A 113902-nucleotide genomic window follows, 5' to 3' on the forward strand; every position below is an offset into this window, starting at 1 on the left:
GCGGCGTTTTGCTCGCTCAGCTCGGCGTGGCTTTCCCGAATGGCCTGGCGCAGCTGCTCGATTTCCCGGCTGCGAGCGGCGTTTTGCTCGCTCAGCTCGGCGTGGCTTTCCCGAATGGCCTGGCGCAGCTCTTGGATCTCGCGGCTGTTAGCAGCAGTTTGCTCGGCTGCCTGAGCTAGGAGTTGTTCTACTCGATCTAAGCGGTCTTGGCCGTTCATTCTGAAACCCTTGGATACCCACCGCGGGAACTACAAACCCATTCCTGCCAATGTGTCAATCACCTGCTCCAGGATCAGCGTGAGGTTGGGGTGGGAGGTTTCAAACAGTGCCAGCGCTTCCCCAATGCGAGCTTTGCGCCCTGGGTTTTGTTGGCCCTTGGTTGGGGATCCCAGCTCTGCCAGCACGGCTTCCACCTCCTGGCGGATGGCGGCAATGTGCTGCCGCTGCCTTTCATCCAAGCCGGAGGTTTTTTGCAGCTCAACATCCAGATCGTGCAGCAGTTGTCGCAGCTTTGATTCGGCCATTCTCAAAAAGACCTTAACAAATCAATAAATCAAGTTTTGACCACGCTGACTCGATCATACGTCCTATGGGCAGGAGCGGAGATCGCTCTTTTGGGGGTGGCTGAGGCGGCAAAGGTTAACTTTTGCAGCCAGGGATCCCAACCTTGGAGCAACTCTCATTAGGATGGCCAGTAGCCTTGCTGTCTATCCCTATGTCTGAGCTGGCATTGGCCCTGCTGGGGGCAGCAGTTGCCGTTGCCCTGTTCCTAGGAATTAGAATTAGACAGGGCCAGGGGCTGTTGCAGCGGTGGGCAGCAACGCAACGTCTGGGTGAGGCTAGGGCACTGGTGGCTGGGGCTTTTGTCCAGCCAGATGGAAGAGCGGTGGGAGTAAGTTGGGGATGAAGCATGGAAGGGAGCAAGGGCTGGAAAAAAGAGCAGTTGGGATTCTTGAAGGGAATGCCCTGGCTGGCTTTGGGACTGGCGCTGGTCTTATTGGTGTGGAATGGGCTTGGCAGCAATGGAGGAGCGATGGCCAGTCCCGGTGAAGGATCCCGAACTTTGACGGTAACCGGCCAGGGATCTGTTGCGGTGGAAACCTCCATTGCGGTAATCCGGCTGGGGGTGGTGCTCCAAGGGGAGACGGCGCAATCGGTACAGCAACAGGTGGCCGAGCGCTCGGAGCGGCTGGTGAACCGCCTCAAGGAGCTGCAGGTGAGCGCCCTGCAGACCACCGGCATTTCCCTCTATCCCCAATACGACTACCGAGAGAGCCCGCCTCGCCTGACAGGGATCCAGGGGCAAAACAGCTTCCAATTTGAGGTGCCCATAGCCCGAGCAGGACAAGTGCTGGACGAAGCCGTGGCTGCCGGAGCCACCCAAGTGGAGTCGGTCAGCTTCCGAGCCAATGAGGCCGCCCGGTTGCAGGCACGCAGCCGCGCCCTAACCCAAGCTGTGGAAGATGCTCGACGCCAAGCCAGTGACGTGCTGGGGGCCTTGAACCTGAGCATCCGTTCCGTGGAACGCATCCAGATTCACAGCGACAGCTATGTCCAACCCCCGTCCCCAGGCATGGGTGGAGCGGAGGAGGATGCCCCTCTCCAGGCAGCCACCACGCCAGTGGAAGGGGGACAGCAAACGGTGCGCGCCCAAGTCACGCTCGAGATTCGTTTCTAGGTTCCTGTGGCGGCCATGAAGTCGCGTCGAACCCTGCCTTCCCTCTCGCTGGGGCAGAGAAGGATTCCCCCTGGGAGAGGGAGGAACGCCTAGAAGCCTCTTCCTCGGGTTGGGAATGACTACGAAACTTCAAAAATCTCAAAAAAATAACCCGGCAAAGTTAGGTAGTGGCTGCCAATCCCTACGTCTAGAATGGCGATGGAAAACCATTGGAAAGTTTGCTTTCCCGGATTTCCTTCTCATCTGGCTTTGGCTTGCCCGTGGATCCCAATTTGGAGAGCGCTGCTGCCACTGGTACGTCTGAAGGCCCTCAGGCAAGCTTGGGCGCTAGCAAAGGCGAAGCCAGCAGCTTGCGGGCCCATGTGCTGATCGTGGATGACAGCTACATGGTGGCGGAAATGCTCTCTAATTTTCTCGGCAAGCAGGGCTGTAGTATTTCCTATGCCCTGGATGGCCTTTCTGCCCTAGAACAAATCCGCCGCCGAACTCCAGATCTCATCATTGCCGACTGGGTCATGCCCGCTCTCGACGGCCTAGAGCTGTGCCGGCAGTTGCGGCAAGCGCCCGAATATGCCTGGGTGTACTACATCCTCATGACCGCCCGCGAGGGCAACGACAACATGGAGCGGGCTTTAGAAGCCGGAGCCGACGAGTTTCTTTCTAAGCCTTTTCAGGCGGCGGAGCTGCTGACGCGGGTGCGGGCAGGGCTGCGCATTGTGGAGAGCCGCCGCCAGCAATATCTGCTCCAGACTGGACAAAAACAAGTCTCATCTCCTTCTGGCTCGGTTGCTTTGGGCAATCGGCAGGATCTGGTTACTCGCCTGCCGTTGCGGGTGGCCCAAGCCCGTGCCCAATCGGATCCCCTCAGTTTGTTTGTGCTGCGCTTGGCCAACCTCGCTGCTCTGGGGCAAGGACTGGAGGCCGGCGGTCGGGCTGCTCTTCTCAAGCTGTTTACGGATCGCTTGGCCCACAATTTGCGAGAGGGGGATGATCTCTTTTGCTACGACGAGGGCCAGTTTATCGTGGTGCTGCCGGGGAGCACTCTGGCCGCTGCCCAGATCGCTGCCGAGCGCTGCTGCCAGCGGTTGATCCAGGATCCCTTTGTGGTGAATGGGCAAGCGCTGCCGGTGCAGCTTCAATTTGGGGCGGCCACGCTCACAGATAAGGACGATCCCAAGGGGGTGGCCCTGTTGCGACGGGCTGCCCAAGCCCTGCGAGACAGCAAAAATGTCCACACCTCGGTGGTGACTGCTCCCCATCCCATCCTCGTTTCCGACCGTGTCAGGGGGACGGAGTCTTCAGAGCTGCTGAAATCTCTGCAACGTCTGGAACAAGAAAATGCCAACCTGCGCCAGGAGTTGGAAACTCACCTCCGGCAGCTCGAAGAGTTGCGGCAACAAAACCAAGAGCTAAGCCAAAGGGTTGGCAGGCTTGGATCTGAAACCTCTGCAGCGGGATCCCGCTCTCAGAGGCCCTTGTGGATCCGCCGGCGGAAACCGCGGCGTCGTCTAAAGCGTCAACTGGGCCGCGGAAAATGGCGACTGCGCCGGTAAGTCCGATCCCCAAAGTTTGCCATCAGGTTGGCTTGAGCAGAATGGGTGGGGGAGAGGTGTAACAGCGATGTTCAATTCTATTCAGGGCCGAGGAGCAGGATCCGCTACCTGGAAGTCAGCAAGAAGGTGGTTTCTCGACAACATCGAGCTGATCCTGACAGCGGTGGGGATAGGCGTAATCCTGCTCAGCGGTTGGGTGGCCAGCCGCAGCGCTCTTTCCGTAGCAATGGCAACGGCAGTCAGCGCCACCGTGGTGGGGGTTATCCACGGCATTCTGTTCTGGCTGTTGCGGCGGCGGCAGCGCCGAGTGCGGCAGGAGGCCATCGGTCAGATTCGCGAAATGCTGGAGGATCTGGGCAAAAACCGGCTGCAAACCATCAAGATGAGCCTGTACATGGTGCAGGCGCGCCAACCAGATCAAGAAGAGCGCACCCGCCAAAGCTTTGACCGCGCCTACCAAATTCTGGGAGAGATCAGCAACTTAATCGATCACATTTCCGAGGAATCCCTGGCCAGTTGGCGGCAGCGCTACCGGCAAACTCTAGATCGCGTGGAGTCGGAATCTCGATAGCCGAGACTCGCAGACAATTTGGAGTTGGGATTGGAGTGGACAGGCGGATTTCGGGAAGCACACAGTTGCTGGGCCTGATCGGGGATCCGGTGGCCCACAGCCTATCCCCGGCGATGCACAACGCCGCTCTGGCGGCCATGGGAGAAGACTACTGCTATGTGCCCTTTCCGGTGGCGGCAGAGCGCTTAGCGGTGGCGGTGGCCGGCCTGGCGGCCATCGGCGTGCGGGGGTTTAATGTCACCATTCCCCACAAGCAGGCGATTCTGCCTTTGCTCAGCCAGGTGGAAGCGCGGGCGGCAGCGGTGGGAGCGGTGAACACGGTCTACGCCCTGCCGGAGGGAGGCTGGGGCGGCACCAACACCGATATCGACGGCTTTGTCCAGCCTTTGCTGGGCCTGGAGAAAGGGATCCCCACCCTGATCCTGGGATCCGGCGGGGCGGCGCGGGCGGCCATCCAGGGCTGTTTGGAGCTGGGGCTGGGGCCAGTGCGGGTGGCCGGGCGATCCCCTGAGAAGTTACGTGCCTTGCAACAGACCTGGCCGCAGGTGGAGACGCTGAGCTGGGCAGAACTGGATCGCCACCTGGCTGAGACGCGGCTTTTGGTCAACACCACCCCCGTGGGCATGCATAAGCCGGGATCCCTTGCTGAGCTGTCTCCCCTCAGCTGGGAGCAACTGCGCCTTCTGCCCGCCGGCGCCACTGTCTATGACTTGGTCTATGTGCCGGATCCCACACCGCTGCTGCGCATGGCTGCTGAGCTGGGCCACACCCCTATTGGCGGCCTGGAAATGTTGATCCACCAGGGGGCCAAAGCCCTCTCCCTCTGGCTGGGGGGCAAGCCCGTGCCGGTAGAGGTGATGCGGCAGGCGGCCCGGCAGCAGTTGGCCCAGATCGGGGATCCCAACTCCTAGTTGTCCTCTTGGCTGAGTCTTGAATTCAAACAGAGCCGTATTTTTTGCTACAAAGATAGGCTCCTCACTCTGTTGAAATCGGTAAACGATCGAGCTTCCTGCAATGTTATTCTCCGCGCTGAGAAGCCCACAGTCGTGCGAGAAGTTTCAGGACAACGGGCTCGAAGTTAAATGAGCTTGATTGAGCTTGTTCGAGCGGGAACAATTGCTTTTGATTTGCCGATCTTTAGAGGAGAAAGAGGATAGGATTGAAGCCATTCTCAGTAGAGGTTGAGAGTGTCGGGAGTGCTGAGGCAACGGTGGAAAAAATACGGGATCCGTTGGCTGGGGGGCGTGCTCGGCGCGCTGATACTCCTGGGATCCGGGATCGCCGCCCAGGCCCAATTCCTCTGGCCCGGCCATTCCGGGTTGCAGGGTAGGGGGGAACAGAGGGGATCCCTCGACGCCTTCTGCCGGCAGCCGCCTGAGGAAGTGGCGCGCAAGGCCCAACTGCGCCAGCGGGCCGCCCAGTCAGATGCCGCCCGAGCTGAATACAACCAAGTTTTGGCAGAACATCGCGCTGCCTTGATCGCCTGCCGTAGCCGCCGTTGGCCGCAAATCCAAGCCATTTGGGTGCGCTTGCATCCCTGCGATGCCAATCCGGGCGTGTTGGATCAGGTGTTTGACCAGGTGGTGAACCTGGGCTACAACCGCGTCTTTATCGAGACGTTTTACGATGGCCGCTCCATTTTGCCAGATGGTGGGGGCGGGATCTGGCCCAGCCTACAGCCCAACGCCGATTTGTTGGATTTGGCCCTCAAGGCGGCGCGACGGCGAGGGCTTTCGGCTTATGCCTGGGTGTTTTCCCTCAATTTTGGCTACAGCTACGGACAGCGACCGGATCGTCAGGCAGTCTTGGCCCGCAACGGCCGTGGCCTCACCACCGTCTTGGATCCGGCAACGGCCCTTCTGGAAGATTTGGGCAGCCCGGATGAGGTGTTTGTGGATCCCTTCCATCCCGTGGCGCGCCGGGATTTTGCCGAGCTGATCCGCCGCATCCTGCAGCGGCAGCCGGATGGGATCCTCTTCGACTACATTCGCTATCCCCGCGGCTCTGGGGGATCCAGCCTGGCAGCCACCGTCCGGGATCTCTGGATCCATGGGGAGGCGGCCCGGCAAGCCTACCTGGATTTGGCAGAAAACGCGGCAGGCCGAGCCTTGCTGGAGCGTTACCTCAGCCAGGGCTACGTGACAGTGGCGGATGTGCTCCACCTGGACGCCACCTATGGCGAAGAGCCCAAGTGGCGTCAGCCAGGGGATCCCAGGCCCAGCGCAAGCGGGGAGCGGCCGCTTTCTCCAGAGCTATGGGACGGGATGGCCCAAGGCAGAGCAGGCGGGAACGAAGATCTACATTCAAGCCTTGCAAACGAGGATTCCCAGCCGTCGGCGAATCCCACCCCCTCTCCGACACCCAGCGCCGCTTTCCGACAGGAGCGCTGGCAGCAGCAGCTCTGGCAGCTCAGCGTCGAGTTTGCCCGCTACGGGATCCTCGATTACCTACGGCAAGCTGCCCAACCGGCCCAAAGCCTTGGGATCCCGAGCGGAGCCGTCTTTTTCCCCTATGGCAATCAGGCGGTGGGAGAAGGGTTTGACGCTCGTCTCCAGCCCTGGGATCGCTTCGATCCCGGCATGGAGTGGCACCCAATGGCCTATGCCAAGTGCGAGGATGGCTCCTGTGTGGCGCAGCAGGTGGAGCAGGTCTTGGCCGTGGCCTCTCCCCAAACCTTTGTCTGCCCGGCCATTGCCGGCCTGTGGGGACAAGCGCAGCGAAAACGCCCCAGCCTGGAAGCCCAAATGGCAGAGCTGGCCCGCCGCTTCCCGCAGTTGCCCTGTGTGAGTCACTTTGCCCTCTCTTGGATCGAGCCGGAGCTGGAACGCAGCCGTCGCACTTGTCAACTCTGATGCCCATCTCAATCTATGAGCGCCGAACAATTCGAGCTGATTAACCGCTTGTTTCAACTCACGTTTCAAATCGGGGATCGCTTGGGATGTGAGTCTTCGGATCCTGCTCAGTTATTGCTGACCAGCCAACCTAGCCTGGAAGCAAGCCATCTATATTTCCCTTCCGATTACGTTTATGAGGCTCTGGATCCCGAAGTGTGGGCCAATCATGTGCTGAGGTGCCAGCTTTAGCCCAGATGGCCGATATTTTGCAACCTTACCTTTTCACCGGTGGCATCTATCGCCAAGACGAGGTTTCGTGGTGGATTTGCGCTTTTTGGATGGCTCAAGAGAGGCTAGGAACCAACGTGCTCTTGCGCGCCCACAGAGTCGAAACTTAGGCAGTTGATCCCCAAGTTCCCTCTCGTATTGAGATGGGGATCGGTGTTACTTAAAATCTACATCGACTCCGGCGCGCTCAGGCCGAGAATGCCGGTAAGCACGTTAAACAAAACCTGTCGCGTGGCCTGCACCAATTGAATGCGGGCTTGAGCCAAGAGGGGATCCTCTTTCAAAAGGGGCAAAATGCGGCAGTTGTCATAAAACTTGTTGAAATCGGCGGCAATCGCCTCGGCATAGCGGATGATCTTGTGGGGGGCGCGCTCTTCGGCAGCGGCGATCAGCTCATCGGGCAGGGCCAACAGGCGCAGCAACAGGGCCCGCTCTTCGGGTTCTTGGTAGGGCAGTTTTTGTTGCTCTGTCAAGGTAACTTTGTTAGTTAGCTCCACTTTTTCTTCTTCCTGAAGCCGCCGCAGCAGGGTACAGCAGCGGGCATGGCTGTAGTGGACATAGACCACCGGGTTGTCGAAAGTTTGCTTGACGGCCAAATCCAAATCGAAGTTGATGGGGCTGTCCATGCTGCTGCTGAGCAAAAACCAGCGGGCCGCATCCACCCCAACGCCAATTTCGGGATCGTCGATGAGATCGTTTAAGGAGACAAAATTGCCGGTGCGCTTGGACATGCGCACTTCGGTTTTCTCGCCGGTTTCCGGGTCGGTTTTGAACAATTTGACAAATTGTCCAATCAGGATCTCCAGCTTGACATCCGGGCTGAAGGCGCCCACCGCCGCATGCAAGCGACCGATATAGCCGTGGTGATCCGAGCCGAGGATGTTGATGAGCCGTTGATAGCCCCGCCGCACTTTGTCGCGGTGGTAGGCAATGTCGGCGGCCAGGTAGGTAAAGGAGCCATCCGCCTTCTGCACCACCCGATCCTTGTCGTCGCCAAACTCTTGGGTTTTGAAATAGACGGCCTCTTCCGCTCCCGGCTTGGGATCCTCACCCCGCGGCGCCTTGGCCCTGTAGAGGAAGCCGCGCTCCTGCAGCTCCTGCAAAGCCTGTTGGATGGCGCTCAGGCCCGTCTGGGGATCCGGGGCGTGCAGGCGGCGCTCGCTAAACCAGTGGTCAAACTCGGTGCGCAACTGTTGCAAAGTCTGCTTTTGCCAAGCCAGCATCTCGGCGTAGGCAAAATCGGTGTACTCTTCCGGGGTGGTGGGCAGAGGGCGGATCCCGGCCTTAACTTGATCCAGCAGCCGCCGGGCGATATCGACCAAGTAGCTGCCGTGATAGGCGTCTTCCGGCAGAGCCACCTCTTCGCCCTGCAGTTGCCGCACCCGCACTTCTAGCGACTGGCCCAAGAGCCGCATCTGGTTGCCGGCATCGTTGATGTAGAACTCCCGCTCCACCTGGTGCCCCGTCCAGCGCAGCAGGTTGGCCAGCGTGGAGCCGACAGCAGCCCAGCGCCCGTGCCCCACGTGCAGGGGCCCCGTCGGGTTGGCGGAAACATACTCCAGCAGGATGCGCTCGGGATGGGGGGCAGCAGTTTTGCCGAAATCTTCCCCCAACCGCAACAGCTCTTGTAACCGCTCGGCCAAAAAGGAATCCCCCAGCCGGAAATTGAGGTACCCCCCCCCTGCTACCTCAGTTGCAATGCCCGGCAGATCCAGGTGTTTTTGCAGAGTCTGGGCGATCTGGGCCGGCGCCATGCGGCAGAGCTTGGCCATGCCCAGAGGAGTGGGACAGGCGTAGTCGCCGTAGCGGGGATCGCTGGGAATTTGGATCGTGGGAGCAACTCCTGCCGCCTGCTCCAGCGTCAGCGATCCCAGTTGCCCTGCCTCGGAGGCCCGTCGAATGCTCTCGGATACAGCGGCGGTGAGAAAGCGAACTAGCGAGGTGGAGAGGGGTTGGGTGGCCATGGCAGAGACCTTGCCGGAAAATTCAACCCAGAGAAGAGGCGTTTTTCGATTTTGACATACTTCCGCCTGGGCTAGGCCCCTCTACCAGAGCCACTCCTGCTGTAGCGCCAAGTTAGTATCAAGTTAGATGTCTAACAAAGTTACTGAAAAGCAGAGATCATTGCGCCTCATTAACCATAGTAAATTGTTCTTCAGTTCTTAGAGAGAAACCTTGTTAGAGAGAAACCTTGAAACCGGCAGGTTCTGCGGCCATGGCTACGCTCAAGCCCAAAGCTGCTATCGATCCCAAAGAAAAGCTAAATAAGCCTGCGCAGGTTGGGGATCCCTTCTAACGTGGAGAAAATTGCTGGGGAGTTGCCGCTTGGAAACCTTTGTTTTGATCAAGCAAGTTCCCGATCCAAATGCCAAAGCCGGCATCAACAGCGATGGCACGATCGACCGGGCCAAGGCCAAGCGGATGCTCAACCCTTTCGATCGCTATGCGCTGGAAGCGGCCCTGCAAACCAAACGGCAACACGGGGCGAGGGTGACGGCAATTACCATGGGGCCGCCCCCGGCCATCGAGGTGCTCTACGAGGCCATTGCCCACGGCGTGGATCGGGGCATTTTGATGACCGACCGCCGCCTGGCCGCTTCGGATACCTTGGCCACCGCCTATACCCTGGCCCACACGGTTCGCTACGCCGGCCAGCCCGATGTCATCTTCTGCGGGCTCCAGACCACTGACGGCGACACGGCCCAGGTGGGGCCCCAGTTGGCCGAGCGGCTGGGGATCCCTCAGGTTACCTATTGCGAGGCCTTCGAGATCCGCGATGGGATGCTGGTGGCGCGGCGGGCCATCGAAGGGGGATCCCAAATCGTGATGGTGCCTCTGCCGGCCTTGGTCACGGTAGCCAATTCGGCGCGGCGTCTGGCCTATCCTACCCTGCGCGGTGTGCAGCGGGTGCAGCGGCTGATGCGGGATGAGGCGGCGCGGGCCGAGGCCATCCAGATCCTCAACCTGGACGATGTGGGGGCCGATCCAAAGCGCTGCGGCCTCCAGGGATCCCCGACCATCGTGGCCGCCACCGAAAAAGTAGGGGAAATCGGCGGCAACTGTCAGATCTTTCAAGGGCAGCCCGTGCCGCAACTGGTGAAGGAATTGGCTCAGGCACTTGACTTGAGCCTCTACCTGGCTACCCCAGAGGCTTTACCCTCTTTCCCCTTCCGCTAACTCCACCCTCTAAACCCATTCCTTAACTTCTCAGTTGCAGCCTGCCCAAAGGTGAGTTATCGCTAAGTTGCGGAAATCTGTATAGGAATTGACCAAACTTCCCAGCCTTTCTACTTTGATGAGGAGTCGTAAGCTCTATGGAGCACAAGCGGGTGTTGATCTTCGCCGAGCAGATCAAGGGTGAGTTGCAGCCCATCGGCCTGGAGCTGTTGGGAGCGGGGCGACGGCTGGCCGATAAGCTGGAAGCCACCCTGAGCGCCCTTGTCCTCGGGCACAACATCGCTCACCTGCCCCCAATCCTGATCGGCCATGGGGCGGATCAGGTCTTCGTTGCCGACCACCCCGAGCTGGCCGAATACCGCACCCTGCCCTACCGCCGCGTTATCCTGGACTTGATCAAAAGCTGGCCCCAGCCGCCCCACACCATCCTGCTGGGATCCACCACCACCGGTCGGGACTTGGCCCCCCGTCTGGCCGCCCACCTGGAAACCGGCCTGACCGCCGACTGCACCGAGCTCGACATCGGCCCCTTCGAGTACAGCAACAGCAAAGATCCCGGCAAGTCTGGCTTCTTCCCCGACTGCCTGTACGCCATTCGGCCCAGCTTTGGCGAGTCCCTCAAGGCCCGCATCCTCGGCCCCTGGAAAAACCCGCAGATGGCCACCGTGCGCCCCGGGGTGATGCAGCCGCTTCCCTGGGACGGATCCCGCCAAGGAGAAGTGATCCCGGTGCCGGTTAACTTGGAGCCGGAGGATCTCAAGCTGCAAATTGTGGAAACGGTGCGCAACCTCTCCCAGGCCGTCGATCTGACGCGGGCCAAAGTGATCGTTGCTGGCGGCTACGGGCTGGGATCGGCAGACGGCTTTGAGCTGATGCGCGAGCTGGCCGCCTGTTTCCCCAACAGCGCCGTCGGCTCCTCCCGCAAGGCTGTGGATGCCGGCTGGATCCCCTATGCCCACCAGGTGGGGCAAACTGGCAAGACCGTCCGCCCCCAGCTCTACATCGCCTGTGGTATCTCCGGGGCCATCCAACACCGCGTCGGCATGGACAAGTCCCAGACCATCATCGCCATCAACAAAGACAGCTCTGCCCCCATCTTCAAATTTGCCCACTACGGCATCGTGGGGGATCTCTACCAGGTGGTGCCCGAACTGATCCGGCAACTGCAGCAGATGCAGGAGAAAACCCAGGCGGACTCTCCTGCCCGGCCTTCGCCAACCCCCCCCCTGCAGATCCCTATCTTGCAGGGCCGCTAATCCTCCTGGGAAAGCACTTTAGTGCAGGGCCATGGTCAACAATCCCTGCTGTCCCAGCAACACCTCCCGCAACAGGGTAACCAGGCCCACCCACACTACAGGCGCCATGTCCACCCCCCCCAGGGGCGGGATCAGGCGGCGTGTCGGGCGCAGCAAAAACTCCGTCAGGCCGACCACTGGCGAATAGGGCAGCCGAGAGGTATCCAGTTGCGGATACCAGGATAAGAAGATGCGCAGCACAAACAGAACGGTGTAGAGCGCCAGCAGCGGGCCCAGCACCCAAGTGGTGAAAATCGGCAGCATTGCTTTTGCAACAATTGAGTTTCAGGGGAGGTTCTTCACCTATTCTGCTCCAAGGAAAGCCGCCTGTGCAGATCCATCGGCTTGCCTTCAAACCAGAAGTTAGTCCTTTGGTCGCTGAAAAGGGATCCCTGGATCCGCTTCTGGCCAGTTCCAACCTAAAAGCCCGAGGAACCCAGAAATCTTCAGGATTCAAAGTGGGTTATTTCCCCAAAAAGCTCCCCTTGTGGGATGGCAGCAAGAAGGCTAGCGTCATAATGGTCATATCTTGCTGACTGCAGGCAGGGATCCCATGCAGGGAAGATTACAAGAGATCGATATCCGAAGCATCCTTCAATTGATCGAGTTGGGCCAGCGCACCGGTGAGCTTTTCGTAGAGGCCAGACCCTCCATCTACTGGTTTGTCTTTTTCTTGAACGGGCGAATCATCTACGCCTCTGAAACCGAAGGCCACATCGCCCGCCTCAAAGACTACCTGCGCCGCTTCAAGCTGGAAGCCGCCCTAGACGAAGTTCAGATCCCTCCCAAAGCTGCGGTCAATGCCCCCGAATACAACCGCCTCTGGTCTTTGCTGGAAAACCACAAGCTCAACCCCAGCCAAGGCAAGCAAATCCTGCTGGGCATGGTGCGGGAAGTCCTCTTCGACCTGCTCAGCCTCCACCAGGGCTCCTTCATTTTCGAGGCTGGATCCCCCTTGGCCCCCCAACTGACCACCTTTCCTGTCACCCCTCTGCTCGCCGAGATGGTCACCCAGGTGCAGGAGTGGAAAAAGCTGCACCCCTACATCCAAGACCCCAACCAAGCCCCCACCATCGTCAACCCCCTGCCCCTCCAGCAAACCCTGCCCGCCCCCGTCTTCAAGGCGCTGAGCGAGTGGTCGGACGGCAAAACCAGCATTCGCCAAATGGGTCGCTACCTGGGCCGAGACACCCTGGTGGTAGCCAAAGCCATCTATCCCTATGTTCGTCAAGGGGCGATCCACCTCTCCGATCCCGTCCTGATCATCGAGCCCCAGCGCACTCGTCCCCTCAAACCCAGCGACAAGCCCGCCCACATCCTCTGCATCGACGACTCCATGGCCATCCAAAAAACCGTGGAGTTCATCTTGCAAAACGAGGGCTACCAGGTCACCACCATCGGCAACCCCCTCAAAGCCCTGGGACAGGTGTTTCTCCTCAACCCCGACATGATCCTCTGCGATGTGGCCATGCCCAAGTTGGATGGGTACGAGCTGTGCGCCATGTTGCGCAAATCCAGCCAGTTCCGCGAAACCCCCATGATCATGCTCACCGGCAAGGACGGCTTCACCGACCGGCTCAAGGCCCGCATGGCCGGGGCCAACGAGTTTCTGAGCAAGCCCTTTTCTGAGAGGGAATTGTTGACCGTCGTCGAATCTTATGTGGGCCCACCTCCCAAGCGGGGCGGTGGCGAATAAGCGGGGGGCCAGCCGAAATCCCTAAAAAATGTCGAGATTCGAGCCAAGCAAGCAGAGTACTGCAGAATACTGGACAGAAGAGGAACTTCACCAAACAATAGGAGGTAGCCCAACCAGCCTGGGGCTGCAAGGCCAGATGCAGCCAAAAGCGCTGAAAGACAGGATCCCACTTCAGGTAGCCGCCAGCGTTGACCGGACACGCGAAACACAGCAGGGGCGAGATGACCATGAGCAAAGTACTGGTGGTGGATGATAACCGTACCTATCTGGAGGCCATTTCCAGCCTGCTCTCCGAGAGCGGGTTGGAAGTCTCCACAGCCATGGACGGTGTGGAGGCGATGGACATCATTCGTCAGCAGAAGCCTGACGTGGTGGTGCTGGACATCGTCATGCCTGGCATGAACGGCTACGAAGTGTGCCGGGAAGTGAAGAAAGATGAAAGCACCAAGCACATCCGCATCGTCGTGTGTTCCACCAAAGATCAAGTCTTTGATATCGAGTGGGCCAAGCGCAATCAAGCCGATGCCTATGTAACCAAACCTTTCAAGCCTCAAGAGCTATTGGCTACTATCAAACAGCAGTTGCGGGAGATCAAGGAGACCAGCCAAAAATGAGTCGCATTCTGGTGGTGGAAGACAGCCAATCCCAGCGGGAGATGATCGGCAAGTTGCTGCAGGAAAACGGCTTCGAGGTGATGACGGTGGAAGATGGCGTGGAAGCCGTAGAGGCGGTGAAGCAAAACAAGCCCGACCTGATCGTGCTGGACATCGTCATGCCGCGGATGAATGGCTACGAAGTGTGCCGTCTCCTCAAGGCCGATCCGCTCACCCAAAAAACCCCGATTGTCATGTGTTCTTCCAAAGGCGAAGAGTTCGACCGCTACTGGGGGCTCCGCCAGGGAGCAGATGCCTATATTGCCAAGCCTTTCCAGCCGCAGGAACTGGTGGGTACGATTAAGCAATTGCTGAGAGGCTAGGAACCGCCCATCCCGCCTCTATGCCTGCTGGCAGAGCCCAAAGGGGTTCCATGCCCTGGACAAGGGAGCGGCGGCCACCCCTCCACAAGACCATCGATACGGGGGAGCGTCATGCTAGGGGATCTGGATCTGTTGATGGGGGATGAGACCCAAGAATTGCAGGAAATGGAGGCTCCCGAAGGTGAGCTATTCCTGAAATTCAAGGTCGCCACCGGAGAAGAATTTGCCCTGCCGGCAGTATCGGTTGTAGAGGTGATGAGCATCGGCCCTGAGAAAATTACCCCCATGCCGAATGTCGCGCCAGTTCTGCTGGGCACTCTGAACTTGCGGGGCGAAATTATCTGGGTTGCGGATCTGGGGCAGTTTTTGGGGATCAGCCCGCCCCTCAACCTCGACCGCGCCGAGCTCCCTGTGGTGGCCGTGATGGATCAACCGGATTTGCTGATGGGCCTGGCTGTGGATTTAATTGTGGGCATGGAGTGGCTGAAGACGGAAGCGGTGCGGCCTGTTCTCGTGGCTCCTGAGTCGATAGCTCCCTTCTTGCGAGGGGAATGGGTGGTGCCCGCGACGGGAGCCCGCTTGCCGCTGCTGGATCAGTCAGCCATCCTGAGATCCGACCGTTGGGGTTGAGGAATGGCTAGCCGCAAGTTCGGCAGAAATGCGGAAATTCCAAAGCCATTCACAATGGAAAGAATGGAGCCGATCTTGTTCCCTAGAGATTGGCGCCCGGCCACCCGGCGAGTGTGGCCGTGCTGCCCCAATGGTCTGTGGAAAGAGGGCAAGAGCCCATTCTTTTTGGGAGCAAAGCAGCCAGTTGGGAGAGGTAACCTATCTGTAGCTTAACAATCTAAAGGGTTTAGGCGGGTTGGTGTTGGGGGAGTTCTGGGCATTTGGGTTGAAGTAGCAACAGAGGTAGCCAAGCAGGGAAGGGAGGATCCATGGTTTCGAGCGCAAACAATCAGAGAGACTTTACCGAGGCAATGGTCGCCTTTTGGCAGGGAGACTACGTCGAGGCAGTGCGGTTGTTCAACCAGGTAGCCGCTGCTCAGCCGCAGGATACTGCTGTCAAGTTGCTGCTGGCCTCGGCCCAGAAGCAAGCGGGGCAGTTGCTGGAAGCCCGCCATACCTACGATACCATCCTCAAGACGGCCAGCGATCCTGAGGAGCTGGAGTCGGCCCGCAGGGGCCTGGAGGAGCTGCTCCAGATGGCGCCGGAGCTGGCGGATGTTCCCTCTCCGGCGCAGGAAGACAAGCTCCAACCTCAAGGGGAGTTCCCACCTCAACCGGAGGAGGCGGATCCCTTTCCCCAGTTTGAGTTTGAGGCGATGAGGGAACAGGAGGCCGACCCCTTTGCTCAGGATCTCTTCTCGATGCGAAGCGACAGCTTTGCCGCCGATGAGATGACTTTTGGCGAGGAAGAAAGCTTTGCGGATCCTTTTGAGACAAGGCTAGAAATGGAGCCTGCGGATCCGTTTGCCTCCTCTCACCCGCTGCCCGCCAACCCTCAGGTAACGCCGCCAGCGGTTCCGGGAGAGACCGCTTTGCGAGCGGGCAGGGAGCAGCCTCAAACAGACCCAGTGGTCGATGACGATTTTGCCTTCCTTAGCGAGTTCGACCGGCAGCACCTGCAGGATCTAGACAGTGATTCTATTACGCAGTTGGCTGGCGACGCGGCTTTTCCCGAGGAGATGGGCTTCTCCCTACCCACTTTTGGGGAAGAGGAGGTGGGATCCCTGGATGAGGGCCTGCCGACGGAATTGGCCACCCCCATGAGCGAGCCGATCCCTGCCCCCGAAGAAGACACGGCCGGTCCTGGCCCTGCTCTTTTCGAGCTCAACGAGCTGGACAGTCTGGATCGCGAACTGGCCGGCATGGAGGGCAGCGAGGTGCCGGTCTTCTCTCCCGATGAGGGGGAGACGCAGGAGGCGGGCGGAACGGCTCGCAGCTCGCCTACAATCTCGATGCCCCTCCCAGGGGGCCAGGGAGCGGGGATGTTCGCTGGGATCGCCAACCGCCCGCTTGCCGATCGGCAGTTGGCCACAGCGCTGATCCAAGGAGCCGTGAGTTTGGCTGCCGGGTTGGCCATTGGCCTGGGGATCCCCGCCAATGGGGGAGCTCGCTTGCTTGCCGGGGTCATCGGGGGTGGAGTGATCGGCACGGGAGCCGGAGTTGTGCTGGGGGCCAGCAGTGCCAAACACATTCGCTCCACCGCTCAAGAGCTGGCCAGCCACTTTGCCGCCTTGGCCCAGGGGAATTACTCCGTCAGAGCAGAGGCGAGAGGGGATGACGAGTTGGGCCGCTTGGCCAACAGCTTTAACCAAATGGCTGCCGCCCTGGAGGCCCATTTTGCCGATCTGAGCCAGCGAGCTGCCGAGCAGGGACAGGCCAAGGAGGACTTACAACGCCAGGTCATTCGCCTGCTGGACGACGTCGAGGGGGCAGCCCGCGGGGACTTAACGGTGCGGGCGGAGGTCACTGCCGATGTGCTCGGCGCCGTCGCCGACTCTTTCAACCTGACCATTCGCAGCTTGCGGGACATCGTTGTCCAAGTGAAGCGGGCCGCCGCTGCCGTCAACGATGCGGCTTTGCAGAGCGAGAACTTTGCCCGCAGCCTCTCTGCCGATGCCTTGCGCCAGGCGGAGGAGATTTCCAACTCCCTCAACTCCATTCAGGAGATGACGGAATCAATTCAAGAGGTAGCCAGCAACGCCCGCGAGGCGGCCAACGTAACTGCTCAAGCCACGGAAGCAGCCGCCCGCGGCGGAGAAGCAGTGGATCGCACGGTGGCCAGCATCCTGGAAATTCGGGAAATGGCAGCAGAGACGACCCGCAAGGTGAAACGCTTGGCAGAATCCTCCCAAGAAATCTCCAAGATCGTGGCCTTGATTTCTCAAATTGCTTCGCGCACCAACCTGCTCGCCCTCAACGCCAGTATTGAGGCCGCCCGGGCGGGCGAGGCGGGACGGGGCTTTGCCATCGTGGCCGACGAGGTGCGACAACTGGCCGACCGGGCCGCCAAAGCCTCGAAGGAGATCGAGCAGATTGTGCTGCAGATCCAGTCGGAGACCAGCAACGTGATGACGGCCATGGAGGAGGGCACGCAGGTGGTGATCCAGGGGACGCGGCGGGCTGAGCAGGCCAAAAGCAGCCTAGACGAGATCATCGAGGTCAGCCGGCGGATCGATGGGCTGGTGCGGGCTATTTCTCAGGCTACCGTGCAGCAAACAGAAACCTCTCGCGCCGTGGCCCAGGTAATGCAATCAGTGGAGCTGACTGCCAACGAGACGTCCGAAGAGGCGCAGAAGGTAGCCAGCTCGCTGCAACAGTTGGTGAGCATCGCTCGCGAGCTGCAAGCTTCTGTCGGTCGCTTCCGGGTGGGGGATGAATGAGCAAATCTGCTCGGTTGGCGGGCATCCTAGGGACAAGCAAGGATCCCGATGGGAAGTTGCCGCACTTCAGGGACATCGGGATCCCTCTGTCCCAAGACAGAATCCGGGCATGGGAGAGCTTCCCCTGTCCGATCTGCTACTACTGATATGAGTACCTGTGGGCTGTAGGAGGAACCTCCTGCCATGAATGAAGAAGCACAAAAGCGGATCCTCGGTTATTTTATCGAAGAAGCCCGCGACCACTTGGCAACGATCGAGCAAGGGCTCCTCAGCCTGCGGGACAGCGTGAGCGATCCTGAGCTGATCAACGAGTTGTTCCGAGCTGCCCACTCCATCAAAGGCGGAGCGGCCATGCTGGCCCTCGCCAGCATTCAGCGGACTGCCCACCGCCTAGAGGATTTCTTCAACGTGTTTCGCTCTCGCCCGGGCGAAGTGCCGGTGGATCAGCACTTGGAGACGCTGCTGCTGCGAGTTTTTGATGGGTTGGCGGCGTTGTTGGACGAGCTGCAGAGCCCTCGCGGTCTCACCCAGGAGTTCAGCAACGCGACGCTGGCGGAACTGGAGCCGGTTTTTCAGGAGACTGAAAACTACATTCAGAGCCTTCTCGGCGCTGGCCCTGTCGCTAGCTCTGCTCCGGCTGCCCCCCCGCCGCCGGCGGCCCGCACCCTACAACAAGAGATGGCGGAAGTGGTGCCGCAGCAATTGCGGCAGATGTTGGAGCTGTTCAAGCGAGGGGATCAGCCGGGCATTCGCGAGCAGTTGCGGGAGGCAAATGCCGTTCTCAAGCAGATCGGGCAAGCCCATCATCTGGCGGGCTGGCAGCAGCTCACAGAAACCTTCGAGCAAGCCCTGGGCAACCCCGACGCCGATCTGCGAACGTTGGCGTTGGTCGCCCTGCGAGACTTGAAGCAGGGGCAGCAGCTTATCTTGGCGGGCAGGGCCGAAGAGGTGACGGCCTCGGCGGAATTGCAGCAATTGGCTCGCCCGGCGGCTCCCGCTCCGCCGCCGGATCCTTTGGAGGTGGTGGTTCACCAGCAGATCCCGGCCCTGTTGCGCCAGATGCTGGAGCTGTTCAAGCGTCCTGACGACCCGGCAACGCGGCCTGCCCTGCAAAGCTTGGCCCAATCGCTCCAGCAGGTGGGACAGGCCGAAGGTGTGGATCTGGGCGGCTGGACGGCCCTAGCCCGCCTGATTGGCGAGATCCTGGCAGATCCTGCCCAGGATTTGCGGCAACTGGCTCTGCCGGTTCTGAGAGATTTGAAACAGGCTCACCAAGCTCTGGCCAGCGGAGCAGCGCAGACCATCCAGCCCTCCGCTGAGTTGTTGGCCTTCCGCCCTGTGCTGCCGGCCCTTGAGGAGCCAGAGCCGCTCTTCCTCGAACCCGAGAGCACGCCTGCCCCAGCGGACTGGGCCGCTGCTGGGATCCCGGCAGAAGAATCCTCTGCCCCTGATGGGAGCCAAGAAGAACCTGAACCAGGAGAGGCGATCCCCGTCGAAGCAACCCTGCAAGCGGAGGAGGCGGCCTGGGATCTGCTGGCCGAACAGCCGCCGTCCACTTTGGAGATGGACAGCGTTCTGGCGGGCGAGGAGGGCTCAGGGCTGAGCTGGCCGGAGATGTCCACCGAGGCTTTGCCAGAGGAAGACTGGCAAGCAGCCGCCGACCTTGCCCAAGAGGGCGTCGCCGCGCCGGAAGAAGCCGCAGCAGCCCGCGGCTGGCTCCAGGATAGGCTGAGCTTTGGCTCAGGCGATTTCGACGCCCCTCCTTTGAGCCTGGAAGCAGAAGCCTCCGCCGCCTTTGACGAGCTGTTTGCCAACGCAGAGCAGCTATCCGATATTGAAGAGCCGCCGCCGGAGCTGATCCCTCCTTCCCCCGAGCCTTTTTCGCAGGCGCTTGAGGAGCTGAGCCCAGAAGAGGGGGGAGCGGAAACGGATTTGGCGGAGCTGTTTGCCGAAGTAATGGGCGAAGCGGCGGCAGAGCTGTCACCTGTCGAGCCTGCCGAGCTGACAGGAGCCGAGGAAACCAGCCAGGCCATCTGGGATGTCCCCGCCCAGGAGCGGGCGGCCCAAGTCGCTGCGGAAAGCCCCGAGGAAGCCTCGGCTGCAGACGAAGCTGCAAGTGTCGGAGTGGAAGCCTTGTTCGAGCTCGAGGAGCTGGCAGTAGAGAGCTCTCCTCTGCAGGAGCTGTCTCAGTTGCCTGACTTTGGGGCTGCTCCCGACAGCGGGCCGGAAGCGGATCTTTGGGCAGAGGAGCCGTCTCCGTCCCTCCAGCCTGGGGATGGGGAGGCGGCCGCAGACTTGTGGGCTGAGTTCCCCGCCGACATCTGGCCGGGGGACTTTTCTGTCCCCGATGAGACGGGATCCCTGACATCTTTGGACTCTGCGGCTGAAGGCGGCCTGGAGAGCCTTGTCTCGGCGGCGGATCAGGCCTGGTGGAGCCCAGAAGAAGCAGGCGAACCTTCCCCCTCTTTCGAGGTGGCTTCTCAACCCTCTTCTGACCTTGCCGACTCTGCCGCAGTCGAGCAACTGGAAGACCTTTTCGCCGAAGAATCTTCGCCCGGCGAACCTGCCGCTGCGGCGGAGAGCTTCTTGGCCCCTTCCGACGAGTCGACGGCGGCGGAAACCCCGGACTTGGGGGCCGAGCTGAGCCTAGCCGATCTCTTCGCCGGGGAGACGCTGGAGGATGCCCCGGGCACGGGGGATGCGGCACAGGCCCAGGACTGGGCTCTTTTGGAGAACCTCTTCCCGGTTCAGGAAGAAGCTCTCTATCCTGAGGGCCAGCCCGCGGAGGCCTTCGACCGCCTCGAGGCTCTATTTGCCGAGGAGCCCGCTACCGAAGCACTGAGCTTAGAAACCAGCGGATCCCTCTCGGCCATGGATGGCGAGGTGGATTTGGATGAGTTGAGCCGGTTCTTTGCAGAAGGGGAGGCCGCCCAGGAAGCGATCCCCTCAGATCTGGCCACTTTCCTGGGCGAGGCAGAGGCTTTGCAAGGGAGCAGTCTGGAGGGAGTGACTCTGCCTGAGCCAGAACCACTTGTAGCTGCAGCAGAGCAAGGCGGAGCTTCCCAGCCAGCAGAGGACGATCTGGCCAGCCAACTGGAAAGCCTGTTCGCGGAGGATGAGCTCTTGGCTGCCCAGAGCGCGACTGTTTCCCCAGATGAGACACAGCCTTTGGAGGAAGAAGCGCCGGAAGCCTCTCCTGCCCCAAGTTTGGACGATTTGGCCGCCCTTTTCGATGCCGCCGAACCAGCGGTGCCCCCTGAGCTAGAGGAGGTCATCGCTCCCATTGTGGGATCCCCTACAGCCGTGAGCGGCGAGGTCGCCGACGATTTCGCAGCCCAACTGGAATCCCTCCTAGGCGATCTCGAGGTCGCCCCCCAAGTCTCTGCAGCAGCGCCGGCGCCTTCTCCGCCCGCTGTCGCCGCCCCAGCAACAGCCGCCCCCACGGCACCGGCTACCCCAACAGCACCGACCACACGGCGATCTGCCCTCAGCAATCCTGTAATGCGGGTGGAGGTGCGCCACCTCGACTCCATCAACAACTTGGTGGGAGAGCTGGTGGTCATCCGCAACAGCATGGAGCAAAACCAAACTCGCCTGCGCCAGTTTCTGGATGGCCTATTGGGCCGGGTGCAACAGCTAGGGGAGCTGGGCCAGCGCATGCGGGATCAGTACGACCGCTCGTTGCTGGAAGCGGCGCTGTTCTCCAGCCGCAGCAGCGCGGCAACGGTGGGGTTTGGTCGGAACGGCGAGGAATCCCCTCGGGGACGGGTGGGTCATTCCATAGGCCAAGAGTTCGACAAGTTGGAGATGGATCAGTTTACGGCCTTCCACACGCTGGCCCAGGAGATCATTGAGCTCATCGTGCGGGTGCGCGAGTCTTCTTCCGACATCGAGTTTGCGGTGGACGAGGCAGAGCAGATCACCCGCCAATTCCGCCAGGTCACCACCCAACTGCAAGAAGGCCTGAACCGGGCGCGCATGGTGCCCTTCTCGCAAATTGCCGACCGGCTGCCCCGCGCCGTCCGTGACCTCTCCATCAAAACGGGCAAACAGGCCAGCCTGGTGGTGGAAGGCCGCGACACCCTCATCGACAAGGCCATCCTGGAAGAGCTTTCCGACCCGATGACCCACCTGGTGAACAATGCCCTGGTGCACGGGATCGAGCCCCCTGAGGAGCGGCGCCGCTTGGGCAAGCCCCCTGAAGGCAAGATCACCGTCAAAGCTTTCTACCAGGGCAACCAGACAATCATCGTCGTCGCCGACGACGGTGCCGGCATCCCGGTGGAGAAAATCAAGGCCAAGGCGCAAAGGCTGGGGCTGCTGTCAGAGCAGGCAACCGAAGAAGAAGTGTTCAACGTCCTCTTCCACCCCGGCTTTAGCGTTCGCGAGGCCAGCGAGGTGGACGATCTGGCCGGGCGGGGGGTTGGCTTGGACGTGGTGCGCCGCAACATCACCGATCTGCGCGGCAGCATCCAAGTGGATTCCGTGCGCGGCAAGGGCACCACCTTCACCATCCGCCTGCCGCTTACCCTGAGCATTTCCAAGGCAATGGTGTGTGTCAGCGACAAAGCCCTGATCGCCTTCCCCCTCGACGGTGTGGAGGAGATGCTGGATGTTCCCGTCGACGAGGTGCAGCCGGATGAACAGGGGCGGCCCTCCATTCCCTGGCGGGATCAACGCCTTCCCTTCCAGCCCCTCTCGAATCTGTTGTCCTACAGCCGCAGCCACAGCCGCAGCCGCTCAGAGGTCTACAGCATCGCCCAAGAGGAGGGCATCCTGCCCATCGTCGTCCTGCAAAGTGCCGGCCAGTACGTTGCCCTGCAGGTGGACAGCTTTGTGGAAGAGCAGGAAATCGTGATCAAGCAATTGCGCGGGCCTGTGCCCAAACCACCTGGCATTTCTGGGGCAACGGTGCTGGGCAATGGTCGCGTGCTGCCAATTGCTGACGTCCTTGAACTGGTAGATATGGCCCAAGGCCGCCGTCGCGATCTCAGCCGCCTCTGGGCGGAGCGTCGCGCTGCGGAGCCACGTGCCGAGGAAACCCATCAAACCACGGTGCTCATTGTGGACGACTCGATTGCAGTGCGGGAACTGCTCTCCATGTCCTTTCAAAAGGTGGGCTACCGGGTGGAGCAAGCCCGCGATGGCCAGGACGCCTGGGAAAAGCTTCGCGGTGGCTTGCGCTGCGATCTCATCTTTTGCGACATCGAGATGCCGCGCATGGACGGCTTGGAGTTGCTCTCCCGCATACGGGCAGACAGCAACCTCAGGCATATTCCAGTAGCTATGCTCACCTCACGGGGGGCAGAACGGCACCGGCAGACAGCCCGCGAGCTGGGAGCCACTGCCTACTTCACCAAGCCCTACTTGGAGGAAGAGCTGTTCAGCGCTGCCGCTCGCATGTTGCAAGGGGAGCAGTTGTTGGCACCCAACCCCACTTCCTGAACTGGCGACGCCAGGGGCGCCCAGATGGAGGCACCAAGCTAAGGGATCCCACTCTGGCGCCAGGATCGCCAAAGGGTTTGACTCCAGAGGGGGCTGGAAGGCGTAGGATATTGACCTGTTGTCCTCGGAGAGAAGTGGCGATGCGCCTGACTGTCTGTGCTCTCATCCTGGCTGGTGGGTTTGTCCTGGGCAATCCCTGGCTTGCCAGGGAGCTGGGGCTAGAGGCAACTGCTCATGAGAACAAGGGGGGGCTCTCAATCCAGAGAGCTCATCGGCTAGGCCTAGGCCCTGCCGACGAATCCTTCGAACTGCGGTTTCTGGATGCGATGATCCTCCACCACGAGGGAGCGGTGAGCATGGCCACAGAAGCCCTGCAAAAATCCCGGCGGCGGGAAATTCGTCAGTTGGCCAGGGCCATTGGGGTCGCCCAAAGCCAAGAAATCAAGCAGATGCAAGACTGGCGGCTGAGCTGGTACCCGCTAGCTCCCCAGGAGCCCGTCATGTGGCATGAAGAGATGGGCCACCAGATGGCCATGACTCCAGAAATGATCTCGGCTATGCGCATGGATACCGACCTGGGAGCCGCTGACCCTGAGTTCGATCTGCGCTTCCTGCAAGCAATGATCCAGCACCACGAAGGAGCCCTGGTCATGGCTAGAGAGGCTCTGGAAAAATCCAAGTGCCCCGAGATTCGGCAACTGGCAACAGCCATTGTCACTACCCAGCAAGCGGAGATTGAGCAAATGCGGGCCTGGCAAAAGCGGTGGTATCCGCGCTAGGGCCGCTGGGATCGTTTGCAGGCCTCAGCAGGCTCTGTAAAGATGATGGGATGCGAGCAAGGCCGGCTCTTGCGGCTGCCCGCAGCACTCAGAGGATTCCCCTGCATTGCCAATGGCCCTAGAGCTGCCCTCCTTCCCTCAACACCCGGCTTTGCTCCCACCGCTTCGCCCAGAGTGGAGATCCCGCTGGCTGGCGGGGCTGGCCGTTTTGCTGCTGTGTTTGGGATCCCCCAACCGCTGGCTGCACTGGTTTCCGGGAGCGCTGCTGGGCCTAGCGCCTCTGTTTTACCTTTGCGAACAGCAACAGGGTTGGAGGCAGTGGCGTTTGGCCTATGGCCTCTGGTTTTGCGTGTGCCTGTACGCCTTCTGGGTGGATCCCTTCTCGCTTCAAGTGCTCAGCGCCTGGGAGATCCTGGGAGGAGCAGTGGTGGCTCCCCTGATCCCTCTGTTTTTCACAACAGCCACGGTCTTGAGCTTGGCGCTGAGCCGGCCCCTCCCCCCCTGGGCACGTCCCCTGGGCCTGGCCACGGTCTGGACAGGCCTGGATGGGCTGCTGGGCCTGCTCTGGTGGCCGATCCCCTTTCATTGGGGATCCCTGCTCTTTGACTGGCCCCTGGGGATCCAAATTGCCGATCTCACCGGGATCTGGGGAGTGACCTTTTTTGCCGTGTTCGTCAATGGCGTGGTTTGGCAGTTGGCCGAGCAGCTCCGCTGCCAATGGAGGGCAGAGGGATCCTGCTCGGGGGCCGAGAACCCGGATATCCGGCGCACGCTGGCCTGCGGCTTAGGTCTGGGGGGGCTGGTCTTGGCCTATGGCAGCCTGCGGCTGGCCTACTTTGATGTTTTAGCGGCGGCGGAAGGGGATCCCAGCTTTCGCGTGGGGACGGTGCAGCAGGTGGCCTGGTTGGAAGCCGATCGCAGTTGGGAGTACCGCAGCCAGCGCTACCGGGAGTTGCACCAGCTTTCGGCCCAGGCGGTGGCCGAGGGGGCGCAGTTGGTGATCTGGCCGGAAGGAGCCTTGCGGGCCCGGTTGCTGAACACCCCCCTGCAACCCCATGTGATCGAGCCAATGCGAGCCATCCTCCCCCCAGAAGGGGCTTTGATTACGGGGGCCACGGAGCCGGATCCCCGCACAGCCCACCTGCCGGAGGAGGAGCAGCGATTTTTCAACACCGCCCTCTTCTTCAACGCCCAAGGCCAAGTGCTGGATTGGTTTGGCAAGCAGTGGATCTTCCCCTATTTTGAGTCGGGGCGCTACGCGCCCTCCCCAGATGGCTATCGGCCGCTGGCGGGAGGGGAGCTGTTTGGGCCTTTGGGGGTGATGATCTGCTTGGAGAGTGTATTGCCCGCCCCCAGCCGAACTCTGACCCGCAATGGAGCAGAGTCGTTGATCGTGATCTCCGACGATAGCTGGTTTGGCAACAGCCACTGGCCCATGCTCCACGGCCGGCTTTCGGTTTTCCGGGCGGTCGAAAACCGGCGCAGCGTGGTCTTTGTCAACAACACCGGCGGCAACCTGGTGGTGGATCCCTCAGGTCGACTCCAGCAGGTGGGCCCGATTTTTCAGCGCGGAGTGGTGACTGGAGAGGTCAGGCGGCAATCCCAGGTAACCTTCTACACGCGCACAGGCGACTGGCTGGCCTGGTTAACCTTAGGTCTTTCTCTAGGATTGACGGCCTGGGGATCCCGAGCAGGGCAAGGATGCGCTAAGATTGGTGAGCATCAATAGTCTAAGTCAGCTTTCCCGTCCCGCGTTCCCAGTTTGCGCTGCTGAACTGGCTGAACAAAGGGATGCGGAATTGCTTACCCTTGCTGATGTAGCTCAGTCGGTAGAGCAGCTCACTCGTAATGAGCAGGTCATCGGTTCGAGTCCGATCATCAGCTTTGGAGCCTTGTCCGGCCCTCACGGGGCTACTGACCTAGGCTGGCCTAGCGCGGGGATCCCCTCTCCCAGGAGGGGGACATGAAGAGCGTAGCCAGTTGGTCGGGGCTTCGCCTTATGCTGAGAAGTATGGCCATTTCCCCGGCAGCGGTCTTTGGCAATGGCAACCCCCTTCTCTTGGCCCTATCGCACCCCAGGGATCCCGGACTCCGCCTTTGAGCGGATCCCGGGGATCCCGATGAGCCCCCGCGAGGTACGCGTGCTGGTGCTGAGCCAGTTGCGCCTGGGAGAAGACCACTGCCTATGGGATATCGGCGCCGGGACAGGCACCATCGCCATCGAAGCGGCCATTCTCTGCCCCCGCGCTCGCGTGATTGCCATCGAGCGCGATGCCGAGGTGGTCAGCTTGATCGAGAGCAACTGCGAGAAATTCGGCCTCAACAACGTGCAAGTAATCCAGGGCACCGCCCCCGATTGCTTGCATCAGCTCTCTCCGCCCCCCGATCGCATCTGTATCGAAGGTGGCCATCCCCTACGGGAGATCCTGGAGGCCTCCTGGAACCATCTCAAACCCAACGGCAGGATTGTGGCGACCACCAACTCTCTGGAGGGGCTCTACGGCCTCTCTGCCGGGCTGGCTGCCGTGCGAGCTCATCATGTGGAGGTGATCCAATCAGCCGTGAACCGCCTGGAACACCGCGGTCGCAGCCAACTGTTGCTGCCTCTGGATCCCACCTTTGTGTTAAGCGGGGAAAAATCCAGCTAAATCTTGTAAGAAATCCGTTTATATTTTTTGCAAATCCCTTCGCAAAGTAATGGGCTCAAGAAAATTGGGCTAGCCCAAGCCCTCTTTGGAGATCGGCAAAGCACAAACCTTAAGCTATGCCGATATTTCTAGATTGCAGACTTTCATTTGCCCTTATACCAGAGACAGAGAGCTGCGGATCCCAGGGCCATGGATGAATTGCAACACCCCTTTCCCGAATCACGAGAAGTGAGGCTGCGACAACTGCTAATTCGAGAGCGCTGGCCGGAAATGCTGAAGGGCTGCCGGGCCTGCATCCATTGGGACGACTTCAAGCGACCCGAATGCTGCGGCGACTGCGGCATTGGCGATCGCCGCAGACAAGAAGCAGAAAACCAGCCCAGCAAATCTTCAGGCATTTAGCCTGGGCAGATTCTCCCCATCGGGAGCCGATTCTAGTAGTTATTTTTGCCCAGCAATTTCTACCTTAGGCTCATCAAAACGCCGGAGAGAGGAACTTCTTGGGGAGGCAGCAGAGGCACCTCTACTTTCGCCACTTCCTGCTCGTAAATGCCCAGCTGGCGAGCGGCAGCCGTCGAAATATCCAGATCTCGACCGCGAACAAAAGGGCCCCGAGCCAGAACATCCACCACCACTCTAGGCCTGGGATCCTCAGAATTGGTCAAAGTCTCCCAAAAACGTGTCCGGGAATACACTGATGAGCCCCACGGATCCCAGGTTCCGCAGAGGGATCTTTCGGCTGAAGTCAGTGGGCTTGGGTTGGGGCAATGCTCCCAGAAGCCGGCGCGGCTCCTCAAGGGCGAGGGGATCCCGGAGAAATGCAAACCACTGTATCAATTTCTACATAGTTCTCTACATTCCGCAGTCTTCGTTAGGGGCTGAGCTAGAGTGTTTCCAGCAGGCTCCTGGGGTGGGCTGCCTTTTCAGGAGGCCAAGTGCCGCGACTGATCGCATCAGCGGGCTGGAGGCACTTGGTTAGCAATTGGCAGGAGTAGCGATGCCAGCATCGCAACGGCAAGCTAGGCGCGAGAACAGCCTGGCCAAGCTTCGCAAGGAACGCCGGAGGGCAAGCAGAGGATCTAGGCCCAGCGGCCCAAAACATGTTACAGGTTCTCCCCCAGCCTGAAACCTCCGTAGGGGCGAGGGGGCGTACACAGAAGAGCTTACAGCCGTGTTGGTACCTATGTTTGCCGTGGATGGGAAAACCCCCCTGATGTTAATCAAACCCAGCCCCGCCAGACGGTGGGTAGCAAGCGGCGAAGCCACACTCCCCTGGCAGCGAGGTGAGCGGGGCGTGCGGCTGAAAGCAACCAATCGAGTGAGTTTGCAGGAGGTCGCTCCTGGCAAGCAGCTATGGCAAAATGCCAACCTAGGGTATTGCAAGTTTTTAACGTTCAACGGTTGGAGGGCACGGCTCCTAACAGCGCCGTGTAATGGTGTGTGATGAAAGTCGGAGATCGAGTGCGGGTGCGTACCAGCGTGATCGTCTATCACCACCCGGAACATCGCAATCAACCTTTTGACCTCAAAGGTATGGAGGGAGAAGTGACGGCTGTGATCCAAGACTGGAACGGCCGCCCGATCAGCGCTAATTTTCCCTTTCAGGTGCAGTTTGGGAATAAGTTCCGCGCCCACCTCCAGGCCGACGAGCTGGAGGTGATCGAGGCGAGCCCTTCCTCCGAGCCTGCGGCCTAGGTGAGACCCAGCAGGGTACGGTTGGTTTCCAGAATCGGCTGGATCAAAGCAAACTCCGCGGGGGTGAGGTACTTGGCTATCACCTCTTGCAAGAAGCGGTAGGTAGCCTCACAACTGCGCTGGGTGCGGAAGGCCCGCATCAAGGTCTGAAACCAGTAGAGAAATCGCTCCTTGTAGCGCTGCTCATCGTCTAGGAGCATGGCCAAAGCCGAGAGGCGCAAAACCCGCACGGTGTCGGCTCTCCATTTGTTGCGGAAATCCTCCACCCCTCGCATGAGCAAGTAGGGATCCAGAGCGCGCAGCTTCGCCTCCACCTCGCCGACAATCTGGGCTTCCGCCGCTTGGATTTTGCGATAGGCGCCCAGGCGCAGCTCAAAGGAGGCCAGGTAGCTCTCCATGAACTGCATCTCCTCATCTCTGAGGTAGCGTCCGTCGGCAGCCAGGCTCAGTTGGCGCAGTTGAGTCAGCATGGGGATTCCCTAGAAAACCAAGGAGAGAGGGGGAGTGCGGCCCTTTCGCCCCCGATCCTAGCCGCAAGCCCGTTGACAAAAGTGCGCGATCCTGCGGATCTTCGGCTATTCTCCCCGGCCTCTCAGCCGGGTTAATATTAATTAATAGTCTATCGTTGCAAGAATCCACTCGACCCCAGATGCCATCTGTGAGTTCGATAAAAAGCACCCTTTGGGAGGAAACGCTTCCGTGAGTCAGAAAGGTAAAAACAAAAAATGGAGAAGCGCCGGATTGTACGCGTTGCTGGCCATTGTCTTGATCTCGCTGGCCACAACCTTCTTCGGCACCCGTCCGGCTGAGCGTCTGGAGATCAGCTACTCCGACCTGATGAGCCGCATAGAACGGGGCGAGGTCAGCAAAGTCTTGGTCGAGATCGCCCCCGATGGTCGCCAAATTGCCATTGCCGAGGCGGAAATCAACAACCGCGCCACCCAAGTGCTGGTCAACCTGCCTCCCCTCACCCCCGAGTTTGAGAACACCTTGCTTGCGCAAGGGGTGGAGCTGGCGGTGCGCCCGGTTCAGGAGGAGGGTCTGCTGGGGCGCATCCTCAGCACCTTCTTCCTGCCCGTCTTGCTGCTGCTTGGCCTGTTTTTCCTGTTGCGCCGAGCCCAAAACGGCCCTGGCAGCCAGGCGCTCAACTTTGGCAAGTCGAGGGCAAGGGTGCAGATGGAGCCGAAAACTCAGGTTACCTTCAACGATGTGGCTGGTGTTGACCAGGCCAAGTTGGAGCTGGCCGAGGTGGTGGACTTTTTGAAAAACCCCGAGCGGTACAACGCTCTGGGCGCCAGGATCCCGCGCGGGGTGTTGCTGGTCGGCCCCCCAGGTACAGGTAAAACCCTGTTGGCCCGCGCTGTGGCCGGAGAGGCGGGTGTGCCCTTCTTCTCCATTTCTGGCTCTGAGTTTGTGGAGATGTTTGTTGGAGTGGGGGCCTCGCGGGTGCGGGATCTGTTCGAGCAGGCCAAGCAAAATGCCCCCTGTATTGTCTTCATCGACGAAATCGATGCCGTGGGTCGGCAGCGGGGAGCCGGCCTAGGAGGTGGCAACGACGAGCGGGAGCAAACCCTGAACCAGTTGCTGACCGAGATGGACGGCTTTGAGGGCAACTCCGGCATCATCGTTATCGCCGCCACCAACCGCCCCGATGTGTTGGATGCAGCGCTGCTGCGGCCCGGTCGCTTTGACCGCCAAGTGACGGTGGATCGCCCCGACTTCCAGGGCCGCCTGGAGATCCTCAAGGTGCATGCCCGCGGCAAAACCTTGGCCGCCGATGTGGATTTGGAGAAGTTAGCCCGCCGCACCCCTGGGTTTACCGGCGCAGATCTGGCCAACCTACTCAACGAAGCGGCCATCTTGGCGGCCCGCCGCAACCTCACCGAGATCTCGATGGACGAGATCAACGACGCCGTGGATCGGGTGTTGGCTGGCCCAGAGAAGAAGGATCGCCTCATGAGCGAGCGGCGCAAGGAGCTGGTGGCCTACCACGAGGCAGGACACGCCCTGGTGGGATCCCTCTTGCCCAACTACGATCCCATTCAAAAGGTCAGCATCATTCCCCGCGGCCAGGCGGGCGGCCTCACCTGGTTCATGCCCAGCGATGATGACATGGGCCTGACCACCCGTGCCCACTTGAAAAACATGATGACCGTCGCCCTGGGGGGTCGGGTGGCAGAGGAGGTGGTCTATGGCGAGGCGGAGGTGACCACGGGGGCAGCCAGCGACCTACAGCAGGTGGCCCGCATTGCCCGCAACATGGTCACCCGCTTTGGCATGAGCGACCGCCTGGGCAACGTGGCCCTGGGACGCCAGTATGCCAATATCTTCCTAGGCCGTGAGATCGCTGCAGAGCGGGATTTCTCCGAGGAGACGGCGGCCCTCATCGACGAAGAGGTGCGACGTCTGGTGAATGAGGCCTACCAACGGGCCACTTACCTGATCCGGGAAAACCGCGCCCTCTTGGATCGCATCGCCCGCCGCTTGGTGGAGGCCGAAACCATTGATGGGGAAGAGCTGCAAGCGATCATCGACAGCTCGGAGGTGGTGATGCTACCGCCTGAGGAGGAGCCGGAGCCGCTGACCTTCCCGATAACCCTCAACGCTAGTGCCTAGTCTCCATGGACACAGGCCAGGGATCCCTGCCTTTTCGCCTGAGGAGGGCGGGGATCCCGATTTTTGCATGATGATAACTATCTCCCCTCTCCCAGAGAGAGGTTGGGGGTGGTCGCGTCGGCGGCGCGGCGCGCTTGGGCCATCCCTCAGGGAGAAGGGCTGGGTTGAGGGAGGCTAACTTAGCTAACGACGGCCGAGCCCGACAAGATGCGACTCACCTCCGTTTCGATAGGCTGGGGCTCATACATTTTCAGGACGTACTCAGCCACCATGCGGTCGGTGTTGAAGACCGGGTTGAGGGTGCGGATTGCTTCTTTCATGCGAGCAATCCAGCGGCGCGGGATCCCTTTTTCATCCCGGTCGTAGAACATAGGGATAATCTCGTATTCCAACACATCGTAGAGGGAGCTGGCGTCCAGATCGTCTTGGGCGGCTGGATCCAGACCTTCGATTTCTTGGCCGATGGCCCAGCCATTGCGACCGTTGTAGCCTTCGGGCCACCAGCCGTCCAAAACGGAGAGGTTGAGCCCCCCGTTGAAGCCCACTTTTTGGCCGGAGGTGCCGGAGGCCTCCAGAGGACGCCGCGGGTTGTTCAGCCAAAGATCCACCCCTTGGACCAAATTGCGGCTGACGTAGGCATCGTAATTCTCAATAAAGGCGACCCGGTGAGCCACCTCAGGCCGATTCGACCATTCCACCACCCGTTGGATCAGGCGCTTGCCTTCTTCATCTCGCGGGTGAGCCTTGCCGGCAAAGATAATCTGCACAGGGTACTCTTTGTTGGTGAAGATGCGGGTCACTCGCTCGAGATCGCGCAGGATTAGATCTCCTCGCTTGTAGGTGCTGAAGCGGCGGGCAAACCCAATCGTCAGGATCTTGGGATCCAACAACTGGTTGACGGCCTGGAGACGTTCGTTGCTTTCGCCGCGGTTGCGCCGCGCCCGCAACACCCGGTGGCGGGTAAAAGACACCAACCGCTCCCGCAGGGCTTCCTTGCGCCGCCACAGCTCCTCATCGGGAATTTCTTCCACCTTGGCCCACAGCTCCGGATCCGACACCCGCTCCGGCCAGTCGGGACCCAGGTATTGGTCGTAGAGGTTCCAGAAGAGGGGGGCAACCCAGGTGCGGGCGTGAACCCCGTTGGTAATGGAGCCGATGGGCACCTCCTCCACCGACCGCTCTGGGTAGAGCACATGCCACATTTGGCGAGAGACGCGCCCATGTAACTTGCTCACCCCGTTGGCTGCACGTGCGTAGCGCAAAGCCAGCACCGTCATATTGAAGCGCTCCCAGGGATCCCCGCCGCGCCGCGCCCCCAGAGCCAAAAATTGCTCCCGCGTCAAGCCCAGTTGCGGCCAGAAAGAGGCAAAGAACGCATCCATCTCGTTGGGGCTGAAAGCATCGTGCCCAGCCGGCACCGGCGTGTGAGTGGTGAAGACACACTTTTCCCGCACCTTGGCCTCTGCCGCCTCAAAGGGCGTACCCCGTGCCACCTCCTCCCGCAGCAGCTCCAAAGTCAAGAAGGCAGCATGCCCCTCGTTCATGTGATAGACCATGGGATCCAGGCCCAACTGGCGCAGCAGGCGCACCCCCCCAATGCCGAGGATACACTCCTGGGCAATGCGCGTATCGGTGCTGCCGCCGTAGAGATGGGCAGTAATCCAGCGGTCGATGGGATCATTCTCCGGCAGGTTGGTATCCAGCAGGAAGAGGGGCACCCGCCCCACGTCCACCCGCCAGGCGCGTGCCTTCACCAGCCGCTGCCGCATTGCCACTTCCACCAACAGAGGGCTGCCATCTGGCTGCCGCACCAACGTCAGAGGCAGCGCGTCAAACTCGCAATCTTCGTACAGCTCCCCTTGCCAGCCGCTGAGATCCAGGCGCTGCTGGAAATAGCCTTGGCGGTAGAGCAATCCCACGCCCACCAGCGGCACCCCCAGATCGGAGGCGGATTTGAGGTGATCGGCAGCCAGCATGCCCAGGCCCCCGGAGTAGATGGGCAAAGACTCGTGCAGGCCGTACTCAGCGCAGAAATAGGCAATAGGACGCTGCCAGTCGTAGGTCTTCATGGTGCGCTTGGCCCAGGTATCCTCAGCCGCCATGTACTGCCGATAGGCCTGCACCATGCGATTGAGGGTGTTGAGGTAGTTGACGTCAGTAGCCAAGGCCGCCAAGCGCAAGTAAGAAACCTCCTCCAGCATGCGCACCGGGTTGTGAGAGGTTTTTTCCCACAGGGCGGGATCCATTTCCCGGAAAATGGTGAGGTGATCGGGGTTCCACGTCCACCAATAGTTACGGGCGATCTCGCACAGGGGCGTGAGCGCCTCCGGCAGCACCGGGCAACGTTCGGGAAAAGCGGGGGCTAAAGTGGCAAGGGACATAGGACAGATACCTGGGGTTGAAGCTATAGGCCGGAAAAAGAAGCGGCAGAGGTTAATCGTGCCTGGTAAACGTTTCTAATTTTTTATTATTGAGCCAACTTTGAGAATTCTGGCAGGAGGATTCAGGATCTCTACAAAATCTGCAGCAGCTCCAAGCCAGATTTCCTCAGTCTTTTCCCAGATCTTGCAACAACAATGGCCACCGGCAGTTCGGTTTTCAATCTCAGAGAAGGCTGCTGATCGATCTGCGGCCTGTCTGAAGAGACGGTGCTGCATCGGAGTTAACAGAGTTTCCAGAATTGCCACTGACTCCTGATCCCGGCAGGGCAATCTAAACTGCCACAAGCTCGGCAAAGCTTTAGCTGCCTTCGCTACCAAATGGCCTTTTTCGATAGGAGCTCCGACTGAGCCTAGCGTCCCTCCACCACGGCCAAGCTGGTGTTGCGGTAGTAGTGGCTGAGGATCTGTTGGTAGGAATAGTTTTGGCTGGCCAGGGCGGCAGCTCCCCATTGGCTCATGCCCACCCCGTGCCCGTAGCCGCGCCCTTGGATTTGGAAGAAAGCGGGAAAGTTTGCCCCAGCAGGGGTCAGGCTGGCGGTGGTGGCCGCCTCCCCTCGTGGGCTGATGGCGATCATCGTGCTGCGCAACCCCAGAGCCCGCCGGAATTCGCTGCCGCTGACGTCTTTGCTGCCTTGGGATCCCACTAGGCGCAGGGTGATGGCCCGTCCCCAGGGAGAGCTGCGCAGGATCTCAATGGAGCGGATGGCCCCGATCCCGCCGGCCAACTGCTGGAGCTGTTGGGCAGGAATGGTAGCCGTCCAGCTAAACACCGGCGAGTGGTGATCGAAATCGGGCACCCCCTGCAAGTAGGGCCGCGACTCCAGCCAAACATTGCCGGCATCGTCTGTGTGGCCGCCGCCGGAGGAGTGGAAAACGGCGTTGATCAACTGCCCCTGGTGGACGAGAACCTGGCCGGCAGTCTCGCGGGCTGCTGCCTGGGTGCGGTTGGATTCGGCAGCCACCCCTTTGTAAACCTGCCAATCAATCCCACTCCCCAAGTCAAAAGGCTGCTGGGAGCGACGACTGCGATGGTAGAGGGCATAGGTGCGGGAGGCCACGGCTTGGGCTTTGAGGGCCTCCATCGGGAAGCGGTGCCCCATCTCGCTGCCCACCACGCTGGAAACGTAGTCCTCCAAACCAACTTGATTGATGGCGATCACTCCACTTTCGCCGGGGATCAGCTCCACCCAGCCGCGGTACCAGTTCTGGTCGATGAACACCAACCCATCGGGGGTGGTGGGCTGTAGGTAAAGGCGTTCTCCCTGCTGGCCGGCCAAACTGACCGCCGAGCCTATCCGGCTGGCCTGCAGCGGCTGCATGGCCGGAACTTCGGCCAGCGGTTGTCCCTGGGCATCCAGCAGGCGGGCCGGGGCAGAGCTGCCGAGCCTGACCTGCGGCTTGTTGACGGCAATCCCCACCCGCAGCAGCACCCGCGCCTGCACCGGAAAGGCCAAGCAGAGCCAAGCCCAAACCAGAAGGCCGATCCCCCTAAGCCAAGCCGAGGGCAGCGGGGACACAACCGGAGAAGAAAAGAGAGCTACACTCACACGTCACTCCTCTGGGAAAGACCACCCAAGAGCAACGGATCCCTGTCCGCCGATAAACCACTTCGGAGGAGGGATCCAGAAGGAAACTGCGATCCTGCGGTGAGGATTGCCCAACCAACCCCTCAAGCGACCGACCAACCAAAGCGCTCCCGCCTTCAAAGAGCTTTGCCTTCGAGGCCGCGGCCGGATCCCAGCCAGCTGCTCGCGCTGGCGGGCCGGGGGCCTTCCGATATGACAGTATCAAAAACCGCTTGCCGATGCACGACCTCAACCCGGCCTTTTTGTCGCCCAAGTTCCCCGTCAGGTTGCCAGAGGGATCCCCCGCCGGCGGCTAAACCACTGCTGCAACAGGCGACGACACTCGGCCTCGCAAACTCCGCCGATGACCTCTGGGCAATGGAAGCTGGCGGCAGAAGCGGGCAGGTTGAGCACGCTGCGCAGCGCGCCGGCCTTGGGATCGTCGGCGCCGTAGATCACCTGGGCCAGCCGCGATTGGCTGATCGCCCCCGCGCACATGGGGCAGGGCTCCAGGGTCACGTACAGCCGACAGCCCTGCAACTGCCAGTCGCCCAGGCGCTGCCCCGCCTGCCGTAGGGCCAAAATCTCCGCGTGGGCCGTAGGATCCCGATCCCGTTCCCGCCGGTTGCTGCTTAGGGCCAACAGCTCTTCCCCCGGCCCCACCACCAGAGCCGCCACCGGCACCTCGCCCGCTTCTCCCGCCCGCTCGGCTTCTTGCAGGGCCAACTGCATCCAGGCGCGGTGGCGTTGCCATGGATCCCGCTCCGGCGGTGCTGAGGAAGGGAGGTGAGCTAGATTCCCGGTCATCGCTAGGCTCTTGAGCCCTGTCTTTGCCCGCAAGATTTGCTAAGTTAAGCACATATCCCCTAAACAGCTAAAAGAAGAATAGGCCAAAGTAAACCGGGTTTGCTTGCGCAGGTGGGTAGCGCCGGTCTGCCTGAGCTTCCTCAGTGCAGTGTTTTTGGGGCAATACGGCTGAGCTCTGGGAGGGATCATGACACGGCTTCTACGGCAAACATTTCTGGCGATGGCTTTGTTTGGCGGAGGCATTGCCTATGGGGTCTGGTTGTCCTCGCCAAGGGGGCAAGCATGGCTGCAGCAAACTCCCCTTGCCACTTGGTCGCAGCGGGCTGGAGAGGGGGTGGGATCCCTTCTGCCTTGGTCTGAGTCCCCTCCTGAGTCTGCCTCTCCTGGCGATGCCGTGCGGCCTTCCAATTTCATTGCCGCCGTTGCCCAAAAGGTGGGACCGGCGGTGGTGCGCATCGACGCCACCCGCACCGTGGCCAGCCCTATTGATCCCGAGCTGTTCAACCAGCCCCTGTTCCGCCGCTTCTTTGGGGGCCAAATCCCCCAACTGCCGCAAGAGTTTCAGCAGGAGGGCACCGGATCCGGATTCATCATCGATCCCAATGGCCTCATTCTCACCAATGCCCACGTGGTGGAAGGCAGCGAGCGGGTGAGGGTGCATCTGCTGGATGGGCGCACCTTCGAAGGCAAAGTCAAAGGCTCAGACCCGGTAACCGACATCGCCGTGATCCAGATCGAGGGCGAAAATCTGCCCACGGTTACCTTGGGCAACTCCGACCAGGTGCGGCCAGGAGATTGGGCCATCGCCATCGGCAACCCGCTGGGCCTGGACAACACGGTAACGGCGGGGATCATCAGCGCCGTCGGGCGTTCCTCCGGGCAGATTGGGGCCACCAACAAGCGGGTGACGTTCCTGCAAACGGATGCGGCCATCAATCCCGGCAACTCGGGCGGCCCGCTGCTGGACGCAGAAGGTCGCGTCATTGGGGTGAATACGGCCATTTTCCAGCGAGCCCAGAGCGTCGGCTTTTCCATCCCCATCAACCGCGCCATGGAAATTGCCGAGCAACTGATCCGCAATGGCCGGGTGGAGCATGCCTTCTTGGGCATCCGCATGATTACCCTCAACCCCGATTTGGTGGAGCGCCTCAACCGGGACCCGGGCCGATCCACCACGCTGACAGTGCAAGAGGGGGTGTTGATCGGGCAGGTAATTCCGGGATCGCCGGCTGAGCAAGCTGGCCTGCGGGAAGGGGACGTCATTGTTGAGATTGACGGCCAACCTATTCGCGATGCCGAGCAGGTGCAGCAGTTGGTGGATGCCGCCGGTGTGGGCAAGACGCTGACGCTGCGGGTCATCCGCGACGGCCAGGCGCGCACCTTCCAGGTGAAGACGGGGGTGCTGCCGGTGGGCTCTTGAGCAGGCAGGCTGGGATCCCGATCCCTACCTTATTCTCAGCAAGCTCCCCTCCAAAAACTTGGAGTCGTTTTAAACTAGGTGAAAACACTCTGCCGCCATCCAAGCGCTCCGCGCCGCTGGCGCGTTTGCGACAGCCCTGCCTACCAATAACGACGTAGAGAAACGTTTCGTTGCTATTTGAAATGACCACAATCCCTGGGGCGATAGAGCCACCGCTGTGCCCGACAGGGGGTCTGCCCGGCAACGAGTAGTTTTACGTGCCGTCCGTTGTTGATCCCCGTGACAGAATAGCCCTAGAGGCGGGGAGCGAGATCGCGTATGGCTTGGGCAGTTGGCGAAGAATTGCAGGGGGGGCGCTACCGCATCGAGGCCGTTTTGGGGGAAGGGGGCTTCGGCATTACCTACCGCGCCTGGGACAGCGTCCGTGCTGAGGATGTGGTTATCAAGGTCTTAAAGGACAGCATCCGCGAGGATCCCGACTATCCTCGCTTCCAGCAAAACTTCATGAACGAGGCGCTGCAACTGGCCCGCTGCCGCCACCCCCACGTGGTGAAGGTGGAAGAGGTGATCTGGGAGCAGGAGCGTTGGTGCATTGTGATGGAGTACATCCGTGGCCAGACGCTGCACCAGCTTTTGCGGCAAAAGGGGCCGCTGCCCCTGCCGGAGGCCCTGCGCCTGACGCGAGAGGTGGGATCCGCCCTCATGGCCCTGCACGAACAGGGGATCCTGCACCGCGATGTGAAGCCGGCCAACATCCTGGTGCGGGAGGGATCCGGGCAAGCGGTGTTGATCGACTTTGGCCTGGCGCGGGCCTACGCCCAAGGTTTGATCCAGCGCCATACCTCCTACGGCACCGATGGCTACGCCCCCCTGGAGCAGTACGACAGCCTGCGCCGCCGCGGCGCCTTCACCGATGTCTATGCCTTGGCCGCCACCCTCTACACCCTGCTGACGGGGATAGTGCCCTTGTGCGCGCCGGTGCGGGCCACAGGCCGGCAGTTGGATCCCCCCCGCAGCCTTAACCCCAGCATTCCTGAAGAGGTGGAGGCCGCCATCCTCAAAGGGATGGCTCTCCACCCCGAAGAGCGCCCACAAACCATGGCCGAGTGGCTGGCCCTGCTGCCGGGAGCGGCCTCTCAAGAAGAGAAGAAGCCGCTGACCTTTGAGCCCGCCATCCGCACTCAAGATCTGCGGCAACTGGAGCGGCTTCTGGCCCCGCAACCCCAAGATGAGCTGGAACAGCTCCTGGCCCAGCACTCGGCAGAAGAGCTGGAGCAAATGGTGGCGCCCCCTACCCCTGCCACGACAAAGAAAAAAGAGGGGGCATCCGGATCCCTGGTTTCTCCCGAAGTTTGTCTAGAGGGACAGGGATCCCTGCCCGCTACTCTCCCCTGGCCAGACTGGGTGGGAGAAGCGGCTCCTGCCCTACAAGGGCTGTGGGATCGGCTGCGGGCTGGCCAGTGGGGGGAAGCCGATCGCTGGACGACGGCTCTAATGTTAAAGCTGGGCGGGCGATCCCAGGTGGGCTTTTTCGATCCCAAGGATGTTGAAGCTTTCCCCTGCCCGATGCTGCGGCTAATCGACCAACTTTGGACGCAGGCCAGCCATGGACGCTTTGGCTTTACCGTCCAGAAGCAGCTCTGGCAGGAGTGTGACTCGGAGAAAAGGGGAGGGCTCAGCTCGAGATCCTTCTCGGCCTTGCCCCGCGAAGAGTGTATGGGAGAGAAAGTGGGCTGGCAGATCCAGGGCCGCTGGCTGGAGTACGGGGGGCTCAAAACCAACTTGGAAGCGCCCAAGGGCCATCTGCCGGTGGGCTTTTTCTGGGGATACTCGGGGGGGTTACGCGCAGCCCTGCTGATGCTGGATCGGGCGGTATTGAAAAAGTTCAAAGCCTGCCTGTAAAAAACTTCCCCCTCCTGGGGATACAAAGCCAGAACGGCGAAAAAAGGGAGAGTGGACGCCTATCCCCTCAAGAAATCGAGGAGGATTGCCGGGCACTCTTCTCCAAAAGGGAGGTTGCCTGAGGGCTTTCGCGAACGGCCAGTCCCAAGTGAATCAGCGCTGTCTCAACAGTATTGACCTGCTCTGCCAAAGCTTTCCACCCTCTTGCTTTTATGCCGTAGCGCTTGCTAAAGTAAGCTCGAGCGGCTGCAAAGGAAGCAAAAGCTTTTTTTAGGGTCGCTGCTGTCCAGGGCTTGGCATTCAGCCGTAGCCAATTCCTTTGACCTTGCTGCTGTCGCTCGGCAACAAGCTGTCCTGTCAACTCAAGGAGCTCAATATAGTTGCGACGCGAGGCCGCGATTGCCGTTTCAAGGCTCTCGATGAGACCCATGGTTATCCTCCAAATTCGCTTGATAAATATCCTGCTCGTTCTTCTGAAGCAACTTTCTAGAACCCGTAGAAGGCAGGTTAGCCTTAAAAATAGCCATGATCCTGTTCAGGTAACTTTGCAGTGAGCTCCTAATCTCTGGAATGGGAATGTAGTTTACCGCGTTCTGAAGCTGGTCAAAGATATGTTTAAGTTCCTTCAGAGCTAAAATGGCACGGCTGACGATCTCCTGGACTTGCAGCTGCTCTTCTGCAAGCTCTCTTATTCTATTGGCCAGCTTCTGATTTTCGTGTTCTTTCTCGACGAGCAAATCTAAAGCTACTTCCTCGCTCTCTTCTATTCTACGCTTAAGTTTTAGGTTTTGCTCTTCCAGAAATTCAATCTGCTCGATTAATAAACCTAACTCGCGCAAAGAACTAAATTCAATACCTCTGCCCACGAGAAAGTTAACAATTTGGTCGCTGCACTCTTGTCTTTGAAGCTGTAGTTCTGTGAGTTTAGGCTCTGCCAATTCCTTTAAGACTCTATGAGCTATTCCTACCCCCAGGAAATCGCCGTCGCCATGTCCAGGAATACTAACCCTCAAATGCCCGCGAACAGCTTGCGTGGGATGTCTGGCACGACGACGGACAATCTCCCAGCCCCACTTTCTTGCCTGAGACAAAATGTCTCGTTTCCGCCAATTTCTTGAAGACTGAATAGTGGTTTGAATCTCTCTCTGCTCCTCTATAACTTCTTCCCGCCTCTTAAGGAGATAGCCAAGCTCGTCTTCTCTGAGACAATCCATAGAACAGAACCTTAAGTGAAACTTCCTTACCTAGTCTACTCGGTTTTCACGGAGACCTGGGCTGATTGTACGGCAAAACCTCACCTCTCAGAAGCTATTGACGTTAAGAAATACTTAGTAGTTTTTCTAACAAGGTTTCTAAGTAACAACACAGCGGCAGAGCGAGCCAGCTCTGTAAAAAAACTCCCCTCTCCCCTTGGGAGAGGGGCTGGGGGTGAGAGGGTGGAGAGCCTTAGTAGCGATGCACCAGCTTATTGATGGGCTTGAAGATGTCGGCCTCAAACCTCTTGCCCTTGAGCATGCGGTTCCAGTACAGCCAGGGCAACAGGTGCACCTTGGCCAAGTACATGGAGTAGCGCTCCCGCGTTGGATCCAGGGGGAAAGAGGGAGCTAGCTTCCCGTCGTAGGCAAACTCTGCCATGATCAGGGAGTTGTAGCCGGTGATCAGGGGGCAGCAGGTGTAGCCGTCGTAGCGGGCCGGCAGCGGCTTGGACTGCATGGCCGCCAAGAGGTTTTCCGCCAGCACCGGCGCCTGCTTGCGGGCCGCGGCTGCCGTCTTGGAAGTTGGCAGGGAAGAGGCATCCCCCAAAGCAAACACGTTGGGGTAGCGGGGATGCTGCAGCGTCCATTTGTCCACCTCCACCCAGCCGCCGGGCCCTGCCAGAGGGCTGCGCTTGACAAAGTCCGGGGCGCTCATGGGCGGAGCCACGTGGATCATGTCGTAGTGCAGGCTCACCTCCTCTTTGCCGCCGTCGGTGGTGACTTCAAAGATGGCCTCCCGGGTCTCGGGCCGGATGGCCTTGAGGTTGTGCCTGAACTTCACCTGGATCCCGCGGCGCTCCACCACCTTCTCCAGGGCGGCGCTGTATTCGGGCACCGCGAAGAGGGTAGGGGTGGCGGTGCAGAAGATAACTTTGGTGTTGACGCCAACGCCGCTTTTGCTCTTGAAAACGTCGTCGGCCATGTACATGATTTTTTGGGGCGCGCCGCCGCACTTGATGGGAGTGGCAGGGTAGGTGAAGATGGCCGTGCCCCCCTGGAAGTTGCGGATGGTCTCCCAGGTGTAGGGGGCGTAGTCTTTGGAGTAGTTGCTGGTCACGCCGCCCTTGCCCAGCGCCTCCGGCAAGCCCTCGATCAGGTGCCAGTCAATTTGGATGCCGGGGGCCATGATGAGGTAGTCGTATTCGATAACTTGGCCATCCTCGGTGATGACGCGGTTGTGATCCGGATCCAGCTCGGTTACTCGCGCCTGGATCCACTTGGCTCCCCTGGGGATCACGGTTTTTTCATCGCGCACAAACTTGGCCAGCGGCGCAATACCCCCACCCACCAACGTCCAGCCGGGCTGGTAGTAATGCTTGTCGGATGGCTCGATGATGGCAATGTCGAGGTTGCGCTGGCGCTCCAGCAACTGGGCTGCTGCGCTGATGCCGGCTGCCCCTCCCCCGACGACGACAATCTGATGGCGGAGAACCGCCGCGGACCCCTTCGATCCGATCCCTTGCACCTCAGAGCGCGCGCCGTTTTGCGGCACTGCTGCTGACTGCGCCTGGAATTCCCTTGGCTTTGTAGTCGGTACCACGATAACTCCCTCTAAAACTCAAAACGGAAACAAAAAAAAAAGAGACCGATAGACCCGTCGGCCATATTAAAAACAGCAAGAGAGCCAACCAACCCATCCAAGAGCCCGGACAGGTCAGCTAGCATGGGAGGCCGAAGCACTTCGGCTCCCCACAAGCTCTAGCTAATCATACTACCTAATAAGAATATATTCATCCTTTCTATCTATCTATCTGTCGAGAATTTTCAGCAAATCTTAGCCGCCTCCTTAAACGTTGTTGACGCTTGCCTTAGCAAGAGCTGCTCGGGGAGCGTTTTACTGGGAAGGGCAGGCGGCATCCGCTAGGCTGTCAGATGGAGGAAGGTCGGCAGCTCGTCCTGCCGTTGTGTTGTTGTAACTCAAGATTCCGAACATGGCCAAACCTTCATCCCCTGAGCTGCTCCCGGCCCTTGCCTGGCATGCCCTGCCGGAGGAGCAAGCCATCCAGCAGCTCCTCGGAGAGGAGCTCTCTTTGCCGACGCTGTTGGAAAAAGGCCTCTCCCAGGCGGAAGTGGAGCGGCGGCAGAAGCAGTATGGCCCCAATGAGCTGAAGGCCAAGGCAGCTACCCCCGCATGGGTCAAGTTTCTGCAGCAGTTTAACCAGTCGCTGCTCTACATCCTGATGGTGGCCGGGGCGATCAAGGCGTTCCTAGGCTCCTGGCGCAACGCCATCGTAATCTGGGCGGTGGTGGTGATCAACGCTCTCATCAGCTACATCCAAGAGTCCAAGGCGGAGGAGGCGATTGCCGCCCTGGCCAAGTCGGTGGTGACGGAAGTAACGGTGATGCGGGAGGGGCAGAAAGTGCGGGTGCCCTCGCGGAAGCTGGTGCCGGGGGATGTGGTGCTCTTGAGCTCGGGAGACAGGGTGCCTGCCGACCTGCGCCTGGTAAGCGTGCGCAACTTGCAGGTGGACGAATCGGCCCTCACGGGAGAGTCGGTGCCGGTGGAAAAACGGCTGGGATCCCTCCCCGAAGACACGCCGTTGGCCGACCGCCAGAACATGGCCTATGCCGGCAGCTTCGTCACCTTTGGCCAAGGGGCGGGGGTGGTGGTGGCCATCGGCAACCAGACCCAAACAGGCCGCATCTCCAAGCTGATCGAGGAAGGGGGATCCCTGCAAACTCCGCTGACGCGCAAGTTTGAGGCGTTCAGCCTGACCTTGCTGAAAATTATCCTCACCTTGGCGGCGCTCACCTTTTTGGTGGGCCTGGTGCAGGGCCAAGCGGCAGTGAGTGTCTTTGAAGCGGCAGTGGCGCTGGCGGTGAGCGCTATCCCCGAAGGCTTGCCGGCGGTAGTTACCGTAACCCTGGCCATTGGGGTCTCCCGCATGGCCCGACGCCACGCCATCATCCGCAAGTTGCCGGCGGTAGAAACCCTGGGCAGCGCCACGGTGATTTGCTCGGACAAAACCGGCACCCTCACGGAAAACCAGATGACGGTGCAGGCCATCTACGCCGGATCCCGGCTCTACCGGGTTAGCGGCAGCGGCTACAGCCCCCAGGGCCAGATCCTACCTCAGGAAGACGATTCCCCCGTCGAAATCCGCCAATCGCCTGCCCTAGAGGCTTGCCTGGTGGCCGGCTGCCTCTGCAACGACACCCGCCTCCAAGCCAAGGACAACGGCCAGTGGGAAGTGGTAGGGGATCCGACTGAGGCGGCTCTGCTCGTGGCGGCGCAGAAGGGGGGTCTGGATCGAGAAGATCTGCAGCGCCGCCGCCCTCGCCTGGACAGCATCCCCTTTGAATCCGAGTTTCAGTACATGGCCACCCTGCACCGGTTGGGGCCGGAGGAGCACTGCATCTACGTCAAGGGATCTGTAGAAGCTCTCTTGCCCCGCTGCGGCAGCCAGATGGGATCCCAGGGGGAGATCCAGCCCTTGGAAGCGGAGCGGATTCGGCAGCAGGTGGAGGCCTTGGCGCGGCAGGGGCTGCGGGTTCTGGCCTTTGCCCAAAAAACCGTCCCCAGCAGCCAAACGCAAGTGGATCACCCAGATTTGCAAGAGGGTTTGATCTTCCTCGGTTTGCAGGGAATGATCGACCCGCCGCGCCCAGAGGCCATTGCCGCCGTGCGCTCCTGCCAAACCGCCGGGATCCAAGTCAAGATGATTACCGGCGACCATGTGCTCACGGCCCAAGCCATTGCCGAGCAGATGGGCCTGGGCGGCGGCAAACCGGTAAAAGCCTACAGCGGCCGGGATCTGGAGCAGCTCGGCCCAGAGGAGTTTGTTACCGCCGCCAACGAGGGATCCGTCTTTGCGCGGGTGGTGCCGGAGCAAAAGCTGCGCCTGGTGAAGGCCTTGCAGTCGCAGGGTCAGGTCGTGGCCATGACCGGCGATGGGGTCAACGACGCCCCGGCCTTGAAGCAGGCAGATGTGGGCATTGCCATGGGGAGGGGCGGCACGGAAGTGGCCAAAGCCGCCGCCGACATGATCTTGACCGATGACAACTTTGCCTCCATCGAGGCCGCCGTCGAAGAGGGGCGCACCGTTTACAACAACCTGCTCAAGGCCATCGCCTTCATCCTGCCGGTGAACGCAGGGGAGTCAATGACCCTTCTCCTCAGCGTCCTCCTCAACCGCGAGCTGCCCATTTTGGCCATCCAGGTGTTGTGGCTCAACATGATCAACTCCATCACCATGACAGTGCCCCTCTCCTTTGAGCCCAGCACGGGGCGGGAGATGACCCAACCACCGCGGGATCCCGACGCCAATTTGCTTTCTCCCCGGCTGCTGCAACGCATTCTGCTGGTTTCAGCCTTTAACTGGCTCTTGATCTTCGGGGTTTTTGAATACATCGAACAAACCACCGGCAACCTCAACCTGGCCCGCAGCATGGCCATTCAGACGCTGGTGATTGGGCGCATCTTCTACTTGCTCAGCCTCAGCCAGGCTATTCCTACCCTGTTGGGCCGCGGGCGCGCCAGCCAGTTGGAACGCCACGAACGCCTAATGGATGTGGCGGCTATCACCATCGGCATTGGAGCGGCCATCCTGCTGCAGATCCTCTTCAGCCAATGGAGCCTGTTCAACGCTCTCTTCGACACGGCACCGCTAGCTTGGGAGCAGTGGGGCTTCTGCCTGGTGGTGAGCCTGCCAATGATTGGGGTGGCAGCGCTGGCCAACCGGGTGGATCCGGAAGGCGCTTCGCTGGCCCGCTTACCCAGGAAAACCTAAATCTTGGGGGAAGCCAGAGCGGCGGCAAGGGCTTGCCTCCTAGATGGCTACGCTCAGCGGTTGACCTGAGGGATGAGCAGTTGCCGCAGGGCTTCTTTGAGGTGGGGATATTGGAAGGGGAAACCTAGCTGCAGCGCGGCCTGAGGGATCACTTTCTGCCCTGTTAGAACCACCTGAGCTGCTTCGCCCAGCAGCAGTTCTAGGGCTGGGGCTGGTACCGGCAGCCACGAGGGGCGGGCCAAAACTTGTCCCAAAGTGCGGCAGAACTCTTCCATCTGCACCGGGTTGGGGGCAGTGGCGTTGAAGACGCCGGATCCCTGCTGCAGCAGGAAGCAGACTAGACTCACCCAGTCGTCGCGGTGGATCCAGGAGACCCACTGCTTGCCAGAGCCAATGGGGCCGCCGAGGAAGAACTGAAAGGGGGCAAGCATTTGACCCAGGGCTCCTCCATCGGGCCCTAGGACAATCCCCGTGCGCAGGATGGCCAAGCGGATCCCCAGCTCCTCAGCCGGGCGGGCAGCTGCTTCCCACGCCTGACAGACTTCTGCCAAAAAGCCCTGGCCAGGGGGATCTGCCTCTGTCAGGGGCTCCCCTTCCGGGCGAGGCCCGTAGTAGCCCACCGCCGAGCTGCTGATCATCACCTGGGGCTTCTGGCCAAGGGAGGCGAGGGCTTGGACAAGGGCCTGGGTGGTCTCCACGCGGCTGCGGCGGATCTCTCTTTTCTTGGCTTCCGTCCAGCGGGAAGAGGCCAGGGGCTCTCCGGCCAAGTTGACAATGGCCTCGTAGCCTTCCAGAGCTGAGGCCCAGGCTTGCGGTTGGTAGGGATCGTACTCCAGCAGCTTGAGGTTGGGGGATGCTCCCAGAACGCGGCGGGCCTGCTCAGGGCGGCGGCTCAAAACCAACACCTCATCTCCTCGCTCCAGCAGGCGGGCCACCAAGCGGCGCCCGATAAAACCACTCCCACCCGTGATGGCAATGCGCATAGGCGGATCCCGATAAGCACCCTACAAGCCCCTGGGCTCTCTGTTGCCTTCGTCCTTTGGACGGCGTAGAGCTTGCCCAAGGTAGGAACCTCTAGCCTAGCGCGTTTCCGGGTTTGGCCATAGCCGGTTTTTCTCTAGGCTGTCCGGCAGTTCCTGCTTGGCGTTGACCGAAGACCCGGAAAAAGAGCCGAAATCCGCCTCCGCCGTACCGGAGTAGAGCTGAAAAGAAAAATGTTTTGGACCACCGCCTGACACGTTCGGAAAAATCGGCTTCAATAAGCCCTAGCTGCGCTTCCCAGTAGCAGAGGTGGTCTTTCATCCCCCGATTGCTTCCCTTCACCCGTGACACCCAAGTCTACTTCGCGTACCTCGGCTCGCCCCATGTCTGTCAATGAGGGGCAGGTTCCTCGGCCTGAGCTGGGCGTCTCTATTGCTCCGCGGCTGCGTCGTTTGCAGGGGCAGGGATCCCTGGTTCGGGCCGGAGCGCCCCCTTCTCTCCCGGTTCCCGGCCCGCGGACGATCCCCGTCCGGCCTTCCTGTTCAAGAAATCTGTCTCGCCTGCGGGAACGACGAGCCCCAGAGCCGGAGCCCCAAGCTTGGGAACTGCTCTGTCGCATCGGGGTGAACCTCGTGTTTACGGCGGCTGCCCTCGGCGGCCTGTATCGCCTTTTACCGGTGCAGTTGGCCCAGCACCACCGCCTGCAGGTTTTGGAGCAGAACCTCGAAGTCCTCTCAGCCCGAGTCTCACGGTTGCGGGAGGGAGTGGATCGCGGCATGGATCCCTTGCAGCAGCAAGCCCTCATCAAGGAACGCCTCAACCGCGTGCCGCCCGATCAAATCCAGGTGCGCCTGGTGGATCCCAGCGACCTAGTAGCCGACGCGGAGAAAAAGGCACCCCCCACCTGGATTGGACAATCTCCCCAGTTGTCCAGAAGGCCCTAGCTAGGACTGTTGCAGCAGCAGGGCCGCCTCTTTGGCAAAGTAGGTGAGGATCATGTCAGCGCCGGCCCGCTTCATGGCCAAGAGGGATTCCATCATCACCTTCTTGCCGTCGATCCAGCCCTTTTGCTCAGCAGCCTTGATCATGGCGTATTCGCCGCTCACGTTGTAGGCGGCCACGGGCAGATCTGTCGCTTCCTTGACCCGATAGATAATGTCCAGGTAGGCCAAGGCCGGCTTCACCATCACAATGTCCGCCCCTTCCGCCTCGTCCAGCTCCACTTCTCTAAGGGCCTCGCGGGCGTTGGCGGGATCCATCTGATAGGTTTTTTTATCCCCCCACTTGGGCGCGGATCCCAGGGCATCGCGAAAAGGGCCATAGAAAGCGGAGGCATACTTGGCGGAGTAGGCCAGAATCGCCACGTCGGTATAGCCTTGCTCATCCAGGGCCTCGCGAATGGCGCCGACGCGACCGTCCATCATGTCGGAGGGGGCCACGATGTCGGTTCCCGCTTCCGCCTGGGAGAGGGCCTGCTTAACCAACACCTCCACTGTCTCGTCGTTGAGGATCACCCCGTCCCGCACAATGCCGTCGTGGCCGTCGCTGTTGTAAGGATCCAAGGCCACATCCGTGATCACCAGGATCTCGGGGATCTCCTGCTTGATCCGACGCACCGCCCGCTGGATGAGGCCCTCCGGGTTGAAGGATTCTCGCCCCGTGGGGTCTTTCTTTTCTTCGGGCACCACCGGGAAGAGGGCCACCGCCGGGATCCCCAAGTTGGCCGCCTCCTCCACCTCCTTGAGGAGCAGATCCAGGGTGTAGCGGTAGCAGCCGGGCATCGACTCCACCTCTTGCCGCTGGTTCTCCCCTTCCATGACAAACAGGGGGTAGATGAGATCCTGCACCCGCAGGTGGGTCTCCTGAACCAGCTGGCGAAGGGCCTCGGTGCGCCGCAGCCGGCGGGGACGGTAGATCAGGTCTTGGCTCATAGGAGCAGGAGAAAGAGGGCCTCTCTATTTTGCCATGAGGGCCCCAGGAGCTCAGTCAAAGCGGAGGGGGAAAATGCCGCTCCAACCAGCAGCCAATTGCTTGCTGAACAGCTGCAGCCTCGCAGTCGTGCAAAAGGTCGTGGCGCGACTGGGGAAAATCGTAGACTTCACCCTTGGGAAGCCGACAGGCAAACTCCACAGCGCCAGCAGGATTGACAACAATATCGGCAGAGGTGTAGAGCACCAAAACTGGCAGCTCCAGCCGGTGGGCTTGTTCAAGGCAGCGCCGGCCGCTGCGCACCAGCTCCGCCGTAAACCGGGCCCGGGTAACACCACACACGTAAGGATCTGCAGCCAAGGCTGCCTGCTGCTCCGCTAGGGAGGTCACCCGCCCGGGTTCGTAGAGGCCGGTCAGGGCCAACTGGGGCAAAACCTTGTCCAAGACCTGTAAAAGACCCCAGGTAAAGTGGTTGAAATAGTGGTCGATACGAAAGGCCGGGGAGATAAGGATCAAACCTTGCACCTGGTCGGGGTGAGCAAGCGCATATTCCGTAACCCAATTGGCCCCTGCGCTGTACCCGCACCAGACTTGGAGGATCCCTGGCTGGGGCCAAACTTGCTCGACGATTGCCTCTAGATCCGCCCGGTACTGACCAAAGTGATCGATCCAACAGCGGATGCCATCTGAGCGTCCAAATCCCCGCATGTCAGGCGCCAAAACCTCCCAGCCCCGGGCCACTAGTTCTTCCGCCAAGGGGCCAAACCCGCCGCCGTGATCCCCTTTGCCGTGCAACAGCAACACCCGGCCCCGCGGGGATCCCTGTAGCCAGTGGCGCAGAAAAACCGCGGTGCCGTCTGAAAGCTGTAGTTCCCGGGAGCAATAGATCTCTTGAGACGACGGAGGTCTTGCCTGACTCGGCAACCGCTCCTCTGAAGCATCCCAGTGGTTTAACTGATGAACTGGATTACCGGACAAGTCAAAAGGCATAGATAGGTACCCAGCCAGCAAAGCCGCAGATCCCATCCTCCCATTCCCCAGCCTTCTCCAACACTGCTGCCGCTGAGCGAGCGCAATGTTGCTTTTCGCTTTAAAACATTTCTTAACAATTTTGCCCCTTGCCAGGGATCCCTATCTGGCCGAGCTTTGCGGCTCTTTTCCGGCAAGTGTCCGAGGCGTTTTGGGGACAAATTGGGGCCAACGGCGGGAATGAGGAGCTGTTGGGAGGTATGATCTTGTGAAGAACTTTTGCCGAGCCTCAGGTCTGACGGGATCCCGTCTCCGTGGCTCTTGGTCTTTGCTCTACCATTGCTTTGTTGCTTGTTCGCTTCATCCACTTGGAAACGGGTCGCTGAAACTATGCTGTTACTGAAAATCTCTGTTTACGCGGTGGTAATCTTTTTTGTGGGACTGTTTGTTTTTGGTTTCTTGAGCAATGACCCTGCCCGCAACCCCAACCGTCGGGACATGGAATGAGGGATCCCGCATTTGGGCGTTCCTGGTGAGAAGGGCTTACGCCTTAAGGGGGTGCTTGACGCATCCCCTGCTTTCGCTTAGCTCTCAATCCAAAGCAACGGCTCGGCTTGCCTACTGAAAGACTGTAATCAGAAGAGTCTGGGATCCAGAGCGGTTTTGCTGGTCAAAGGCAGTGATTCGAAACTGCCAAACGCCGGCAGGATCGCCAGGAGCAACCCGGAAGTCGGTGTTGAAGCTACAGAAAGTGGCACCTGGGCTGCAGCCAACCTGCTGGGGGCTAAAGACTTCCCTTTGCACGCGCGTGCCAAGCGGGTTGAAGGTTTCCAGTTCCACAAACTGGGTTGAGCGGGCGCCGCCCGGCACACTGACCTGCACCGTGAAAGCCGGTGTGGAGGTGCCTACGCGCCCAGAGGTAGGCGGATTGATAAAGGAAACGGTTGGGCTTTGGGGTGGAATGACAATCGATCCGCCAGAGTTGCCGCTGTTGCCGCAGGCGGTCAGAGTGGTGGCTAGAAAGCCCGTTGCCAAGAGAGTTAGCGCAGCGCGTCGCATTCTTGCCTTTTCTCACGAAACTTTGCAGAAACCTGGTGAAACCTTGGAAACCCCTTGTCCCTTCTCTGGGGCAAGTTTGCCTCTAGGCTAATCTTTGCTGCTCCAGCCCAAGAGCAAATGCGCAATCGCGCAAAGATAGAAGGTCTTTTGCGCTAAAGCAGCAGCAAGCGCCGCAGGATCAGGGCTAGGAGGGCAGCGAAGCTGACCACGATGAGCTGTCCTGGCAGGGTATAGCCAGAGTAGAGCCGAAGCAACTGCAGCAACTCTCCATTCCAGGGCTGAGTAGCTAAGAGATAGGTGATCCCGGTCAGGTGAACCAGGGTCAGGGCCACCAAACCGGCGGCGGCCAAGTCTTGCAGACGCACCGGCGCAGAGAGGCTGGGCTGCACGTAGGGGTTGCGGCGAGGGGGAAAGGAGGCGCGCGGTAAATGAGGATCCGTTTGTCGAAAGGCCATTGTCCCGCAGGCCCAGGCTGCAGGCAGAAACCCGAGCAAATAGCCGAAGGCGGGCTGGTACAGGTATTGCCATCCGCCTCCTTGGGCAAACACCTGCAGCCCCGCCAACCCCAATCCCAGATAGACGATCTGAGCGCACACTGCCGCCACCGGCCCCGCCAGACAGGCCGTCAGCAGCACGCCGCCGATTTGCAGGGAAAAGCTATATCCGCCCACCCCTGGCCACTGAGGCGGCAAGCTCACCTGGGTTAGGGTGCCCAAAATGGTCAAGATCACCCCAATCGCGATCCAGAGCCATTCCAGAGGGGTTAACAGTCGGCCAGAGCGCATAGCCGAGGGGAAGTCTTTTTCTATGCTAGAAGAGGACAAAGTACAGAGAGAGTAAGGTGGTCAAGCCAGAATGGATTGAATTGGCGCAGGCCCTGGCCGAGGCTGCCGGAGCGGTGATCCGACCTTTGTTTCGCGGGGAGCTGAAAGCCGAATACAAGGAGGCCCGCTCGCCAATTGTAACGATAGCCGACCGGGAGGCGGAACGGGCGATGCGGGCGCTGCTGGCCGCCCACGTGCCGGAGCACAACATCCTCGGCGAGGAGTTTGGCTTCCACCAGACCGGATCCCCCTACACCTGGGTTTTGGATCCCTTGGATGGCACCATCGCCTTTTCCACCGGCAAGCCCACCTTTGCCACTTTGATCGCCCTGTTGGCGGAGGATCGCCCCATCTTGGGCCTCATCGATCAGCCGGTGCTGCGCGAGCGCTGGCTGGGGGTGCAGGGACAACCAACCCGCTGGATAACCCCCTCCACCCAACAGCTCACGCGCACCAAAGCCACCACTGAACTCAGCCGCGCCTACCTAAGCTGCACCACCCCCGATTTGTTCGCCCAGCCTGACCAGCGGCAGCGCTTTCAGCAGCTCAGCCGCTCGGTTCACATCACCTCTTACGGCGGCGACGGCTACCAGTACGGCTTGTTGGCCAGCGGCTACATCGATCTGGTGATGGAGTGTGGGCTTGCCCTCTACGACTTTGCTGCTCTCGTGCCTGTTATCGAGGGATCCGGCGGCCTGATTACCGATTGGTCGGGGGATCCCTTGACCCGCACGTCTAGGGGGGAAGTGCTGGCGGCGGCCAACCCCGACTTGCATCGCCAGGCCTTGGCTGCAATAAGCTCCGAGAGGTAGTCCCTAGCCCGAAGGTAAGCGCTGGGGAGCGATTGTTAGAAATTGTTGCTGACAAGATAAGGCTCTAGCCAAGTTCTTCGTCCGGCGCCCCCGTCGACAACCGGTACCGCCACCCCCGGCAGTGCCAGTTCAGACCAAAAGCGTACCAAGCTTTCCCTTTTCTCCATAGCCGTTTCCTGACACTTTCTGACCCCAAACTCAACTGCAGTTTAAGGCTGGAAGTGCTTATCTGGAGCGGGTTTATGGCTTTGGGTGGCTGGAAGCGGGCGAACGGAATCGAACCGTCAACAGCAGTTTGGAAGACTGCGGTTTTACCATTAAACTACGCCCGCACAGGCATTTGCCTCTGCAGCTACCTATACTAGCATCTGCCGGCAGTCTCCTTCTAAGACCATCGCCGCTCAAAGCAGAGAGACGAGATGCTACTCATCGACGCTGAAGCTTCTTCTGGCGTTTCTTTTGCCACTGCTGAAACTCCTTTTCGTAGCGTTCACCCTCCGTTTGATAGGCGTTCCAGCCTTTGAGGGAAACTGTCAAGCCCCAGCCCATGAGTATAAACAGCGACCAGGATAGCCCTCCGCCGGAAAGCCAGTCCAAGCCCAGCAGAAAGCTGTTGACAATTGCATATCGCCCCAGCAACTGGTAAAACTGCCGGCGGCGGTAGCGCTGGAATTCGCGATGTTGGCTGTTCAGCTCTTGCCAAGCCTTCCATTCCTGTTCGGCCAGATCCAGCTCTTGGGGGGAGATCCCCAGTTCGGCGGCCATCTCCTGCAGTTGGGCGCGGGTAAACTCGCCCAGACGCGGCTGGCGGGCCATGGCCCGCTGGAGAATTTGTTGCACGTCCTCTTGGCTGTACCGGGATCCCGACATTGGGTCTACACACAACCTTACAATTCTTAGCCCAAGTTAGCCAGATCTTGCAGCTCGTTAAGTTCGCCTTGCTGCAGAACCCAACCGCTAGACTAAACCTAGGCCAGCCCGCCAGGCGCTTTCTCCACGGCTAAGTTACTCCTTGCCAACCGAACTTGCCAATAGGGCTATGACTTCTACCCGCCCTAGATCCCGCCAGAGCCGTCAGAGTCGGACTTCCCTATTGAGCGATCTGCTGGAGGCTTTGCCCCATCTGCGCCCGCAACTTTATTTCAAGTCTTCTCTGGTTGCCCTTAGCCACGCCATCGAGGATCAGGTGTTGCAAGGTCAGGGATCCCCGTGGGTGTTCGCCAATTTTCAAAAGGAGCGCTACTACCGCCAGGAGGCGCGGCGCTACCGTCGCATCGGCGCGGTTGCCCAAGATGTGTTTGTGTTGGCTGCTCCCGATGGGGCTCAGGCCGACCTGCCCCCTGACTTTATCCCCCTGGATCCGGAGGATCCGCTGGCGCAGGAGTGGCATTTGATCGTTATCGACGCCCACTATGCCACCTGCTTGGTGTGTCGGGAGCGGCCCTGGCAGGGCAGCGACATGGATGCGGCCCGCCAATTCGATGGCATCTGGTCATTTGATCGCTCCGTCACTGCCCAGGCGGCTTTGGCTCTGTTGCCGAAGATCCTTGGCTACCGTCCGGATCTGGCCCCTCGCCTGGAGCCGGTTCGCCAGTACCTCGAAGGAGCTCCCCAGGAGGCTGACAGCCAACTGAACCCCGGCCCTTTTACGGAGCGGCTGATCACCTATCTCCAGGTAGGGCAATACAAGCTGCAGCGGGCCTATCGCACCATTCAAGCTCAAGAGCGCAAAGAACACTTGATCAACCGCATCAGCAGCGCCATTCGCCAGTCTTTGCATCCCGGCGATATCCTGACCATTGCCGTTCAGGAATTGGGTCAGGCAGCGAAGGTGGGGCGCTGTTTGATCTACCGCTACGACGGTCAGGTTCCTGCTGTCCAGATCGATCACGAGTATCACACCCTGACGATGGGCAGCCTCAAGGGATCCCTCTGGCCCGTGCCAAGCAACCCTTTTTTGCAGGAGGCGATGGCCTCGGCCCAACTGGTGTGTTGCGAGGACACCCAAAAGGATCCGCGCTTGCAGCAAGTGCCGGAGCTGTGGCAGGCGGCGCAAATTCGCGCTTGGGTGGCCATGCCGATTCTCTATCAGGGGCGGTTGCTGGGCCTATTGGAGCTGCACCACCAACACCCCCGCCGCTGGCAGCTGGCCACCCTGGAGCTGGCGGAAGCCATTGCCAACCAGGTAGGAGTAGCCCTCCTGCAGGCAGAAGCCTATCAGCACCTGGAAGAGCTGAATCGCCAGTTGCAGGCTCTGGATCGGGCCAAGTCGGAGCTGATTGCCGTGATCGGGCACGAGCTGCGCACTCCTTTGTCCACCATTCAAGTGTGTCTGGAGTCTTTGGCCGGCGACCCCGACATGCCCTTGGAGAGGCGCCAGGAGATGTTGAATGCGGCCCTGCAGGATGCCGGTCGGCTGCGGGAGCTGGTGCAGGATTTTCTCACCCTCTCCAAGCTGGAAAGTGGTCGCGTTCGCTGGCATATTGAGCCGCTGTCTGCCCAAGAATGCGTGGAGCTGGCCCTGAGCAACGTGAAAGCGCGACGACGGCACGAGGAGTTACCCACCATCGAGCAGGCGCTGCCCAAACGGCTGCCGATGGTCAGGGCAGATGGCGAGTGGCTGGTGGAAGTGTTGCGCAAGCTGTTGGACAATGCCTGCAAGTTTACTCCTCCCAGCGGGCGGATCTGGATCCGGGCAGAGGTGGAGCCACCAGCCGGCGAACCTGGAGAAGCGATGGTGAGATTTACTGTGGCCGACAGCGGGCGAGGCATTGAGCCGGAGCGGTTGCAAGCCATCTTCGAGCGGTTTTACCAGGCAGAGGGATCCCTGCGCCGTTCCGTGGGCGGGACGGGTTTGGGGCTGGCCATCTGCCGGCTGATCGTTGAGGCGATGGGGGGGCGCATCTGGGCCGAATCGCCGGGGATCAACCAGGGCAGTGCCTTCCACTTCACCCTGCCGATAGCAAACCCACGAACCCAGACTCAGCCCTCGATGGCCGCCTGAAAAGTGGGGGGCTGCCAGGCTGCTGCGATGAGCTGGGATCCCAGCCGGCAAATGCAAACCGCGAATGTCCAACAAATCAGGTTGCCGCATAGCTCCCCTCTCCCAAAGGGAGAGGGGCTGGGGGTGAGGGACGTCCCTTTGGGAGAGGGGCTGGGGGTGAGGGATGGCACGCCCTATTGGGAGTATAAACTCAGGCAGCGCTCCCGAATGGCCTGGAGATTGAAGGCCAAGTCTCGGCAGATGCGCCGTTCCACCAGGCCGACCGGCATGCGGCGCGGCGGCTTCACCTGCAGGTGGTAGGTGAGCAAAGTTTGCTGGTTTAGCCACTCGGCCAGCTCCCAAAACCCCTCGAAAAGGAGAAAGTCCCCCTCTATTTCTTGGAAGCGAAGCTGGTGGGGAAAGATTTCCTCAATGGCCAGCACCACTGCCGCCGAAAAGCGGGCAAAGAGAACCTTTTGGGATCCCACCTGGCGTACCAGCTTGCGGCCGTTCTCGCTGCCGAGGAAGCGGCTTTCCACCAAGTTGGGCACAAACTCCGCCAGATGGTCGTAATCGGTTAAAACCTGCCAAACCCGCTGCCGCTCCACCGGGATCAGGACGCGACCTCGCACTTGGCGGCGGCGCTCCCCCAAATCCTCCACCTCCACCTGGATGTCTGAGGACTCCGTCCCGCTGACGCCAGCAGGAATGGGGATCCCATCTTCTGGGGTGGGGTCTTGGGGATCCCATTCAGGGTCAGAAGGCATGGCGAGAACTTCAGTCGCGTAGGTGCTGTAGAGCAGTGCGGAAACCGGAGAGGGAATCGATTTTTGACTGGACAAACCATTCGCCAGCAGTTCCAATAGGCTGCCCCCCTGTGTTTTCTATTGTATCAGGGAACTGTATAGCAGATAACGAACTCTAGGGGAGAAGGGCCTGGAACCAACCGACGATCACCTGCCAAACCTGTTCTAGAAGGGCAAAGGGATCCCGCAACTCCTGCAGCACCTGCCGCGGGCCAATTCTAAAGACCACGTACAACACGGCCAAGATGATTACAATCCCCACCGTTGTCCAGATGGCCTCTCGAACCACCCGCACCCAAAAAACCAGCATAAAAATGGCGATGGCTACAGCGGCAACCAGCGGCAATGTGTCCAGTACCATCGCGTCCTCCCTTTGGCTTGGGTTTTGGCCTCTGACCTTAATCTACCCAGTCGAGCCCTGTTGTAGATGCGCCGGGGATCCCATCCCGTAAAATGGGATCACCCCGATGAGCCTTCTTTGCTTGGCTAGACCTATGGACATCATCACCTTTGGCTGGGTTGCCGTTGCGGCTTTCTTCGCCCTTTCCATTGCCTTCGTGGTTTGGGGCCGTAACGGCATGTAGCCCCAAGCATCCCCCTTGTCCTTCGCTACCTCTGGCTCTATGGAAACCGACTTGCCCTGGGTGGCCCGCCTTGCGTATGGGAGCATCTTTTTGCTCTTGACGGCTGTAACGGTGGGCGTTGGCTACATCACCTTTATCGACTGGCGGGATCGGCGGCGGCGCAACGAGGCAGAACGGCAGGCTCGCCGCTCCAAGCGTCGCTAGCTCCTGGGGTTCTGGGAGAGGGGCCAAGAAGTTTCTCATCTCAATCGGGCTTACCGCCAACAACCCTCAGAGTAGGAGAGGCTACCGGGGGCAAGGGATCCTCAGGCTGGAGGCAAGAGAGCTCTTGCAGGAGGCTCTGGTTGGCTTCCCAGAGAGCTTGCAGGTTGTAGCCAGCGTAGGTGGGCAGAAAGTCGGCCAGCTTGCGGTTGGCCTCCCCCAGCAGGATCATGCAGCCGCGGCGGTTGCCGTTTTGCAGGTGGTAGTAGGCCACGGCGGTTTGCAACAGCCCCTGGTAGAAGCGCCGCTCCGGATCCACCGCTTCCATCCACAGGGCCTCCAGGGTGTCGTGGCAGGCGTAGAATTCCCCCCGGTTAAACTGCTCGGCGGCCAAACGCAACGCTTCTGAGTGGGCATTGCTCATGTGGCTAGGCACAGTTGTGGGCTAGGGGTGAGGTCTGCACAGGCAGGGATCCCTGCGGCAGCACCAGGGTAAAGCAGGTTTTGCCTTGAGAACTCTCCACCGAGACGCTGCCCCCCAGCCGCTGCATCCACTGCTTAACCAAAGCCAGCCCCAGGCCGGTGCCGCCCCGCTTCCAGGGATCCCCGCTGGGGATGCGGTAGAACTTCTCGAAGATGCGCTCCCACTCGCTGCGGGGAATCTCCACCCCCTCGTTGACCACCCGAATTTGCACTTGTTCAGGGCTGAGGCGGCGCGCCGTCACCGTGATGCGGTGCTGAGGCGGGGTGTACTTGCAGGCGTTGTTGACCAGCTCCTGTACCACCCGCGTCAAGGCGGCCTGATCCGTCACCACCTTGCCCACCTTCGGGTCAATCTGCCACTGCAACTGTTGCTGATTGGCCTCGGCCCGCTGCACAAAGGGCTGCAGCACAGTGGGCAGCCAGGCGGCCAGGGACACTTCTTCAAGATGAAGGGGTTTGGATCCCTGCTCCAACCGCTGCAGATCCAGCAGATCGTTGATCAATTCCGCCTCGCGCTCGCACTCCTGCTCTAGGATTTGCAGATATTGCTCCCGTTTTTGGGGGGTGCGGGCCATTTTCAGCAGTTGGATGGCCATTTTCATGTTGGTGATGGGGGTGCGCAGCTCGTGGGAGACGGTGCTTAAAAAATCATCTTTGAGGCAGTTGAGGCGCTTCAGCTCGCTGATTTGTTGCACCGAGGCCTGGTAGAGGCGAGCCTGGCGGATGGCGATGGCACAGTGATCCGCTACCTGCTGTACCACCTGCATCTCCAGGGTATCAAAGCACTCGGCTGCCGCCTTGGCCAACCACAGATCGCCCAACGCCCCCTGGTCATCCCGCAGCGGGCAAACCAAAAGCGTCAGCCCTTCCCGCCGTGGGATCCAGCTTTGCCCCGGCAGATGGCACAGTTGCGCCGCCTGCCCCCTTTGCAGTTGTCGGTAGAGATCTGGGTAGTCGGCCAGGGTTAGGGTGATCCCGCCGGCGGGCGGCAGGGCGGCGGTGTATTCATAGCGCACGGTGGCCTGGCCGGCTGCTCCCTCGTAGAGGCAGAGATCGCAGCCTTGGATGGGCAGCCCCAGCGCCAACTCCTGCACCACCGCCCGCAGGATCTGGGCTTCGTCTAGGCTGCTGCGCACCTGGTCGGTAACCCGCTGCAAGAGGGCATCCATGGCCAAAGAGCGCTGCAGGGCCGCCGTCCGCTCCTCTACCTCGTGCTCCAGACGGGCGTTGAGATCTTGCAACTGCCGGTAGAGCTGGTTTTGCGCAATCGACAGGGCCAGGTGCACCGCAGCGCGGCCGACCAGCTCCAGCTCCGCGGCCGACCAGGCCTTGGGCTCGTCAACTTTCAGCTCTCGCCAAGCGGCAAAGGAGATCAACGGCAGTTCTTGACGGGGATCCTCCCCACCTTCCCCTTGGGCGGGCCAGCGGTAGCCGGCCCAGTGGGTCTCTTGGCAGAGGGCGCCGCGAAAGACGCTCAGCCAGCCCACCAGCTGCTCGTTCCAAACCAGCGGCACCGCCAGCAGCCCGCGAATGGGCGTCTGCTGCAGCTGGGCCTGCAGTTCTGGCCACTTCTCCAACTGGGAAAGCGACCACGTCTTCACCCCGTTTCCTGCTGTCTTGGGCCTTCCCACCTGCTCCTGCAGCCAGGCGTCGTAGCCTGCCGGCGGCTGGATCCCATGGTGGCAGAGGGTGTCCAGGCCCAGGAACCGGATGCGCAGCCGCGCCCCGATCCCTTGGAGGCCGGCGGTAAGCTGCTCCAGCACAGTGGTCAAGGTGGTCTCGGGGTGGAGCGGCGAGTACACCAGCGCCGCAATTTGGTTAATCAAACGTTCCTGCTGCGCCTTTTGCCGCGCCTGCTCCAGCAATTCCGCCTGGGCAATGGCAATCGACACCTGATCCGCCACCAACTGCACCACCTGCAGCTCTTCGGCAGAGTAGGAGCGGGGCTCGGCGTGGTGGGAGACCAAGAGCCCCCACAACTGCTGGTGATGCAGGAGGGGTACCACCAGGGAGGAGGCCACCCCCATGCACTTGAGGTAGTGGGCATGGCAGGGATCCACCAGCCGCTGCGGCACCTCGCCCAGGGGCAAAGGCCGGGCCTGGGCAAAGCGGCCCAGCGACTCCGGCTGGCTGAGGAAGCGGGTCTGGGCCTCCACATCCACGATCACCCGCACCTGGGCCAGGCGAAACAGCTGCCGCGCCTCTTCTGGGATATCCCCCGCCGGAAACGATAGGCCCAAGAGGGAGGGCAACCGCTCGGCTTGTCGGGCTTCCGCCACCACCGTCCCATGGCCTTCCGGGTCGAAGCGGTATACCTTGACCCGATCCGTGCCCAAAAAGGCGCGCACCTCCTCCACCGTTGCCCTCAGGATCTGATCCAGCTCCAGGGATTGCCGGATCTGGTGGGTAATGCGGTTGATGAGGACATCCCGGCTGGCGCAGGCTGCAGGGGCCAAGGTTTCCATAGCTATAGGGGAGTGCAAAAGTATTGGAAGCTACACCTCCTCTTTCACGATAGCGCCCCCTGCCGGGAAGTTAGAGAGCCCCAAGTAAAAAGCTTAAAAAATGCCAAAAGTTCTCCACCCTTCTTCACAAGGGGGGCTGAGGCAGGCGGAAGAGGCGGGCGGCATTTTGGCTGGTCTGTCGGGCCAGGTCTTGCAAGGGGATCTGCAACAGCTCCGCCAGGGTTTGGGCCACCCGCTGCACATGGGCCGGCTCGTTGCGCTTGCCGCGGAAGGGGGTGGGGGCCAGGAAAGGGCAATCGGTTTCCACCAGAAGCTGGGACAGAGGCACCTCCTGGGCCGAGCGGCGCACCGTCTCAGCGTTCTTAAAGGTGACGATGCCGCTAAAGCTGATGAAGCAGCCCAGCTCCACAAACAGTCGCGTCTCCTCCGGGGATCCGCTCCAGCAGTGCATCACCGCCCGCAGCGGCCCCCTGGCAGCCATGGCCTCCCTCAAAATCTCGTAGGTGGCTGCTGCCGCCTCGCGGCAATGGACGATCAGGGCCAAATCCTGCTCCTGGGCAAGGGCAATGTGGGCGCGGAAGGATTCTGTTTGCCGCTCCACATCGGCCGGGTCGGACTTGTAGAAATCTAGGCCTGTCTCCCCAATGGCCACCACTCGGGGGTCGCCGGCGGCCAACTGGGCGATCTTTTCGGCCAGATCCGGCTGCCACTGGCGCGCCTCCAGAGGGTGCAGCCCCACCGACAAAAACACCTCCGGATACTGGTCGGCAATGGCCTGCAATTGGGGAAACTCCGCCGGCGTTACGCAGGAGTGCACCAGTTGCTGGATCCCGGCCTGGCGCCAGCGCTCGGCCACCTGCGGCAGATCTTCGGCAAAATCGGGATAGTTCAAGTGGACGTGGGTATCCACGAGGGGGGCAGCGGGCAAGACGGCGGTGCTCAAGGCTCAGCTCCCGAACCAAATGTTGCGGACTCTATCCAATTGTAAAAGCGGTTCCCGGCCTGCTTGGGGTGGGGGCTGCTGCGGGAGGAGCAGGATGATCCATGATGATTGAGGAAACCTTACGCTGGAGGTTTGCTATGGCCCGTACTCCCTCGACCATGTTGCCTCTGGGCACCCCTGCCCCTGACTTCAGCCTGCCCGATGTGGTGAGCGGCCAAACCATTTCCCTCTCCACCTTTGCCGACAAGCCGGCCCTGTTGGTGATGTTTATTTGCCAGCACTGCCCCTATGTGAAGCATGTGCAAGAGGAGCTGGCCCGCATTGGCAGAGATTATAAGGATCGCGGCGTCGGCATTGTAGCCATCAGCGCCAACGACGTGGAGAAATACCCCGACGACAGCCCCGAGAACCTGAAGAAGATGGCCGAGACCTTGGGCTTCACCTTCCCGTTTTGCTACGACGAAAGCCAAGAGGTGGCCAAGGCCTTCACGGCGGCCTGCACCCCCGACTTTTTCTTGTTCGACGCGGAGCGCAAGCTGGTGTACCGCGGCCAACTGGACGACAGCCGCCCCAGCCTGCCGGATGTGCCGGTGACGGGCAAAGATTTGCGGGCGGCGCTGGATAACCTGCTGGCGGGCAAGCCCATCGATCCCGACCAAAAGCCCAGCCTCGGCTGCAACATCAAGTGGAAACCCGGCAATGAGCCCGACTATTTCAAGCAAGCCTAAATTCGCCAGCAACCCTTGGGAAAGCCTGAGCCGACCGGCCAGCCAAGCCCGCCGGGCGCCTCTAGTAGGGGTGGGCTTGGGGGAATCTGCGGAAAAAGTAGCCAGGGCAGTTCCGGGTTCCTTTGTGCCAGCAGGCTGCAGGCCTTGAAGCTAGGGTTTTTGCCTGCGGCGGCGCCCAGGGTTTTCCCCTCTCCCAGGGGGCTGCGGCATCAGCCGCAAGTTCTGGGTAGCCCAGGGCGCAGAACTAACTCTGACAAACCGGAAAGGACTCCAAAGGCAAGCTGTAGCCGCGGGGAGAATCTCAACATCCTCGATGAATCCAGAGATAACCTCGGGTTAATCTTCCTGGGGTAGTTTAGCGATGGCTGACTCTTGCCAAAGGCAAAAATTGCAGGGGGCGAAGGTCGAAGTGGATTTTCACTGTCGCGATCTGGACGCGATCTGAAATCCGAAAATGCCTTTGCCTTTGGCAAGTTGGTAGCGGAGTCCAGGTCAAGCTCTCAAGCGAGGGAAAACGATGAAGCGTCCTCTACCTTTGTTGGCGGTACTCTGGAGCCTGGTTTTTGCCCAGCCCCTTGGGTGGGGATCCCTGAACCCAGCCTGGGCCAAGCCGTCCGGCACCTTGCGTTTGTACACTTCCCAACCCGATGCAGATGCTCAGAAAACCGTGGCTGCGTTTCGGGAAGTTTATCCAGAGGTTTCGGTGGAGATCTTTCGCTCCGGCACCGAGGAGGTGATCAGCCGCTTTTTGCTGGAAGCCGAAAAGGGTAGTCCCCAGGCTGATGTGCTGCTGGTGGCCGATGCGCCTACTTTTGAGTTGCTGAAATCCCGCAATTTGCTGGAGCCCTACTGCAGCCCTGAAGCCAAGGCCATCGCCGCCACCTACTACGATCCAGACTGCCACTATTTCGGCACCAAGATCCTGGCCACGGTGATCGTTTACAACACGGCCAAAGCCCAGCCCGTGGATAGCTGGGCGGCCCTAGCCCAGGTTCCGGAAGGCCAACTGGTGATGCCCAGCCCCACCTATTCGGGTGCTGCCGCCTACAATTTGGGGGTGATCACACGCACCCCCGGCCTGGGCTGGGAGTGGTACGAAGCCCTGAAAAAGAACAAAACGGTGCTGGTGCAGGGCAATGGCGCTGTCGCCCGCAACGTCGCCAGTGGCGAACAGAGCTACGGCATGGTGGTGGACTTTCTTGCCATTCGCAGCCGCAACGAGGGATCCCCAGTGGAGGTGGTCTATCCCAAGGAGGGTGTGCCATTGATTACAGAGCCGGTGGGAATTGTAAAAGGAACGCCCAACCTGGAAGCTGCCCAGGCTTTTGTGGACTTCTTGCTGTCTCAGAAGGGGCAGGAGGTTGCTGCAGGGATGGGCTATATGCCACTGCGGCAGGATGTCACACCTCCGAAAGGGTTCCCCGCCTTGAGCGAGCTGAAGATCTTAAGCGTGCCGGCGACGGAGTTGGCCGAGAGCCGCGAGGCCGACAAGGCTCGCTTTGCCAAGTTGTTTGGGGAATAGGTTGACATCAAGCTGGCCAGACGCTGGCCAAGTCTTGCGGTGGAAGGACTTGAGCAAAGGGTTGAGGCACCCCATTATCCCCTGGCTGGTGGCTGTAGCCGCCCTTGTGACTCTGACCCACGTCTATCCCCTCTGGAGGCTGCTGCAGCGGGCCTTGGGCGGCGAAGGTGAGAACATCCGCTGGTTGCTGGAAACGCCTCGCGTCCATCTGGCGCTACGCCATAGCCTTTGGGTGTCCGCGGCCTCAGCGGCGCTGGCTCTTGGGGCCGCTCTGCTGCTGGCGGTGCTCACCACCCAGACGGATCTGCCGGGCCGCGGGATCCTACGGCTGCTCTTTTTGTCTCCTCTGGTGATTCCGCCCCAGGTTTTGGCCTTGGCCTGGATCCAATGGGCCGGGCCGGTGGGCTATTTGCAGCAGGGGCTGCGCTGGATTTTGGGGGGTCAGGGATCCCTGTGGAGCCTCTACACGCCGGGGGGGATCATCCTGCTGCTGGCTCTTTTTGTGCTGCCAATTGCCTACCTGACGCTGGTGGCGGGCTTGAGCCGGCTCTCCAAGCAAGCTCAGGAGGCGGCCCAACTGGATGGGGCCAACCTGCTGCAGGTTTGGCTCTTCATCACGCTGCCCCTGTTGCGGCCCTCTGTGGCGGCAGCAGCGGCGCTGGCCTTCTTGGGGGCCTGGGGCAATTTCGGGATCCCGGCCTTGCTGGGGATCCCAGGACGCTACCTGACTTTGCCCACCCTGCTGTACCAAGAGGTGATCAACTTCGGCGGGGATGGGTTTGGGCGCAGCGCGGCGCTGGCGTTGCTCTTTGGCCTGCCGGCCCTCTTCTTTTTGGCCTGGTCACAGCAGCCTCAGGCGGGGCTGGATCCGGGCGAGGCCCCTCCGGATCCCTATCGCTTGGGCTGGCTGGGTTGGCTGCTCAGCGGGATCCTCTTTGCCGCAGCCTTGCTGGTCATCCTTGGGCCTTTGCTGGCCATGGCTGCAACTGCCCTGCTGCGGGCCTATGGCCTGCCCTTGGTCTGGTCTAACCTGACGCTGGAGCATTTCCGGCTGGTTCTGTTTGAGCTGGAGCGGGTCCGCCGCGCCACGCTGCACAGTTTGGGTTTGGCGGGAGGAGCAGCGCTGCTCTGCAGCGGGATGGCGACGATCTTGGGCTACGCCCTGACCCGGCTGAAAGCACGGCTGCTGGCGCTGCTCAGCTTCATTGTGGACTTGCCCTATGCCCTGCCGGGCCTGATTTTTGCGTTGTCCCTCATTTTGGTGTGGTTGCCCCCTCCCCTGCCGGGGCTGAGCCTCTACGGCACCCTGTGGCTGATCCTGATGGCCTACTTGGGGCGGTTCTTGGCCCTGGCGCTGCAACCGATGCAAGCTGCTTGGCGCAGCCTGGACACCAGCCTGGAGGAGGCGGCCAGCATCGACGGGGCCTCCCTGCTGCAAACTTTTCGCTACATCCTGCTGCCCCTGCTGGCACCGGCCTTGACAGCAGCGGTGTTGCTGGTGTTTTTGCAATCTTTTGCCGAGCTGACCCTCTCCGCCCTCTTGGTCACCTCCCGCTCAGAAACCTTTGGGTGGCTCATCTTTGGCTTGCAACAGGGGGGCTACACCCACCAGGCAGCAGCTCTGAGCACCCTGCTGGTACTCGTTCTCTTTGGCTTGGCTGCCGGGATCCAGGCGCTGCGGCGGCAGGTTGGGCAGCCTTAAGCAGGGGATCCCACCAGATCCTTCACGGATGGGGGTCGATGGTGGTGGTGCGACGGATGGGTTGCCCCTTCAGGATCCCCGGTTTATAACCTGCTCTTAATGTCGCTGCGCTAGTATCAGTCCTGCCCTTAGTGGATGCGACTGCATTTTATGAATACCCGTCGGACTTTCCTGGCTGCTCTGGCCGGCCTGGCGGCTGCCGCTGGTGCTGCCTTCCTGGCTGCTGACAGCTTTGCCCAGTCTCCTGCCAACGTCAAAGTTTGGATTGCCTTTACCGATAACCGTCTCGATTGGGCCCGTCAAAAGGCGGCAGAGTTCAACAAGCAATTTCCTCAATACAATGTAACTGTTGAGGGCTACGGCAACTACGAAGAAATTCAACAGGCCACCGACCTCGCTATTCAACAAAAAGCCGCTCCGGCAGTGGTGCAGTGGTTTGAGGTGGGCACCCAACGGGCACGGGATTTCGGCTACTTCAAGTCCATCGCCGAGGCGCTGGGCAACCGCACCGAAGTGAACGGGATCCCGGTGAACTTCGAGGATTTTATCGAGCCGGTGGTGAGCTACTACACCCTGGATGGCAAGTTCACCTCCATGCCCTGGAACAGCTCCAGCCCCATCCTCTACTCCAACACCGCCATTTTGAAGAAGGCCGGGATCGAGAAGCCGCCGGCCACCTGGCAGGAGCTAGAAGCCGCCTGTGAGAAGATCATGGCGCTTCCCGACGCTCCCCAGGGGTGCGTCACCTGGCCCAACCACGGCTGGTTTTACGAGCAGTGGATGGCGCAGCAAGATGCTCTCTTGGCCAACAACGAAAATGGCCGTGCCGCCCGGGCCACCCAGGTCTTTTTGGACTCGCAGCCCTCGGTGGCTATCGCCACCTGGTGGAAAGGGATGTATGACAAAGGCTACTACATCTACAGCGGCAAGCAGCGCGATTGGGCGGCCACGGAGCAAGCCATCCAAACCGGCACCGTCGCCATGGCCATCACCAGCAGCGCCGACGCGGCCAACATCACCAACGCCGCCAAGCAGAACAACATCGAGCTGGTCACCACCCGCATGCCCTACAACGCCGACAAGGGTTGGACGGGGAACTTGATCGGGGGCGCCAGCCTTTGGTTGGTGAAGGGTCTGCCCAAAGAGGTGGAAGAGGGGGCGCTGACCTTCATGTTGTGGCTGAATAACACCGAAAATGCTGCCGAATGGCACCAAGTGACCGGCTATCTGCCCATTCGCAAAAGCTCGGTAGCCTTGCTGGAGTCGCAGGGCTGGTTCAAGGAAAACCCCAACTTCTTCACTGCTATCGACCAAATCAACAACTCCAAGGTCACTCCTGCCACCCGTGGGGCGTTGCTGGGAGCCTTTCCTGAGATTCGCAATGTGGTAACCCAGACCATGGAAGATCTCATGCTCAAGGGCGGGGATCCGGCCCAAGCCATGGCCAGGGCCAACGAGACTGCCAACCGGCTTCTGGCCGAGTACAACTCCCTCTATCAGTAATTGGTCAGGAGCTGGGCTACAGCAAAGCAAAATCTGAGGATGGGGGGTGGGCGGCGGCCTGCCCCTTTTTGGCTTTTGCAAGGTTGGATGGGAGAGAGAACATGGGGAAATGGATCCAAGTGCTGCTGCCGCTGCTGGCGGGGTTGTCGGGGGCCCTCTGGGTGGGATCCCGTTTTCGGCGCATCGAGCGGCCTGTGCTGCTGGGGGCGGCTCTGGGGGGGCTGGCAGGAGGGTTGGGATCCCTGATCTTCATGGTGCCGCTGGATTTTTGCACCTTTGAGCCGGAGCGCAAGGCCATCGACCTCGCTTTTGGCGTGGGGTTGGTGCTGGCGGGCATGGCCATCCCCCTCTGGCCGCTGCTGGCCTGGATCCGCAAGGAGCGGGAGCGCCGCCTGGGGATCCCCAGTGCAGCTCCCCAAGAGAGGGGTATCTTCAAGCAGGGGTGGCTGGCCTGGCTGCTCTTGTTGCCCACCTTCGCCATTTTGGTGGTGTTTCTCTACTATCCAGGGCTGGATACCCTGCGCCTCTCCACCCTGCTCACCTTTGTGGGCGCGCCGCGCAGCCGCTTCGTCTGTGTGGACAACTTTACCGCTCTGCTGACGGATGCCACCTATCTGCGCAGCCTGGGGATTACCTTCGCCATTTCGGCGGCCATCGTGGTGTTGGGGCTGAGCGGATCCCTGTTGATTGCCACGCTGGCCTACCAGCCCATCCGCGGGGCGGCAATCTATCGCATCTTGCTGATCTGGCCCTACGCCATTTCGCCAGCAGTGGCCGGTATCATCTTTTTCATTATCTTCAACCCCTTGGGCGGCGTAGCCAACTACTTGCTGGGGTTAGTAGGGATCCCACGTTTGAACTGGCTGAGCGATCCCAATTTAGCCCCTTGGGTGGTGATCTTTGCCAGCGTTTGGAAGCAAATGGGCTACAACATTTTGTTTTATCTGGCTGGGCTGCAAAACCTGCCTAAAGATTTGCAGGAGGCGGCTGCCATCGATGGGGCGGGGGCCCTTCGCCGCTTCTTTTCCATCACTCTACCGCTGCTTTCCCCCATCACCTTCTTTTTGGTGATCACCAACATGACCTACGCCTTTTTCGATATTTTCGGCACCATTGATTTGCTGACTGCCGGCGGCCCTTCCGGATCCACCTCGGTGTTGATGTACGAGATCTACAAGATTGGCGTATCGTCAGGCAATTTGGGCAGGGCAGCCGCCCAATCCATTGTGCTCTTCTTAATTGTGGTGGGCCTGACGATCCTGCAATTCCGCACCACCGAGCGGAATGTAACGTATGGGGGATAACGGGGCTGGGGGAGAGAGCAAAATCTAGGATTCGTCAGCTTCCGACGGCTTAGAAGGGTCAGACAACTCGCGCCATTGCTTGAAAACATTGCCTAGGTTGCGGCGGAACTCGTCAATCCCCAGCAGGGATCCCGGCTCTGGATCCCAAGAAGCCGAGAACACGCCGTAGCTAATGCCCAAAAAGCCAAGGCCGAAAAAGGCCAGCGACTCCACCAAAGTAAAGTAGGGGGGCAGGGCTATCACATGGTTGGTTAAGAGATAGTAATTGACAAAAAAGCTGCTCAAGCCAAGGCCAGAAGGGATCCCGGAAAAGACCAAGATCCGCCGCACCATACGCCGGCTGACCTCAGGGGGAATGACAGCAACCGGCTCTCTTTGGGTCGGTTGCGTCTCCACCTGAGCAGGGGTAGAGCTGGAGCGGCGGCGGGAGGCTTTGGAATAGCGGCTGGACTTGCCCACGAAGGTAGCTCTCCGACAGTGATTTAGCTAGCTGCCTACTTTTTCACCCGAATGTTCAACCGTTCGGCCAGCTCCCGGAAGCGGTCGGGAGAACGTTTGGCAATGTAGTTGAGCAGCCGCTTACGCCGACCGATCATCATCATTAGGCCGCGGCGCGAGTTGAAATCTTTCGGGTTTTTCTGAAGGTGCTGCGAGAGTTGGTTGATACGGCTGGTTAGAAGAGCAACTTGTACCTCGGCAGAGCCGGTGTCAGTGTCGTGAAGTCGGTAGGTCTCGATAATCTCCTGCTTCTCTTGCTGCAGTAAGGCCATAAGTTCACAAAAACTGGATGCACTGCCTCAGAATGATAACATCGGCTTTTCGTCCTTTGCTATAGCCGGGTTAGGGGGAGAAAAGGAGATGACGACAACTTCTGGGGATCTGCCGGCCTTGCTGGAGCTGTTGAGCTCTCAGAACTTGGGGGATCGGCTGCGCGCCGTCAACAAGGCCAGAGAGCTCCCCGCGACCGAAGCCTTGACGCTGTTGCAGCGAGCTGTAACCGACGAGAATGCCCGCGTCCGCTATGCCGCCATTAGCCAATTGGGCACGCTCTCCGGCGCAGGTGTCGACCCGGCTGCCCTTTTGCCGATTCTGCGACAGTTTTTGCGAGAGGACCCCGAGTTCGATGTGCGGGCTGCCGCCGCCGCCGCCCTGGGGGATCTGAAGCAGCCACAGGCCCTAGACGATCTGCTAGAGGCTTACCGGCGAGAGACGGAGTGGCTGGTGCGCTTTAGCATTGTCGCCGCGCTGGGCGAGCTGGGCAACCCCGCCGCCTTCGACACCCTAGTGCAGGTTTTACAGGAAGGAGACGAGCTGCTAACAACAGCCGCTGCCGCTGCCCTGGGAGATCTAGGGGATCCGCGGGCCATCCCCCATTTGGAGCCCCTCATCGATTCGGACGATTGGCAGTTGCGCTACCGCGTCTGCATTGCTCTAGCCCAGCTCGGCACCGAAGCCGCCCGCCCCGGCCTAACCCGGCTGGCCCAGGATCCCCAAGAGCAGGTGGCCGCCCACGCCCGCACCGCCCTGGCATCTCTGTAGGCAGCAAGACCACCAAAGCTTGCCTCTCCACCGCCCAGACCGGCCTCCCTCCTCAAGAGAGGCGAGCTAGCTCATGGCATTGATGATGTAGTCGAAATAGGGGGCAGCCTCGGCGGCGGAGTCCGGATCCAGCAGGCTGAGGGCTGCTTCCTTCAAGAACACGATCGCATCGATCATACCGGCAATGGGCACGTTGAGGGCATTGTACATCTCCCGCACCCCTATCAAGCCGATGGACTCGATCGGCTCTTTGCTGCCGGCAATGATGCCATAGGTCACCAGGCGGAGATACCAGTCGTAGTCCCGCAGGCACTGGTTATAGCGCTTTTCGCCGTAGGCATTGCCGCCGGGTTGTATGTATTCGGGTCGCTTGGCAAATAGCTGCTTCTGCGCCTGATCGATAATGCGTTTTTTGTTCTCAGTTAACACCTGAGCGATCTGCAAACGCTTCTCGCCGCTGCTCATGTAATCTTTGATAGCTTGCAGTTCGCTGACGGAGAGATAGCGCAGTTGGTCGTCCGCGGTCTCGATGATCTGGTTGATCACGCTCACGGTAGGAATTCTCCTGTTTGCTAACTTGCTTTCAATTCAATTTGTTCACCAATCCGGCACCCATCCCGCAAGCCAAAGCTCGGCTCAGGAGATGAGAATATGGCCCAGAAAGCCAGCCTTGCCGCTTGCTCTCAGTTTAGGATAGGGCGAGCTTTCCCTCAAGCACCCACCCTGCGGGGCAGCGACCTCAGATGCGCCCCCGCAGCCATTGGGCCATCTCGTTGCGCCGCGGAGCCGCCTCCAGACACACCTCCTCTGTAATGCGCCCCTCTTGGTAGAGCCGAAACAGCGACTGGTTCATGGTACACATCCCCTCGTAGGAGCCGTCGGCAATCAGCTCCTCGATCTCGTCCACGGCACCCCGTTTGATGTAGTCGCGGATGGCATCGGTGTTGCGCATAATCTCGTGGGCAGCGGTGCGCTTGCCGTCGGTGGTGCGCACCAGCGTCTGGGCAATAATTGCTACTAGAGTCTCGGCCAGTTGCAGACGCATTGGCTCCTGCTCCTCTGGCCGGTAGATCCCCAAGAGACGCTCGATGGTGCGGACGGCGCTGTTGGTGTGCAGGGTTCCAAACACCAGGTGGCCCGTCTGGCCGGCCTTGAGAGCCGTATCCACGGTTTCGCGATCCCGCATCTCCCCGATGAGGATGATGTCCGGATCTTCCCGCAGCGAAGCCTTGAGGGCGTTGGCAAACTCCAGGGTGTGGATGCCGACCTCCCGCTGCCGCACCAGCGATTTCTTACTCTGGTGGACGAACTCGATGGGATCCTCAATCGAGATGATGTGCTTAGCAAAGTTGGAGTTGATGTAGTCCACCATCGCCGCCAGGGTTGTGGACTTCCCGGAGCCGGTGGGGCCTGTCACCAGTACCAGGCCCTTGTGCTCCTCGGCAATGCGCTTGAGCACCTCCGGCGCCCGCAACTGCTCCAGCGTCAAGATCTTGAGCGGGATCAGGCGCAGCACCATGGCAGGCCCTAGCAGAGAAACAAAGCAGTTAACCCGGCAGCGCACCAAGCCCTCGTACTGGATAGCGGTATCCAGCTCCAGGCACTCCTCAAACTGGCGGATTTGGTTCTCCGGCAGGCTTTCCCGCAGCCAGCTATAGAACACCTCGGTGGTGGTGACCGGGTAGTTGCCTATCACAATTTGCCCCCGATCCCGGAAACGGGGCACCTCTCCCACCCCCAGGTGAATATCCGAGTAGCCTTTTTCGTAGGCTTCCTGCACCAGTTGGCGCAGCGTCGGTCCAGCGGGGGCAGACTTAGGAGCAGCGGCGGCCACCGGGATCCGTCCAGCAGCCGTGGGGCGAGCCGGCGGCCCAAAAGGCGGAGCAGCCGAACTGGGGCTGGGGGGAGACACCTGAGGCCGGGCAGCAGGAGCTGGAGGGGGCGGAGACATCTGCGGGGGAGTGGCAGGGCCCGGCATGGGCACCGGCGTCTGCGGGGGGGCGACGGCCACATCTGGGGGGACGGGCCGGCCCAAGATGGGCTTGGGGGCGCTGGGGACAGGACGGGATCCGCTCCCGACAGGGGGAGGAGCAGCCCTGCCCAGCACCGGATCTAGCTGGGTTGGGGGTTCTGCCGAGGGCGCTTGCGCGGCCGCACGCGCGGGGCGCTGGATAACAGGCGGGGTCGGCGGCTTCCAACCGGAGTCTAAGTCGGTGGGAAATTGATTTTCGGGGCTAACCTCGCTCATAACAGGCCTCGCTTCTGGCAGGATCTGCGTCGATTTTAAGCTAGTATGCCCAGCCAGAGCAGAGGATTAGCTTTCTTGCCGGCAAAGCGCCGCGGCATCCTTAAAGGTTGGACGGGTGGCGAATGAGGCTCAAAAACTCCTCCCGCGTGCGGGGATCCTCCTGGAACACCCCCACCATCGAGCTGGTGACCGTCCAAGAGCCCGGCTTTTGCACCCCCCGCATCACCATGCACATGTGGGTAGCCTCGATAACCACCCCCACCCCATAGGGATCCAGCATGGTCATCAAAGCTTCCGCGATCTGGCGGGTAAGGCGCTCCTGAACCTGCAGGCGGCGGGAGTACATCTCGACAATGCGGGCGATCTTGCTCAGGCCCACCACCTTTTGGCGGGGGATGTAGGCAACATGGGCCTTGCCGATAAAGGGCAAGAGGTGGTGCTCGCAGAGGCTGAACAAAGTAATATCCCGCAGCAGCACCATCTCGTCGTGGCCCTCGTCGAAGATGGCGCCGTTGATGAGATCTTCCAGGGACTGCCGATAGCCGCTGGTCAAAAATTTCAGGGCGGCCACCACCCGCTCCGGCGTTTTCTTGAGGCCCTCCCGCTGCGGCTCCTCCCCAATTCCCCGCAGCAACGTCTCCACTGCCGCTACCATCGCCGGATCCAGGCTCTCTGAGCCCTCGGGCCCTTGCCCCGCCGCATGGGACAGATCTCGGACAAGGCGAGACTTCAGGTTGGCTTTGTCGTTGAGTCGAAACTCGGCACCGGATCCAGGCTTGGCAAGAGTCATAGCAGGATATTCCTTGGGTTGAACGAAGGGTTGAAGGAACTTGTCGAGGGAGGCGGTGCAGGCAGATCTCCTCAAAAGCTCAGTCACAAAGGCCGTTACAGGAAAAGCCAGCTCCAGCCCGGCCTAAAAGGCCCCTGCTGCCGGCATGAGGGTCAGATCTTCCACCACGGCACCCTTGGGCAGGCGAACGATGTGGGCAATCAAGTCCGCCACCCACTCCGGCGAGAGCATTTTGGAACGGTCGAAATCGACCTGAACTGTATCCCAAAGAGGTGTATCCACAGCTCCGGGACACAGGCTGATCACCCGAATGCCATGCTGCCGTTCCTCTGCGGCCAGGGCTTGAGAAAAGCCCAGCAGGCCAAACTTACTGGCGCAGTAAGCCCCCCAATTGGGAAAGGCTCGCTTGCCCGCAATGGAGATAATGTTGACAATCGTGCCGCAGCGCTGCCGGCGCATCGCCGGCAGGACGGCTTGGGCACAGAGAAAAGCTGCCGTCAGGTTCAAGTCGATCACCCGCTGCCAATCGGACAAAGATAAGGTGGCCAAAGGCCCGACATGGGCTATGCCGGCGTTATTGACCAAGACATCACAAACACCAAATTGATCCAGGAGAGCCTGCAACCGCTGCGGCAGGGCTCTTAAGTCGGCCAAGTCGATGGGAAAAACCTCCGCCTTTCCTCCCTTTGCCTGGATCTCCGCCTGTACCCCCAGCAAATCGGGATGGGAACGGGCCACCAGAGCAACTGCCACCCCCTGCCGAGCTAGGGCTAGGGCCACTGCTTTGCCGATCCCTCGACTGGCCCCCGTAATCAGGGCACGTTCGGGAAACTGGGTCTCAAAACTCATCCACAATAAAACTCTGGGATGCGCCGTCGAGAATAAGCGCCACCAGAGCCTGGGAAACTTCGTTAACCCAGTGTAACACTAATTCCTGCCTGCCCCTCCAAGCAAACAGGAAAGACTGGCATCGATCCCTCTCCGCCGCCCTCTAGCTGACTGGCGTCGGGCCGGGAAGGATCTGAGGTATGGTAGTCTGGTAAAGATAGTGAAAATCTTTTGCAACAACGATCATGGCCGAGTTTTTGATTTCCTCGACGTCCACCGCTGCCCGGACGGACTCTCCCTACATTCTTGAGGTTGAGCACATCAGCAAGGGGTTTCCCGGCCAGCGGCAGTTGGTTTTGCAGGAAGTGGCGTTTCGCCTGCCCCAGGGAGACATTCTGGGGATTGTCGGCCCATCGGGCTGTGGGAAGACCACTTTATTGCGCACCATTGCCGGCTTTGAGCAGCCAGACAGCGGGCGGATCCTGCTGGGGGGGCGAGTGGTGGCCGGGGAGGGGCAGTGGATCCCACCGGAGCGGCGGGGGGTGGGGCTGGTGTTTCAGGATTTTGCCCTGTTTCCCCACTTGGATGTGTTGGCCAATGTGATGTTTGGCCTCCGGCCCACTGCCCTGTTCGCGTCGGCAGCGGGGGGCGGCAGTCGCTCCTCCTCGGCTGAGGTGGGAGGCGCTGCCCAACAGGCGCGGGAACGGGCTGACGAGGTGTTGCGGTTGGTGGGTCTAGAGGACTACGCCCACCGCTATCCTCATGAACTTTCAGGCGGGCAGCAGCAGCGGGTGGCCCTGGCCCGAGCTCTGGCCCCCAAGCCCAGCCTAATCCTTTTGGATGAGCCGTTGAGCAACTTGGATGTGCAGGTGCGCTACTACTTGCGGGAAGAAATCCGCAAAATCCTCAAGCAAACCCAGACCTCGGCCATTTTCGTTACCCACGACCAAGAGGAGGCTCTCTGCCTTTCCGATTGGGTGGCGGTGATGCGGGAAGGGCGTATTGAGCAATGGGGATCCCCGGAGGAAGTCTATCGGGAGCCGGCTACCCGCTTTGTGGCGGAATTCATCGCCCAGGCCAACTTTCTTCGCTGTGAGCGGCGGGAGTTCGGTTGGCAAGCTGAGGGGCTGCTGCACATCCCATTTCAGGCTTTGAGGGATCAGCCCGATCCCCATCTGCGCCAGGGAGAGCTGATGATCCGGCAGGAGGAGTTACGTCTGCATCCCAATCCCCAGGGGAGAGTTACCATTCGGGATCGACAGTTTCTGGGGCGAGAGTATCGCTATTGTCTGGTTACAGAGACGGGCAAGCAATTGCACGCCCTGGCGCGGGAAGCTTTGCCGGTGGGCACGCGGGTTCAAGTTACCGTCGAGCAGGGCCGTCTGTTTCCCATTTCGGAACCTCAGTCAGTAGCGGGATCGGGAAGCAAGAGCTTTGCCTGATGGGATCTTTGCCCTCAGCCCAGGCGCCCCACGCCGCTGCCGCGTTCCCAGGATCCTGCCTTCTCAGCCCAGACTCTACAGCCAGAGGATGGAGGGGCTATCTGTATTTGGTGTGGATCCGCTTTGTTAGACTCCGTATATAGTAGGAGGTGATGCGGGATCCCCACCCAAAACGAGGGCTTTACCCCTCGACAGGGGTTGAGCAAATGCTTTAACCTTGCCTTCTAGGGTGGCCCAGGGGGCGCTCGTCAAAAAGGGTAGAGGGGCGTAGTGTCAGCAAGGGCCAGCTTCGCCAGGCGCTGTCCCCAAAGTCCCAAGAGTGCGCCGCATGGCCAGCCTGAGCTGTGTTGAGCAAGGTGAGCTTGGTCAGCTCCTCTTGGGCAGAGGTCGTCGGTTAGTGTTTCAGGGATCTGACCCAATAGCAACGAAGACAAGGCGTGATGCCAGGAGTAGAGATGAAAATGATGCGCGGTAATGCAGTGCCGCTTTTGGGATCCCTCTGCCGCCGTAGAGCTCAGGCAGGCGGGCGGGCCGCGTTCGTAGCGGCAGTTCGCAGCACCCTCCTGCTGGGGTTGGCGGGGGTGATCTGGGGGGGAGTTCCTACTTTTGCTCAAGGGGGGCCCCTCTCGACTCAGGCAGTGGCAGCCCCCATGAGTCGTCAAGAAGTGGCGGAGCGGCTGAATCTGGTGCCGGTTTTTGCCATTGTGTCTCAGAACGGCACCCCTGTGGTCGCTAACGTAGAGCGGGAGGGTCGCACCATCCAGGTGGCTTCTTTCTGGCTGGATCAGAACCAAGCCCAGCAAGCGTTGGATCAGGTGAAAGCCAAGAACCCTGAGGTGGGCCAGCAAGCCCAGGTGGTGCCCATTCCCTTGGGCTACGCCTACGAAAAGTCGGAAGAAGAGCGGGCCAAGAATAGCAATCTGTACTTTGAGGTGGTGCCTCGGGCTGCTGATGTGGAGGCGGCCAAGCAAGTGCTGAAAGAAACGGGTCAGGAGGTGCCGCCGGAAGTGATCGGCGTGCCGCTGTTCTATGGCCGCTCGGGAGAGGGGTTGCTGACCATCGAGCAGGATGGCCAGGAGGTGGTGCCTTTCTTCTTCGACCGCAACGACCTGAAGGGGGCTTTAGACCGGGCGGCGGCGCAGAACCCCGAGGTGGTCGGCAAAACCCAGATCGAGGTCACTTCCCTGGCCATCGTGGTGGAGCGCATGTTAGCCCCTGACGCCCAGGAGGATGTGCAGAAGATCGCTTTCATTCCGCCGCGCGCGTCGCTGGAGTACGTGCAATCGTTAATTCGCTCTGCCACTCCCCAGCCTCAGCGGCGTTGACCTAGCTCCTGATGGGATCCCCCTCTGCGCTGGTGCAGCAATTGCTGGCCTGGCGTGCCCAGGCTCTGCAGGCGGCGCAAGCCGCCGGCATCCCTCCTCAGGAGGTGGAACTTCTGCTTAGGGAACGGCTGGGCTGGGGATCGTTGGAGCGCTTGCTGGGTCGGCCCCCGACGCTGCAGGGGGATCCGCTGGCGGAGGTAGAGGAGCTGTGGCGGCGCCGGCTGACAGAGCGCATCCCCCTGCAGTACCTGCTGGGAAGGGTAGAGTGGGCAGGTTTGAGCTTGCGGGTAACGCCAGCGGTGTTGATCCCGCGCCCGGAGACCGAGCTGCTGGTGGAGCAAGCCTCCCTTTGGTTGCAGTCTAACCTGCTGCCGCCGGGATCCCCTTTTGCCGACCTGGGCACCGGCAGCGGGGCCATTGCCATCGCTTTGGCCCAGGGGCATCCCCAGTTGCAGCTTCTAGCGGTGGACGTGAGCCCAGAGGCTTTGGCCGTTGCGGCAGCCAATGTGGCGGACTATCATCTGCAGGAACGGGTGAAGCTGTTACAGGGATCCTGGTTTGCGCCTTTGGATCCCTGGCGAGGTCGGCTGCGTGGCCTGGTTTCCAACCCGCCCTATATCCCCACCGGGGAGCTGGCCTACCTCATGCCCGAGGTACGGCTGCACGAGCCACGACAGGCCCTCGATGGCGGGGAAGATGGGCTGGTGCACTTGCGGCTTTTGATTCAAAAAGCACCGGATTACTTGGCCCCCAACTCCTTTTGGGCGGTGGAGGTGATGCAAGGCCAAGCCCCTTGGGTGGCGGAGCAGTTGCAGGCCAGAGGCGGCTATCAGCAGATCCAAGTCCACCGGGATTTGGCCGGAATTGAGCGGGTGGTCAGCGCCCACTTCGTCGGCTAGAAAGTTGGGAAGAAAAAGGTAGGATCCAGGAGCGCGCCGTTGTCAAACTAGCTAAAACCCAAGGCTCTCCATCCGAACGCCCTGCTTCGAACATCAACGGGATCTCCTACCTTTTGTCCGAAGTACCTCTGGAGGAAACCCTTGCCCGCAGCAAAACCCGATCCTCCCTCCCAGCAGGCCGCTGCTGCCGTCAGGCAAGAGGCGGTGGATTGGCAGTTTGCGTTTGAGCGCTCGGAGGTGATGCGCGCCTTTCAGCAGGAGCTGCTCGTCAGCATTGGCCACGAGCTGCGCAACCCCCTCAGCAGCCAGATGGGATCCCTGCAGTTGGTGCTGTCCGATCTGTGCGATTCCCGCGAAGAAGAGCGGGAGTACCTTCAAAGTGCCAAAGAAGCGGTGGAGCGCCTGATCCAGTTGCTCGAGGAGTACAGCCGCCTGGCCCGCCACGACCTGCCCATTCAACCCTTGCAACCGAAGCCGACCCGACTCCGTCCCCTCCTTCAGGATGTGTACAGCCTAACTCGCCTACAGGCCCAGGATCAGGGCATTCGCTACGAATGGCCGATCCTACAACCGCCTTCTGCCTCTGAGCTGCCCGCCCTCCCGGACAGCCTTATGGTTTGGGCGGATCCCCACGGTTTGGTGCAGGCTCTGCTGGGGGTGTGTCGCTGGGGTATTCGCACCCTACGCTATGGTTCGATGGCTCTACACCTCTATCCCATCGCAGCAGCGGAGGGGCGCCTGTGCCTGGAGTGGAATCTGGAAGGGCGGTGCCATGTGCCCATCCAAACAAAGGGTTGCGCTGCTTGGCGGGTGAGCGAACGGCTCCTGAGAGAAATGGGGGGCGATCTGGAGCTTGGCGAAAGCAGCCTCCACCGGGTTGTCATCAAGGTAATCCTGCGCCTCGCCCAGTGATTTGGATCTGGGAGATCTGAAAAGCTTAACCTTCGCGGCGCAAGGCCAGCTCAGCGCGATCCAGTTGCATCAGCACCCGCTCCACCTTCTCTGGGTCAAGAGGCCGCTTGGAGGTGCGGTAGTGGGAGGCCACGGTGTTGAACACGGTGCGCAGAGTCGTAAAGGATTGCAGCTTGTCGTAGCGATGGCCATGGTAGCGCCCTGCAAATTCTTGAATGGCCTCCATCGCTTCCACCTGCGCCTCCTCTGGATTCATCACGGGATCCGCTTCCGAGAGAACGGTGCGCAGGGTTTGGATCAGGGTCATGCTGTCTTCGTAGTACTTGCCGGTGAGGCGGGCCGCCTGAGCGCTTGCGGTCGCCCAGCCCAGCATCAGGGTGACCGAGAGGAGCAGGCCGAGAAAACGTAGAAAAAAAGGTTTCAGCATCGGAAGGTTGCCCAATGTAACTTATCTTTAAGCATAAGTCACAGCGACACCGGAAGAGGAGCCATCGAAAAGATGCTGTCCACTTTCTTCAACCACTTGCTGCCGGAGCTCGCCCGGTACAGATCCCACGCGATCATGTTGGGCATGATCTTGGGGTTTGCCTGTGCTCACAGTGGGCTGGCCCACTTGCGCCCCTGGGGGGAAGCTTGGCTGGGATCCCGTCTGTACCGCCTTCTTTTTGCGCTGGTCAGCCTCAGCTTGGCTCCGCTGTTGCTGATCTACTTTTTGAACCATCGCTACGACGGGGTGATCCTCTGGGATCTCCATGCTGTCCCCGGCATTCACACCACCGTTGTTCTTTTGTCGGCGCTCTCGTTTTTCTTTTTGTATCCGGCTACCTTCAACTTACTGGAGATTGCTGCCATTCACAAGCCGGAGATTCACCTGTTTGAGACCGGGATCATCCGCATCACCCGCCACCCCCAAATGGTGGGCCAGGTGATCTGGTGTGTGGCCCATTCCCTTTGGATTGGCTCCAGTTTTATGCTGGTCACTTCCCTGGGGCTGGTGGCCTACCACCTGTTCGCCGTCTGGCACGGGGATCACCGTCTGGAGCGGAAATACGGCCAGGCCTTCCGCGATCTCAAGGCCCGTACTTCTGTGATCCCCGGCTTGGCCATTCTGCAGCGGCGACAACACCTGCAACCGCGAGAGTTTCTGCGCTGGGCCTATCTGGGGGTGTTCAGCTTTGTTGTGATTCTTTATGCCTTTCATCCGCAAATGGTTTCTGCAGCCAGCGGGGTTGCCTGGTAGCATGATCCCAAACAACTTCTTTAGTCTGGGAGTGATGAACTTGCAAGTTGCTTTAGATGCTTTTAATCAAGAACTTTTGACAAGTGACGGGTTGGTGTTGGTGGATTTTGGTGCCCCTTGGTGTGGCCTGTGTCGCTTCATTCAGCCGATTACCGACCGTCTCGCAGCAGAGTGGGGCGGCGCGGTCAAGGTGCTGCGGGTGAATGTGGACGACAATTTTTGGCTGCCGCGCCGCTATCGGGTGCGCTCGCTGCCGACCTTAATTTTGTTTGAGAAGGGTCAAGAAGTGCAAAGGCTGGAGCACTTCGCCAGCCGCGATGATGTGCTCCGCCGCTGCGAGCAGTTGTTTCTCGCTCGCCTGCGCTATGTGGGTTCGGGTGCCTGCTCCTCCTCGCTGGACCCCCAAGCCCCGCCGCCAGGGGTGTAGAGGGTGAGCACATCGCCGGCTTTCAGGGGGCGGCTGATCTTGCTGGGCAAGGGATCCCCGTTGACGAGGTTGATCCCCAGCTGGCCAGGTTCGCCGCCTTCTTCCCCTTGCGGGGCATGGTGGCGCCGGTCGGTGAGCAGGGAGAGGGTGCAATCTTGCAAGGTCTGGATGGAGCGGATCAGCCCCCACCCGCCCCGCTGGCGGCCATGGCCGCCGGAATCTGGGCGCAACTCGTAGCGCAGCACCCGCAGGGGATACTCCAGCTCCAGGGCTTCGATGGGGGTGTTGAGGGTATTGCTCATGCCCACGTGCACCCCATCCAGGCCTGGTCGCTGCTGGCTGGCCCCCTGGCCGCCCCCCAGGGTTTCGTAGTAGGTGAAGTGGCGGTTGCCCAGCACGCAGTTGTTCATGGTGCCCTGCCCCTGGGCGATGGCACGGGATCCGGCCACCGGGGCCAGGGCTTTGAACACCACATCGGCAATGCGCTGCGAGGTTTCCACGTTGCCGGCCACCACCGCCGCCGGAAATTGGGCATTGACCAGGCAGCCGGGCGGGGCCACAATCTCGATGGGATCCTCCAGGCCGACATTGCTGGGGGCAGTGGGATCCAACAGGCAGCGCAGGGCAAAGAGCACCGCCGAGCGGGTCACGGCCAGAGGCGCGTTCAGGTTCCCCGCGGTGGCCGGGGCTGTGCCGGCGAAGTCCACCCGCAGCCTCTCCCCCTTGACCTCTACCTGCACCCGGATCTCAATGGGCTCAGGCGGATCCCCGTAGCCCTCCAGGTAGTCGCAGGCGGTGTAGATCCCATCGGGCAGAGCGCGGATCTGGGCCTGCATCCGCCGTCGGCTGTAGGCGATCACCCCGGCAATCAACTGCCAGGCCTCCTCTTCCCCGAACCGGGCCAGCAGCTCGCCAAACCGGCTCACCCCCACGGCGCTGGCCCCCACCTGGGCCTGCAAATCTCCCCGCCGCTGCTCAGGGTTGCGCACATTGGCCAGGATCAGGCGCAGCAGATCCTCCTGCCAGCGCAGCTCCCCTGTCGAGGTCATCTGGGCCAGCCGTAGCGGCGGGATCACCAGCCCCTCCTGCCAGATTTCCGTAGAGTCGGCGGGCATGGAGCCGGGGCGCATCCCCCCAATATCGGCATGGTGGGCGCGGTTCACCGCATAGGCACAGACCTGTTCTGGATCCCGCAGGCCGGGGATGGCCGTAACCACCGTGATATCCGGCAGATGGGATCCCCCCTGGTAGGGATCGTTGAGGACGAACACATCGCCGGGCCGCGGGCCGGCTGCCACCACCGCCCGCACCGCCTCCGAGAGAGCTCCCAGGTGAACTGGAATGTGGGCCGCCTGGGCAATACAGGCCCCTTGGGCGTCGAACAGGGCTGTCGAGCAATCCCGCCGTTCCTTGATGTTGGCCGAGTAAGAACCGCGGATGAGGCGCGCCCCCATCTCCTCGGCGATCCCCGCCAGCGCATTGGCCATCACCTGCAGCCGGATGGGATGGGTATCCATGCCCCTCACAGCCTGCGCCCCAGCCAAACAGCCACCCTGCGGATCCCTTGCCAAAACTGCAGACGGCGCTGCCAGCGGTCGAGGGTATGGCGATTCTCCCGCAGCCGATCCCGCAGGCGCAGCAACTCAGCCGGCGTGGGAGCCAAAGCCCGCTCAGCGGCTTCCCGCCAATCAGCCATAGCCCGCTCCGTAACCCAGAGCGCCGACCGCAGGTTCAAGAGGACAGGAATCAGGGCAAGCAAGGCTAAAAACAGCAGCCCATTGAGGCCGCAAACCGCCCAAACTGCCCACTCTGTCCCTAGTGCAGCAGTCACAGAGAGCTCAGCAAGGGATCCCTGGCAACACTCACTGCTGCTGCAGCATCAAGGGGCGCAACACACGGCCATCGCCGACCACAACCACCGTCGATAGCACTTGTCCGCCGCGCCGGAAGGTAATGGGTACCCGCTGGCCCACGGGGGTGTTTTGGATAATTTGCTGCACATGTTGCACCGAGGTGACCCGCTGCCCGTCCACCCCAATCAAAATATCCCCCTGGGCCAGACCCGCTCGTTGAGCCGGGCCATCCTGGAGCAGGCCAACCACCTGCACCCCTTGAACTCGAGGCGCAGGGCCGAACAGGCGACGGCTGATAGCGCCTTGAGCCGGCTGTCCATCCACCGCTTCGATGGCAACCCCGATGAAACCGTTGCCTACGACAGCAGGCGACACCTGAGCCCCGAAACTGTCAACCTGAACCGTGGGGCTGTAGAAGTTGTAAGCTTCACCCCCAACCGAGTCACAGGGGTAGGCCACAACAGCATCTGCCAGCAGGAGGGAGGCGGGCAGGGCGAGGGCAAGCTTGAACAGAGTGTTCGGTTTCTGCATAGTTCGAGCCTGGAAACGGCGAAGAATAACAAGTTGAGATCCGCAAAAGCATTGGGATGGATCGACCAGCCCGAGAGAGACAGCGGAACCCATCAACCGGGCAGCTTGCACCGCCCTTCCCTCAGTGATAAACCCAAAATCGCCAACTGTCGATAGGCTTGGCCGTGCTTTGGGGCTAGATCCCAAGGTTTTGCCGGCATTTCTGTAGCAATTCTTCAAGCTCTTGGGATCCTCAACCCGGCCTATCTCAGCGGCTCACAGACCAACGCAGCGATCGGTGGCCTGCAGCAGGGCGGTGCGGATCCCGGGCTCGGTGATGGAATGGCCGGCATCGGGAATGAGATGAAACTCCGCCTCTGGCCAGGCCTGGTGCAGTTCCCAGGCGGAAATGGGGGGGCAGACCACATCGTAGCGCCCCTGGACAATGACAGCCGGCAGATGGCGCAGGCGCTCCACCCCCCTGAGGAGCTGATCTTCAGGATCCAGAAAGCCGCCGTGGACGAAGTAATGGCACTCGATGCGGGCAAAGGCCTCGGCAAACTCTTCCCGGCCAAAGCGCTCGATGAGCTCAGGGCTGGGGATCAACTTGCTGGTGCTGGCCTCCCAGATGGCCCAGGCGCGGGCCGCCCTCAGGCGCACCTGGGGATCGGGGTCGTTGAGGCGGCGGTGGTAGGCTGCCAGCAGGTCATCCCGCTCGTTGGGGGGGATGGGATCCAGGTAATGTTCCCAAGCATCGGGGAACAGGTAGCTGGCCCCCGACTGGTAGAACCAGCGGATCTCAAACGAGCGCAGCAGAAAAATGCCCCGCAAGATAAACCCCAGGCAGGATTGGGGGTGGGTTTGCCCATAGGCCAAGGCGAGGGCGCTGCCCCAACTGCCCCCGAACACCCACCAGCGCTCAATGCCCAGGTGCCGGCGCAGCTTTTCGATATCGGCCACCAGATCCCAGGTGGTGTTCTCCCGCAGCTCGGCGTAGGGGCGGCTCTTGCCGCAGCCGCGTTGATCGAACAGCACCACCCGCCAGCGGCTGGGCTCGAAGTACTGCCGGTAAAGGGGATCGATGCCGCCGCCGGGCCCTCCGTGCAAAAACACCACCGGCTTCCCGTCTGGGTTGCCGCACTGCTCGTAGTAGAGGGTGTGCAGGGAAGAGACGGGGAGAAAGCCGTGATCGTAAGGCTCGATGGGCGGGTAGAGGTCGCGCTGCATAACCAGAGATTCTAAGGATCAACGGCCAGCCGCTCAAGGCCTGCGCAGGGCGATGGTGGCCTTGGGCGGGATCCCTTCCTGGAAGGTCTCGCCATCGGCGGCCACGATGACGAACTGCAGCTCTTGTCCCGGCTGGGCGCCCAGATTGCTCCAAGGAATAGCCACCTCCAAACAGGCATCCACCACCGCTTTCACTTGGTGGCTGATGGCGTGCCAGGTGTGGTACTCCCCTGCCTGCAAGAGCTGAGCCTCGACAGGGGCGGGATGCTGGCCGGTGCCGGGGGGCGGCAGCGATAGCTTCAACAGGTGGCGGTAGTGGTAGTTGAGGGGGGCTTCTGCCGGCAACCCTTGGAGGGGAATGGGGCTGTTGACGGTGACGCAGTTGGGGTAAAACCACAGCACCTGCAGTTGCTTGGGCCGCTGCACCACCGAGTTAAAATCCAGCCGCAGGTAGAGGTTGAAGTGATCGAACCCGTACCAGAGGCGGCGGACGACGCTGTTGCGGTGCATGGTGCCGCGGGCGGCGCCGATCTCCACCCGCCCGGCTTGGCTCCACTCCCGTTCGGCGGGGCGGCCGTTGATGGCCGGGTGGATAAATCCTTGCGGCAGGCGATCCCCCAGCCCATCGTGATCCTCGAGAGGGAACTGCAGCACTGCCGGCACGGCCTCTCCCAAAGCGGTGTAGAGGGCCTGCAGATGTTCCCGAAACAACTGGTCGAAAACGGCATCGTGGGCCGAGGAATGGCCCGCCCCAAACCACCAGAACCAGTCGGATCCCTCGGCGGCCCAGAGGGCTTCCCAGGCTTCGGGATTGGCGTGAGGGTGATCCTGAATGACCTGGCGGGCTTGGGCCAGGAGCTCCCAGGCGCGGTTTTTGACGGGATCCCCGATCCAAGTGGTAAAGTCAGCTTCAATCCAGGAGCCGCTGTGCAGTTGTTCGGCTGGCAGAAACTCCGTAGGGGGAAACTGGTCCAAAAACTCCGAAACCGTCACCAAGCGCAGCGCCGGGTGCTGGCTGAGGCGGGCATAGAGGTTCTCCAGGAAGGGCCGGCCATCTTGGGGGTAGTACTCCCAGCAATTTTCCCCATCTAGGGCGATGGTGACCAGCCAGGGCTGTTCCTGGGGCAGGCGGTTGCGGATGCTCTCCAGGTGGCCGATGAGATCCTTGGCGGCAGCATCGGCGGGCATGGCGCTGTAGCTGAAGCCGATCAAATCGGAGAGGCGGTGATCCCGAAAGACAATGGCCAGATCCCCTGCCTCGCTCTCCAGACGGTAGGGCCGATAGAGCTTTTCCGGCTCGAGGATATGGCCCTGCCCGTCGCGATGAAAGGGTTGGCCCAGGCTCCAGCCCAGCACGCCCTCGTCGGAGATGATCCACTCAAAACCCTGCTTTTGCACGATGGGGACAATGGCCGGGCTCACGGATTGCTCCGAAGGCCACAGACCCCGCGGCTCGCGGCCAAAGCGCTCCCGGTAGATCTGCTTGGCCCGCTCCAGTTGGCTGTGGACATCCTGCTCCCAGTGGAAGGGGTAGCGGGGCAGGGGCAAGCCGGGCCGAGCCACCCGCGCCGAGCGCTCGCTCACCAGCAGGGGCAAGATGGGATGGGTGTAGGGGCTGGTGGTCAGCTCCAGTTGGCCGCTCTCTTGCAGCTTGGCGTGCTGGGGCAAGATGGCGGCCAGGATCTGCTGCTGCTTGGCATAGATCCGCTGCCGATCCGCCAGGGTAAAGCCGGATCCCATCTTGATCCAGCCCTCGATCTCGGGATCCTCGTGGAAGAGGGGATCGAACCAGGAGAGGTTGTGCCAGGCCAGCAGGTCGCTGAAGTCTTGCGGTGTCCAGTACTGTAGGCACCAGTTGATCCCCTGCGATTCCCGCTGTTCGTAGAGCTGGCGGTAGCGGGGATAGGGCTCAATCATGGTGGGGTAATGGCTGTCGAAGAAACGCTCGACAATGAAGCGCCGCTGCTCCGGGGTCAGCTTTTCGACAGGAGATAAAGTCAGCTCCAAATAGGGATCGAAGGCGGAGCCGGCCACGTAGTCTTCGATTTGCACAATCAGAGAGGGCACCAGGTTGACCGTTTGGTGCAGGCGAGGATAGCGCTCCAGCAGCAGAACCAAGTCGAGGTAGTCTTTGATCCCGTGTAGGCGCACCCAAGGCATGCGATATTTACCCGCTATCGGACTTTTGTAGAGGGGCTGGTGTTGGTGCCAAACCAAGGCGATATGCAGCGGGTAGGTCATGGGAGGCACGGGATCCGACCATCACCCGGATACTAGCCCATCTGTCCGGCTCCCGATCGTCAGAAACTCTGGAATGTTGAACGGTGGGGATCCGCCTGGATGGTGCCCACTGCGGGAAAACCTTGTCATTCGCCGGATTTCTCAGGACAATGGCGGCAAATGGAAGAGCTAAGTCATGACTGCTGCTACCCACGTCCTGGAACAGTCGATCGTTGTCTTCTCCCAAAACTACTTGCCCATTAGCCGGGTCAACATTAGGCGGGCGATTGTGCTGCTGCTGACGGGCAAGGCAGAGCCGCTGGCGATGATGAATGTGCCGGTATGGAAAGTGCGCTCCCCCAGCCAGGTGATCGAGGTGCCCGAGCACATCCGCCTGACCATCAAGGGCAAAGAGCGGGCCTGGCGAGTGCCCCCTGTTAACCGGCGGGAGGTTCTGCGGCGGGATCACCACACCTGTCAGTACTGTGGCAGCACCCACAACCTAACCCTGGATCATGTCGTGCCTCTTTCTCGCGGGGGATCCCACACTTGGGACAATGTGGTGACTGCCTGCGAGCGCTGCAACCAGCGCAAGGGCAACCGCACGCCCGAAGAGGCGGGCATGGTTCTGCGCAGCAAACCCCGCGCCCCCCTCCACCCGACGGTGGCTTTTGCCGAGCAGTTTTGGCGCGAACAGCAGAGCCGGCAAGAGCCAATCTACGGCTACAGCGCAAGTTAGAATCGGCAAATTTCGGTTGTTATCGAGGAGGATCCGCGTCGGCCATGATGACCGTAATGGAGTTTTTTGCCCTCAGCGCTGGCGAGTGGATGTGTCAGCGTACCAGCCATCACTTGGCCTTTCGCCGCTCTGAGGGGGGGAGATCGCGGATGCAAATTGCTACCCTTTCGCCCGCCGATCCGGCAGTTATCCAGGTTTGTGAGCTGTTCAAGGTGGATCCACGGCGGGCCGTGGGGGCGGCGCGAGTGCAGTGGAATGGGGAGCAGGAGTGGGACAACGAAGAGTACAAAGGCGATGTGGTGCTGGTTCCCATTCCCGATCCCGACAACCCCATGCGGGGGCAACTGTTGCGGGATCAGGGCTATGCCGAGAAAGTGCCGGTGGCCGGCACCTACGTCATGGGATCGGACGGCGCCCTCACCCTCTACACCGAGTACGAGATGACCGAGTCGGAGGAGCGCATCTGGTTTGCCAGCCCCAACCTGCGCCTGCGGGCCAGCACCGTCAAGCGCTTCGGCGGCTTCAGCATGGCCTCTTTCTGCTCCGAGGTGCGCAAGCTCTCCGCCAGCCCTTCCCCCATCTCGGCTGTGGCTGAATCCCGCTCTCTCTAGGCTGTGGGCTGACCAGAAAGCTTGCCGGCGCCGGATCCCTGGCTTACTGGGGAGAGCCTCAGCCGGCAAGGGATGGGCTAAAACCTCTGTTGGTGGGTCATTTGTAGACGGAAAACCCGGGCTGTGGCGGATCTAAGCGACTTTATCCAGGGTATTGAGCAGCTCATCGAGCTAGCCCAGAAGCTGGACGAGAAAAAAAACACGGGGGGGCTGCGAACCGAAGTGCGCATCCAGGCCCGATCCCTGGGCAGCTCCATCCCCCCTTCTGGTTCTATCCCCCGCCGCCGCAGTGCCCAGACGGGGGATCCCTCCTGGAGCAGCGAGCCTCAGGTGATGTCCACGTCAGGCTGGCGCGAGCCGCCCAAGGCTGACCCTACGCCTGAGGCCACTGTCGCCGACCCCCCCGGCAGCCCAGACACCTGGCCGGGACCGCGCCTCAAGGATGTGGGGGGGTTGAAGGAACAACTGCAAGCTTTGCGGGAGCTGGTGGAGATCCCCCTCAAGCGGCCCGATCTGCTGGCCAAGTTGGGTTTGGAGCCGCCCCGTGGCGTGCTGTTGGTTGGCCCCCCTGGCACTGGCAAGACCCTGACGGCCCGCGCTTTGGCCGAGAGCCTGGGGGTGAACTACATTGCCCTCGTCGGCCCGGAGCTGATCGGCAAGTACTATGGGGAGGCGGAGGCGCGCCTGCGGCAGGTATTTGAAAAGGCGGCCAAGTCGGCCCCCTGTCTCGTGTTCATCGACGAAATCGACGCCCTTGTGCCCAACCGCGCCGCCGTCGAGGGAGAGGTGGAAAAGCGCCTGGTGGCTCAAATGCTGGGGCTGATGGACGGCTTTGTGGCCCAAAAAGGTGTTGTGGTGCTGGCGGCCACCAACCGGCCCGAGGCCCTGGATCCGGCGCTGCGGCGACCGGGCCGCTTCGACCGCGAGGTCATTTTCAAGGTGCCGGATCGGGAGGGGCGGCGGGAGATCTTGGCCATCCACACCCGCGGCATGCCGCTGGCAGAAGATGTGGACTTGGACAGCCTGGCGGATCAGACGCTGGGCTTTGTGGGGGCAGATCTGCGCGGCCTGTGCCAGGCGGCAGCCTATGCGGCCTTGCGGCGGCAGGTGCCGGATCTGGGATCCCCCATCCCCGACTCCTTGACAGTTTCGGCGGCGGACTTTCAGCAGGCCCTGCAACAGGTGAAGCCGGCGGTGTTGCGCTCAGTGGAAATCGAGTCGCCCCAGGTGAGCTGGGATCAGATCGGCGGCCTGGAGCAGGCCAAGCAGGTTCTGCAGGAGGCCATCGAGGGATCCCTGCTGCACCCGGAGCTGTACGAGCAGGCCCAGGCGCAAGCGCCCAAAGGGATCCTCCTCAGCGGCCCTCCCGGCACCGGCAAGACCCTGCTGGCCAAGGCGATTGCCTCCCAGGCCAAGGCCAACTTCATCGCCGTCTCCGGCCCAGAGCTCTTGAGCAAATGGGTGGGATCCTCCGAGCAGGCGGTGCGAGAGCTCTTTGCCCGCGCCCGCCAGTGCGCCCCTTGTGTCATCTTCATCGACGAGATCGACACCCTCGCCCCGGCGCGGGGCAGCTACTCCGGCGATAGCGGCGTCAGCGACCGCGTCCTGGGGCAACTGCTGGCCGAACTGGACGGGATCCGCCCCAGCCAGGGGGTGTTGGTGGTGGCCGCCACCAACCGCAAAGCCAGCTTGGATCCCGCCCTCACCCGCGCCGGCCGGCTGGAGCTGCACCTGAGTGTGGAGCTGCCGGATCGGGCCGGGCGGCGGGAGATCTTGGCCGTGCACAACCGCAAGCGCCCCCTGGGGCCGGATGTGGATCTGGAAGGATGGGCTGAGCGCACGGAAGGCTGGAGCGGCGCCGATCTGGCTCTCTTGAGCAACCGGGCGGCAATTGCCGCCATTCGCCGCCACCGGGCCACTGCCGAGTCGGTGGATCCCAAGACCCTGGTCATCCGCCAGGAGGACTTTGCCCAGGCCTTTGCCGAGCTGCAGCAGCAGCGCCAGGCCACCTAGAAGACCGGGATCCCTTGCCATTCCGGCTGCCGGTGGGCGTGGGCCGCCTCGCCGCAGGTGCGGGGGGTGGGAAAGATCTTGTCGGGATTGGCGATGTGCTGCGGGTCGAGCACCTGCCGCACCCACTGCATGCTCTCCAAATCCGTGGGCGTAAACATCTCCGACATGTAGCAGCGCTTGTCGGCCCCGATGCCATGCTCGCCAGAGATGCTGCCTCCCAGGCGCACGCAGAGCTTGAGGATCTCACCCCCCAGCTTCTCCACCTGCTCCAGGGATCCCGGCACCGACTCGTCGTAGAGAATCAGCGGATGGAGGTTGCCGTCGCCGGCGTGGAACACATTGGCCACCGGGTAGCCGTACTGGCGGCTGAGGCGCTCGATTTCTTTGAGGACATAGGCTAGCTGGCTGCGGGGGATCACCCCATCCTGGACGTAGTAGTTGGGGCTGAGCTTGCCCATGGCGGCAAAGGCCGCCTTGCGCCCCTTCCACAGCCGCGCCCGCTCTTCTGCATCGACGGCCACCTGCACCTGGCGGGCCCCGTTTTTCAAGCAGAGCGCCCTCACCTGTTGGCCGACTTCCTCCACCTCCAGCTCCAGCCCGTCCACCTCCACCAGCAAGATGGCTGCCGCATCCCGCGGGTAGCAGCCCAACTGCACCACATCCTCCACAGCATTGATGCTGAAGTTGTCCATGATCTCCAGGCCGGCGGGGATGATCCCGGCGGCGATGATGTCGGAAACGGTGGCTCCTGCCGCCTCGACGCTGTCAAAATCCGCCAGCAAGACCTGCACCTGGGCCGGCGCCTTGAGCAAGCGCAGGGTAATCTCGGTAGCAATGCCCAGAGTGCCCTCGGAGCCGACGAACAGGCCCACCCAGTCGTAGCCGGGCATCTCCGGGATCTTGCCCCCCCAGCGCACCACTTCCCCATCCGGCAGCACCACCGTCAGGCCGAGGATGTGGTTGGCCGTCACCCCGTACTTGAGACAGTGGACGCCGCCGGAGTTTTCCGCCACATTGCCGCCGATGGAGCAAACCGACTGGCTGGAGGGATCCGGCGCATAAAAATAGCCCTGGGCGGCCACCGCTTGGGTAATCCAGGCGTTGATTACTCCCGGCTGCACCACCATGCAGCGGTTGTCTAGGTCAATCTCCAGGATCTGTTTCATCAGGGTGGTGGCGATGACGACGCTATTTTCCAGCGGCAGCGCCCCTCCCGAAAGGCCGGTGCCGGATCCCCGCGCCACGAAGGGCACCTGGTAGCGGCTGCACAGCTTCACCACCTGCGCCACCTCCTCCGTGGTGCGCGGCAACACCACCAGAGCCGGCCTTTGCCGGTAGCTGGTCAGCCCGTCGCACTCGTAAACCAGCAGCTCCTCCGGCCTGCTGATCACCCGCCGGGGATCGAGAATTTTTTTGAGCTCAGCCCTCAGTTTGAGCCAATCGAAGGTGAGGCCAGCTTGCAACGGGTGAGAGGAGCGAACAGCCATAGGGGGCGGCAGAACATCTCGTGAGGGGGATATCGTCACTATAGTCTGGATAGTCTGGCCGGAGAGCCTATGCAGTCCCGCAACGCCGAACAGATCCTTGAGCAAGTGCGGCAGCTCTACGACCTCTACCCCTTCCCACCACAGCCCATCGGCACCGTTCCCCCGCCGGGGTGGAACTGGCGCTGGAGCTGGCCCCAGGCCTATGCTTTTTGCACCGGATCCCATCCGGGCCGGCGCAAGGTGCGCATCCTGGATGCCGGCTGCGGCTCTGGGGTAGGGACAGAATACATCGCCCACCAAAACCCGGAAGCGGAGATCTGGGCCTTTGACCTAAGCGGCCGCGCCCTGGAGATTGCCAAGGCCCGCTGCCGGGCTTCCCAGGCGCCGCCAGTGCAGTTTTGCCAGCTCAACGTTTACGACATCGACCAACTGCCGGGGCAGTTCGACTTCATCAACTGCGTGGGCATGCTCCACCACCTGCCGGATCCGCTGGCGGGGCTGCAGGCGCTGGCGAGCAAATTGGCCCCTGGCGGGATCCTGCATTTGTTTGTCTATGGCGAGCTGGGCCGCCACGAAATTCGCCTGATGCAAAAGGCCATCCGCCTACTGGTCGCCGGCTCCGAACACCAGCCCCTGGCTTCCGCAGAACACCTGCAACAAGGGCTACAGGTAGGCCGCCGCCTCTTCCGGATTTTGCCGGAGAGCAACCGCATCCAGCAGCAGGAACGCGCCCGCTGGGCCGTTGAGAACGTGGACGACGAATGCTTTGCCGACATGTACCTGCACCCGCAGGAAGTGGACTACAACATTGAGACCCTGTTTGAGCTGATCCGCGCCTCCGGGCTGCAGTTTTTGCGCTTTTCCAACCCGGAGTTCTGGCGGCTGGAACGGGTGTTGGGCCAGGATGAGGCCCTGCTGGCCCAGGCGGCTCAACTGCCAGAGCCGGAGCGCTACCGCCTGATCGAGCTGCTGGATCCGGTGGTGGCCCACTACGAGCTCTTCCTCGGCAAGCCTCCCCTCCCCCGCTGGGAATGGACCAGTCCGGAGGCGGTGGCCTCGGCTGTTGCCCACCTCAGCCCATGTCTAGGCCTGTGGCCGGGCCGGAGCATCTTCAACTACGCCTACGAGGCAATCTCCCTCAGCGAGGAAGCCTTCGCCTTCCTGCAGCAGGTGGACGGGATCCGCACCGTCCAAGCCCTTCAAGACAGCCTGGAGTCTCCCCTGGGCTGGCCGCAGTTGCAGCAGTTGCTGCGCTGGCAAGTGCTGCTCTTGGAGCCACGGGAGGGCTGTCTTTGAGTGCCTCTGAGCAAATGTGGGCAGCCAAGACCGGTGGCAGCATTTGCCTTCTTGGACTTTCCTGCTCTATGCTGGGAGGCTGTGACCTTTTCTCCAGCCCCACCCATTCTGGGGGTACTGCCATGCCCAAAATCAAAACTCGCAAGGCAGCCGCCAAGCGCTTTCGCCTCACCGGCAGCGGCAAGTTTATGCGCCGCCGGGCCGGGCACAACCACCTACTTGAGCACAAAACCAGCAACCGTAAGCGCAAGCTGGCGGGTGTAGCCCTGGTAAGCAAGCAGGATCTGGCCAATGTGCGCCTGATGCTGCCCAACACCCACTAGCTGGGTCCTGTTCGCGCTACGCGCCGCTTCCCCGACGCCTCGGCACGTTGGGGACGGGTTGAAGTCTCAAGGTTTGCCGGGGGCTCGCCAACTTCTATATCCGTCTGTATTGGGTTACTGCCATGAGAGTCAAACGCGGCAATGTTGCCCGCAAGCGTCGTAAGAAGATCCTCAAGCTAGCCAAAGGCTTTCGAGGAGCCGGCTCCAAGCTGTTCCGCACTGCCAACCAGCAGGTGATGAAGGCTCTGCGCAGCGCCTACCGGGATCGCCGGCGCAAGAAGCGGGATTTTCGCCGCCTGTGGATTGCCCGCATCAACGCGGCCACCCGCGCCCAGGGCCTGCGCTACAGCGAGTTCATCGACGGCCTCAAAAAAGGCAATATCCAACTGAACCGCAAAATGCTGGCCCGCTTGGCCTTCCTGGATCCAGAAGCCTTTACCCAAGTGGTGGAAGCAGCTCGCCAGGCCCGCGCCTCCTAAAGAGATGGGGTCTCGGTCTCCGTTGGCCGCAGCAATCCAGAGGTCTTGCATGGCAGCCGGCCTGGCCTTGGCTTGCTTGGGGAGGGGGATCCCTGCGGCTGCCCGCCCCTGGCCAGAGATTGTGCGTTCGGGTCAGGTGCGAATTGCGGTCAAAGACAACCTGAGGCCGTTGGGCTTTCGCGATCCCATGGGCAAGCTGCAGGGGTTTGAGATCGAGCTGGCCCGCGAGCTGGGATCCCGGCTCTTGGGATCCGCGGAGGCGGTGGAGCTGGTGCCGGTAGCCAACGTGAAGCGGCTGCAGGCAGTGGCCGCTGGGGAGGTAGATCTGGCTATTGCCCAGCTTGGCATTACGCCGGATCGGGCGCGACAAGTGGAGTTTACCTCGCCCTACTATCAGGATGGCCCCAGCTTGGTTGTGGCCCGTTCCCACAACTGGGAAAGGTGGTCGGATGTGGGCGGCGCGCGGATTGCCGTCCTGCGCGGATCGGCTGCTATTCCTTACCTCCAGCGCTACCTCCCAGGGGTTGAGTTGGTGGCGGTGGATTCCTACCGGGAAGGGGCGGAATTGCTCCTAAAGGGAGCGGTGCAGGCCTGGGCAGCGGATCGCTCGGTGCTGGCAGGGTGGCTGGCGGAGCACCCCCAGTTTCAGTTTTTGGGATCCCCGTTGGCGGCGGTGGGGCTGGGCATTGCCCTGCCCAAGGGGCTGGAGCATGCTGAATTGCGGCTGCGGGTGCGCCGCGAGCTGGAGAACCTGCGCGCTGAGGGCTGGCTGGCGGAGCGGGCCAGAGCCTGGGGTCTGCCCTAGTGCAAAAAGTGACGGATGCCAGTGCAGACCATGGCGATCCCAGCAGCATTGGCAGCAGCAATGGAATCGGCATCGCGGAGACTGCCTCCCGGCTGGATGATGGCGCGGATCCCAGCACGGGCTGCCGCCTCCACACTGTCGGCAAAGGGGAAAAAGCCGTCGCTGGCCAAAACCGCTCCTGCTGCCTGCGAGCCGGCCTGGCGAAGGGCAATCTCGACGGCGCCTACCCGGTTCATCTGGCCTGCGCCAATGCCGAGGGTCTGCCCCTGCCGGGCAACGACGATGGCGTTGGATTTCACGTGTTTGCAGACCGTCCAGGCAAACTCCAGATCCGCCCACTCTTCCGGTGTCGGCTGGCGCTCGCTCACCACCCGCCAGGACGGGCGGCGGTCGGATCCCTGGGCCAAGTCAGCCTCCTGCACCAGGAAGCCCCCAGCCAGGGTGCGAACGGTTTGGGCCGGCCCAACCGCAAAGTCCGGCAGAACCAAAAGCCGCAAGTTCTTTTTGGCTGCCAGTTGCTCAGCCGCCTCGGGGGTGCAGTCCGGGACAACCACGCATTCCAAAAAGGGCTCCGCCAGCCGCCGGGCAGCCTCCCCATCCAAGGTTTGGTTGAGGGCGACAATGCCCCCGAAGGCGGAAACGGGATCGGCGGCCAAAGCCGCCTCAAAAGCGGCAGCCAGAGTTGGGCGAACGGCTACCCCACAGGGGTTGTTGTGCTTGACAATCACCGCCACCGCTGGCCTAGGGCCGTTGGCCAGCCCTAGGCTCAGTTCTGCCGCCAGGGCGCGGGCCGCCTCTAGATCCAGCAGGTTGTTGTAGCTGAGCTCCTTCCCCTGCAACTGTTTGGCCCGATGCCAGCCGGGAGCAGCCGCATCCACCACATACCAGGTGGCGGCTTGGTGGGGATTTTCCCCGTAGCGCAGGCGTTGCCAAGGGATCCCTTGCAGTTGAAAAACCTGCTCGGCAGCGGTTGCAGGAGCTGGAGCTTGAGAGGGGCGGGACAGCTCTGAGCGAGTTAGGTAGTCGACAATGGCGCGGTCGTAGGCCAGTACCTGCTCGAAGGCGCGGCGGGCACACTGGAAGCGAAAGGCCAGCCGCTCCGCCTCGCTGGAGGGGCTAGAGAGCAATTGCAAATACTGAGGGTACTGGCTGGGATCGGTGAGCACGGTAACGTGGGGATAATTCTTGGCTGCCGCCCGCGCCAGCGTCGGCCCGCCGATGTCGATCTGTTCAAAAGCCTCCTCCAGCGACACCCCTGCCCGGGCCACCGTCTGCTCGAAAGGATAGAAATTGACCACCACCAACTGGATGGGAGGGATCCCCAGCGCCTCCAGATCCGCCCGGTCTTCGCGGCGCTCCAGGCGGGCCAGAATGCCCCCGTGAATGCGGGGGTGCAGCGTTTTTACCCGTCCCCCCAAGATCTCCGGCGCGCCGGTATGCTCCGAAACAGGGGTGACCGGGATCCCAGCTTCTGACAGCGCCTTGGCTGTGCCTCCGCTGCTGAGCAGCTGAAAGCCGTGCTCCTGCACGAGGGCCTGGGCCAGCGGGATCAGGCCGGTCTTATCGGAGACACTTAGGAGAGCCAAAGGTGGGAAGGGCTGAGCAGACATCGGTTGTTAGCGATCTCAAGAGAGCAGAGTTGCCTAGGAGATCCCAACAGGTGGAGATCCCACGCCCCAGCATAGCGCCCCTGCCGGGAGGGGGATAGGAGGTTGTTGCCACTACTGAGAGGTCGGAGAGGTGGCTGGGGTTCACGTGGGATGATCCAGGATGCCAGAAGGTGCAATTCCAGCCACTCAAAAGGGATCCCAGCCCTGCCGAGAAAGTGCTATGACAAGATGAGCGTGAATTGCCGCTAGAAGGGGGTAACTAGGATCGTATGGATAGAGTCTTGCAGCTCCTGATCCAGGGTTGGTACTATTCCATCCCCCTGTTGACGTTCTCAGTCTTCTCGGTGGCCTGTTGCATCGAGCGGGCCTTGTTTTGGTGGAAAGTCACCCACCGGCAGGAGGAGGTGGTGCGGCAAGCCCTGAGCCAGTACCGCCGCAACCCACGCGCTGCCCAGTACCTGCTGGAGCAAAATGCGGATCTCCCCATTGCCCGCATCTTTTTGGCCGGCCTGGAGCTGAACGAAGCCAGCCCCGAAGATTTTAAGCTGGCCCTGGAGACAGCCTTGGCGGCAGAGGTGCCCCTGCTGAAGCGCTTCAATACGGTCTTCGACACCGTCATTACCGTTGCCCCCTTCCTGGGCCTGCTGGGCACCGTTACCGGCATCATCCAGATCCTCAGCTCCATCCAACTGGGGGATATCGGCGGCACCGATACGCAAGGGGTAGGGCAGGGGATCGCCGAAGCCCTCTACTCGACCGCTTTTGGGCTGATCGTGGCCATTCCCACCTTGCTAATCTCCAACGTCTTCCGCTCTCTGTACCTGCGGCAGCTCTCCAAGATCCAGGAGTACGGCGGCGAGCTGGAGTTGCTGCATCGCCAGCGGCAAGAGATGCAAGCCCAACAGCTTTCCCAGTATTCTTACGCCAAGCCCAGCCCCAGCGGCAGCTCCACTCTTCCTCCCTACTCCCCCCTTGAGCCCTCCTAGCCTATGCGCATCCCCGAAGAAAACTTTCGATCCGGCGAGATCAACATCGTGCCCCTGATCGATGTCATCTTCTCGATCTTGGTGTTTTTCGTCATCGCCAGCCTGGTGCTTACCCGCTCGGAGGCCCTCGATGTCAATTTGCCAGAGGCCTCCACAGCCGAAGCCCGCCGCCAGCCAGACGTTACGGTGAGCATCACCGCTGAAGGCCAAATTGCCGTCAACCGCAAGGCGATTGCCAATCTTGCCGCCCTGATCCCAGAGGTGGAACGCGTCCTGGCCGAGAAGCCGGCTGAAGGGCGCCGCCTGGTGGTGATCAACGCCGATTTGGCTCTCTCCCACGGCAAGGTGGTGGAGGTGATGGATACCCTGCAGCGACTGCCCAACGTCAGCCTGGCCATCGCTGCCCGCCGCCCTGCCAATAACCGTTGACAGGCTCCCCTCTGGGGCCGGGGGTGAGGGCCATCACCCTGCCCCCAGCAGTTGGATCAGGAGCGCTTTTTGCACGTGGAGGCGATTTTCTGCTTGATCCCACACCCGGGACTGGGATCCCTCCAAGACCTCGGCGGTGATCTCCTCTTCCCGGTGCGCGGGCAGGCAGTGGAGCACAATGGCCTCGCGAGCCGCCTGTTTCAGCAGCTTAGCATTGACCTGGTAGGGCAGGAAGTCGGCTTTGCGCGCCTCGGCCTGGTCTTCTTGGCCCATGCTGGCCCACACGTCGGTATAGACCACCTGGGCTCCCGCGACCGCTTCGTAGGGATCCCGCAACACCCACACCTGCGATCCCTGGGCCAAGGCTTGCGCTTCTGCTACTACTGCCGCATCTGGCTCGTAGCCGGGGGGGGTGGCGACGCGGATGTGGATCCCGCTCATGGCACAGCCCAGCAGCAGGGAATGGGCAACATTATTGCCGTCGCCGCAATAGGCCAAGGTCAGGCCCGCCAGTTGGCCGAAGTTCTCCTGGATGGTGAGCAGATCGGCCAAAACTTGGCAGGGGTGAAACTGATCCGTGAGGGCGTTGATCACGGGGATCTCGGCATATTCGGCAAAGATTTCCAGCTCCCGCTGGTTGTAGGTGCGAATGGCAATGGCGTCCAGGTAGCGGGAGAGAACGCGGGCCGTATCCTGCAGAGGCTCGCCGCGGCTCATCTGCATCGCCGTCGGCACCAGATCTAGGGTGCTGCCCCCGCACTGGGCCATGGCAGCGGTAAAGCTGACGCGGGTGCGGGTAGAAGCCTTCTGAAACAACAGCCCCAGCACCCGGCCGCGCAGATCCACCCGATAGGGATCCCGCTTCAGTTGCGCCGCTTGGACCAGCAAGGCCGCTAGTTCCGCCGGGCTCAGGTCGCTGAGTTTGAGCAGATCCCGCCCGGCTAAGTTGATGGATCCTACAGCTTGCAACCCCGCCATCGCGCTTCACCGCCTCCGCAAACAACTTCCGGCCCGCGCTGCTGCCTGCTCGCCAGCGCAAGGCCGCTACTCAGCAAGGTCTCGCAGCCTGGGCCCCAACGCTGGCTAGAGGGAAGAGGAACGCATTGGCTCCTTGGCCTGTTGCTGGCGGGCCGAGATCTGCGCCTGGAGGGCCTGGATAGCGGCGGCATATTGCGGGTCGGCGGGAGTCGCCACCAACTCGCGATCCCGGCTGAGGCGATTGAGATCTTCTTCGGACAGTTCCACGACAATGTCAGGGGTGATGCCTTTGTGATCGATATCGGTGCCTTTGGGGGTGCGATAGCGGGCGATGGTCACCGCCAGGCCCGACCCATCGGAGAGGGGATGCACCGACTGCACTAGGCCCTTGCCAAAGGTTTGCGTGCCCACGATCACGGCGCGCCGGTTATCCTGCAAAGCCCCCGACAAGATCTCGCTGGCGCTGGCGGATCCTCCATCCACCAAGACAGCCAAAGGCTTGTCGGTGAGGGCGCTGTTGTTGGCCGTGAGGCGATCCTGCTCCCCTTGCCGGTTCACCGTCGAGACAATGCTGCCCCGGTCGATCCACATGCGGGCGATCTCGGCGCTGGAGTAGAGCAGCCCCCCCGGATTGGCCCTCAGATCCAGCACATAGGCGGCCACCCCTTGTTTCTCCAGCTCGCGAATGGCCTGGCGCACCTTGTCGGCGGCATTGCCGGAAAACTGGGTGATGCGGATGTAGCCAATGGGCAGGCCATTTTCCTGGTGAACCGCATAGCGCACGGTGGCCAGCTCAATTCTCTCCCGCACCAGGTCGAACACCTTCAGCCCTTCCCCCTCGCGGCGGATGGTCAGCCGCACCCGTGTGCCCGGCTCGCCGCGAATGAGGCTGACGGCGGTGTTGGTGTCCATCCCTTCGGTGGATTTGTCGTCGATGCGCACGATTACATCTTTGGACTTGATCCCGGCCCGGTCGGCGGGGGATCCTTCGATGGGGGAGATCACCACCAGCTCGTTGGTCTCTTGATCCATGCCCAGCGTGATCCCCACCCCGGTCAGCTCACCGGATGTGTCAATTTGCATGCTGGCGAACTGGTCGGGATCCAAGAAGCGGGTGTAGGGATCGTTCAGTTTCTTCAGGGCTTCGCGAATGGCTGCATAGGCATCTTCTCGGGTGGCATATTCTCGGCTGAGCAGATCCCGCCGCACCGCCTCCCAGTCGACGGAGTTGAAGGAAGGGTCGACGTATTCGCGATTAACAATCTGCCAAACTTCGTCCACCACTTCCTTGGGATCCCGGCGAAACCCTGCCCAACCCGGCATGGATAGCTGCACCCCGACAAGCGACACGGCTGTGACCACTGCAGCCGTTGCACTCACCACAAACCCACGCTTTCTCATTGGCTCTCCTGGAAGACAAGGTCTAAAAGTCGAGGTTAATCTCCAGCTTTTGGGGGTTTCGCCCAGAGGCTCTTCCCTGCCCCAACTTTATCTCAGGGACAAAGCAGTGCTGCCTGCCCCAGCCGGTGGTATCCAAAGTTTGGTAGGCTGCAAATGGTACAGCCCAACTGTGCCCAACGTAGCACAGGGATCCCTGCAAAGGTGCTCTCGCGATCACATTTGCAAAGGCGCTTTTTCTTCTGGAGTCCATGTCTCTTGTAACCGACTCTCCCAGCCTGCCGGAAGCTGCTGCTGACTCGCCCCTGCTGGCCCAGGTGCAGTTGGCTCGCGCTGCCGCTCGACGCACGGCTACCTTGCCCACTGCCATTAAAAATGCCGCCCTAGAGGCCATGGCCACCGCTTTGCTGGAACACCAAGAGGCCATCTTGGCAGCCAACCAGGCGGATTTGGAGCAGGCAGCGGAGCAGGTCAAGGCCGGTGAGCTGTCCGCCTCGGCCTACGCCCGCTTGAAGTTGGACGCCCAGAAATTGGCCGACGCGGTGGCCGGGGTGCGGCAGGTGCTGCGGCTGCCGGATCCGGTGGGGCAGGCCTTGCTGATCCGGGAACTGGATGAGGGGCTGGTGCTGGAGCGGCGCACCTACCCTCTGGGAGTGCTGGGGGTGATCTTCGAGTCGCGGCCCGATGCTCTGGTGCAAATTGCCGCCCTGGCGGTGAAAACCGGCAACAGCGTCCTGCTCAAGGGTGGCTCGGAGGCGCTCTGCTCCTGCCAGGCATTGATGGCGGCCATCCAGGCGGGGCTGCAGCAGATCCCCGAGTTTCCCCAGGGATCTTTGCAGTTGCTCACCAGCCGTGCCGAGGTCAAGGCCCTGCTGCAACTGGAAGGGCTGGTGGATCTCATCATCCCCCGCGGCTCCAGCAGCTTTGTCCGCTACATCATGGAAAATACCCGCATCCCGGTGCTGGGCCATGCCGATGGCCTCTGCCACTTGTACGTAGATCGGGCTGCCGATGTGGACATGGCGGTGAGGCTAACCCTGGACAGCAAAACCCAGTACCCCGCCGCCTGCAACGCCATCGAAACCCTGCTGGTGCACGCAGAGATCGCCCCCCGGTTTTTGCCCCTGGCCGTGCAGGCGCTGCGCGAGAAGGGGGTGGAGTTGCGCGGGGATCCCCGCTGCCGCCAACTGGTGCCCGATCTGATCCCGGCCAGCGAGGCCGACTGGCGCACGGAGTACGCCGACCTGATTCTGGCCATCAAAATGGTGGATTCTCTCGACGAAGCCATTGCCCACATCGAGCGGTACGGATCCCGCCATACCGAGGCCATCGTGACCGAAGATGCCGCCGCTGCCCAGCGCTTCCTCGACGAAGTGGACGCAGCAGGGGTCTTTCACAATGCCTCCACCCGCTTTGCCGATGGCTTTCGCTACGGCTTGGGGGCAGAAGTGGGCATCAGCACCCAAAAGCTGCCGCCGCGCGGCCCAGTGGGTTTGGAGGGCTTGGTGACCTACCGCTACCAACTGCGAGGGCGAGGCCATCTTGTAGCCGACTATACAGGCCCCCAGGCCCGACCTTTTCAACATCGAGATCGCCTGAACACCACCGGTTTGTCTTAGGGATCAGGGCCTGCTGCAGCGGCCGACTGTACAAAGCAATCCATGACGGAAACCGTTCTGCTCGTCTGGGTGGCTCCAAGTTAAGGTAAATTAGAAGATAGCCTTGTGATTTGCAAAGGTTGTGCTTTGTGCCCCGCTGTGGTGCAACAATAGACCACCGAAGGCTACTGGGTTTTGAAATTTGCTGTCGGCTTGAGCGCCTTTGACCTAGCACCTTGCTTTTTGGCTGCCTTTTGTTATTTCGATAGGAGCTTCGCTGCATCATGCCCGTTCGTCTGTATGTCGGAAATCTGCCGGAAGAGGTGGATCGTCAGGCATTGGAGAAGCTCTTTAGCTCTGCAGGTGAGGTCATTTCCACCAAGGTGATTCGGGATCGGCGGACAGGCAAATGTCGCGGCTTCGGGTTTGTAACCGTGAGCACCGAAGAGCAGGCGCAGCAGTACATCGAAAAGTTCAACGGCCACAGCTTTGGCGATGTCAACCTGCGCATCGAGATTGCCCAGCGGCGGGAGAAACGGGAAGACGCCGAAGCCAGGGCAGCAGCCTCCAGCTCCCCAGCTAAGGAGTCTGCCAAAGATGCTGGCAAGGATTCTAGGGCGCCCGGGGATCCTGAGCCCCGAGGTTCTTCCAAAGGCTCCAAAGAGTCTGGGGAAAAGTCCGCTCCCAGCAAAAAGCAACGCCAGCGGGGCAACAAAGGGAGTGGAGGCAATGTCGTTGCCGAGACTGAAGGGGCCTTTGAGCCGGATCCCCGTTGGGCCAGTCAGTTGCAGCGGATTAAGGAGCAGCTTCTCCAAGCGACCAACTCCTGATCCCCCCAAAAGCGTGGTGGACATCGCCGCCATCTGGCGTTAGCCTGGTTGAGCTGTACAGCTCTGGGCATACTCGAGAGGGGGTTTTGGGATGGATAGTCTGGCAAGGGTTTTTCGCGCGTGGGGACAGTGCTTGGCCAAAGCTGGGTTCTTCGGCGCGCTGCTGGTTTGGCTGGGGATGAGCAGCGTTGTCCAAGTTGCCCTCGCAGCTCCAGCCGATTTGGAGGAGCAGGTGCTGCAGATCATTCGCAAGCACCCCCAGGTGATCCTGGAGGCGGTGCAGGAGTACCAGCAGCGGCAGTACCAAGAGCAGCAGCAACAACAGCAGAAGTTGGCGGAAGAATTTGGCCGGCAGTTGCGGGAGAACCCGCGTGCCGTCATCGGAGACTCTCCTCAACTGGGATCCGACGCTTTGCGGTTGGTGTTGGTGGAGTTTTCCGATTTTCAATGTCCCTTCTGCGCCCGCGCCCACGACACCCTCAAACAGTTCATGGCCGAGCACGGGAATGAGGTGACCTTGGTGTACAAGCACCTGCCCTTGACCAGCATCCACCCGGAGGCGATGGCGGCGGCTCGCGCGGCCTGGGCTGCCCACCGTCAGGGCAAGTTCTGGGAGTTCCACGACGAGCTGTTTGCCAACCAATCCCAGCTTGGGGATGAATTTTATGTAGCTACCGCCGAGAAGTTGGGCCTAAATGTGGAGAAATTCAATCGGGATCGGCGCAGCCGGGCGGCGGAGCGCGCCATTCAGCGAGATATGGATCTGGCCTCTCAACTGGGCATCGGCGGCACCCCTCATTTCATCTTGAACGGCCTTTCTTTTTCGGGGGCGCAGCCTTTGGAGGTGTTTGAGCAGACGCTGCAACAGGCCAAGCAAGCCCTCTAGCCCGGTTAGAGCCTCAAGTCCAGATGTCGAGTCCCTATCGTTGCCCAGAGTGCGGAGATAGTTTCCTGTTTCGGCCGGATCCCTGCCCCACCTGTGCCAGCCGAGAACGCCAGAAACAGAAGGCTGCCCGCGCCAGGGAAAAACGGGGCAGCTACGACCTGACGGGCCAGGTGGCCGCCGCCGAGTTCTGGCAACTGTTGCGTTGGTACCCCTGCTGCCCTTGCTGTGGCAAGCCCTGGCCGGAGGTGGGATCCGCCCCTGTCCAGGATCACATCATCCCCCTTAGCCGTGGGGGGCCCAACACGGCTGCCAACCTGCAGCCTCTTTGTCCAGCCTGCAACGGCTGGAAGGCGGATTTTCTCATTTGTTTTGACAGAGCCGTGCCGGGGCGGGTGCGACCCTTGCCTCAGCACCTTTGGCCCAGCTTTCGGCGTTGGCTCGGCCTCGGCGGCGTCGAGGAAAAGCAAGCCCGCGAGCGGCAGTTGGATTGGTTGGATCCCGGCCTAGATCTTGGCGGCGGGGATCGCCCCCAACTGGTGCAACAGTTGGCCTATCCCTTGGCCAGCCCAGCCCAATTGCAGGCGGAAACCTTGCGCCTCACGCTGGCGGCGATCTCACTGGAAGAAGGATCCCTGGCGATTCCAACCAGTGGTGCAAAGGGCAGCGAGGCCCAAGCAGCCCGATGGAGCTATTCCCAACAGCCGCGAAACGGTTCCTAATCTCCCCTCTCCCTGAGGGAGAGGGGCTGGGGGTGAGGGAATCCCTGAGGGAGAGGGGCTGAATCCGGCTGCCGCTACTCGACGGGCAGGATGCGGGCGTCAAACCCTGCTTCAGCCAGAGCACGCCGCGCCTGTTCGGCATTGGCCCGTTGCCGGTAGGTGCCCACCTGAATCACTGAGCCGCGCACAAAAGCGTCAGGGGCAAACTGCTGGAGCTTGGGCAGCGCCTCTGCCCCGGCGGATACCACCACCCAAAATCCGCCCGTGCCTTCTGCGCGCAGGGATGCGGCAGAGGGGGTGGGATCCTGAACCAGAAGCGGTCGAGAGCGGCGCAGATCGGCGGGGAAGATCCCGGCTTCGTAGCCTTGGTCGGCCAAGTACCGCACCTGTTCGGCGGCAGCAGCGGGGTCGGCAAACCCGCCGGTGCGCACCACCCGCAGGTCGTCGTAGATCAAGGGCAGGGATCCCTCTAGCAGTTGTTGGAGTGCAGGCCATTTTTCACCGCTGGGATCGGCCACCAACACCCAGTAGCGCTCCCCCTGAGGTGGGTTGGAGTCGGGATCCCCCACAGCTTCCTCTCCTGCCAACGACACCGCCACCGCCGGCAGGCCCTGGGCGGTCAGCCAGCGGGCCTGATCCTGCGCCAGCGACAGGCGGGAGAAGGTGCCCGTCTGCAAAGCCGCCTGGCCGCGGTATTGCACCACAGCAGCCCCTGGAAAGAAGCGGCGCACCCGCTCTTCCAGCCGGGGATCCCCAGTAGGGTTGGGCACTTGGGTGGCAAAGGGCCGCTGCGGATCGAAGGGGGGAGCCGTTGGCGCTGGCGGGGCAGGACTGGGGGAGGGAGCGGGAAAAGCGGGCGGCAGGGGCGGATCCGTCTCTTGGCGGCTCACCACCCGCACCGGCAACCCCAGCCGTTCCAATTCCGCTTGGCGGCGTTGGGCGTGGTTGCGGTTGATGAACGTCCCCGCTAAGATGAACACTTGTCCATCCCCTTGCACGAAATAGGCGTCCGGCACCTGGGCGCGCACCTTGGCCAGCTCGGCTGCCCCATCGGCCAACACGTGAACTTGGTAACGCGTCAGCGCCAGAGCAGCAGGCAGGGCGAGGGCAAAAGCTGCCAGAGATCCGGCCACGAGCGCCGTCGCCATCGCCGGTCGCAGCCAAGGGACGCATGGAAGGAGGCCTGTACAAGTCGTCCCCCCTGAGGCAAGCCACAGGCGAGCAATCCATCTGCGGCGGTTACGCAGCCCAGCGTTCACGGGAGAAGCGCAGATTTAGTGTACCTCTAGTATAGACACGCCGCTGGCCGAGGAGGGTTTGACCACCCCTGTCACCTGCGGTCTTCAGAAGCGACGGCGACGATAGCGCTGGCGACTCGGTCGGCGGAGGGCCGGGGATCCCCCCAGAGCAAAGCGGATGATCTCCGTCTTGTACTGCTGTGAGCCCTCCGTGTAGCGGGCAAGCTGGATGGCGGATCCCTGGCCGGAGGGGAGGGCTGGCAGAGACTGCTCCGGCGTTGCGGCTTCGATGGCGATGAAAAACCGCAAGCGCAGCAGCACCTCCAATTTAGACAGTCGCTCGGTCTGTTCGGGCACGAGGCGGCCCAGAGAGATTTGGAGGCGCGGCCCGCGTCGCCGGGATCCGGGGCGGCTCCAGAGCTGTTGGGCCAACGTCCACAGAGAGGCCTGCTCAGGAGATTTGACCAACAGCTTCAGTCCCGCCAAGGGGTTGAGGCCATAGGTAAGCAGCAGAGAATACATGGGCAGCGGACTGAGGAGCAGAGAGGCGTTTTTGGGTTAGGGTCAAAAGATAGCTCATAGGCCAACTGTAGCACTGCTACCCGCTATCTGAAGACCGATGGCCATGGCCGGGATCCCTGACCAACGCTGGCTGTTTCAGCCTGTGAACCCACTGGCTGCCCAGAGCTTGGCTGAGGCGGTGGGGGTCTCGCCCGTCTTGGCTCAGATCTTGCTCAATCGCGGCCTCTCCAGCCCTGCTGCCGTGCAGCAGTATTTGCAGCCGGATCCCGTCCACCTGCCCCCGCCCAGCCAAGATTTTGCCGATTTGCCGCTGGCGGTGGAATTGCTGGAGGGGGCGATTCGCCGACAAGAGCCCATTGCCATCTGCGGCGATTACGATGCCGACGGCATGACCAGCACGGCTCTGCTGCTGCGGGCGCTGCGGGGCGCTCCAGTGTATTACCGCATCCCCAGCCGCCTCAGGGAGGGCTATGGCCTCAACAACCGCATGGTGCAGGAGCTGCACCGCGAGGGGGTACGCCTCATCCTCACCGTGGACAACGGCATTGCCGCCCATGCGCCCATCCAACTGGCCAAAGAGCTGGGCTTGACGGTGATCGTGACGGATCACCACGACTTGCCCCCCCAGTTGCCCCCTGCCGACGCCATCCTCAATCCCAAACAGCTCCCCCTCTCTTCTCCCTATCGGGGGATGGCCGGGGTGGGGGTGGCCTACCTCCTGGCCCAGGCCTTGGCAGAGCGCCGCGGGGACGAACATTTGGAACGGGTGGCGCTGGAACTGTTTACGGTGGGCACCATTGCCGATTTGGCGCCGCTGACGGGAGTTAACCGCCTTTGGGTGCGGCAGGGGCTGGCTCTCTTGCCCACTTCCCAGGTGGCCGGGATCCGCGCCCTCTTGGCGGTGATGGGAATGACGGGATCCCCAGAGGAGCTGCGGCCAGAGTGGGTAGGGTTTGGCCTGGGGCCGCGCATCAACGCCATTGGGCGGATTGGCCGACCGGAGCTGGGGATCCAGTTGCTGACCACCGACGATCCGCAGCAGGCAGAAAAACTGGCCCGCCGCTGCGAACGCCTCAACCAGGTGCGGCAGCAGATGTGTGGGCGCATCGAGGCGGAGGCCCTGGAGCAAATCGCCCGGCAAGGGCGGGATCTGCAGCAAGAGCGAGTGTTGACGATTTTGGGATCCCCGCAGCAGCGCTGGCACAAAGGGGTAATTGGCCTGGTGGCCTCGCGGCTGGCGGAGCGTTTTGGCTGTCCGGTGTTTATCGGCAGCCAGTCGCCCCAGGGGGAGATTACCGGCTCGGCGCGGCAGGGGATCCCGGAGTTCGACGTGTTTCAGGCGTTGGAGTTTTGCAAAGATTTGTTCAGCAAACACGGCGGCCACCCGGCGGCGGGGGGATTTAGCCTGAGGGCGGAAAACTGGCCTCTTTTGGAAGAGCGGCTTCGGCAATTTGCCCAACAGCGGTTGCAGCCGGAACAAATCCGTCCCCTGGTGCAGATCGACGCGGAGGTGGCACTGGCGGATCTCACCTTCGACCTCTACCGCGAGCTGCAGCGGTTGCAGCCCTGTGGCATCGGCAATCCGGAGCCGGTCTTTTGCAGCCGCAACCTGCAGGTGTTGCAACAGCAGCGATTTTGCCCACAGCCTGCCCAAAGGGGGGAGGATACCCCCGGCCACCTGAAGCTGCTGCTCCGGGATCCCGTCAGCCGGGGCCTAGACGGGGCAGGATCCTCACTTGCTGCCCCAGCCAAAGCCCGCAGCCGTCCCCTGTGGGCCATTTGGTGGCGAGGGGCCGCCGCCTATCCCCTGCCGGCGCAGATTGACATCGCCTACACCCTCAAGGCCAAAAGGTGGGGGGAAGAAACCCAACTGGAGCTGGAGATTCTTGGGATCCGGCCTGCCGCAGAAGCCAGCTCTGCCGATCTTTCGCCCGCCGCCGTCGCTCCCACCCTCTCCGATGCCAAAGCTGGCGCCCAGGCAGCACCCTCCCCCCTGCTGATCTACCGCCCTGCCCCCCAGCCCACCCAACCGCTGCGTTGGCAGGCTGTATCTCGATTTTCTGCCCTCCTGCCCCAGGCGCGGGGAACGATCCTCCTCTACGGCTTCCGGCGCCCTACGTTTGTCCTGCCACCGAAGCAGCATCCCTCCCTGACCCTCCACTACGACCGCCCCCAAGCTGGCCATCGCTACAACCAACTGTGGCTGTGGAGTTGGCCTCCCTCTTTGGATCACCTCAAGTGGTTGCTCTCCTGCACTCCCGGCGACGCGCTGCTGATTGTCCTGCACCACCAGGCGGTGCCTCTGCCCTCCGCCGCTGCCTTACAACGGCAATTGCGCCACTACCTGCAAAACCAAGCCCAGGTGGATCTGTTACGCTTGGCCCAGCAATGGTGGCTGTCGCCAGCGCTGTTAGTGGCCGGCCTGCGCTCCCTGGGGTATGCCTGTCCAGAGTTTGGCCCGACAGGATCTTTGGAAGAGGAGCTGGAGGCCCAGCGGGCCTGGTACCGCAGCTCTTGGCAACAAGTGGCTGCCCTGCTGCAGGGATCTCGTCCGCAATAGACCCCTCGCTTCCCGCCAGCCTATGGGAATTAAACTGCTCCTCGGCTCCGACTACCACGGCAACGACCGGCTGATCCGGCAGGCCCTTGACCATCTGCCCCAAGTGGATGCTTACATCAACTGCGGCGATTTCTGTTCCAAGGCCGGCAAGCCCTCCTGCAAAGCCACTCAAGGCTTTCACCCCACAGCCCAAGCCGAGGTGGCCCAGTTGCAATCTTTTCTGGCGGCGGTGGACAGTCTGGGCAAGCCCTGGCTCTTTTTGCCCGGCAACCACGATCCGGCAGCCTCTGTTCTGGAGCCGCTGGCTGGCAGTTGGGGGCGGGCGATTACCCAGTCCTGTTGCTTTGAGTGGCTGGGGCTCCAAGTGCTGGCGGTGCCCTGGACTCCCCCCTGTGGTTGGAGCTGGACCCTCACCCGCAGCCATCTGCAGGAGCTGCTCACCCTCTACGGTCAACCTCCTCGCCCCATTGACCTGTTGCTCAGCCACGCGCCGCCGCGGGGCCTGTTGGACGAAGGCGGAAAATGGTACCACCGCCGCATGCCCACCTTGCGCCCCTTGGTGGATCACCTGCAGCCGCGCTACTACATCTGCGGCCACATGCACTGGGACGGGGGCAAGGTGGAGCGGTGCGGATCCACCCTGGTGATCAACACGGCGCTGCACAACATGGTTCTGGAAATCCCCTGAGCCCCTGGGCAGCCCCCCCACTGTCTGCTGGTTTCCCCTAAGATACCCTTATGGCACGCCCCTTGATCTTGGCCAGCAGCAACTCCGGCAAATGGCGGGAGTTCAGCACCTTTTTTCAGCTCCATGCCCCTGCCTGGGAGCTGCGCCCCCTGCCTGCCGAGCTGACTGTGGAAGAGAGCGGCAGCACCTTTGCCGAAAATGCCCTTCTCAAGGCCAAGGCCGTGGCAGAATCGCTGGGGGAGTGGGCCATTGCTGATGACTCCGGCCTGGCGGTGGCAGCCCTTGGCGGCGCCCCCGGGATCCACTCCGCTCGCTATGCCCCCGACGATGCCGCCCGCATCCAGCGGCTGCTGCGGGAGATGGAAGGGATCCCCAACCGCCAAGCCAGCTTTCACTGCGCCATTGCCCTTGTCGATCCCCAGGGCCAGGTGCGGGCCTTGGTGGAGGGCATCTGCCACGGGGAGATCCTGGCTCAGCCGCGGGGCAAGGGAGGGTTTGGCTACGACCCCCTCTTTTGGGTGCCCGAAGTGGGGCTGACCTTCGCCGAGATGAGCCCGGCGCAAAAAGAAGCGGTCGGCCACCGCGGCCAGGCCCTGAGAGCCCTGAAAGAACAGCTCCTCATCTTGGAGCGCAGTCTAGGCTAGCTTGAAGGTACGGCTGCATTCTCCACGAGGGGGGCCGAGACAATGGCAGCAGCCTGGGCCAGAAAAGGTTTCACGAGGCCGCGGGGGGGATCCCTTGAACCCTAAGGCTGCAGCTCTGTGGATCCTACCTGTCAAAAGGTTTCCTCGGTACAGGAAGATGGGAGTGCCAGTTTTGCGTTGGGAGCCTGAAGAATGACCTTCTCTGAGGAGCGCGATCCAAGCCGGGATCCAAACCGTATTCCAGACTCAACGGCTGCTGCCGGCGAGGGAAGCCGCGGCCAAGCTCCCAACAGCCCAGAGTCCCAAGGCCGGCGTTCCCCGCCCCCCTTGCCGGAGGACGGCTCTACTCCCTCCACTGGAGGTGCCGAAGACTGGCTAGAGGATGAGGAGAGGCAAAACGATGGCAAGACGTCCGCTGCTCGTCTCTCTGGGCGCGGAGGACAGAGGGCCAGCTCAGCCCGAGAAGCTGCCGCCGGATCTTCGCGGGGTGCCGAGACGGAGTCCTCTCGGCCCCGGCCCAGCCGTGCCGGACAAGCCTTGGTTCCCCGGCGCCCTATCTCCAGCAACTGGGGTTACGACGGATCCGCCCGCTCTGCCGCCTATGCCGGCTCCTACCGGAGCGACTCCAGCCGTTCTGCAGCTTACGGCTACACCCCCAGCTACGGGGGCAGGGGGGGATATGGAGGGGGAGGACGCAGCAGCAGCTCTTCAGGGGGAGTCTCCTCCTCAGATCTGACCATCCTGCTGGTGGTGGCCCTGCTGGCCTTCTTCGGCGGGTTTGCCATCCGCAACATCTTTGCCGAGTCGGGCGGCTTTGACGATGAGCGCCCCATCCGCGCTGCCAATGTGCCGGCGGCCTTCCGGGATTTTTGCTTTGCCTACAACGGCACGGCTTCCTTTACCGTGGTGCAACTGACCAGCGTCTCTGCCCTCACCATGGCTTCGGTGCCCATTTACAAGATGGACACCTGCACCATCCCTGTCAGCCAAACGGCCAATGCCCTCCAAGCTTTGGGCATCCGCGGGCGGGCAAACACCTTGGGCCCGCAACTGGGCGGATCCAACCTCACCCTGATCCAGATCCCCTTGGCCAGCAGCTTGGCCCGCGCCGTCTACAACCAGTTTCCCAGCTTAGCCACTCAGGGTAATGAGGCCCAGGTTTTGTCCCAACTGGAAACCGCCGTCAACAACGCGCTCCGCTCCAACGTGGAGGGGCTGGCCCTGCAAAACCTGGAGCCCACCAACATCCCCGACGTGTACGTGATGGTGCCGGGCCACTCCTTTGATTTGCAACCGCAGCTTAACCTGCGCTAGCCCCCTGACGGCGCCGTGTTCATTACTCTAGAAGGCGGGGAGGGGGTGGGCAAAACCACCCAGCAAGCCCTCTTGGCCGAGCGGCTGCAACGAGAAGGCTACGCCTGCGTGTCTACCCGCGAGCCGGGAGGGACGGCGCTGGGCGAAGCGCTGCGGGAGCTGCTGTTGCACGGGGATCCCTTGACGCCGCTGGCCGAGCTGCTCCTGTACGCTGCGGATCGGGCTGAACACGTGAACAAGGTCATCGCGCCGGCTCTCGCGGTGGGACAAGTGGTGATCTGTGATCGCTTCACCGATTCCACCTTGGCCTACCAGGGCTACGGTCGAGGCCTGAACTTGGAGCAGATCCGCCAGCTCAACCACTTGGCCACCGGCGGGCTGCAGCCGCAGCTTACCCTGTGGCTGGATCTTGCTCCCGAAGTGGGGCTGGCGCGCTCCCGTCTTGGCGACAAGCTCGAACAGGAGCACCTGGAGTTCCACCGCCGGGTTTACCGCGGATTTCAAGCTCTAGCCGCCGCAGAGCCGCAGCGGATTGTCCGCATTCCCGGCGAGGGATCCCCGGCGGAGGTGGCCACACGCATCTGGGCAGCGATCAGGCCCCACCTACCAAAGGCTCTGTCCTGCTAACCCGAATGGCGGTGGGGCGGAGCGCAAGGGTCTATTTCTCAACCGTTTCCCTGTCCATACCTTGCTCGGATCCCTCTGAGGTTAAGAGTAGGTTAAAAAAGAAGAGAGCGCGGGTGACCTCAGGCTAAGTTAAGTAGGCTATGCAGGGAAAGCCTTTTGCCTTTTTCAGTCCCAGGTTTGAGAGGTAGAGGAGATTTGCCGTGAATGCCATTGCTGCTGAGCAGAAAAGCGAGCGCTCGATCTTGCTTGCGTCTTCCCCTTCGCCCAGCGTGGCCGCTTTGGCCCACCAACTGTTGAGCCAGCAATGGCAGCGGCTGCAGAAGCACGTGGGGCGGGTTCTCAACCAACACCCGGAGGCAGCAGAGTCCCTCCATCAGATCCGGGTGGGCCTGCGCCGCATCGGCACCTGGGTGGAGGTGTTTCAGGGATCCCTGCGCCTGCCCAAGCCGCTCAGGCCCAAACGTTTGCGAAAGTTGATCAAGACGCTAGGCCAGCAGCGGGATCTGGACGTGTTGCTAGAAATCCTCCACGAGCCCTGTTGGCAAGGGATCCCGGCAGACCAGCAGGCGGAGCTAGAGGAGCTGAAGGAAAAGCTGCAGCGGCGCCAAGCTCAAGCCGAGAAACACTCCCGCCGCATTCTGGCAGAGGAGGACTTCCTGAAGTTCCAGGCTGCTTGCGAAGAGTGGCTGGTTTCTCCTCGCTACCGGCCTGCGGCCCAGCTTCCTGTGCAGGAGAGCTTGCCCCATCTTTTGGCGCCGCTAGTGGCGGCGTGGTTCCTGCAGCCGGGTTGGCGGATCCCGGCCTTCCCCGAAACCGAAGCTCAGGCTGAACAACTGCATGACCTGCGCAAAGCCACCAAACGCCTGCGCTACCAGCTAGAGTTTTTTGCACCTTTCTACGGAGAGACCCTCCAAAGCTGGGTGAAGGCCCTCAAGCGTCTGCAGGAACAGTTGGGCCGCTTTAACGACTTGCAAGTTCTCCAGGCCCAGCTACCTGTCGACTCAAGCTTGCAGAACTGGCTGCAGGAACAACAGAAGCTGGCTCTCCAAGATTGGCCCGCGCAGCAACAGCGTTACTGTAACCCTGCCGAGCAGCAGCGGCTATATCAGTTGCTCTTCTTGGCTGGGGAGAGCAGCAACGGGGAAGTCCAGGTGGTAGGCTAGAGCAGGGGTTTGAACCGCAGTTGGCCGGACAGGATCGCTCCAGATCCATGGCTAGGTGTAAGGGCGACGTCCAGCTCCACTAGGTTTGAAAATGCCCATGAAAAAGAGAATTGCCACGGCCGTTGCTTTGCTCTGCTGTCTACTGGCCCTGCTTTTCTTTTGGCGCTTAGGAACTGCTGCCCGAAAACAAACCCTCCAACTCTACATCTGGTCGGAATACATTGACCCAGCCATTCTCACGGCCTTTGAGAAAGCCACTAACAGCCGCGTAGTGGTGAGTGTGTACGAGTCCAACGAGGACATGATTGCCAAGCTGCGGGGGGGCGGCGTCAGCCAGTACGACATTGTCGTGCCCACCGACTACGTTGTGCCCAACATGGTGGAGCTGGGCCTGCTGCAGCCTCTCAACAAAAACCTCATTCCCAATCTCCGCAACCTGGACGAGAAGTTTGTCGGCTTGCCCTTTGACCCAGAAAACACCTACACCGTTCCCTACCAGTGGGGCACCACCGGCATTGGCTACCGCAAAGACCGCCTGCCGGAAAACTTTGAGCGTTCCTGGGGGCTGATCTTTGATCCTAAGCAGCAGTACGGCCCCTTTGTGATGATCGACGAGATGCGCTCTATGCTTGCGGCTGCCGCCTTCTACCTGGGCTTTGACCCCAGTACTACCGTTCCCGCAGAGCTGCAGCAGATTCAGGAGCTGTTGATTCAAGCCAAACGCCGCAGCGCCGGTCTCATTGGCGGGGTGGGCGGCAAAAATCAACTGGTCTCCGGGACAGCCAACGTGGCGGTTGTCTACAGCGGTGATGCCCTGCAAGCTGCCGAAGAAAATCCCAACATTGGCTACTTTGTCCCCCGCGAGGGCGCCCACATTTGGCTTGACGTGATGGCCATCCCTGCCAAAGCTCCTAACCCAGAGCTGGCCAACCGCTTCATCAACTTCATTCTGGAGCCGGAAATTGGCGCTCAACTGAGCAACTACAACCGCTTTGCTACCCCCAACGCTGCTGCCCTGCCCAGGATCAACCCCCGGGATCGCCAAAACCCAGCCATATACCCCGATGAGGCGACCTTTGCCAGGCTAAAGTACCTCAAAGTGCTGTCGCAGGAGCAGCTACGTCTGGTTGACGCTGTCTGGACTGCCGTCAAAAGCAGCTAGGGATCCACTGCCTGCGGCTTGTTAGCTCTCGACACAAAACTTGACACTTTTTAATATCTGAGCCACATTGGGAATGTCACCTACTGATGGAGTTGCAGCCATGGAAAACCAAGAAGCTAAGTTTGGCTTTACGCCCTTTGCCGAAAAATGGAATGGCCGGCTGGCGATGCTGGGCTTTGTAATCGGCGTTTTGACCGAGCTGCTCACGGGCCAAGGGATCCTCTCTCAAATCGGCCTGATGTAATCCCAAGCCCTGGCACAGACCCTTTCTGCTCGGCTGGCAGCCGAGCTTTTGCTTTGCTGAGGCTCTACCCCCTACAAATTCTGCAAGTACTGGCAAATGTCGGCTAGGATGCGCTCCAGCTCCTCTAGGCCCTGGGAAGCCCTGGCCCATTCTGGTGCAGCACTGTCCAGGGATCCCTGCTGGGCCAGTTGCACCCCCAGGTGCTCGAGCTCGCGGGCTGCTTGAGAAAAGGCATGGGCCCCCACGTTAGCGCTGGCTCCCTTGAGGCGGTGGGCAATTTTCCTCAAGTCTTCAGCATTACCCGCTGCAACGGCTTGGCGCAGCCGCGGCAACTGGTTCTGGCAATCCTGGACGAACACCTGCAGCAGCTCCCGCTGAAACTGGCTGTCGCCGCCCGTAACCCGCTCCAAGCAAGCCGAGTCGATGGGATAGGGCAGCGTGGGATCAGAGTTGCCGCTGGCACCCTTAGGAGAAGGCGGAGCGGGCGAAGCCACCTCGGAGGTAGGCCCATTGGCTGCTCCTAGTGCGGAGGAGGCGATCTTGCGGCTCCAGTAGTTGATCACTCTCTCCAAATCCTCCTTTAGCACCGGCTTACTGAGATAGTCGTCCATCCCTGCTTGCAGGCAGCGCTCCCGATCCTCGTGCATAGCGTTGGCCGTGATGGCAATCACCACGGTGTGGTGGCCAGATCCCTGCTCCCGCTGGCGCAGACGGCGCGTGGCCTCGTAGCCATCCATTACTGGCATTTGGCAATCCATGAAAACGAGGTCGTACTTGACTTGCTCCAGCAGATCCAACACTTCTTGGCCGTTGGCCACCACATCCGCCAAGTAGCCCAAGCTCTGGAGCTGGCGCAGGGCCACCTTCTGGTTGACGGGGTTGTCTTCTGCTAGCAGGATGCGCAGGGATTGCTGGGGACGGCTGGGTGAGGGCGCACTTTGAGAAGCGGCAGTGCTCATGGATAGCAGCGAAGTGGCCAGGCCGGAGGATTTGCCCAGCGCCATGACCAGCGCTTCCTGCAGACGGCTTTGTTTTACCGGCTTAACCAAGTAGGCGGCAAAGCCGATTTCGGCAGCGCGGCGGGAGTGCTCCCCCAGTCCCAGTGAAGTCATCATCACCAGTTGCGTCTGGGACAGTTCCGGATCCGCCTTGATCCAGCGGCCCAGGGTCTCCCCATCCACCTCCGGCATCTGCATGTCCAAAACCGCCAAGGGGAAAGGGATCCCTTCCCGCGCAGCCTGGCGCAGCTTGTCCAGAGCTTGATAGGCGTTCTCGGCCTCTTCCACCACCATGCCCCAAGCGGTGGCCTGGTAGCGGACAATCTTGCGGTTGGTGGCGTTGTCATCGACTACCAACAGCCGCTTGCCCTGGAGATCGACAGGGATGCGGGCGGGCTGCTGGGAGATCTGTCGGGCGTAGGGCTGTCTTTCCAGGGTGAGTTCGAGGCTGAAGGTGCTGCCGCGGCCCTCCTCGCTCTCCAGGAAGATCCGACCTCCCATCAGCTCTGTCAGTTGCTTGCAAATGGCCAGGCCCAGCCCTGTGCCCCCGTATTTGCGGGTGGTGGAAGCATCCACCTGGGTAAAGGGCTGAAATAGCTTGGTTTGAGCATCCTTGGGGATCCCGATCCCTGTATCCCTGACCGAGAGCCGCAGTTGGACGTGGGTGGCTGTTTTTTGCAGCAGCTCGGCCTGGATGACCACCTCCCCTTGGTGGGTGAACTTGATGGCGTTGCTGACCAAATTGTTGAGGATTTGGCGCAGCCGCGACGCATCCCCCCGCAGATAGTGGGGCACTTCCGGCGGCACGAGCACCGCCAGCTCCAGGCCCTTGGCATGGGCAGTGGGGGCAAACAGATCCGCCACCTCTTCCAGACACGAGCGGAGATCGAAATCCAGGATCTCCAGCTCCATTTCCCCGGCCTCCAATTTGGAGAAGTCCAGGATGTCGTTGATGAGGGTGAGCAGCGCATCGCCGCTGACGCGGATGGTCTCTACAAAGTCCCGCTGTTCTGCATTGAGGGGGGTCTCCAGCAGCAGGCCCGTCATCCCCAACACCGCGTTCATGGGGGTGCGGATCTCGTGGCTCATGGTGGCCAAGAAGCCGCTTTTGGCCTGGGCAGCTTGCTCTGCCGCTTTGCGGGCTTGTTCCAGCTCGAGGCTGCGCTTTCTCTCCCGCTCCAAAAGGGCTGCTTGGGTGAGGGCAATGCCGATTTGGTTGGCCAGTTGCGATAGCAGCTCAATCTCAAACGGCTGCCACTGGCGGGGTGCCGAGCACTGGTGAGCCAGCAACAGCCCCCACAGCCGCTGCTCCATCAATAGGGGCACCACCAGGTTGGCCTTGACCTGCATTTTTCGCAGCAGCTCCAGGTAACAGGGCTCCAGCCCTTCGGTCTCCACGTTGCTGACGGCGCAAACCCGGCCCTGGCTGTAGAGCTGGGCGTACTTTTCCTGAAAACAGGGATCCTCGATCACCTCTCCCATCAAGGAGGGGATCCCCGGCTGAGTTTTCTCGTTGGAGATGATCCCGGAGCCATC

Annotated in this window: 104 protein-coding genes, 2 tRNA genes and 1 pseudogene (1 of these 107 running past the window's edge); 63 read left to right on the forward strand and 44 right to left on the reverse strand. The window is 61.3% G+C overall.

Annotated features, from left to right (window positions below; all coding sequences use genetic code 11):
- Together NW855_RS01920 and NW855_RS01925 are read right to left on the reverse strand one after the other, a co-directional pair.
- Window positions 1-218: pseudogene (locus NW855_RS01920) on the reverse strand (hypothetical protein); the annotation flags it as partial.
- Between the two features lie 30 nt (window positions 219-248).
- Complete coding sequence (locus tag NW855_RS01925; RefSeq protein WP_041438641.1) at window positions 249-524, reverse strand: DUF4404 family protein; 276 nt, start codon at window positions 522-524, stop codon at window positions 249-251.
- A gap of 386 nt (window positions 525-910) precedes the next feature.
- On the opposite strand from NW855_RS01925, the gene NW855_RS01930 reads away from it, so the two are divergent.
- From NW855_RS01930 to NW855_RS01955, 6 genes are all read left to right on the forward strand, one after another.
- A complete protein-coding gene (locus NW855_RS01930; protein ID WP_414402741.1) occupies window positions 911-1678 on the forward strand; it encodes an SIMPL domain-containing protein in 768 nt (255 codons plus the stop codon).
- 320 nt (window positions 1679-1998) lie between these two features.
- Window positions 1999-3231, forward strand: coding sequence for a response regulator (locus NW855_RS01935; RefSeq protein WP_414346684.1), 1233 nt, complete (start codon window positions 1999-2001; stop codon window positions 3229-3231).
- A gap of 67 nt (window positions 3232-3298) precedes the next feature.
- A complete protein-coding gene (locus NW855_RS01940) occupies window positions 3299-3802 on the forward strand; it encodes a hypothetical protein (RefSeq protein ID WP_011431503.1) in 504 nt (167 codons plus the stop codon).
- Between the two features lie 35 nt (window positions 3803-3837).
- Window positions 3838-4713: a shikimate dehydrogenase gene (locus NW855_RS01945; RefSeq protein WP_099812719.1), complete on the forward strand. Its 876-nt coding sequence runs from the start codon at window positions 3838-3840 to the stop codon at window positions 4711-4713.
- A 276-nt stretch (window positions 4714-4989) separates the two neighbouring features.
- Entirely contained in the window at window positions 4990-6654 is a 1665-nt protein-coding gene (locus NW855_RS01950) for a hypothetical protein (RefSeq protein WP_414402742.1), read from the forward strand.
- Between the two features lie 15 nt (window positions 6655-6669).
- A complete protein-coding gene (locus NW855_RS01955) occupies window positions 6670-6885 on the forward strand; it encodes a hypothetical protein (RefSeq protein WP_011431506.1) in 216 nt (71 codons plus the stop codon).
- Between the two features lie 206 nt (window positions 6886-7091).
- Here NW855_RS01955 and argS read toward each other — a convergent pair whose 3' ends face one another.
- Window positions 7092-8888, reverse strand: a complete 1797-nt coding sequence (gene argS / locus NW855_RS01960; protein ID WP_011431507.1) for an arginine--tRNA ligase — start codon at window positions 8886-8888, stop codon at window positions 7092-7094.
- Between the two features lie 361 nt (window positions 8889-9249).
- Between argS and NW855_RS01965 the strand changes: the two genes are divergently transcribed.
- Both NW855_RS01965 and NW855_RS01970 read left to right on the forward strand, forming a co-directional pair.
- On the forward strand, window positions 9250-10101 hold the full coding sequence (locus NW855_RS01965; RefSeq protein ID WP_011431509.1) for an electron transfer flavoprotein subunit beta/FixA family protein: 852 nt from the start codon (window positions 9250-9252) through the stop codon (window positions 10099-10101).
- A gap of 137 nt (window positions 10102-10238) precedes the next feature.
- Complete coding sequence (locus NW855_RS01970; RefSeq protein WP_414508290.1) at window positions 10239-11357, forward strand: electron transfer flavoprotein subunit alpha/FixB family protein; 1119 nt, start codon at window positions 10239-10241, stop codon at window positions 11355-11357.
- An 18-nt stretch (window positions 11358-11375) separates the two neighbouring features.
- Here NW855_RS01970 and NW855_RS01975 read toward each other — a convergent pair whose 3' ends face one another.
- Window positions 11376-11660: a YggT family protein gene (locus NW855_RS01975; RefSeq protein WP_011431511.1), complete on the reverse strand. Its 285-nt coding sequence runs from the start codon at window positions 11658-11660 to the stop codon at window positions 11376-11378.
- Between the two features lie 289 nt (window positions 11661-11949).
- Between NW855_RS01975 and NW855_RS01980 the strand changes: the two genes are divergently transcribed.
- From NW855_RS01980 to NW855_RS02030, 11 genes are all read left to right on the forward strand, one after another.
- On the forward strand, window positions 11950-13092 hold the full coding sequence (locus NW855_RS01980; protein WP_011431512.1) for a response regulator: 1143 nt from the start codon (window positions 11950-11952) through the stop codon (window positions 13090-13092).
- 227 nt (window positions 13093-13319) lie between these two features.
- The gene (locus NW855_RS01985; protein ID WP_011431513.1) at window positions 13320-13706 is read left to right on the forward strand and encodes a response regulator; all 387 of its coding nucleotides are present in this window, start codon (window positions 13320-13322) and stop codon (window positions 13704-13706) included.
- Window positions 13703-14068: a response regulator transcription factor gene (locus NW855_RS01990; protein WP_414508291.1), complete on the forward strand. Its 366-nt coding sequence runs from the start codon at window positions 13703-13705 to the stop codon at window positions 14066-14068. The genes NW855_RS01985 and NW855_RS01990 overlap by 4 nt, the downstream gene beginning before the upstream one ends.
- 111 nt (window positions 14069-14179) lie before the next feature.
- Window positions 14180-14698 (forward strand): chemotaxis protein CheW, encoded by a 519-nt coding sequence (locus NW855_RS01995; protein WP_041438647.1) that lies wholly within the window; start codon window positions 14180-14182, stop codon window positions 14696-14698.
- Between the two features lie 308 nt (window positions 14699-15006).
- Window positions 15007-17457 (forward strand): methyl-accepting chemotaxis protein, encoded by a 2451-nt coding sequence (locus tag NW855_RS02000; protein WP_414402743.1) that lies wholly within the window; start codon window positions 15007-15009, stop codon window positions 17455-17457.
- A 183-nt stretch (window positions 17458-17640) separates the two neighbouring features.
- Window positions 17641-22902, forward strand: a complete 5262-nt coding sequence (locus NW855_RS02005; RefSeq protein ID WP_414508292.1) for a response regulator — start codon at window positions 17641-17643, stop codon at window positions 22900-22902.
- Window positions 22903-23042: 140 nt separating this feature from the next.
- On the forward strand, window positions 23043-23681 hold the full coding sequence (locus NW855_RS02010) for a DUF305 domain-containing protein (protein ID WP_414346209.1): 639 nt from the start codon (window positions 23043-23045) through the stop codon (window positions 23679-23681).
- Between the two features lie 112 nt (window positions 23682-23793).
- Window positions 23794-25410 carry an apolipoprotein N-acyltransferase gene (locus NW855_RS02015; protein ID WP_011431519.1) on the forward strand — a complete coding sequence of 539 codons (1617 nt, stop codon included), beginning with the start codon at window positions 23794-23796 and terminating at the stop codon, window positions 25408-25410.
- An 82-nt stretch (window positions 25411-25492) separates the two neighbouring features.
- Window positions 25493-25565, forward strand: a tRNA-Thr gene (locus tag NW855_RS02020).
- Window positions 25566-25723: 158 nt separating this feature from the next.
- On the forward strand, window positions 25724-26329 hold the full coding sequence (cbiT, locus tag NW855_RS02025) for a precorrin-6Y C5,15-methyltransferase subunit CbiT (RefSeq protein ID WP_011431520.1): 606 nt from the start codon (window positions 25724-25726) through the stop codon (window positions 26327-26329).
- A gap of 189 nt (window positions 26330-26518) precedes the next feature.
- On the forward strand, window positions 26519-26731 hold the full coding sequence (locus tag NW855_RS02030) for a hypothetical protein (protein WP_049749797.1): 213 nt from the start codon (window positions 26519-26521) through the stop codon (window positions 26729-26731).
- A 59-nt stretch (window positions 26732-26790) separates the two neighbouring features.
- On the opposite strand, the gene NW855_RS02035 is transcribed toward NW855_RS02030, so the two are convergent.
- Window positions 26791-26994: an RlpA-like double-psi beta-barrel domain-containing protein gene (locus tag NW855_RS02035; protein WP_168173328.1), complete on the reverse strand. Its 204-nt coding sequence runs from the start codon at window positions 26992-26994 to the stop codon at window positions 26791-26793.
- A 778-nt stretch (window positions 26995-27772) separates the two neighbouring features.
- Here NW855_RS02035 and NW855_RS02040 point away from each other — a divergent pair.
- A complete protein-coding gene (locus NW855_RS02040) occupies window positions 27773-28024 on the forward strand; it encodes a ferredoxin-thioredoxin reductase variable chain (protein WP_011431523.1) in 252 nt (83 codons plus the stop codon).
- On the opposite strand, the gene NW855_RS02045 is transcribed toward NW855_RS02040, so the two are convergent.
- Window positions 28021-28494, reverse strand: a complete 474-nt coding sequence (locus NW855_RS02045; RefSeq protein ID WP_011431524.1) for a hypothetical protein — start codon at window positions 28492-28494, stop codon at window positions 28021-28023. The two genes, NW855_RS02040 and NW855_RS02045, sit on opposite strands and share 4 nt — an antisense overlap.
- A gap of 229 nt (window positions 28495-28723) precedes the next feature.
- On the opposite strand from NW855_RS02045, the gene ftsH reads away from it, so the two are divergent.
- Window positions 28724-30640 carry an ATP-dependent zinc metalloprotease FtsH gene (gene ftsH, locus NW855_RS02050; protein WP_011431525.1) on the forward strand — a complete coding sequence of 639 codons (1917 nt, stop codon included), beginning with the start codon at window positions 28724-28726 and terminating at the stop codon, window positions 30638-30640.
- A gap of 179 nt (window positions 30641-30819) precedes the next feature.
- Here the strand turns inward: ftsH and glgP are convergent, their stop codons facing one another.
- The 3 genes from glgP to NW855_RS02065 all read right to left on the reverse strand — a co-directional run bounded on the left by glgP (window position 30820) and on the right by NW855_RS02065 (window position 35453).
- Window positions 30820-33021: an alpha-glucan family phosphorylase gene (gene glgP / locus NW855_RS02055; RefSeq protein WP_041438652.1), complete on the reverse strand. Its 2202-nt coding sequence runs from the start codon at window positions 33019-33021 to the stop codon at window positions 30820-30822.
- 410 nt (window positions 33022-33431) lie between these two features.
- Window positions 33432-34628, reverse strand: coding sequence for a SpoIID/LytB domain-containing protein (locus NW855_RS02060; RefSeq protein WP_041438653.1), 1197 nt, complete (start codon window positions 34626-34628; stop codon window positions 33432-33434).
- Window positions 34629-34928: 300 nt separating this feature from the next.
- Window positions 34929-35453 carry a nucleoside deaminase gene (locus NW855_RS02065; RefSeq protein WP_011431528.1) on the reverse strand — a complete coding sequence of 175 codons (525 nt, stop codon included), beginning with the start codon at window positions 35451-35453 and terminating at the stop codon, window positions 34929-34931.
- A gap of 187 nt (window positions 35454-35640) precedes the next feature.
- Here NW855_RS02065 and NW855_RS02070 point away from each other — a divergent pair, with 187 nt between their 5' ends.
- Complete coding sequence (locus NW855_RS02070; RefSeq protein WP_414402708.1) at window positions 35641-36873, forward strand: HhoA/HhoB/HtrA family serine endopeptidase; 1233 nt, start codon at window positions 35641-35643, stop codon at window positions 36871-36873.
- Between the two features lie 318 nt (window positions 36874-37191).
- Window positions 37192-38775 (forward strand): serine/threonine-protein kinase, encoded by a 1584-nt coding sequence (locus NW855_RS02075; protein WP_414402707.1) that lies wholly within the window; start codon window positions 37192-37194, stop codon window positions 38773-38775.
- Between the two features lie 67 nt (window positions 38776-38842).
- Here NW855_RS02075 and NW855_RS02080 read toward each other — a convergent pair whose 3' ends face one another.
- From NW855_RS02080 to NW855_RS02090, 3 genes are all read right to left on the reverse strand, one after another.
- A complete protein-coding gene (locus NW855_RS02080; protein WP_099812711.1) occupies window positions 38843-39205 on the reverse strand; it encodes a hypothetical protein in 363 nt (120 codons plus the stop codon).
- On the reverse strand, window positions 39183-39989 hold the full coding sequence (locus NW855_RS02085; protein ID WP_099812710.1) for a hypothetical protein: 807 nt from the start codon (window positions 39987-39989) through the stop codon (window positions 39183-39185). Before NW855_RS02085 ends, NW855_RS02080 begins: the two co-directional genes overlap by 23 nt.
- Before the next feature lie 232 nt (window positions 39990-40221).
- Window positions 40222-41496, reverse strand: coding sequence for an FAD/NAD(P)-binding oxidoreductase (locus NW855_RS02090; protein ID WP_011431532.1), 1275 nt, complete (start codon window positions 41494-41496; stop codon window positions 40222-40224).
- Between the two features lie 466 nt (window positions 41497-41962).
- Here NW855_RS02090 and NW855_RS02095 point away from each other — a divergent pair, with 466 nt between their 5' ends.
- Window positions 41963-44761, forward strand: a complete 2799-nt coding sequence (locus tag NW855_RS02095; RefSeq protein ID WP_414508293.1) for a cation-translocating P-type ATPase — start codon at window positions 41963-41965, stop codon at window positions 44759-44761.
- Between the two features lie 53 nt (window positions 44762-44814).
- On the opposite strand, the gene NW855_RS02100 is transcribed toward NW855_RS02095, so the two are convergent.
- Window positions 44815-45744 carry a TIGR01777 family oxidoreductase gene (locus tag NW855_RS02100; RefSeq protein WP_414402850.1) on the reverse strand — a complete coding sequence of 310 codons (930 nt, stop codon included), beginning with the start codon at window positions 45742-45744 and terminating at the stop codon, window positions 44815-44817.
- A 96-nt stretch (window positions 45745-45840) separates the two neighbouring features.
- Window positions 45841-46020 (reverse strand): hypothetical protein, encoded by a 180-nt coding sequence (locus NW855_RS02105; protein WP_414402851.1) that lies wholly within the window; start codon window positions 46018-46020, stop codon window positions 45841-45843.
- Window positions 46021-46125: 105 nt separating this feature from the next.
- Here NW855_RS02105 and NW855_RS02110 point away from each other — a divergent pair, with 105 nt between their 5' ends.
- Window positions 46126-46686: a hypothetical protein gene (locus NW855_RS02110; protein ID WP_228375367.1), complete on the forward strand. Its 561-nt coding sequence runs from the start codon at window positions 46126-46128 to the stop codon at window positions 46684-46686.
- Here NW855_RS02110 and hemB read toward each other — a convergent pair whose 3' ends face one another.
- Window positions 46687-47673 (reverse strand): porphobilinogen synthase, encoded by a 987-nt coding sequence (gene hemB, locus NW855_RS02115; RefSeq protein WP_011431536.1) that lies wholly within the window; start codon window positions 47671-47673, stop codon window positions 46687-46689.
- Window positions 47674-47728: 55 nt separating this feature from the next.
- Complete coding sequence (locus tag NW855_RS02120; protein ID WP_414402852.1) at window positions 47729-48661, reverse strand: lysophospholipase; 933 nt, start codon at window positions 48659-48661, stop codon at window positions 47729-47731.
- A 369-nt stretch (window positions 48662-49030) separates the two neighbouring features.
- Here NW855_RS02120 and NW855_RS02125 point away from each other — a divergent pair, with 369 nt between their 5' ends.
- Entirely contained in the window at window positions 49031-49147 is a 117-nt protein-coding gene (locus NW855_RS02125; protein ID WP_011431538.1) for a photosystem II reaction center protein I, read from the forward strand.
- Between the two features lie 111 nt (window positions 49148-49258).
- Here NW855_RS02125 and NW855_RS02130 read toward each other — a convergent pair whose 3' ends face one another.
- Window positions 49259-49699, reverse strand: a complete 441-nt coding sequence (locus NW855_RS02130) for a hypothetical protein (RefSeq protein ID WP_011431539.1) — start codon at window positions 49697-49699, stop codon at window positions 49259-49261.
- A 152-nt stretch (window positions 49700-49851) separates the two neighbouring features.
- Complete coding sequence (locus NW855_RS02135) at window positions 49852-50484, reverse strand: biotin transporter BioY (RefSeq protein ID WP_011431541.1); 633 nt, start codon at window positions 50482-50484, stop codon at window positions 49852-49854.
- A gap of 56 nt (window positions 50485-50540) precedes the next feature.
- Here NW855_RS02135 and hisN point away from each other — a divergent pair, with 56 nt between their 5' ends.
- Window positions 50541-51335 (forward strand): histidinol-phosphatase, encoded by a 795-nt coding sequence (hisN, locus tag NW855_RS02140; protein ID WP_011431542.1) that lies wholly within the window; start codon window positions 50541-50543, stop codon window positions 51333-51335.
- A gap of 261 nt (window positions 51336-51596) precedes the next feature.
- On the opposite strand, the gene NW855_RS02145 is transcribed toward hisN, so the two are convergent.
- Together NW855_RS02145 and NW855_RS02150 are read right to left on the reverse strand one after the other, a co-directional pair.
- Window positions 51597-51667, reverse strand: a tRNA-Gly gene (locus tag NW855_RS02145).
- Between the two features lie 94 nt (window positions 51668-51761).
- A complete protein-coding gene (locus NW855_RS02150) occupies window positions 51762-52205 on the reverse strand; it encodes a 2TM domain-containing protein (RefSeq protein ID WP_099884457.1) in 444 nt (147 codons plus the stop codon).
- Window positions 52206-52374: 169 nt separating this feature from the next.
- On the opposite strand from NW855_RS02150, the gene NW855_RS02155 reads away from it, so the two are divergent.
- The gene (locus tag NW855_RS02155) at window positions 52375-54339 is read left to right on the forward strand and encodes a DICT sensory domain-containing protein (protein WP_414508294.1); all 1965 of its coding nucleotides are present in this window, start codon (window positions 52375-52377) and stop codon (window positions 54337-54339) included.
- Between the two features lie 173 nt (window positions 54340-54512).
- Here the strand turns inward: NW855_RS02155 and NW855_RS02160 are convergent, their stop codons facing one another.
- Together NW855_RS02160 and NW855_RS02165 are read right to left on the reverse strand one after the other, a co-directional pair.
- Window positions 54513-55085 (reverse strand): SRPBCC family protein, encoded by a 573-nt coding sequence (locus NW855_RS02160; RefSeq protein ID WP_414402855.1) that lies wholly within the window; start codon window positions 55083-55085, stop codon window positions 54513-54515.
- A 154-nt stretch (window positions 55086-55239) separates the two neighbouring features.
- Entirely contained in the window at window positions 55240-55485 is a 246-nt protein-coding gene (locus NW855_RS02165) for a hypothetical protein (protein ID WP_049749597.1), read from the reverse strand.
- A gap of 106 nt (window positions 55486-55591) precedes the next feature.
- Here NW855_RS02165 and NW855_RS02170 point away from each other — a divergent pair, with 106 nt between their 5' ends.
- Together NW855_RS02170 and NW855_RS02175 are read left to right on the forward strand one after the other, a co-directional pair.
- Window positions 55592-55708 carry a cytochrome b6-f complex subunit PetN gene (locus NW855_RS02170; RefSeq protein WP_240527309.1) on the forward strand — a complete coding sequence of 39 codons (117 nt, stop codon included), beginning with the start codon at window positions 55592-55594 and terminating at the stop codon, window positions 55706-55708.
- A 39-nt stretch (window positions 55709-55747) separates the two neighbouring features.
- Window positions 55748-55912 (forward strand): hypothetical protein, encoded by a 165-nt coding sequence (locus tag NW855_RS02175; protein WP_168173624.1) that lies wholly within the window; start codon window positions 55748-55750, stop codon window positions 55910-55912.
- A 40-nt stretch (window positions 55913-55952) separates the two neighbouring features.
- On the opposite strand, the gene NW855_RS02180 is transcribed toward NW855_RS02175, so the two are convergent.
- The 3 genes from NW855_RS02180 to NW855_RS02190 all read right to left on the reverse strand — a co-directional run bounded on the left by NW855_RS02180 (window position 55953) and on the right by NW855_RS02190 (window position 59800).
- Window positions 55953-56333: a DUF309 domain-containing protein gene (locus NW855_RS02180; RefSeq protein ID WP_414401432.1), complete on the reverse strand. Its 381-nt coding sequence runs from the start codon at window positions 56331-56333 to the stop codon at window positions 55953-55955.
- A 4-nt stretch (window positions 56334-56337) separates the two neighbouring features.
- On the reverse strand, window positions 56338-58857 hold the full coding sequence (locus NW855_RS02185) for a GAF domain-containing protein (protein WP_414402430.1): 2520 nt from the start codon (window positions 58855-58857) through the stop codon (window positions 56338-56340).
- Between the two features lie 124 nt (window positions 58858-58981).
- A complete protein-coding gene (locus tag NW855_RS02190; protein WP_228375368.1) occupies window positions 58982-59800 on the reverse strand; it encodes a TatD family hydrolase in 819 nt (272 codons plus the stop codon).
- Between the two features lie 137 nt (window positions 59801-59937).
- On the opposite strand from NW855_RS02190, the gene NW855_RS02195 reads away from it, so the two are divergent.
- The 5 genes from NW855_RS02195 (at window position 59938) to NW855_RS02215 (ending at window position 66559) form a co-directional block, all read left to right on the forward strand.
- Window positions 59938-60528 carry a thioredoxin family protein gene (locus tag NW855_RS02195; protein WP_011431553.1) on the forward strand — a complete coding sequence of 197 codons (591 nt, stop codon included), beginning with the start codon at window positions 59938-59940 and terminating at the stop codon, window positions 60526-60528.
- Window positions 60529-61045: 517 nt separating this feature from the next.
- Entirely contained in the window at window positions 61046-62050 is a 1005-nt protein-coding gene (locus NW855_RS02200) for an ABC transporter substrate-binding protein (protein WP_414402431.1), read from the forward strand.
- Between the two features lie 49 nt (window positions 62051-62099).
- Window positions 62100-63752, forward strand: coding sequence for an ABC transporter permease (locus tag NW855_RS02205; RefSeq protein ID WP_414508295.1), 1653 nt, complete (start codon window positions 62100-62102; stop codon window positions 63750-63752).
- A 135-nt stretch (window positions 63753-63887) separates the two neighbouring features.
- A complete protein-coding gene (locus tag NW855_RS02210; RefSeq protein ID WP_414508296.1) occupies window positions 63888-65255 on the forward strand; it encodes an ABC transporter substrate-binding protein in 1368 nt (455 codons plus the stop codon).
- Window positions 65256-65356: 101 nt separating this feature from the next.
- Window positions 65357-66559, forward strand: coding sequence for a carbohydrate ABC transporter permease (locus NW855_RS02215; RefSeq protein ID WP_228375370.1), 1203 nt, complete (start codon window positions 65357-65359; stop codon window positions 66557-66559).
- A gap of 24 nt (window positions 66560-66583) precedes the next feature.
- On the opposite strand, the gene NW855_RS02220 is transcribed toward NW855_RS02215, so the two are convergent.
- Window positions 66584-67018, reverse strand: a complete 435-nt coding sequence (locus NW855_RS02220) for a PAM68 family protein (RefSeq protein WP_011431559.1) — start codon at window positions 67016-67018, stop codon at window positions 66584-66586.
- Between the two features lie 35 nt (window positions 67019-67053).
- Entirely contained in the window at window positions 67054-67329 is a 276-nt protein-coding gene (gene rpsO, locus NW855_RS02225; RefSeq protein WP_011431560.1) for a 30S ribosomal protein S15, read from the reverse strand.
- An 88-nt stretch (window positions 67330-67417) separates the two neighbouring features.
- On the opposite strand from rpsO, the gene NW855_RS02230 reads away from it, so the two are divergent.
- Complete coding sequence (locus tag NW855_RS02230) at window positions 67418-68098, forward strand: HEAT repeat domain-containing protein (protein WP_099812700.1); 681 nt, start codon at window positions 67418-67420, stop codon at window positions 68096-68098.
- A gap of 66 nt (window positions 68099-68164) precedes the next feature.
- On the opposite strand, the gene apcD is transcribed toward NW855_RS02230, so the two are convergent.
- The 4 genes from apcD to NW855_RS02250 form a co-directional block, all read right to left on the reverse strand.
- Entirely contained in the window at window positions 68165-68650 is a 486-nt protein-coding gene (gene apcD, locus NW855_RS02235) for an allophycocyanin subunit alpha-B (protein WP_011431562.1), read from the reverse strand.
- A 187-nt stretch (window positions 68651-68837) separates the two neighbouring features.
- Window positions 68838-70076 carry a type IV pilus twitching motility protein PilT gene (locus tag NW855_RS02240; RefSeq protein ID WP_414402442.1) on the reverse strand — a complete coding sequence of 413 codons (1239 nt, stop codon included), beginning with the start codon at window positions 70074-70076 and terminating at the stop codon, window positions 68838-68840.
- A 370-nt stretch (window positions 70077-70446) separates the two neighbouring features.
- The gene (gene folE / locus NW855_RS02245; protein WP_414402434.1) at window positions 70447-71136 is read right to left on the reverse strand and encodes a GTP cyclohydrolase I FolE; all 690 of its coding nucleotides are present in this window, start codon (window positions 71134-71136) and stop codon (window positions 70447-70449) included.
- 123 nt (window positions 71137-71259) lie between these two features.
- Window positions 71260-71985, reverse strand: coding sequence for an SDR family oxidoreductase (locus NW855_RS02250; RefSeq protein WP_414402435.1), 726 nt, complete (start codon window positions 71983-71985; stop codon window positions 71260-71262).
- A gap of 224 nt (window positions 71986-72209) precedes the next feature.
- Between NW855_RS02250 and NW855_RS02255 the strand changes: the two genes are divergently transcribed.
- From NW855_RS02255 to NW855_RS02270, 4 genes are all read left to right on the forward strand, one after another.
- Window positions 72210-73406, forward strand: a complete 1197-nt coding sequence (locus NW855_RS02255) for an ABC transporter ATP-binding protein (protein ID WP_011431566.1) — start codon at window positions 72210-72212, stop codon at window positions 73404-73406.
- Window positions 73407-73861: 455 nt separating this feature from the next.
- Entirely contained in the window at window positions 73862-74731 is an 870-nt protein-coding gene (locus NW855_RS02260) for a Tic22 family protein (RefSeq protein ID WP_099884443.1), read from the forward strand.
- A gap of 11 nt (window positions 74732-74742) precedes the next feature.
- On the forward strand, window positions 74743-75630 hold the full coding sequence (gene prmC / locus NW855_RS02265) for a peptide chain release factor N(5)-glutamine methyltransferase (RefSeq protein WP_041438671.1): 888 nt from the start codon (window positions 74743-74745) through the stop codon (window positions 75628-75630).
- Window positions 75631-75771: 141 nt separating this feature from the next.
- Complete coding sequence (locus tag NW855_RS02270) at window positions 75772-76542, forward strand: sensor histidine kinase (protein ID WP_011431569.1); 771 nt, start codon at window positions 75772-75774, stop codon at window positions 76540-76542.
- 25 nt (window positions 76543-76567) lie between these two features.
- On the opposite strand, the gene psb27 is transcribed toward NW855_RS02270, so the two are convergent.
- The gene (gene psb27, locus NW855_RS02275; RefSeq protein ID WP_011431570.1) at window positions 76568-76969 is read right to left on the reverse strand and encodes a photosystem II protein Psb27; all 402 of its coding nucleotides are present in this window, start codon (window positions 76967-76969) and stop codon (window positions 76568-76570) included.
- 72 nt (window positions 76970-77041) lie between these two features.
- Between psb27 and NW855_RS02280 the strand changes: the two genes are divergently transcribed.
- Window positions 77042-77782, forward strand: a complete 741-nt coding sequence (locus NW855_RS02280; RefSeq protein ID WP_049749798.1) for an NnrU family protein — start codon at window positions 77042-77044, stop codon at window positions 77780-77782.
- A gap of 34 nt (window positions 77783-77816) precedes the next feature.
- Window positions 77817-78209 (forward strand): thioredoxin family protein, encoded by a 393-nt coding sequence (locus NW855_RS02285; RefSeq protein ID WP_011431572.1) that lies wholly within the window; start codon window positions 77817-77819, stop codon window positions 78207-78209.
- Here NW855_RS02285 and NW855_RS02290 read toward each other — a convergent pair.
- From NW855_RS02290 to NW855_RS02310, 5 genes are all read right to left on the reverse strand, one after another.
- Window positions 78146-79726 carry a hydantoinase B/oxoprolinase family protein gene (locus NW855_RS02290; protein WP_041439269.1) on the reverse strand — a complete coding sequence of 527 codons (1581 nt, stop codon included), beginning with the start codon at window positions 79724-79726 and terminating at the stop codon, window positions 78146-78148. The two genes, NW855_RS02285 and NW855_RS02290, sit on opposite strands and share 64 nt — an antisense overlap.
- 5 nt (window positions 79727-79731) lie before the next feature.
- A complete protein-coding gene (locus tag NW855_RS02295) occupies window positions 79732-80040 on the reverse strand; it encodes a hypothetical protein (RefSeq protein ID WP_099812695.1) in 309 nt (102 codons plus the stop codon).
- A gap of 31 nt (window positions 80041-80071) precedes the next feature.
- Window positions 80072-80593 carry a PDZ domain-containing protein gene (locus NW855_RS02300; protein ID WP_240527784.1) on the reverse strand — a complete coding sequence of 174 codons (522 nt, stop codon included), beginning with the start codon at window positions 80591-80593 and terminating at the stop codon, window positions 80072-80074.
- 255 nt (window positions 80594-80848) lie between these two features.
- Window positions 80849-81799 (reverse strand): prolyl aminopeptidase, encoded by a 951-nt coding sequence (pip, locus tag NW855_RS02305; protein WP_011431576.1) that lies wholly within the window; start codon window positions 81797-81799, stop codon window positions 80849-80851.
- Between the two features lie 33 nt (window positions 81800-81832).
- The gene (locus tag NW855_RS02310; protein ID WP_099812693.1) at window positions 81833-84040 is read right to left on the reverse strand and encodes a glycoside hydrolase; all 2208 of its coding nucleotides are present in this window, start codon (window positions 84038-84040) and stop codon (window positions 81833-81835) included.
- A 175-nt stretch (window positions 84041-84215) separates the two neighbouring features.
- On the opposite strand from NW855_RS02310, the gene NW855_RS02315 reads away from it, so the two are divergent.
- From NW855_RS02315 to NW855_RS02325, 3 genes are all read left to right on the forward strand, one after another.
- The gene (locus tag NW855_RS02315) at window positions 84216-84758 is read left to right on the forward strand and encodes an HNH endonuclease (RefSeq protein ID WP_011431578.1); all 543 of its coding nucleotides are present in this window, start codon (window positions 84216-84218) and stop codon (window positions 84756-84758) included.
- 47 nt (window positions 84759-84805) lie between these two features.
- On the forward strand, window positions 84806-85369 hold the full coding sequence (locus NW855_RS02320) for a phycobiliprotein lyase (protein WP_011431579.1): 564 nt from the start codon (window positions 84806-84808) through the stop codon (window positions 85367-85369).
- A 123-nt stretch (window positions 85370-85492) separates the two neighbouring features.
- Window positions 85493-87382, forward strand: coding sequence for an AAA family ATPase (locus NW855_RS02325; RefSeq protein ID WP_099834738.1), 1890 nt, complete (start codon window positions 85493-85495; stop codon window positions 87380-87382).
- Here the strand turns inward: NW855_RS02325 and glcD are convergent.
- Window positions 87379-88869: a glycolate oxidase subunit GlcD gene (gene glcD / locus NW855_RS02330; protein WP_240527783.1), complete on the reverse strand. Its 1491-nt coding sequence runs from the start codon at window positions 88867-88869 to the stop codon at window positions 87379-87381. The two genes, NW855_RS02325 and glcD, sit on opposite strands and share 4 nt — an antisense overlap.
- A gap of 69 nt (window positions 88870-88938) precedes the next feature.
- On the opposite strand from glcD, the gene NW855_RS02335 reads away from it, so the two are divergent.
- The 4 genes from NW855_RS02335 to NW855_RS02350 all read left to right on the forward strand — a co-directional run bounded on the left by NW855_RS02335 (window position 88939) and on the right by NW855_RS02350 (window position 91772).
- Window positions 88939-90165, forward strand: a complete 1227-nt coding sequence (locus tag NW855_RS02335; protein ID WP_049749799.1) for a class I SAM-dependent methyltransferase — start codon at window positions 88939-88941, stop codon at window positions 90163-90165.
- Window positions 90166-90287: 122 nt separating this feature from the next.
- The gene (gene rpmI / locus NW855_RS02340) at window positions 90288-90488 is read left to right on the forward strand and encodes a 50S ribosomal protein L35 (RefSeq protein ID WP_011431583.1); all 201 of its coding nucleotides are present in this window, start codon (window positions 90288-90290) and stop codon (window positions 90486-90488) included.
- Between the two features lie 122 nt (window positions 90489-90610).
- A complete protein-coding gene (rplT, locus tag NW855_RS02345; RefSeq protein WP_011431584.1) occupies window positions 90611-90967 on the forward strand; it encodes a 50S ribosomal protein L20 in 357 nt (118 codons plus the stop codon).
- 49 nt (window positions 90968-91016) lie between these two features.
- A complete protein-coding gene (locus tag NW855_RS02350; protein ID WP_071813541.1) occupies window positions 91017-91772 on the forward strand; it encodes a transporter substrate-binding domain-containing protein in 756 nt (251 codons plus the stop codon).
- Here the strand turns inward: NW855_RS02350 and purH are convergent.
- On the reverse strand, window positions 91769-93382 hold the full coding sequence (gene purH, locus NW855_RS02355; protein ID WP_011431586.1) for a bifunctional phosphoribosylaminoimidazolecarboxamide formyltransferase/IMP cyclohydrolase: 1614 nt from the start codon (window positions 93380-93382) through the stop codon (window positions 91769-91771). The genes NW855_RS02350 and purH overlap by 4 nt on opposite strands.
- Window positions 93383-93675: 293 nt before the next feature.
- Here purH and NW855_RS02360 point away from each other — a divergent pair, with 293 nt between their 5' ends.
- Window positions 93676-94368, forward strand: a complete 693-nt coding sequence (locus tag NW855_RS02360; RefSeq protein WP_369781495.1) for a MotA/TolQ/ExbB proton channel family protein — start codon at window positions 93676-93678, stop codon at window positions 94366-94368.
- Window positions 94369-94371: 3 nt separating this feature from the next.
- Window positions 94372-94797: an ExbD/TolR family protein gene (locus NW855_RS02365; protein WP_011431588.1), complete on the forward strand. Its 426-nt coding sequence runs from the start codon at window positions 94372-94374 to the stop codon at window positions 94795-94797.
- A 33-nt stretch (window positions 94798-94830) separates the two neighbouring features.
- Here the strand turns inward: NW855_RS02365 and argF are convergent, their stop codons facing one another.
- Together argF and ctpC are read right to left on the reverse strand one after the other, a co-directional pair.
- Window positions 94831-95748: an ornithine carbamoyltransferase gene (gene argF / locus NW855_RS02370; RefSeq protein WP_187147178.1), complete on the reverse strand. Its 918-nt coding sequence runs from the start codon at window positions 95746-95748 to the stop codon at window positions 94831-94833.
- A 132-nt stretch (window positions 95749-95880) separates the two neighbouring features.
- Window positions 95881-97176 (reverse strand): carboxyl-terminal processing protease CtpC, encoded by a 1296-nt coding sequence (gene ctpC / locus NW855_RS02375; RefSeq protein WP_011431590.1) that lies wholly within the window; start codon window positions 97174-97176, stop codon window positions 95881-95883.
- Window positions 97177-97424: 248 nt separating this feature from the next.
- Between ctpC and NW855_RS02380 the strand changes: the two genes are divergently transcribed.
- From NW855_RS02380 to NW855_RS02395, 4 genes are all read left to right on the forward strand, one after another.
- Entirely contained in the window at window positions 97425-98792 is a 1368-nt protein-coding gene (locus NW855_RS02380) for a glutamate-5-semialdehyde dehydrogenase (protein ID WP_414402199.1), read from the forward strand.
- A 263-nt stretch (window positions 98793-99055) separates the two neighbouring features.
- Window positions 99056-99601, forward strand: coding sequence for an RNA recognition motif domain-containing protein (locus NW855_RS02385; RefSeq protein WP_011431593.1), 546 nt, complete (start codon window positions 99056-99058; stop codon window positions 99599-99601).
- Window positions 99602-99692: 91 nt separating this feature from the next.
- Window positions 99693-100487: a DsbA family protein gene (locus tag NW855_RS02390; protein ID WP_414508297.1), complete on the forward strand. Its 795-nt coding sequence runs from the start codon at window positions 99693-99695 to the stop codon at window positions 100485-100487.
- A gap of 23 nt (window positions 100488-100510) precedes the next feature.
- The gene (locus NW855_RS02395) at window positions 100511-101206 is read left to right on the forward strand and encodes an HNH endonuclease (RefSeq protein ID WP_099884437.1); all 696 of its coding nucleotides are present in this window, start codon (window positions 100511-100513) and stop codon (window positions 101204-101206) included.
- 74 nt (window positions 101207-101280) lie between these two features.
- Here the strand turns inward: NW855_RS02395 and NW855_RS02400 are convergent, their stop codons facing one another.
- Together NW855_RS02400 and NW855_RS02405 are read right to left on the reverse strand one after the other, a co-directional pair.
- Window positions 101281-102354, reverse strand: a complete 1074-nt coding sequence (locus NW855_RS02400; RefSeq protein WP_187147160.1) for a sporulation protein — start codon at window positions 102352-102354, stop codon at window positions 101281-101283.
- 195 nt (window positions 102355-102549) lie between these two features.
- Window positions 102550-102966, reverse strand: coding sequence for a hypothetical protein (locus NW855_RS02405; RefSeq protein WP_011431597.1), 417 nt, complete (start codon window positions 102964-102966; stop codon window positions 102550-102552).
- Window positions 102967-103063: 97 nt separating this feature from the next.
- Between NW855_RS02405 and recJ the strand changes: the two genes are divergently transcribed.
- The 8 genes from recJ (at window position 103064) to NW855_RS02445 (ending at window position 111368) form a co-directional block, all read left to right on the forward strand.
- Window positions 103064-105526, forward strand: a complete 2463-nt coding sequence (gene recJ / locus NW855_RS02410) for a single-stranded-DNA-specific exonuclease RecJ (protein WP_240527781.1) — start codon at window positions 103064-103066, stop codon at window positions 105524-105526.
- Window positions 105527-105548: 22 nt separating this feature from the next.
- Window positions 105549-106214, forward strand: coding sequence for a metallophosphoesterase family protein (locus NW855_RS02415; RefSeq protein ID WP_011431599.1), 666 nt, complete (start codon window positions 105549-105551; stop codon window positions 106212-106214).
- Between the two features lie 50 nt (window positions 106215-106264).
- Window positions 106265-106858, forward strand: coding sequence for an RdgB/HAM1 family non-canonical purine NTP pyrophosphatase (gene rdgB, locus NW855_RS02420; RefSeq protein WP_011431600.1), 594 nt, complete (start codon window positions 106265-106267; stop codon window positions 106856-106858).
- A gap of 192 nt (window positions 106859-107050) precedes the next feature.
- Window positions 107051-108172, forward strand: a complete 1122-nt coding sequence (locus tag NW855_RS02425) for a hypothetical protein (RefSeq protein WP_099812685.1) — start codon at window positions 107051-107053, stop codon at window positions 108170-108172.
- 15 nt (window positions 108173-108187) lie between these two features.
- Window positions 108188-108799: a dTMP kinase gene (tmk, locus tag NW855_RS02430; RefSeq protein ID WP_414402438.1), complete on the forward strand. Its 612-nt coding sequence runs from the start codon at window positions 108188-108190 to the stop codon at window positions 108797-108799.
- Window positions 108800-108999: 200 nt separating this feature from the next.
- Window positions 109000-109962, forward strand: a complete 963-nt coding sequence (locus NW855_RS02435; RefSeq protein WP_414402439.1) for a CHAD domain-containing protein — start codon at window positions 109000-109002, stop codon at window positions 109960-109962.
- 91 nt (window positions 109963-110053) lie between these two features.
- Window positions 110054-111124, forward strand: a complete 1071-nt coding sequence (locus NW855_RS02440; protein WP_414508298.1) for a spermidine/putrescine ABC transporter substrate-binding protein — start codon at window positions 110054-110056, stop codon at window positions 111122-111124.
- 100 nt (window positions 111125-111224) lie between these two features.
- Window positions 111225-111368, forward strand: coding sequence for a high light inducible protein (locus tag NW855_RS02445; protein WP_414346668.1), 144 nt, complete (start codon window positions 111225-111227; stop codon window positions 111366-111368).
- Window positions 111369-111439: 71 nt separating this feature from the next.
- On the opposite strand, the gene NW855_RS02450 is transcribed toward NW855_RS02445, so the two are convergent.
- On the reverse strand, window positions 111440-113902 hold the 3' portion of the coding sequence (locus NW855_RS02450) for a GAF domain-containing protein (RefSeq protein ID WP_414508299.1). It continues 2118 nt past the right edge of the window; only the last 2463 of its 4581 coding nucleotides appear in the window; its start codon lies beyond the right edge, outside the window; its stop codon occupies window positions 111440-111442.

This window comes from Synechococcus sp. RC10B2 (assembly GCF_047502635.1).

Bases quoted from the DNA above. Each gene is read 5' to 3' on its own strand.
- NW855_RS01925 (WP_041438641.1), bottom strand. From the start codon at position 524: ATGGCCGAATCAAAGCTGCGACAACTGCTGCACGATCTGGATGTTGAG.
- NW855_RS01930 (WP_414402741.1), top strand. From the start codon at position 911: ATGGAAGGGAGCAAGGGCTGGAAAAAAGAGCAGTTGGGATTCTTGAAG.
- NW855_RS01940 (WP_011431503.1), top strand. From the start codon at position 3,299: ATGTTCAATTCTATTCAGGGCCGAGGAGCAGGATCCGCTACCTGGAAG.
- NW855_RS01955 (WP_011431506.1), top strand. From the start codon at position 6,670: ATGAGCGCCGAACAATTCGAGCTGATTAACCGCTTGTTTCAACTCACG.
- argS (WP_011431507.1), bottom strand. From the start codon at position 8,888: ATGGCCACCCAACCCCTCTCCACCTCGCTAGTTCGCTTTCTCACCGCC.
- NW855_RS01970 (WP_414508290.1), top strand. From the start codon at position 10,239: ATGGAGCACAAGCGGGTGTTGATCTTCGCCGAGCAGATCAAGGGTGAG.
- NW855_RS01975 (WP_011431511.1), bottom strand. From the start codon at position 11,660: ATGCTGCCGATTTTCACCACTTGGGTGCTGGGCCCGCTGCTGGCGCTC.
- NW855_RS01980 (WP_011431512.1), top strand. From the start codon at position 11,950: ATGCAGGGAAGATTACAAGAGATCGATATCCGAAGCATCCTTCAATTG.
- NW855_RS01985 (WP_011431513.1), top strand. From the start codon at position 13,320: ATGAGCAAAGTACTGGTGGTGGATGATAACCGTACCTATCTGGAGGCC.
- NW855_RS01990 (WP_414508291.1), top strand. From the start codon at position 13,703: ATGAGTCGCATTCTGGTGGTGGAAGACAGCCAATCCCAGCGGGAGATG.
- NW855_RS01995 (WP_041438647.1), top strand. From the start codon at position 14,180: ATGCTAGGGGATCTGGATCTGTTGATGGGGGATGAGACCCAAGAATTG.
- NW855_RS02000 (WP_414402743.1), top strand. From the start codon at position 15,007: ATGGTTTCGAGCGCAAACAATCAGAGAGACTTTACCGAGGCAATGGTC.
- NW855_RS02005 (WP_414508292.1), top strand. From the start codon at position 17,641: ATGAATGAAGAAGCACAAAAGCGGATCCTCGGTTATTTTATCGAAGAA.
- NW855_RS02010 (WP_414346209.1), top strand. From the start codon at position 23,043: ATGCGCCTGACTGTCTGTGCTCTCATCCTGGCTGGTGGGTTTGTCCTG.
- NW855_RS02015 (WP_011431519.1), top strand. From the start codon at position 23,794: ATGGCCCTAGAGCTGCCCTCCTTCCCTCAACACCCGGCTTTGCTCCCA.
- cbiT (WP_011431520.1), top strand. From the start codon at position 25,724: ATGGCAACCCCCTTCTCTTGGCCCTATCGCACCCCAGGGATCCCGGAC.
- NW855_RS02030 (WP_049749797.1), top strand. From the start codon at position 26,519: ATGGATGAATTGCAACACCCCTTTCCCGAATCACGAGAAGTGAGGCTG.
- NW855_RS02040 (WP_011431523.1), top strand. From the start codon at position 27,773: ATGAAAGTCGGAGATCGAGTGCGGGTGCGTACCAGCGTGATCGTCTAT.
- NW855_RS02045 (WP_011431524.1), bottom strand. From the start codon at position 28,494: ATGCTGACTCAACTGCGCCAACTGAGCCTGGCTGCCGACGGACGCTAC.
- glgP (WP_041438652.1), bottom strand. From the start codon at position 33,021: ATGTCCCTTGCCACTTTAGCCCCCGCTTTTCCCGAACGTTGCCCGGTG.
- NW855_RS02065 (WP_011431528.1), bottom strand. From the start codon at position 35,453: ATGACCGGGAATCTAGCTCACCTCCCTTCCTCAGCACCGCCGGAGCGG.
- NW855_RS02070 (WP_414402708.1), top strand. From the start codon at position 35,641: ATGACACGGCTTCTACGGCAAACATTTCTGGCGATGGCTTTGTTTGGC.
- NW855_RS02075 (WP_414402707.1), top strand. From the start codon at position 37,192: ATGGCTTGGGCAGTTGGCGAAGAATTGCAGGGGGGGCGCTACCGCATC.
- NW855_RS02080 (WP_099812711.1), bottom strand. From the start codon at position 39,205: ATGGGTCTCATCGAGAGCCTTGAAACGGCAATCGCGGCCTCGCGTCGC.
- NW855_RS02085 (WP_099812710.1), bottom strand. From the start codon at position 39,989: ATGGATTGTCTCAGAGAAGACGAGCTTGGCTATCTCCTTAAGAGGCGG.
- NW855_RS02095 (WP_414508293.1), top strand. From the start codon at position 41,963: ATGGCCAAACCTTCATCCCCTGAGCTGCTCCCGGCCCTTGCCTGGCAT.
- NW855_RS02100 (WP_414402850.1), bottom strand. From the start codon at position 45,744: ATGCGCATTGCCATCACGGGTGGGAGTGGTTTTATCGGGCGCCGCTTG.
- NW855_RS02110 (WP_228375367.1), top strand. From the start codon at position 46,126: ATGTCTGTCAATGAGGGGCAGGTTCCTCGGCCTGAGCTGGGCGTCTCT.
- hemB (WP_011431536.1), bottom strand. From the start codon at position 47,673: ATGAGCCAAGACCTGATCTACCGTCCCCGCCGGCTGCGGCGCACCGAG.
- NW855_RS02120 (WP_414402852.1), bottom strand. From the start codon at position 48,661: ATGCCTTTTGACTTGTCCGGTAATCCAGTTCATCAGTTAAACCACTGG.
- NW855_RS02125 (WP_011431538.1), top strand. From the start codon at position 49,031: ATGCTGTTACTGAAAATCTCTGTTTACGCGGTGGTAATCTTTTTTGTG.
- NW855_RS02130 (WP_011431539.1), bottom strand. From the start codon at position 49,699: ATGCGACGCGCTGCGCTAACTCTCTTGGCAACGGGCTTTCTAGCCACC.
- NW855_RS02135 (WP_011431541.1), bottom strand. From the start codon at position 50,484: ATGCGCTCTGGCCGACTGTTAACCCCTCTGGAATGGCTCTGGATCGCG.
- NW855_RS02150 (WP_099884457.1), bottom strand. From the start codon at position 52,205: ATGTCGGGATCCCGGTACAGCCAAGAGGACGTGCAACAAATTCTCCAG.
- NW855_RS02155 (WP_414508294.1), top strand. From the start codon at position 52,375: ATGACTTCTACCCGCCCTAGATCCCGCCAGAGCCGTCAGAGTCGGACT.
- NW855_RS02160 (WP_414402855.1), bottom strand. From the start codon at position 55,085: ATGCCTTCTGACCCTGAATGGGATCCCCAAGACCCCACCCCAGAAGAT.
- NW855_RS02165 (WP_049749597.1), bottom strand. From the start codon at position 55,485: ATGGTACTGGACACATTGCCGCTGGTTGCCGCTGTAGCCATCGCCATT.
- NW855_RS02170 (WP_240527309.1), top strand. From the start codon at position 55,592: ATGAGCCTTCTTTGCTTGGCTAGACCTATGGACATCATCACCTTTGGC.
- NW855_RS02175 (WP_168173624.1), top strand. From the start codon at position 55,748: ATGGAAACCGACTTGCCCTGGGTGGCCCGCCTTGCGTATGGGAGCATC.
- NW855_RS02180 (WP_414401432.1), bottom strand. From the start codon at position 56,333: ATGAGCAATGCCCACTCAGAAGCGTTGCGTTTGGCCGCCGAGCAGTTT.
- NW855_RS02185 (WP_414402430.1), bottom strand. From the start codon at position 58,857: ATGGAAACCTTGGCCCCTGCAGCCTGCGCCAGCCGGGATGTCCTCATC.
- NW855_RS02195 (WP_011431553.1), top strand. From the start codon at position 59,938: ATGGCCCGTACTCCCTCGACCATGTTGCCTCTGGGCACCCCTGCCCCT.
- NW855_RS02200 (WP_414402431.1), top strand. From the start codon at position 61,046: ATGAAGCGTCCTCTACCTTTGTTGGCGGTACTCTGGAGCCTGGTTTTT.
- NW855_RS02210 (WP_414508296.1), top strand. From the start codon at position 63,888: ATGCGACTGCATTTTATGAATACCCGTCGGACTTTCCTGGCTGCTCTG.
- NW855_RS02215 (WP_228375370.1), top strand. From the start codon at position 65,357: ATGGGGAAATGGATCCAAGTGCTGCTGCCGCTGCTGGCGGGGTTGTCG.
- rpsO (WP_011431560.1), bottom strand. From the start codon at position 67,329: ATGGCCTTACTGCAGCAAGAGAAGCAGGAGATTATCGAGACCTACCGA.
- NW855_RS02230 (WP_099812700.1), top strand. From the start codon at position 67,418: ATGACGACAACTTCTGGGGATCTGCCGGCCTTGCTGGAGCTGTTGAGC.
- NW855_RS02240 (WP_414402442.1), bottom strand. From the start codon at position 70,076: ATGCCGGGCCCTGCCACTCCCCCGCAGATGTCTCCGCCCCCTCCAGCT.
- folE (WP_414402434.1), bottom strand. From the start codon at position 71,136: ATGACTCTTGCCAAGCCTGGATCCGGTGCCGAGTTTCGACTCAACGAC.
- NW855_RS02250 (WP_414402435.1), bottom strand. From the start codon at position 71,985: ATGAGTTTTGAGACCCAGTTTCCCGAACGTGCCCTGATTACGGGGGCC.
- NW855_RS02255 (WP_011431566.1), top strand. From the start codon at position 72,210: ATGGCCGAGTTTTTGATTTCCTCGACGTCCACCGCTGCCCGGACGGAC.
- NW855_RS02260 (WP_099884443.1), top strand. From the start codon at position 73,862: ATGAAAATGATGCGCGGTAATGCAGTGCCGCTTTTGGGATCCCTCTGC.
- prmC (WP_041438671.1), top strand. From the start codon at position 74,743: ATGGGATCCCCCTCTGCGCTGGTGCAGCAATTGCTGGCCTGGCGTGCC.
- psb27 (WP_011431570.1), bottom strand. From the start codon at position 76,969: ATGCTGAAACCTTTTTTTCTACGTTTTCTCGGCCTGCTCCTCTCGGTC.
- NW855_RS02280 (WP_049749798.1), top strand. From the start codon at position 77,042: ATGCTGTCCACTTTCTTCAACCACTTGCTGCCGGAGCTCGCCCGGTAC.
- NW855_RS02285 (WP_011431572.1), top strand. From the start codon at position 77,817: ATGAACTTGCAAGTTGCTTTAGATGCTTTTAATCAAGAACTTTTGACA.
- NW855_RS02290 (WP_041439269.1), bottom strand. From the start codon at position 79,726: ATGGATACCCATCCCATCCGGCTGCAGGTGATGGCCAATGCGCTGGCG.
- NW855_RS02300 (WP_240527784.1), bottom strand. From the start codon at position 80,593: ATGCAGAAACCGAACACTCTGTTCAAGCTTGCCCTCGCCCTGCCCGCC.
- pip (WP_011431576.1), bottom strand. From the start codon at position 81,799: ATGCAGCGCGACCTCTACCCGCCCATCGAGCCTTACGATCACGGCTTT.
- NW855_RS02310 (WP_099812693.1), bottom strand. From the start codon at position 84,040: ATGACCTACCCGCTGCATATCGCCTTGGTTTGGCACCAACACCAGCCC.
- NW855_RS02315 (WP_011431578.1), top strand. From the start codon at position 84,216: ATGACTGCTGCTACCCACGTCCTGGAACAGTCGATCGTTGTCTTCTCC.
- NW855_RS02320 (WP_011431579.1), top strand. From the start codon at position 84,806: ATGACCGTAATGGAGTTTTTTGCCCTCAGCGCTGGCGAGTGGATGTGT.
- glcD (WP_240527783.1), bottom strand. From the start codon at position 88,869: ATGGCTGTTCGCTCCTCTCACCCGTTGCAAGCTGGCCTCACCTTCGAT.
- NW855_RS02335 (WP_049749799.1), top strand. From the start codon at position 88,939: ATGCAGTCCCGCAACGCCGAACAGATCCTTGAGCAAGTGCGGCAGCTC.
- rpmI (WP_011431583.1), top strand. From the start codon at position 90,288: ATGCCCAAAATCAAAACTCGCAAGGCAGCCGCCAAGCGCTTTCGCCTC.
- rplT (WP_011431584.1), top strand. From the start codon at position 90,611: ATGAGAGTCAAACGCGGCAATGTTGCCCGCAAGCGTCGTAAGAAGATC.
- NW855_RS02350 (WP_071813541.1), top strand. From the start codon at position 91,017: ATGGCAGCCGGCCTGGCCTTGGCTTGCTTGGGGAGGGGGATCCCTGCG.
- purH (WP_011431586.1), bottom strand. From the start codon at position 93,382: ATGTCTGCTCAGCCCTTCCCACCTTTGGCTCTCCTAAGTGTCTCCGAT.
- NW855_RS02365 (WP_011431588.1), top strand. From the start codon at position 94,372: ATGCGCATCCCCGAAGAAAACTTTCGATCCGGCGAGATCAACATCGTG.
- ctpC (WP_011431590.1), bottom strand. From the start codon at position 97,176: ATGAGAAAGCGTGGGTTTGTGGTGAGTGCAACGGCTGCAGTGGTCACA.
- NW855_RS02380 (WP_414402199.1), top strand. From the start codon at position 97,425: ATGTCTCTTGTAACCGACTCTCCCAGCCTGCCGGAAGCTGCTGCTGAC.
- NW855_RS02385 (WP_011431593.1), top strand. From the start codon at position 99,056: ATGCCCGTTCGTCTGTATGTCGGAAATCTGCCGGAAGAGGTGGATCGT.
- NW855_RS02390 (WP_414508297.1), top strand. From the start codon at position 99,693: ATGGATAGTCTGGCAAGGGTTTTTCGCGCGTGGGGACAGTGCTTGGCC.
- NW855_RS02395 (WP_099884437.1), top strand. From the start codon at position 100,511: ATGTCGAGTCCCTATCGTTGCCCAGAGTGCGGAGATAGTTTCCTGTTT.
- NW855_RS02400 (WP_187147160.1), bottom strand. From the start codon at position 102,354: ATGGCGACGGCGCTCGTGGCCGGATCTCTGGCAGCTTTTGCCCTCGCC.
- NW855_RS02405 (WP_011431597.1), bottom strand. From the start codon at position 102,966: ATGTATTCTCTGCTGCTTACCTATGGCCTCAACCCCTTGGCGGGACTG.
- recJ (WP_240527781.1), top strand. From the start codon at position 103,064: ATGGCCATGGCCGGGATCCCTGACCAACGCTGGCTGTTTCAGCCTGTG.
- NW855_RS02415 (WP_011431599.1), top strand. From the start codon at position 105,549: ATGGGAATTAAACTGCTCCTCGGCTCCGACTACCACGGCAACGACCGG.
- rdgB (WP_011431600.1), top strand. From the start codon at position 106,265: ATGGCACGCCCCTTGATCTTGGCCAGCAGCAACTCCGGCAAATGGCGG.
- NW855_RS02425 (WP_099812685.1), top strand. From the start codon at position 107,051: ATGACCTTCTCTGAGGAGCGCGATCCAAGCCGGGATCCAAACCGTATT.
- NW855_RS02440 (WP_414508298.1), top strand. From the start codon at position 110,054: ATGCCCATGAAAAAGAGAATTGCCACGGCCGTTGCTTTGCTCTGCTGT.
- NW855_RS02445 (WP_414346668.1), top strand. From the start codon at position 111,225: ATGGAAAACCAAGAAGCTAAGTTTGGCTTTACGCCCTTTGCCGAAAAA.